The following is a 115,343-nucleotide window of genomic DNA, read 5'->3' as shown; positions in this document are numbered from 1 at the left end:
GCGGGATAAAGAAGGCCAGCGCAATCGCCGCTTCCAGCTGATCCTCAAAGGATTTAATCACCGAGCTGGTATAAGCCTCGGCAACGAACAGCAGCAGAAGCCACACCGACCGTTTGCGCCACAGCGTGAAGACGCTGCTTTGCAGATAGGGGGTTTCCAGCGGGGATGAAGCCCCCTGTAACTGGCTGTCGAGAGTATTTTCATCTTCCAGCAGCTGCGCGATTTCCTGCGGGCCAAGCACCCCTTTCAGTTTTCCATAGCTGAGTACCGGAATGTAGTTTGAGGCGGATTTTTTAATCTCCATGCAGGCTTCATGCCGCGTTTTCTCAGGCGGCAGCGAGAAATGAACCGTTCTCATCAATTCGCTCAGCAACAGCTCTTTATCTGCCTGAAGCAGGGTTTTTACCGGCACCAGGCCGTACAGATGGTCGTCATCATCCACAACAAAGATTTGAGAAGGAATTTGCTCGTTTTTAATTTCCGAACAGAAGTATTCCCGCGCCTGGCCGACCGTTGTTCCCGGCCGCAGAGCGATAAAATCCTGGCTCAGATAACCCAGGACGGTGCTATGCGCTTCTGAGCCGGGCTGTTTAGCAGGCAGGAGTATAGATGCGCGAGAGTGCGCAGAAGTATTGGTTGAAAAGGTCATGATTTTTCCCCGGTTACTGTTTTAAAAAATAAACAGTCCTCATCCTGGGGCGAAGCAAGATATGAGAGTGCTGACGCTATCTCCATGTCTCGGTTTTAGCACTGTACAACGTATCCCCAAATGCGGGGGAAGTTACCTGGGGTTATACCTTGACTCGATATAACCTGTCCTAATCTTGGGCGTCTCTCGACGTCGTCAGATCAGTAACCTGTGTTTGTACAGGAGCCTCGCCTAACGAGATACTGCAAGTCTTCCGCGGCCTATAGTAGGGATCTCAGCCCGGGGCGCAAGTCAAAGAGCCTGCTTTGTTTAGGGTTTATTTATGCTTTCCTGTGCTGCTTCAGTCATACAGCCCGTCGCTATTTACCGCCGAGTGCCCCTTTCCGTAGCGTATACGCCGCACCGACTCACGGGCCTTAAGCGAGCCTGCCAGCAGGATATTCACCACCGGAGCGTCAGGCCGCATCAGGCGCTGCTGTAAAAGCTGCACCGCCTCTTCCCCCAGCTCGTCCCGTGGAACATGGACCGACGTCAGGGGCACATCGTGAATTTCCGCCAGATTGAAACCGTCGATACTCATCACCGACATATCCTGCGGCACGCGCAGCCCGGCCTTTTGCAGGGCGCTAACCGCCCCCGCCGCCATAAAATCGCCGCCCACCAGCAGCGCGCTGGGCCAGGCGGGGCGTGGTGTATTTGCCAGATAGTCGCTTACCAACGCCTCGCTTTCTTTAGCGCTAAAGCTTTGGGCGGTAATCAGATGACGGGTTTCATCGAAGGAGAGGTTTCTGCTGTCCCAGGCATCGCGAATGCCCTCCAGGCGCAGCTCCATGGTATAGCGGCGCAGGCACAGCAGCGTCAGTACGCCTTTATGCCCCATATCGAACAGGTAGCTGGCGGCATACTGGCCGATAAGTTGATGATCCGGCGCGATGCCGGGCAGCCGCATTTTGCGGTCTCGGCAGTTGATCAGCACGCACGGTTTACCGAGATCTGCCGCCAGATCGTGAATGTGGGGGTCATCTATTCCCAACAAGATAGCCGCTTCGCTGTCCGGCTGGTTCATCTTGCTTAAAAAGAGGTTGGCATCGCTGTCGTTTTCCTCCAGCGCGCAGAACCGCAGCCGCACGTCATGGGGTTCCAGCGCCCTGCCAACGCCCTGAATAACCCGGTAGTAAAATACGTCCAGCCGTTCATCAAACGCCCGCTGCGGAGCAAAAATCACCAGGCTATTCAGCAGCAGCCGTCCCGCCGCTATTCCCTGCAACACCCCCTTCTGCCGGGCGCACTCCAGCACCCGCTGGCGCGCCGTTTCGCTGGTATTGGCTTTACCGGCTAAGACTCGCGAAACCGTGCTTATCGATAGCCCCGTTTGGGCAGCAATTTCGGTGATTTTTAGCGTTTTACTCATTTTGTGATCGATGCCCATTTGTGAAATGAAAAAATTTTCATACCTGACAATTGCAGATTCTGCGTGAAAAAAGAGCATTAAACGCTCACCAGATGCTGGATATGAAAACTTTTGCAAAAAATACGCTATTGGTTGGCTTATAACTCATCTACGCTGCCATTGTCGACTAAACAAAGCGCTTAGCTTTGATGAAAATAAATTTAAACAAATAAAAATCAATTAGTTAAAAAAACAAAGTATGCCGTGTGTTGGCATACCAATTCCACTAATTACCCCTACAAGGTGGAGCACAACTATGAGTCATGGCATCAATCAACCGGTGACCGCAGTCAAAACCAGGCGTATTTTCCGCAATTTGCGCTGGTGGGTGCTGGTGCTGTTTTTACTGGGCGTAACCGTCAACTACATCACCCGCAACGCGCTGGGCATCCTCGCGCCTGAACTGAAAACCTCCCTCGGAATAACGACCGAGCAATATTCCTGGATAGTGGGCGCCTTTCAGCTGGCTTACACCCTGTTCCAGCCCCTGTGTGGCTGGCTGATAGACGTAATCGGCCTGAAGATTGGCTTTCTGATTTGCGCCACTATTTGGGCGGTGATGTGCATGCTGCACGCCGGAGCCGGTAGCTGGCTCCAGCTGGCAATCCTGCGCTTTATGATGGGTGGTGCGGAGGCGGCGGCTACTCCGGCTAACGCCAAAACCCTGGGCGAATGGTTCCCGAAAAAGGAACGCCCGATCGCAGCAGGATGGGCGGGCGTCGGCTTCTCAATCGGCGCGATGTTGGCTCCGCCGATTATTTACTTCGCCCACGCCTCTTTTGGCTGGCAGGGTGCCTTTATGTTTAGCGGCGCGCTGGGCCTGGTTTGGGTCGTGCTGTGGTGGCTGTTCTATCACAACCCGGAACAGCACCCCAATCTCGGTAAAAGCGAGCTGGCGTTTATTAAACAGGACAACGAACCGCCAGCGGTGAAGCTGCCGTTTTTCACCGCCCTGAAAACCGTGTCTAAAAACAAGCGCTTTTACGGCATCGCCATTCCGGCATTTATGGCCGAACCGGCCTGGGCGGTGCTGAGTTTCTGGGTGCCTCTGTATCTCGCGAATGAGCGGGGAATGGATCTGAAACAGATTGCCATGTTCGCCTGGCTCCCGTTCCTGGCCGCCGATCTCGGCAGCATCGCCAGCGGCTACTTAACCAAAATTTACGCCCGATTCTTTGGCTGTAGCCGAACCAACTCGGTAGTTGCCAGTTCGGTCACCGGCGCTTTTCTGATGCTCTCCCTCGCGCTGGTTGCGCTCACAAAAGATCCCTGGGTCGCCATCGCCCTTATCTCCGTCGGCGGGTTCGGACACCAGATTATCTCCTGCATGCTGAGCGCCCTGGTGGTGGACTCGTTTGACAAGGGCCAGATGGCCACCGTCAACGGAATGCGCGGCTCTTGCGCCTGGATAGCCAGCTTTATTTTCTCGCTGATTATCGGCGTCACCGCCGACAAAATTGGCTTCAACCCGCTGTTTGTCGCCATGGGCTTCTTTGACCTGATAGGCGCGGTATTCCTGGTCGCCTTTATCGCCGAACGCCGCGCAAAACGTACCTGAATGGACAGAACACGATGAAAACGCTGAAAAACTGGACGCTGAAAAATCACGATGCCAACCGGGCGGTGTTAACCCTGGACGGCAAGCATGAACTGCACCTTTATGTGCTGGAAGAAGGCATGTTCCGCGTGCTTATCAAACGCCAGACCGGACTGGCGCTCAACAGAACCTGGAGCATTGCGCCGCAGCAGGATGTGCCCTGGGAGGGGCGCGAGCGTGAAAGTCTGGAAGGTTTCACCCTCCCCGGCTTCCGCCTTGAACAGCTCGACGATGTTCTGTTAATCAGTACCTCAAAAATGCGCGTCACCGTTCACCAGCCTCTGTGGCTGGAGTGGGAATATAAAAACGCGAAGGATGAATGGCACCCTTTAGCCAGCGACCGTCCCACCAGCGCCTACCAGCTCAATGCCCACGGCGACGGCGTGGCACACTACCAGCGCCGCTTCAAAGACGAGCGCTTTTACGGACTGGGGGAAAAAGCTGGCCCGCTGAACCGCAGCGGCAAGCGTTATGAAATGCGTAATCTGGACGCAATGGGTTACAACGCGGCCTCCACCGACCCGCTTTATAAGCACATCCCTTTTACCATCACACGCCGCGACGACGTCAGCTTTGGCCTGTTTTACGACAACCTCAGCAGCTGCTGGCTGGATCTCGGGAATGAGATAGACAACTACCACGTTGCCTACCGCCGCTGGCAGGCAGAGGCGGGCGATGTGGATTACTACATGTTCCTCGGCCCGCGCGTGCTGGACGTCACCAAAGCCTTTGTGCGCCTGACCGGTAAAACATTCTTCGGCCCGAAATGGAGCCTGGGCTACAGCGGCTCGACAATGCATTACACCGACGCGCCGGATGCCCAGAATCAGCTGATGAACTTTATCCGGCTTTGCGAGGAACACGCTATACCGTGCGACTCATTCCAGCTGTCGTCCGGGTATACTTCGATAGACAACAAGCGCTATGTCTTCAACTGGAATTACGACAAGGTGCCGCAGCCGAAGCTGATGAGCCAGGCCTTTGCCGAAGCGGGCATCAGGCTGGCGGCGAATATCAAGCCCTGCCTGCTACAGGATCATCCCCGCTACCAGGAAGCGGCGGCGAGCGGCCTGTTTATTCGGGACTCGGAAAGCGACTCGCCGGAGCGCTCAAGCTTCTGGGACGACGAAGGCTCGCATCTCGACTTTACCAATCCGGCCACGGTGAAATGGTGGCAAACCGGCGTCACCACCCAATTGCTGGAAATGGGGATCGGCTCGACCTGGAACGACAACAACGAATATGAAGTCTGGGACGGCGAGGCGCGCTGCCACGGCTTCGGGCAGCCTGTTGCCATCAAACATATTCGCCCTGTTATGCCGCTGCTGATGATGCGCGCCTCAATGGAAGCCCAGCAGGCCTTTGCCCCGGAAAAACGCCCGTATCTTATTTCCCGTTCGGGCTGCGCCGGGATGCAGCGCTATGTTCAGACCTGGAGCGGCGATAACCGCACCAGTTGGGAAACGCTGCGCTACAACATCCGCATGGGCGTGGGTATGAGTTTGTCCGGGCTGTTTAACGTCGGCCATGACGTCGGCGGCTTCTCGGGCGACAAACCGGACGCAGAGCTGTTTGTTCGCTGGGTGCAAAACGGCGTGATGCATCCCCGCTTCACCATTCATTCATGGAATGACGATGCCACGGTAAACGAACCCTGGATGTACCCGGCCGTCACTCCCGCCATTCGCGCCGCCATCGAACTGCGATACCGCCTGCTGCCCTGGTTCTACACGCTACTGTGGCAGGCTCACGCCGACGATGAGCCGATGCTGAGGCCGACGTTCCTCGACCATGAACACGATGAAAAAACTTTCGAAGAGTGCGATGAATTTATGCTGGGCCGCGATGTGTTGGTTGCAAGCGTTGTGGAGCCAGGCCAGCGGCAACGTACTTTGTGGCTGCCGCAAAACGAACACGGCTGGTATGACTATTACACCGGGCAGTGGTACAGCGGCGGGCAGCACGTCACCGTTCAGTCTCCGCTGGAGTATCTGCCGCTGCTGGTGCGTGCCGGGGCAGCATTGCCGCACAGCGGCCGCATTAGCTATGTCGATATCAAGGCCGATGATCTTCGCGAACTGAAGATTTATCCGCTGCCCGGTACAGGTGTTTCTCATGGCTCGTTGTTTGAAGACGACGGTGAATCCTGGGGATATAAAACTGGCAATGCGCTGTGGCTAAGCTGGGAAATTAGATGCTCTGCTCAAGAGATTAATGTGGTCTTTAGTCGAAAAGGCGATTACCAGCCGGCCTGGCGCGAGATTAACTTATCTCTGCCTGCGGGGGAAAAACGGCGTCTGCTGGTGAACGGGGTGGAACGCGAGGTGTGGGCACTGTAGCTGCTTCTCCCCAAAGTGGGGAAGCAGAAAATGTCCCCTCTCCCTTCCAGGGAGAGGGTTAGGGTGAGGGTAAAATTACCCGTCGATCCCTTTACTGCGCAGGTAATCTTCGTAGCCGCCGGTGAAGTCAATCACGCGTTCTGGCGTAATTTCCAGCACGCGAGTCGCCAGGGAGCTAACGAATTCACGGTCGTGGGATACGAAGATAAGCGTCCCCTGGTACATCTCCAGCGCCATGTTCAGCGACTCGATGGATTCCATATCCAGGTGGTTCGTCGGTTCGTCCATGATCAGGATGTTTGGTTTTTCCATCATCAACTTGCCGAACAGCATACGGCCCTTCTCACCACCGGACAGCACTTTGGCCGGCTTTTTGATGTCGTCCTGGCTGAACAGCAGACGACCAAGGATGCTGCGCACCGCCTGCTCGTCATCTCCTTCCTGCTTCCACTGGCTCATCCAGTCGAACACGGTGAGATCGTTTTCGAACTCGTATTCGTGATCCTGAGCGTAGTAGCCGATTTGAGCGTTTTCAGACCATTTAACGCCGCCGGATTCCGGGGTAAGTTCACCCACGAGAGTTTTCAGCAGCGTGGTTTTACCGATGCCGTTAGCACCCAGGATTGCCAGCTTCTCGCCGACTTCCAGCAGCAGGTTAACGCCTTTAAACAGCGGACCGCTTTCAAACCCTTTGGTCAGGGCTTCCACTTCCAGCGCGTTACGGAACAGTTTCTTGTCCTGCTCGAAGCGAATGAACGGGTTCTGGCGGCTGGAGGCTTTCACTTCGTCCAGCTTGATTTTATCAATCTGGCGGGCGCGAGAGGTTGCCTGGCGAGATTTAGAGGCGTTGGCGCTGAAGCGGCTGACGAAAGATTGCAGGTCGGCAATCTGCGCTTTTTTCTTGGCGTTGTCAGACAGAAGACGCTCGCGAGCCTGGGTGGCCGCGGTCATGTATTCGTCGTAGTTGCCCGGGTAAACGCGCAGCTCGCCGTAGTCCAGGTCGGCCATGTGGGTGCAGACCATATTCAGGAAGTGACGGTCGTGCGAAATAATAATCATCGTGCTGTTACGTTCGTTAAGCACGGTTTCCAGCCAGCGAATGGTATCGATGTCCAGGTTGTTCGTTGGTTCGTCGAGCAGCAGGATGTCCGGGTTAGAGAACAGCGCCTGCGCCAGCAGTACGCGCAGCTTCCAGCCCGGGGCCACTTCGCTCATCGGGCCGTAATGCTGTTCCAGCGGAATGCCCACGCCGAGCAGCAGTTCACCGGCACGCGCTTCTGCGGTGTAGCCGTCCATCTCGCCGTAGGTCACTTCGAGGTCGGCAACTTTGTAACCGTCTTCTTCGCTCATTTCCGGCAGAGCATAAATGCGGTCACGCTCCTGCTTCACTTCCCACAGCTCGCCGTGGCCCATGATAACGGTATCGAGCACGGTGAATTTTTCGAAGGCGAACTGATCCTGACGCAGCTTACCGATGCGCTCGTTCGGGTCGAGAGAAACGTTGCCCAGAGTCGGCTCAAGGTCTCCGCCGAGGATTTTCATGAACGTAGATTTGCCGCTACCGTTAGAGCCGATCAGGCCATAACGGTTGCCGCCGCCAAATTTAACGGAGATATTTTCGAACAGCGGTTTGCTGCCAAACTGCATGGTAACGTTGCTGGATACAAGCACTGGTATGTCCTGGAGAAATAAGTTGTCGAGATTTTGGAATGTGATTTCGGCCACATTATGCCATAACTATGATAAAGGGTCGCCCCGCATCTTAACCGTACAATAGTTAAGCAATGTGAAAAAAATGTGATTTCATCCACATCTGATTTCCCAGATGAAGGTAATGCACATATAATGCGCGGCTAAATCGTCCATGAACACTCACTAGCTGGCCCGTCTGGCATAACACTCGCACAACATGAATATGAAATTACGCTCGCTTTTACTGGCTTTTGTGGCTGTCGCGTCTTTCTGTAAAACAGCCTCCGCAGTGACCTATCCATTGCCGACTAACGGCAGCCGTTTGGTTGGTCAAAATCAGGTTATCACTATTCCGGAAGGCAGCACCGCGCCGCTGGAAGAGTATGCCGCGCAGTACCAGATGGGGCTTTCCAACATGCTGGAAGCTAACCCGGGTATTGACCCGTATCTGCCGAAAGCGGGTACGATTTTGAATATTCCTCAGCAGCTGATCCTGCCGGACACCGTGCACGAAGGGATTGTTATTAACAGCGCCGAAATGCGCCTCTACTATTACCCGAAAGGCACCAATACCGTTATCGTGTTGCCAATCGGTATCGGCCAGTTGGGTAAAGATACCCCGATTAACTGGACGACTAAGGTAGAGCGCAAGAAAAACGGCCCAACCTGGACGCCAACCGCCAAAATGCACGCTGAATACGCGGCAGCAGGCACTCCGCTTCCGGCAGTGGTACCGGCCGGCCCGGACAACCCAATGGGCCTGTACGCGCTGTACATCGGTAACCTGTACGCGATTCACGGCACCAATGCCAACTTCGGTATCGGCCTGCGCGTAAGTCACGGCTGCGTGCGTCTGCGTAACGAAGACATCAAGTTCCTGTTCGACAACGTGCCGGTCGGCACCCGCGTTCAGTTTATCGACGAACCGGTTAAAGCCACCACCGAGCCTGACGGTAGCCGCTACATCGAAGTTCACAACCCGCTGTCTACAACAGAAGCGCAGTTTAACTCCGGTGAAATCGTACCAATCACTCTGACCAGCAGCGTACAGAAAGTCACCGCTCAGTCTGACGTGGATACCAGCGTGGTAGATCAGGCGATTCAGAACCGTTCCGGTATGCCGGTTCGTCTGAACTAATTTGCCTCACGATTGTTCGATAAGGCGGCCTCCGGGTCGCCTTTTTTATTGCCGTAATAAAGAACAGCAAACCTTCACGTAGGGAATATTTGTTATGCTGATAATTCATGATGTGATGGATAGCACATATTTGGGTTTAATTGTATGATGAATGCGTTTCTTAAAGGGTAACCTCTATGCGTAACTCGTTCACGGTAATCTGGCAGTATCTTCGTTCTTTTGTCTTAATTTACTTATGCTTATATGCAGGCATTTTTGTCGCCTCGCTGCTGCCCATCGTCATTCCCGGCAGCATTATCGGCATGCTAATTCTGTTTGTGCTGCTGTCGCTGCAAATCCTACCGGCGAAATGGGTAAAACCCAGCTGCCACCTGATGATTCGCTATATGGCGCTGCTGTTTGTGCCCATCGGCGTGGGCGTTATGCAGTATTACGACGTGCTGAAGGCGCAGTTCGGCCCGGTGGTCATTTCCTGTTTAATCAGCACTCTGGTGGTGCTGGTGATTGTGAGCTGGAGTTCGCACCTGGTTCACGGCGAAAGAAAAGTGGTTGGCGAAAGCGAGGCAGATAACAAATGATGCATTATATATGGTGGTCCTTGCCGCTGACGCTTATAGTCTTCTTTGCCGCCCGCAAGCTTGCCGCCCGCGTGCAGTCTCCCCTGCTGAACCCGCTGCTGGTTTGTATGGTGGTGATTATTCCGCTGCTGCTGGTAACCGGCATTCCCTACGACCATTATTTTAAAGGCAGCGAGGTGCTTAACGACCTGCTACAGCCCGCCGTTGTGGCGCTCGCCTTTCCGCTTTATGAGCAAATCCACCAGATTCGCGCCCGCTGGAAATCAATTATTACTATCTGCTTTATCGGCAGCATGGTGGCGATGACCACCGGGACTTCAATCGCGCTGCTGATGGGCGCTTCGCCGGAAATCGCCGCTTCGGTGCTGCCGAAGTCAGTGACCACCCCAATTGCCATGGCCGTTGGCGGCGGCATCGGCGGTATTCCTGCGATTAGCGCAGTTTGCGTTATCTTCGTCGGCATTCTGGGTGCGGTGTTCGGCCACACGCTGCTGAACCTGATGCGCATCAAGACAAAAGCTTCTCGCGGGCTGTCTATGGGGGCCGCTTCACATGCGCTGGGTACGGCTCGCTGCGCCGAACTCGACTTCCAGGAAGGCGCTTTTAGCTCGCTGGCGCTGGTGATTTGCGGGGTAATGACCTCCCTTATCGCGCCGTTTTTATTCCCGGTATTGTTGAAGCTCTTTGGCTAAAACCTGCAACAGATCGCGAAATTGTATTTTTCATTGCATATGTTGCATTGTTAATGAGACTCAAATCACATATTAAGCCCTATCAGTTCCGTAAACTAGGTTCCCGTTACCTGTTATGAGGCTTAAACATGCGTTCACGTTTTGATGCTGCTTTTGCGCAGCTCCCTGCTGCGCTGCAATCCGCTTTGCAACCGCTGCTTGCCGATGAACACTTCCCGGCGATGTTTACGACAGCAGAAGTGGAAGCACTGAAACATCAATCCGGGCTTGGCGATGACGATTTGGCGTTTGCTTTACTCCCGCTGGCCGCAGCCTGTGCCCGCGCTGACCTCTCGCATTTTAACGTTGGTGCCGTTGCGCGCGGCGTTAGCGGTAATCTCTATTTCGGTGGCAACATGGAATTCCTTGGTGCCACCATGCAGCAAACCGTGCACGCAGAGCAAAGCGCCATCACCCACGCCTGGATGCGCGGTGAAAAAGGCCTGGTTGATATCACCGTCAACTACACGCCGTGCGGCCACTGCCGCCAGTTTATGAACGAGCTGAACAGCGGCGTTGCGCTACGCATTCATCTCCCGGGCCGCCAGGCTTCAACCCTTGGCGACTATCTGCCGGACGCCTTCGGCCCGCGTGACCTTGAGATTAAAACCCTGCTGCTGGACGAAGAAAACCACGGCTTTGCGCTTAAGGGTGACGCGCTTGAGCAGGCCGCAATTACCGCAGCAAACCGCAGCCACGCGCCTTATAGCAAGGCCCCGGCTGGCGTAGCGCTGCAAATGCGCGATGGTAAAATCTTTACCGGCAGCTATGCCGAAAACGCCGCATTCAACCCGTCTTTACCGCCGCTACAGGCCGCTTTGAACCTGCTTTCGCTTAACGGTTACGACTACCCGGACATTCAGCGCGCCGTTCTGGCTGAGAAAGCCGATGCCCCTCTGCTGCAATGGGACGCCACTTCCGCAACCCTGAAAGCGCTGGGCTGCAACAACATTGAACGCTTCCTGCTCGGCCAATAATCCGCCTCTGCGGGTGTACCCACACCCGCATTGTTGAAATTTGCCCCAACCGAACCCGCGTTTCTTGCTCTTGGGGGCCTGGTAAAGTAGCCTTGGATGAAATTTCACCCCGCGAAAGAGTCTGCAAGTTAATGTTGAAGCGAGTGTTTTACGGCCTGCTGGTGCTTATTGGCTTAACGCTGGTGGCTGCGCTCGGGCTGGATCGCTGGATTAGCTGGAAAACCGCCCCCTACGTTTATGATGAACTCCAGGACCTGCCCTACCGCCAGGTCGGCGTTGTGCTGGGCACAGCCAAGTATTACCGCACCGGCGTGATTAATCAGTATTACCTGTTCCGCATTCAGGGCGCGCTGAACGCGTACAACAGCGGGAAAGTTAACTATCTGCTGCTGAGCGGGGATAACGCCCAGCAAAGTTACAACGAGCCGATGACGATGCGTAAAGACCTGATTGCCGGCGGCGTTGATCCGGCGGATATCGTGCTTGATTATGCCGGCTTCCGCACGCTGGACTCTATCGTTCGCACCCGCAAAGTGTTTGATACCAACGACTTCATCATCATTACCCAGCGCTTTCACTGCGAGCGTGCGTTATTTATCGCCCAGCATATGGGGATTCAGGCGCAGTGTTATGCCGTGCCTTCGCCGAAAAACATGCTGACGGTGCGCGTTCGCGAGTTTGGCGCACGCCTCGGCGCGCTGGCGGATTTGTATCTGTTCAAACGTGAGCCTCGTTTCCTCGGCCCGCTGGTGCCGATTCCGTCGCAGCAGGAAGTGCCGGAAGATGCGCAGGGCTACCCGGCGGTGACGCCGGAGCAGTTGCTGGAATTACAGAAGAAGAAATAAAAAAATCCTCTCCCTTTCCGGGAGAGGATTAGCCTGCGGGGAACTATTACTTCTTGCGCGCGTACTTCAGGGAGTCCAGCGCAACGGCGAAGATAATGATCCCGCCCTTGATGATGTACTGCCAGTACGGGTTCACGCCGATATAGGTCAGGCCGTAGTTGATAACCGTAAAGATGATTACGCCTGTTACCCCCCCCACTACCGTACCCACGCCGCCGCTAAACGACACGCCGCCCACCACGCACGCCGCAATCGCATCCAGCTCATACATAAAGCCCAGGTTGTTGGTAGCCGAGCCGATACGCCCCGCTTCCAGCATCCCGCCGAAGGCGTAGAACACGCCGGACAGGGCATAAATCATTATCAGGTTCAGCGCGACATTTACGCCGGACACTTTCGCCGCTTCCGGGTTACCGCCGATGGCAAAAATGTTTTTACCAAAGCGGGTTTTGTTCCACAGCACCCAAACGAAGAACACCGCAAACAGGGCGTAGAACGTTATGTAGGAGAGGCGGAAACTGCCCAGCGCTATAAACCCCTGGGTAAAGGTAGAGAAGTGAGAGTCAAAGCCGGAAATCGGTGAAGCGCCGACGAAATCGTAATACAGGGAGTTGATACCGTAGACGATAATCATCGTGCCCAAAGTGGTGATAAACGGCGTCACGTTCAGGTAAGCGATGATAATCCCGTTCACCAGGCCGATGACCGCGCCAACCGCACAGACGATAAGCAGCACCAGCGGGATAGGCATAGTGTGCATATCCGGGAACACTTTGTTGACGTTATCCATAGACTGCAACAGCGTCGCCGCAACAACCGCCGCAAGGCCAACCTGGCGCCCGGCGGAAAGGTCTGTACCCTGGGTCACAATCAGCCCCGCTACGCCCAGCGCGATAATAATACGCACCGAGGACTGGGTAAGGATGTTACTCAGGTTCAGCAGGCTTAAGAATGTCGGGTCCTGGAAAATAATAATTGCCAGCAGCACCAACAGCACCACATAGATGCCGCCCTCTTTTAGATAAGTTAGAAAACTCTTTTTATTTAACACACTCATTTTTAATAGCCCCTAAATCATCACAGGTGCACAGACGCAAGACGTAAAATTTCGTTCTGCGTTGTTGTTTTGGTGTCTACAATTCCGGCCACGAGCCCGTTGCTCATCACCAGGATACGGTCTGTAATCCCTAACAATTCCGGCATCTCGGACGAAATGATAATGATCCCTTTCCCTTTTTTGGCAAGCTCGGCAATCAGCTGATAAATTTCGAATTTAGCGCCAACGTCAATGCCGCGCGTCGGCTCATCGAGCATCAGTATCTCCGGCTGGGTCAGCAGCCAGCGGCCAATAATGACCTTCTGCTGGTTTCCGCCCGAGAGCGAGCCAATAGAAGTACGGTGCCCCGGCGTTTTCACACGCATCGAGTCGATAACCCACTGGGTATCGCTCTTCATGCGGGTGTTATCCAGCAGCCCGACCTTGTTTTTGTAATTCCGAATATTGGAAATGAGTGAGTTAAAGCCGATATCCAGATAGGCGTAGATCCCGGTCGAGCGACGCTCTTCCGTCACCAGCGCAAAACCATGGTTTATCGCTTCGTTCGCGTTGTGATTATTGATTTTTTTGCCGTGCAGCTTAATGGTGCCGCCTGACTTTTCACGGATACCAAACAGCGTTTCCACGATATCGGTACGCTTCGCGCCGACCAGACCGGCAATACCGAGGATTTCGCCCTGGTGCAGGTCAAAGGAGATATCGCGAATAGAAGGCTGGCGCAGCGAGGTCAGGTTGCGAACCTCAAGAATAACCTCACCCGGCACGTTGGACTTGTCCGGGAAACGCTGGTTCAGCGAACGGCCAACCATCATGGAGATGATTTTGTCCATATCCAGCCCTTCCAGCGGCTGGGTGGCAATCCACTGCCCGTCACGCAATATCGTAATTTCGTCGCACAGCTGGAATATTTCTTCCATTTTATGGGAGATATAAACAATCCCGCAGCCGCGATCTTTTAATTTGCGAATAATTTTAAAGAGATGATTAACTTCTTTTTCCGTCAGGGACGATGTTGGCTCATCCATAATAACGATTTTGGCGTTATAGGAGAAAGCTTTGGCAATTTCAATCATCTGCATTTGAGAAACGGATAAAGTCCCGACGCGGGCTCGCGGATCGATATCAATATCCAGTTCATCAAAAATCTCTTTGGTATCGCGGTACATCTTATCCTGATCGACAAACACGCCTTTGGTCGGGTAACGCCCGAGCCACATGTTGTCCATTACGGTACGCTGTAATACCAGGTTAAGTTCCTGATGCACCATAGAAATACCGTTTTCCAGCGCTTCTTTAGTGCTGCTGAAATTAACTTCTTTTCCCTGAAAAAGGATACTGCCGGAATCTTTGCTATAGATCCCAAAAAGGCATTTTAATAATGTCGATTTCCCCGCACCGTTCTCACCCATCAGGGCATGAATAGAGTGTGGACGAACTTTTAAATTAACATTATCCAGTGCCTTAACGCCGGGGAAGGATTTATTAATGTTGGTCATTTCCAACAAAAATTCCAACGACGTAGCTGAATTATTATCGACCATAGTTATACCTGTGTCGCTGAGTAGCCGGTCTGAAACCGGGCGCAGGGACCCGCGCCCGGATAAAACGGTATGACTTACTTGCCGACGAACTGGGCCAAGTTATCTTTATCCACGCCTACATAAGGTACGCGGACAATCTTGTTCTCAATTTTCCAGTTGGTGCCTTCTGCCGCTGGCTTACCTTCGGCAAGGTTTTTCGCCAGATCGAAGGTGGCTTTAGCCTGGTTGTTAGCATCGTTCAGCACGGTCCCGGCCATTGCGCCAGACTTAACCAGGGCCAGAGCTTCCGGCAGCGCATCTACGCCGAACACAGGAATTGAGGTTTTGTTGTGGGCTTTCAGCGCTTCTACAGCACCCATTGCCATCGCATCGTTGTTGGCGATAACCACTTCGATTTTGTTAGCGTTAGGGCCGGAAAGCCAGGCATCCATTTTGTCTTTAGCCTGAGCGGTATCCCACATTGCGGTATCCAGCTGCAACTGCTGAGTTTTCAGCCCCTTGTCGTTCAGCTCTTTGATAACGTAAGTGGTACGCGCTTCCGCATCCGGGTGGCCCGGCTCGCCTTTCAGCAGAACGAATTGCACCTGGCCGTCTTTGTTCAGATCCCACGCCGGGTTAGCCGCCCAGTGTTTAGCAATCAGGTCGCCCTGAATGATGCCGGACTCTTTAGAGTCGGTGCCGACGTAGTAAGCTTTGTCGTAGCTATCCAGCGCTTTGCGGGATGGTTCTTTGTTGAAGAACACAACAGGTACGTTTTGCCCGCGTGCTTTTTCAATCACGGTGCCGGCAGCAGCCGGGTCAACCAGGTTGATAGCCAGCGCTTTAACGCCTTTAGCCAGCAGAACGTCAATCTGGTCGTTCTGTTTTGACTGGTCGTTCTGGGAGTCGTTCATCAGCAGCTGAACGTCTGGTGCGGCTTTACCGTCTTTCTCAATCGCCTTACGCACCACTGACATGAAGTTGTCGTCGTATTTGTAAATAGTCACGCCAATACGGCTATCAGCGGCGTGGGCTGCGGCACCAAACAGCATGCAGGACATCACGGCGGACAGGGTCAAAACCTTCTTATTCATGGTATCTCCGGTTTTTTATTTTGCAGGGTAGTTCGGGTTCGAAACCAGGCAGGACAGTAATGTTAATAAAAAGTTACTGAATGCCGAAGTTATCCTAAAAAAATGCGCTTCCGTGTTCGGTAACAATCCAATACTGCGTTTTTTATGGTCGTTTTTGGCTAATCGCGCTGCTAAAAGTGAGTAGTCACGGTTACATTGCGTTTCAGCTGATAAAACGCTGACATAATAGTCAGCGCAATGTTAATTAACTGTGAATTTACTCACAGATTGAAACCGGTTACATCTAACTCTTTGGCAGCAGAGTGATCGACGCCACATTTTGCTTCACGGCCACCGAGTGGCGGCGAACTAAAGTCGGCATAAAACAGTGCGTTACATCACGATTCAACGTACCTGCCGCGCCTTGTAACGCCAGCTCCGTTGCCAGCCGCGCCATAGAAACGACCGGATAACGCACGGTCGTTAACTGCGGATCGGTGTAACGGGCGATGGGAATATCATCGAAGCCGATGATCGACACATGCTGAGGGACGATAATGCCGTTATCTTTCAGAGCGGTAAGCGCCCCGGCCGCCATGCTGTCGTTATAGGAGAAGATAGCGCTCAATTGCAGGTTACGGCCCAGCAGCTCAACCATTGCCGCTTCTCCGCCCTGCATATCCGGCGTGCCGGTGCCGACCCAGCTGTCCGGAGGCGTTATGCTCTGCTCCGCCAGCGCCTGAAGCCAGCCCTGATGCCGCTGGCCGTTGTCTTCAATTTGATGGCTGGAGGCGAGGTAGCCGACGCGCGAATGCCCCTGATTGAGCAGCATGCGGGTAGCCATTACCGCCCCGCTGACGTTATCGAGGCAGACACAGCGGTGGGCGTAACCGGGGACGAGGCGATTAATCAGCACCATGCCCGGAACTTGCTCCAGGAAGGAGGCAAGTTCTTCGTCGCTCAGCGCCTTGGCGTGAACGATCAGGGCGCTGCACCGCTGGCGAATCAGCACCTCAATGGCGTGGCGCTCTTTCTCTTCCTGGTGGTAGCTGTTGCCGATGAGCAAATATTTATTATGCTGCTGGGCAACCATATCCACCGCTTTGACCAGTGCGCCAAAGAAAGGATCGGAAACGTCCATCACCACCACGCCGATGGTGTCGCTTACCTGAGTAGCCAGCGCCTGTGCGTTGGCGTTAGGACGGTAGCCCAGCTCGGTTACCGCCTGCATGACATTTTCGCGCGTTTCCGGGCTGACCAGCGCGCTGTTATTTAATACTCGGGATACTGTCGCTACTGAAACCCCGGCGATACGGGCAACGTCACGAATGGTTATCGGCGTTGGGGGAGTCGGTCTCATAGGTACACCCTGTTTTAGGCAAGGTGGCTATTCTGCGGCGAGCGGGGGTCAGTGCGGCGTGAAGTTGATCACAGGGATGAAAGCGCTTACATACAATTCGTTAACCTTTGTGACGAATATCATTATCTCTGAGTACCGCTTTGCGTCTGCCCTGATGCGCGAGCGGTTAGCTGCCGCCACAGCCATTCAACCGGCCCCTGGCGGAAATAACGCAGCCAGAATACCGACAGCAGCAGGTTCACCGCCCAGACTGCGGGGACAAAAGCCAGCAGCGACAGGCGGTCGAACTTCATAAACAGGCCAAAGCGGTAAAACAGCGTGGTGCAGATGACGGTTTGCAGCAAATAATTGCTCAGCGCCATGCGCCCGACGCAGGCAATCCAGCCTACCAGCCTCAAACGTGACAGCTGCGGCCAGAACCCCCACGCCAGCGCGGCATAGCCAATCGCCTGAAACGGCGCACTTAGCTCGCGCGGTGCCTGTAACAGCAACGCACACCAGCGGTAATCCCAGGCAAGCCACCACTGAGCGGCCACCGCCGGGAGATTAATCCCCAAGCCGACGGCAATAAGAGTAATACCGCAGCGCCGGTAGTGACGCAGGCTGAATTGACCTTTGAGCCAGCCGCTGCGCATCAAGGCGGCGCCAATCAGCATCATGCCCGCCAGCTGCCAGCCGTACTGCGCGCCAAGCGCAACCAGGTTGGAAGAGAGTAAATCAACGCGGTTACTGATAGCTTCTTTGCCACCGCCAAGCTTCCACCACTGCTCGTATTGCAGGTTGGCCGCATCCGGCACCCAGGTACGGTTGGCCGCGTCGCCGGAGATAAACCCTAACAGCAGCAGCACGCCAATCCCGGTGAGGTAAAGCATGACGCCGGTATTAAACAGCTGTTTTTGCCCGGGCGCGTCGCGGATCATACGCCAGCACACCAGCCCCACCAGGCCGTAAGCCAGAAGAATATCGCCGTCCCACAGCAGCAGAGCGTGGATAAATCCAAGCAGCACCAGCAGCGTCAGGCGCGACTGGATCCACCGCGAACCGCGAGCCAGCAGCATTTGCAGCCCGGCCCCAAACAGCAGCGCAAATAAGGTCAGGAATTTTACTTCGGCAAAGAGATCCATCGCCGCCCAGGTCCAGGCGTCGCGTGAGGTGATTGAACCATACCAGGCAGGATTGAGATAGGCCGCCTTCGGCAGGCCAAAGGCGACAATATTAAGCAGCAGGATACCAAGAATGGCGGTTCCGCGGACGAAGTCCAGGGTGACATTTCTCTCCACGGATACCTGCCTGAGATGTTAGCTGTGGCGCACTGCGCGCAGGAATTCCTGACGCGTATTCTGGCTCGACTTAAACAGGCCGCCGAGCGAAGTCGTGGTGGTGGCGCTGGTTGCGTCTTTAACGCCGCGCGCTTTCACGCAGTAATGCACTGCATCAATTGAAACCGCTACGTTATTGGTGCCAAGCAGGGTTTGCAGGGCAATCAGGATTTGCTGAGTCAGACGCTCCTGAACCTGCGGACGCTGGGCAAAGAACTGCACAATGCGGTTAATTTTAGAGAGGCCGATAACGGTCTCTTTTGGGATATACGCCACGGTCGCTTTACCGTCGATGGTCACAAAGTGATGCTCGCAGGTGCTGGTCAGGGTGATATCACGCACGGTCACCATTTCATCAACCTTCATTTTGTTTTCAATGACGGTGATTTTCGGGAAGTTAGCGTAATCCAGGCCGGAGAAGATCTCATCGACATACATTTTAGCGATGCGATGCGGAGTTTCCATCAGGCTGTCATCGCTCAAATCGAGATTAAGCAGCTGCATGATTTCCGTCATATGTGAGGCAATCTGGCTTTTGCGGGTTTCATTATCCAGTTCACGCAACGGTGGACGCAGCGGCGTTTCCAGACCGCGCGCAACCAGCGCCTCATGAACCAGGGCGGCTTCTTTTGAGAGTGATGACATGCTGTTTTCTCCTGCAGGTGTGGCTGACCTCTGCCCTTCATGGGGCAAAGTGTCCGCACATTGTGCGGCAGCACGTACTCAGAATCCAGTAGTGCCGGGCATAATTATTGAAATCGTTAATACCGTTGTTCGACCGTTCGGATGGGAACAATACCGTTGCGGCCATAATGCGGGATGGCTAGACTCAGGTGAAGTGAAAGTTGTTCATAACAGACTGTTGAAAAACATCAGGCGAAAGAATAAATGTCCGGAAACATAAAAAATAAACGAGGGAAATCAGTTTATTGAATTTCGGCCGATCGCTACAGAGAGGGAAAAACACACTTTTCACTTTTGCCCGCAATCATACCTATTGAATACTTTTAAGGAGCCTCTGGATGGAATTACTGGAAGAACACCGATGTTTTGAGGGCTGGCAGCAGCGCTGGCGCCACCCGTCCAACGTGCTTAACTGCCCGATGACATTCAGTATTTTTCTTCCGCCGCCTGCAAGCAACACGCCCCCACCGGTGCTTTACTGGCTCTCCGGCCTGACCTGTAACGACGAAAACTTCACCACCAAAGCGGGCGCGCAGCGGATCGCGGCAGAGCTGGGTATAGTGCTGGTGATGCCGGATACCAGCCCACGTGGCGAAGACGTGCCCAATGATGCCGGGTACGATTTAGGCCAGGGCGCAGGTTTTTACCTCAACGCCACCGAGCAGCCATGGGCGGCAAACTTCCGCATGTACGACTACCTGCGCGACGAGCTGCCGCAGCTGATTGCGGATAACTTCAGCGTCAGTGAAAAGTCTTCAATTTTCGGCCATTCGATGGGCGGCCACGGCGCGCTGATAATGGCGCTGAAAAATCCTGGACGTTTCAGCTCGGTTTCAGCGTTTGCGCCTATTGTTAACCCAACTCGCGTACCCTGGGGGCAGAAGGCTTTCAGGGCCTATCTCGGTAACGATGAATCGCGCTGGCAGGCATGGGATAGCTGCTGCCTGTTGAGTAAAGCGGAGGCGTCGGCAAAACTGCCGATACTTATCGATCAAGGGGATGACGACCAGTTCCTGGCCGACCAGTTACACCCGGAAGAGTTTGAAAAGGTCGCGCAGGAGAAAGGCTGGCCGCTAACGCTGCGCATTCAGCCAGGCTGCGACCACAGCTACTATTTTATTGCCACTTTTGTTGAGGACCATCTGCGGTTCCACGCGGAGCATTTGCTGGGCTAGTTCTTTATTTCCTCTTCCTGCCGGGATGGTTAAGGTGTTTAGACCCCAGATATGCAACACCCAAATCATCCCGACGGGCGCAGGCGATAATGACGGGCATCTTTTCCAGCTTCATTCAGGCCACAGCAAAAACATTTAGATGAAAGCTTTATCCCACAATGAAAGCTTTTCAGAAAGTAAATTCAGCTTGCGTGATTGCTGAAACATCAAATCAACATTAGCCTTATTTTTAATTCGCAAATCAGTGATTTTACTTTCCGCAGCTGTTTGTATTTCTGGACTTACAGTTGAAGAGTTATCTCTATTCATTCGATAATTATCCAGAATGGCCTCTGCCAACTGTTTCCTAACATCTATGTTTCTTTGCAGCTCCTTTTGATAAGCATCAAGCATTTCCTCTTTGACCGAACAAGCCTATTTCGCATTACATCAATCGGCAATTTAATTTCTTCTGGCCTGGATATATATGCCAAAACGGCATATTGACATTTAGCTTTCGCCAGCAGATCGCCTGGTTTTCCGGACTATTCTTCTTCTAACTCACGCACCTGTTGCAAGGTAACCTCATGTTTTTTGTCATAGCCTCAAATGCTGAAAGATAAGGCAAAAAATTAACATCGGGTGGTGTTTCCATATCCTGTTTTAGAAAAAAATCTAATGCAAGATTGAAGATAGTCTGATTGAATTCAATATGATGCCTGGGGATGCTAACGCTCAATAAAGCCACCATAACTATATGGTCGAGCAAACTATCACTTTCATCAACCGAGCGTTTACTTCTCAACAACTCATCTTCAAGCTTAATATTCAAGCCTTCCACTCTGGCCCCACTTAAAACATGAATCATATATGCATTGTATTCCGCAGCATTCAGAAGGGTATCGGCTTTAATAAGCTTGCTGTTGTGTAAAACTGCGCGTGCGATCTGTTGTTGTCTTTCGGTTGGCATAATACTTCGGGGTAAATCTAAAGCATATCTTATATTATCAATTTTTGACTGGTTATTTTCAATAAAATGTTCTGTTTTACGGGCTGAAAACTCAAATGAGGAAGGAAATGAACCTCTTTTGGCACGCAGATCTCCAATATAAGTATGTTCCAATGCAGTAGCAGCATTATGTAAAACCTCATGGACTACTGTGTCAACTAATCCGCCTCGACGCTTATCCTGCGGCAACATAGCTACCATGATTCTTTTCTTGCTGTCATAGGGCAACGCAATGGCCTGAACATTAGATAAATCGGGTTGCCGATATCTATATAAAACAAAAACATTATAATTAGATGTCTTTTGTTCTGAAAGAAAGCAATGTATTTTGTCGATGTTATTTTTAAATCTGTCATAAACTATGTCAGAAATGGCAGAAATATCTTTTTTATCAATATTAACCAGTACATCATCATTCAGTCCAGTGGCTTCATCAAGCAATCCCTTTAGATCAGCCTTAATTTCAGGACTGATTTCAGCTTCATCAAAAAGTGCTTTTACTTTAGATACTTTTTCATAGGCGTGATTAACAGAAGTAATAACTTCCCCAGAAAACGCTTTTACCTCTTCATCCGGGTGTTCCAGGCCATCAGTAATTTTCTCAGATAATATCTCTGCATCGTAGTCCCGCATAATTTTCTGTATAGTAGCCTCCGCGACTTCGGGAGATATTGTTTCCACAGGTTTGACAGATGCGAATGAATCTTTTACATGAGATTTTAGTATTTCCAGGCTCTGATAATAATCGTGAATAACTGATGAGGTAGTCGCCGGGCTTTCCAACTCGTCGCTGTAATCAGGTTCATCAAGAATATTATGAGCACTTTTCTTAGAGAATAATTTAGAAAAACTGTCAAGTTGATAGCCTATACTTTGAGTTATTGGATTAACACCATTAAATGAAAATGTCTTAACGTGCTCTCCGGGCATCGCATCATAACTCTCAAGCTCACTGCATATCGCTTTAGTGCCAAGAAACCGAGCTACATTTTTTATGTTATATTTATGCAGTTGCTCTTTAGAAACGAATCCATCATTAGTGAGAAAATCCGCGACCGCAGGATATTTATTAATAACAACATAGGGATGTGCCATTAAGAAATCCAGATGCAGATCGGAATTATTAATATAATATCGAAAAACTGCCAATCCGCAATGATTTGCTACCAATTCATTTGATTCTCCTGTTTTAGTTAAAACATACACGGAATTATGATCAGTATCAGGGGGGTTATGTTCCAACACATCAGCACCAATACCCGCAGCTGTTTGAGCCAAACCAATGGCAAGCCCAAGGGGTGTAAATGCAGCGACTACATCGGAAGTGACGTCAACCCATGTGCCTATATACTCGGCCCGAATTATGTTTTGTTCTTTCTGCTGTAAAGTCTCCCCTTCGATATTGCTGAGTATTAGCTGCATCTGCCCGCCGAGTGTCGCAAAAGGGCGTGAAAATGATCTTAAATATTCCTCTGATTTTAAATTACCCCAGTCAAATTCAAGGCGGTATTTCACCTCAGTCACACTTACTTCTTGATCAGGAATTTGGGCCCCAAGGATCGCCCTATTAACCAGCTTTTTGTTATCAATCACCGCTGATTTATTTTTATAGCCCTCAGTTATGGTCTTTTCAAGTAATGTAGCGAGAACATTAATATTTATCGCCTCTGATTTATTATAATTAAAAAACCTATCAAAACTAATTACCCCATCCCTTATATCATTAACAAAAATAAAACCATTGAAAAAATGACTATAAGCATGTCCACCAATAGATGGAATCTCTTTGTTTCTCCACTCATTTGCACCGAATGGCATTGCCCATTTGATATCCGGTAAAAGACCCTCTCCTTTCCTGACATAATAGTAAAGCACTTCGGAATCCAGACGAATAAGCATTCCGGATTTAAAGCCAGGTGAATCGGGCAGTAAAAATGTGTTATTAAGTTTGTATTTATATATATCAACAGGGACTAAAAGTGTAGCACCTATACGGGCAAGATAGGCATTACGCCTGATTTCCCTCGGTAACCTCTCATCATTTTATATTTTAAATAACGCATATTTAATACCATACAAATAAGTCGTTTTTTTCTTATCATCAGAGAAGTTGCTAAACTTCAGGGTCTTCTCAAAATCAGCATACTCCTCATGTTGATCCCCGGCGGCAAGGGCTCTCTTATTTCTGGCCCTGCCTAAAGCAGTATTATGGTTACGGTTTTCAGAGCACGAATAAGTATCTTTTTGTGGCGGTAAAGCCGCTCGCCGCCTCACAGGTTCCGCGCCATTCACAGCGGCGTCCACCAGTGCTGTGGCATAAGCTACTACAGCCGTTCTGCTTCCCGCATCCAGGGCACGCCACGGCGCATCTCCTACAATATTTTTCGCAATTTTTTTCCCTGCCCCTTCCAGTCCCCCCTCGTAAATATCGAAACACACCAGGCTCACGCCCAGCAGAGTGGTCAGTCCGGGAGGCAGTGAAAGCATGACTTTGAGGGCCGCCGTTTTGTAACTCTGCCTGGCGTATTCCCTTACCCCATCGCTGATATCTCCCTCACCACCGCGTATACCCTGCCGCCCTTTGCGGGCAGCCCACGCTACTTTTGCCCCCGTAAAAGCAAATTTAATCCCCATGCGCAGCGGTAGTGCGGCCAGATTCGGTATTAGATTAATCCCCTCCAGACAGGCAGCCAGAAAGACCATTCTGACCAGTTTTCTTCCCGCCCAGCCTCTTATTACCTGATTGCGACTCTTCATTCCGGCGATGATTTCGTCCATCGTTGCAGGGTAAAAGGTGATACCTTTGGCTGCATTACCCATTTCGAGCCGCAGCCTCTGAAGAAGCCGATTCCCTTCAGGATCGGACTCTCCGGATAATAAGGGAAGGTAGTGCTGAACGAGCTCAAGAAATAAACTGTCATAGGCTTTTTCAGAAGCCGTACGGTCTTCTTCAGAAAAACGACTCAGATAACGTTGCTTTTCCGCTTCGCTCCATTCGCCCATCCTCCTGGCCAGCATTCCCTGACGAGAAAAGTTGTTAATCGACCGACCAGTGGCTTTTATGAGGCTGGTTTTCAGATTGTTTTTTATAAGTTTAAGGCGTTGTAACCCGTTTACGGTGTACTCGTGCAGCTCTTTATATCCGGCCTCTCCACGCTCCAGGAGAGGTAACAGCGCCTGGTTCATCTCCTGATCAATGCTGGCCAGTATCTCAACGACCTCTTTTATCTGCTTATCAAAATCACTGATGACGCTGTCTGATGCCATCACCCTGGGAGCCTGGTTCAATTCATCTCTTAAAGCTGACAGAAATTTTTGTTTTATATTCTCTTCGGCCAGCGTTGTTATTTCCTGGCACCTACGCCGCAGCGATTTTTTAAACTCTTCTATTTTGTTCTGCCATCTTTCAGACTCCGCACACAGCCTGGCATCCAGAATGGCGTTGGGCGGCATATCAGATAACATTCGCCTGAGCCCATCGTAATGCGTTATGGCCTGCTGTAATGGGTGACAGGTTTGTCTGATTTTATGTATATCGGCCGTGGTTTGCTAAATTTTATCCAGCAGTATTATTCCAACCCGAAAGATAGCTTCGTTTATGTTACGTCCGGCAGTAGGTGTATAAAGAGAGTTTGAGTCGTTAATATGTTTATGCAGTATACGCTGTGCATTCTTATCTATCTTACCGGTCACCATTCCAAGAGTTGGTGAATATTCCTGGACGTGTATACGCACGGTTTTCCAGGACGTAACCAACTCTTTTTTTATCGTTTCAGTGAGGGTGAGAGTTTCCCTCTGTCGGGATGATTTATGCCCGACGAGCGCCCCGCCAGGCGGGGGCCGTATATACTTCCCTTCGTACTGAATGCTTTCGATAATACCCTGAAGGATTCGACAGAGCGTCAGGATGTCACGAGCGATCCTTTGAGTCTCAGTTTTCCCCTCTGCCTTTTCCGCATAACATCTGGTGAGAATAATATCACTCAGTAATATTCCCGATAGCCCCTCCAGTTCCCTACTCAATACCTCACGGGCCATTCTTTCATCCAGCGTGACTGAGTTCACGATGGCATTAAATTTTATGTTGTCCGGATGATTTTTAGTCAAGTTGCCACGGGTTTGGGCGGAATACTGATTGTGATGATCTTCGGTGTCTATCGGGAGGAGCGCTTGAGGAGTTCATCGTAACTTGTTTGCCGCGCGCACTCCCACGATATCTGCTGTTCCGTGCTGCTGAGCAGGCTAATAAGATGCATAGCACCCGAAAGATGACCGCTCATGCGGTTAGCATATTTTAGTGCTTCATTATCATCCCGAGCTTGCGGTGAATCCCAGCCAGCGTCTTTTATCGCCAGGCGAAACTTGATGAAATCAAGCGCGTTATTGTGCCACGTCTTCTCTTTTCGAAATAATCTAAACCGGTCCAGAAAAGCGCCAGCGGCCTGCTCGAGATGTTTCTGCTGCGGTTGCATAAATGCCGGTACCTGCATTGCGTTGACTCGCGCCTGTAATGCCTCGATATCGACTGGTTTGGGATACAGAATATTACAGCCCGTTCGCCGGAATTCATAAAACTCAGGCAGATAGCCGCCGATCATAGCCTGTAAATGAGCCCTCAATTCGGCCAGCTCGTCCTCAGCCTTATCCTCATGCCCGGTAGTTGAATCCCAGGCTGTATCTCCGTATCCGGTGTGATATCTTCGGAAACAACAGATAAGCTTTCATTTTCCATTGGTTTTCTTTGGTTATTTATAGTCAAGTTAACGCAAGGCATGAAATGTCCTTAATACACGTATAAAAATATATTCACAGAAACATCAGCATCTATGAAACATCATCGAATCAGGCACTCGATTAAAACTAATTAAAATAATTTGTTATGAACCCCGGATAAAAAGACACTTCCTGTGCCATATCTCACATCATCTAATAATTAAACGAACCACATTAATCAATTATTTACCCCTGAAGATAAAGCTCTGAAATATCCTTTATTTTTTCAAGGTAACATCTCTTTAAACACAAAACAAACCACACCGGTCACAATTATATAAATTCAGAATAAGAAACGGAGCTGGCAGGAAAATAAAAAAGGATAAAATAATACCCGCCAGATGGCGGGTAGTTGAAATGACTTATAAATAATTATCAATAGATTAGAAGCTGTAATCCAGCGCCATAAAGTAGCGACGCCCGTCCTCGTTATAGCTATAAACATCGCGATTCAGGTCTTTATCACCCAGGTTTTGCACCCCGGCTCGTACCTTCACGTTTTTGGTCGCTTTCCAGGCTGCGCCCGTGTTCCAGACTACATAGCCACCCGGCGTTTTATCCGATGCCGATACGGCGCGCTGCTTGCCGGTGTAGTTTGCCGACACATAGAACGACCAGTCATCCAACGGTGCCCAGTCGAGCGTGCCGTTAGCGGTGTGGAACGACTGCTGTTGCAGTGGTTTATTGCCGCCGTTGCTCAGGTCACGCCCGTCGTTATAGGTATAGTTAAGCGAAAGCTTCCACTGGTCGTTAAACGGTATTTTCAGCTCGGTTTCTACGCCGCGAATACGCGCTTTATTGACATTGTAGTAGCGGAAGATTGGGTTACCGCTCTTATCAAAACCAACGAAGTTTGAGTAGGAAGGCGCGACGCTTTTGTTGGCGGTACGCTGGATATCAATCATATCTTCAACGTTATTCTGGAAGGCGGTCACGCTGCCGCTCACGCCGTCGAGAATGCCTTCATCCCCGGCGTAGTAGATGCCCAGCTCAAAGCTCTCGCTGGTTTCCGGCTTCAGGTCAGGGCTACCGACAATCTGGCAGGCGCCGCGGCAGGATTTACTGGTCCAGTCAGGGCTAAGCTGCAGCAGAGATGGCGCTTTAAAGGCCGTTGCCCAGCCGCCTTTTACCGTTACGGTATCGGTGGCGCTATACACCAGGTAAGCACGCGGGCTCCAGTGGTCACCGTAGGTTTCGTGGTCGTCCATACGAATACCGGTGGTCAGCGCCAGCGGCTCGAAGATGCGCCATTCGTCTTCAATAAACAGCGCGTACTGGCTGGCGGACGTTTCAGAGCCGTTGCCACCGGTAATATTGACCGGATCGGTCAGCTTGTCGTGACGCCATTCACCGCCGAAGGTCAGGAATTGGTTAATCTCTGCCAGAGGCAGCACCAGCTTGCCGTCGATGCTGTTATTGCGGGAGGTAATTGGCGAGCTGTTACCCGGGTTCAGGTTATCGATTTTGTCGCCATAGAAACGCAGCTCGGTATTACCAAAATCCCAGCGCCCGTTGTGGCCGATGGAGTAATCCTGGCGTTCGATACGGTTCTTATCCAGCGAGTCAGATTCCCTGTCCTGGCGGTCGAAACCATAGCCGAATGTAACATCCTGGTTCGCGGCCGGGGTCCATGAAAATTCGGTGCTGGCATTGCGCGCGGTAAACCCTTCAATTTGCGGAGTCAGGCCCGTGTTGTTAACCGTGGACGGCTTCTGGCCATCTTTCTGGCGCTTGCCGAGGCTGCCGTAAACCTTAACGCCCAGCACGTCGTCGATAATTGGGCCGCTGGTGAAGAAGTTGCCGTTATAGGTGTCTCCGCGATCGCGATGCTCCTGCACGGTTGAGTCCACGGTGAAGGTGCCGTGCCAGGCTTTGCCTACCTTTCGGGTAATAATGTTAACCACGCCGCCGAGGGCGTCTGACCCGTAAAGGGAAGACATTGGCCCGCGAACCACTTCGATGCGCTCGATAGCGTCAGCCGGGATCCAGTTAAGATCAAAATCGTTGTGGCGGAAGACCGCATTGCGGGAGTTTACTCGCTTGCCGTCAACCAGAATCAGGGTATAGCTGCTGTCCAGGCCGCGCAGGCTGACGCCGCGGCGATTGTCACCTTCATTGGTTAACTGAACGCCGGGCACTTCCTGAAGCACATCTTTCAGATTAGTAACTGGTTTCTTTTGCAGGTCGGCCTGAGTAATAACGCTGATACTGGCGGGAGCATCTTTGAGGTTTTGCTCGATAGCGGATGCGGTAACAACCATCGTTTCTTCACGATCGTCGGCGGCAGCGGGAAAAGCCAGACCGAGTACCGATGCGCAGAGTCCTCCCCGGACAATGGGATTCAACCTTAACATTCCTTTTCTCTCCATGAGGTGAATTACAAACGAAACAACCGTTTAGCGCTCACATTGCACTATGCGCCAGCGGCTACATTGGCCGCCGGCTGCATATTGTGTTCCTTAGTATTCCTGAAAAGCTTTGTTATACGGTGGGCGTCTCGACTAAGCCGTCGATAAGCACCTGAGCGACGCCCTGGGAACAGCGCTCTATCCGCCCCCTGACGCCGTAAACCTGAGCCAGGCTGCGCGGAGTAATAACCGCTTCCGGCTCGCCGCTTGCCACCAGCTTGCCGTCGCGCAGCATTAGCACATGCTCGCTATGGCGCAGGGCAATATTGATATCGTGAACCACCACAACGGTGACGATATTACGCTCGCGGGTTTCACGGGCAACCAGGTCCATTACGTGGAACTGGTAATTTAAATCCAGGGCGCTCAGCGGCTCATCCAGCAGCAACAGAGAGGGCCGACGGATAAGCGATTGCGCCAGGCCAACCAGCTGTTTTTGCCCGCCGGAAAGCTGGTCGAGATAGCTGAGGGCGAGATGGGAAATCCCCAGCTGTTTAAGCAGCTGCATCACCTGCTCTTCGCTTTCGGCACTGTGGCGGCCGCCAGAAGCGCGCTGGGCAACGATAATCGACTCCAGCACATGCAGATGCACGCCCTGAGGCAGCGACTGCGGCAGGTAAACAACTTTCTCCGCGCGTTTGGCAAATGGCAGCGCCATCAGGTCTTCACCGTCCAGATACAGCTGCCCTTCTGCGCGGTTCAGGCCCGCGAGCGAACGCAGCAGCGTAGACTTACCGCAGCCGTTCGGCCCCAGCAGCACGGTGATTTTGCCGCGCGGCAACGCAGGCACGTTGAGGTTTTCGATAATTTTACGCTTCGGGTAACCGGCGTTGAATGCATCAATCTTTAGACCCTGCATCACACGTTCCCCTTATGGCGCAGAATAATACTCAGGAAGAACGGCACGCCCACCAGCGAGGTAACGATCCCCACCGGAATAATAACGCCGGGGATGATGTTTTTAGAGGCAACCGACGCCAGCGACAGTACCAGGGCGCCAACCAGCACGCTGCCCGGCAGATAGAAACGGTGATCTTCGCCAAACAGCATACGGGCGATGTGCGGCGCAACCAGGCCGATAAAGCCAATTGGGCCAACAAACGCGACCGAGAGCGCAGAGAGTATGCTGATGCGCAGCAGCGTGCCTAAACGCAGGCGCTTCACGTCGATACCGAAGCTCACGGCACGGTCTTCGCCGAGGCGTAGCGCGGTCAACTTCCACGAGCTAAGCATTGAGATAGGCATAATGATGGCAAAGGCCAGCAGCAGCACGCCCAGTTTGTCCCACGACGCGCGGGCCAGGCTACCCATCGTCCAGAACACCAGCCCCTGCAACGTGTCTTCGCTGGCAATAAATTGCAGCATCGACACCAGAGCATTGAAGGTGAACACCAGCGCAATACCAAACAGCACCACGCCAGAACTGGCAACGCGCGTCCAGCGGGTGATGGCGTCAAGCATTAACGCCGCAAACAGGGCAAAGACAAAGGCGTTAGCCGAGATAAACCACTGATCGGGCACCCCCGGAATACCAATTCCGAGGATAATGGCAAGCGCAGCACCAAAGGCTGCGGCGGAAGAAACGCCGAGGGTAAAAGGGCTGGCCAGCGGGTTATTGAGGATGGTTTGCATCTCCGCCCCCGCCAGGCCAAGCGCCATGCCGACCAGCAGCGCCATCAGCGCATAAGGCAGACGAATGTCCCACACGATGACCCTGGTGCCGGGGTTAGCATTGGCCGGATCGATCAAGGTCTGCCACAGCGTATCCAGCGGCAGCCCGGACGGGCCAAGGGTAAAGTCCAGCAGCAGCGAGGCGAGGATCGCAACGACCAGCGCCCCCATCAGCAAATAACGGTGACGCAGTACCTGCTGGTAGCGCCCCATGATGGTTTCGGGTTGCGCCTCGTTTGGCATCGGATCGGTGGTGGCACTCATCAAGTCTTACCTTCGTTACTTCTTAAGATCGGTCCAGTAGGTTCCCGTTGGCTCTACCGCAAGGAACTGTTTATAAAGTTGTTGCATAGTTTGCTCCGGATTAACCCCGGCAAACTCCTGCGGGTGGAACCAGGTCGCCATCGCCTGAATAGCGAGGATGTTGTACGGCGAATTATAGAAATTATGCCATACGCCATAGGCGCGCCCTTCTTTGACCGCCGTTAACTGGTCAATACCTTTACGCTCCAGCACTTTTTGCAGGCTGGACTGCGCTTCAGCTTTTGTTGCCTGAGCGCCCAGGACAACGCCCGGAGCGGTGGAGCCGGGTGCTTTACCGCCGCTGGCAATATAAACCTTAGGGTCGGCCGCGATCACTTTTTCCAGGTTTACCGTGCCCAACGCGCCAGGCAGCAGATTTTTAGCAATATTGATGCCGCCAGCCTGGTCGATAAAGTCGCCCATGTTGCCGTTACCGGCGGAGCCGCAGCACTCTTCCATCGCGGCAGCGCGCAGTTCGATAAACACCGACGGCTTATCTTTTTCCGCCATCTTGCCGGTGACATCGGTAATTTTTTTCAGGTTCGCTTCATAAAAGGCGATGTAGTCATCGGCCTGCTTTTCGCGATGCAACACTTTGCCCAGCACACGCATGCTCGGCAAGGTATTTTTGAGCGGCGAAGTACGAAAATCAACGAACACTACCGGCACGCCCGCTTTTTCAAGCTGGGAAACCAGCTCGCTGTGGCGGCCAGGACCATGTCCGGACAGGCCAAAAATTGCCACATCCGGGTGCAGAGTCAGCACTTTCTCCGGGCTAACGCTGTCGGCCGTGGTGCTGCCAATCAGCGGAATATCGTCAATCTTCGGGAATTTTGCTTTGTACTCCGCGTAAGTCTGGGTATCCAGCTTACGGAAGTCGCCCTGCCAGCCAACGATGCGGTCGATAGGCTTTTGCCCTTCCAGCAGCGCCAGAGCATAGAAAAGACGCCCTTCACCCAGCAGAATACGGTCAACCTTCTGAGGAATAGTGACCTCACGCCCGACGATATCGGTCACGGTAGCCGCAACCGCCGTTTGCAGGCAGCCGGCGGTTAACGCCAGTGCCAGACAGATATTTTTGAATTTAATCATATGCTTCACGCCAACTCTCCTTCGTTCCTTAAAGAATGGCGTTAACGATAAAGCAAATGATAATGGTTATCAATTTAATTGTTCTCTACTATAACCTGGAGGAATTATTGCTGGCGAGAGAAATGAAAAAAGGGCGTGGTAAACACGCCCTTTAAAGAGTAACGCCTTGTTACTGACGGAATTTCGGGAACGTCATTTCGCTGTAGCGTACGAAACGGCTGCCTTTCGTTATCTTGTAACCGAACCAGATAGCCAGGAACAGCGGGATACCGATATAGGTTGCCGCCACGCCGCCCCAGTCGATGGTGTCGGAGAGGAACGCTTCGTAGTTCTGGCCAAGGGTGATTATCAGACACAGCACGAAGGCAAAAATCGGCCCAATCGGGAAGAAGCCCGAACGATACGGCAGGTCTTTAATATCATTGCCCTGGAGCACATAGCCGCGACGGAAGCGGTAATGGCTGATGGCGATGCCCAGCCAGGCGATGAAACCGGTCATCCCGGAGGTATTGAGCAGCCACAGGTAAACGGTCTGGTTGCCAAACATCGAGGTCAGGAAGCACAGCCCGGCAATCACGGTGGTGGCATACAGCGCGTTACGCGGCACGCCGCCTTTAGATAGCTTCGCGAATATACGCGGCGCTTTACCGTCGCAGGCCAGGGTGTAAAGCATACGCGTTGAAGCATACATACCGGAGTTGCCCGCCGACAGAACCGCCGTCAGGATAACCGCATTCATTACGGCCGCAGCGGAGAGCAGCCCTGCGTGCTGGAAGACCAGGGTGAACGGGCTAACGCTGATGTCTTTAACGTCGTTGCGCAGTAGGCTCGGGTCGGTATAAGGGATAATCAGGCTAACAATCAGGATGGCGAACACATAGAACAGCAGGATCCGCCAGAATACCTGACGCACCGCACGCGGAATGTTTTTCTCCGGGTCAGCGGACTCACCGGCGGCAATACCGATAAGCTCGGTGCCCTGGAAGGAGAAGCCGACTATCATCGCCACGCCAATCATCGCCGCAAAACCGCCGGCAAACGGCGCGTCGCCGGTCGTCCAGTTGCTCCAGCCTACAGGCTGAGCGCCTTTGAAGATGCCGACAATCATCATCACGCCGACGATAATAAAGATAATGACGGTGGTGACTTTAATCAGCGAGAACCAGTATTCCGCTTCACCAAAGCCTTTCACCGAGATCCAGTTCAGCAGGAACATAATGCCGAGGAACAGAGCGCTCCAGATCCAGCCCGGCGTGTCCGGGAACCAGTAGTTCATCACCAGCTGCGCGGCCACGAGGTCAACGGCGATGGTTACCGCCCAGTTGTACCAGTAGTTCCAGCCCAGCGCGAAGCCGAAGCCTTCTTCAACGTATTTTTGCCCGTAGGTGGCAAAGGAGCCGGAAACCGGCATAAATGCCGCCAGCTCGCCCAGGCTTGTCATCAGGAAGTAAACCATCAGGCCAATCAGCATATAAGAGAGCAGTGCCCCGCCTGGGCCAGCCTGAGAAATGGTCGCCCCGGAGGCGACAAAAAGCCCGGTCCCGATCGATCCGCCAATGGCGATCATCGTCAGGTGGCGCGCCTTTAATTCGCGGCGTAGGCCAGGCGCTTGTGTGGTTTTATCTTGTGAAACCATAGGAAATTGTTGCCTATCCAAAAAATGAGGCGAGATTGTAACAAAACGTCTTTATTCATATAGCAGAAATCCCGGGTTATAAGAGAGCTTCATGATTGCCCGGCGATTATTAGCAAGGCGCTAATCAGGCAGGTGAACCGGAGGGAATTAAAAAAACCGCCGATCCGAAACCAGGAACCGGCGGTGAGGGGTTTAACCGAGTCCGCGCACGGACGAGATAAACTGTTGCAATTCCGGTGTACGAGGGTTGGCGAAGAACGACTTACTTTCGCCTTGCTCCCACACTTTGCCCTGATGCATAAACACCACGCGGTCGCCAACTTCTCTGGCAAAGTTCATTTCATGGGTGACCAGGATCAGGGTCATTCCCTCCCCCGCCAGCTGCTCCAGCACTTTTAGCACTTCGCCCACCAGCTCCGGGTCCAGCGCCGAGGTAATCTCATCGCAGAGCAGCACTTTAGGCTTCATCGCCAGGGCGCGGGCGATGGCAACGCGCTGCTGCTGCCCGCCGGACAAGCTGGACGGATGATAGTCCACGCGCTCGCCCAGCCCGACCTTGTTCAGCATTTCCAGCGCCAGCTCGCGGCACTCGGCGGCGCTTTTATTCAGCACCCGGCGCGGTGCCAGCATCACATTTTCCAGCGCCGTCATATGCGGGAACAGGTTAAAGTTCTGGAACACCATGCCAACCGAACGGCTGATTTCACGCGCCTGGGATTCACGGTCGGTTATCGTCATGCCGCCAAGCTTGATGCTGCCGTCCTGGTAACCTTCCAGCCCGTTCATGCAGCGCAGCAACGTGCTTTTGCCGGAGCCGCTGCGCCCGATAATCGACACCACTTCACCCATATCGATATCAAGGCTGACGCCCTTCAGCACGTGGTTGTCGCCGTAATATTTCTGTACGTCATTAATGGTGATGAGCGGCATGGAATTTTTTCTCCAGATAACGGCTGTAGCGCGACAGCGGATAGCAAAGCAGGAAGTAGCCGAGCGCCACCAGGGCAAAAACTTTGAACGGCTCAAAAGTGACGTTATTCAGCATCGTGCCCGCCTTGGTCAGCTCGACAAAGCCGATAATTGAGGCCAGCGCGGTGCCTTTAATCACCTGCACGGAAAAACCAACGGTGGGCGCAACGGCAATACGCAGCGCCTGCGGGGCAATCACCCGGAACAGCGTCTGCCCGAAGCTCAGACCCAGGCAGCGGCAGGCTTCCCACTGGCCTTTCGGCAGAGCGCGAATGCTGCCGTACCAGATATCCAGCAGAAAAGCGCTGGTAAACAGGGTCAGGGCAAGCGTGGCGGCGGTCCAGGCGCTGATGTCGATGCCAAACAGCGCGAGGCCGAAGAAAGCCAGGAACAGCTGCATCAGCAGAGGCGTGCCCTGAAACAGCGCAACATAGCCGCTTATCAGGCGCTTCGGCCACGTCCACCGGCCCATGCGCAGCAGCAATAGCGGCAGCGTCACCAGCGTGCCGCAGACAAAGGCAATCAGCGACAAAAGCACGGTCCAGCGCGCGGCCAGCAGTAAATTGCGCAAGATATCCCAGTCGGTAAAAGTCATCATCCGGCATCACTCCCTAACCATTTACGCCCGGCGGCCAGCAGGAGCTGGCGCATGATAAGCGACAGCACCAGATACATCAGCGTGGTGACCAGGTAGACCTCAAAGCTGAGGAAAGTCCGTGACTGAATAAGGCTCGCTGCAAACGTCAGATCCTCGCAGGAAACCTGAGAAACCACCGACGAGCCAAGCATTACGATAATGCACTGGCTAACCAGAGACGGATAAATACGCTTCAGGGACGGCGGCAGGACAACCCGCAGAAAAGTCTGGCTGCGGGTCAGGCCGAGGACACGAGCCGCTTCCCACTGCCCTTTTGGCGTAACCTGAATCCCGGCGCGGATAATTTCCGTGCTGTAGGCTCCCAGGTTTACCAGCATGGCTATTAGCGCCGCTTCTCCGGCGGTCAGCTTCAGGCCCAGCCCCGGCAGCCCGAAGACAATAAAGAACAGCTGAACCACAAACGGCGTGTTGCGGATAAGCTCAACGTAGCCGCCCCAAATCAGGCTAAGCAGCCCTGGCCTGCCGCTGCGGATAGCCGCCCCGACGATGCCGATGGCAACGCCGCCGACCGTCGCCATGGTGGTGAGCGCCAGCGTCACCCACAGGCCGGAGACCAGCTCCGACCAATAGGGAAGCAGACCGGCAAAATCAAGTTGCGTGGTCATTCCCGGCTCCTCAGGCGCCGAGATTCGCAGGCAGCGGCGCCTGCATCCATTTCTGCGACAGGGTGTTGAGGGTGTTATCCTTCAGCGCTTCGCCAATCAACTCGTCCACCTTCGCTTTCAGCGCTGGCTCGTTTTTCTTCAGGCCAATGTAACAAGGCGAATCTTTGAGCATAAATTTGCTGACCGGCGCTTTAGTCGGGTTCTGGCGAGCAATGGCCGCAACCACCAGGTTACCGGTTGCGATGTACTGCACCTGGCCTGAGAGGTAAGCAGATATAGTCGTGTTGTTGTCTTCGTAACGCTTCACCTCAGCATCTTTTGGCGCAAGGTCGCTAAGCACCATGTCTTCCACCGCACCGCGGGTTACGCCGACGGTTTTACCGCTCAGCGCTTTCGCATCAGCTGCGGTGCCATCTTTAGGACCGAAAACGCCGAGGAAGAACGGCGCGTAGGCGCGGCTAAAGTCGATAACCTTTTCGCGCTCGGCGTTCTTGCCGAGGCTTGAAATAACCAGGTCAACTTTGTCGGTTTGCAGATACGGCACGCGGTTGGCGCTGGTGACCGGCACCAGTTGGAGCTTCACCTTCAGCCCTTTCGCCAGGTAAGCCGCCATATCAATATCGTAACCCTGAGGTTTCAGGTCAGCATTCACCGAGCCGAACGGCGGGAAGTCCTGCGGAACCGCCACGCGCAGCACGCCGCGCTTTTCGATATCTTGTAATTGATCGGCCATTACCGCTCCGGCCTGAGCCAGAAGAACCGTCGCGCCAACTAAAGAGAACAACCATTTTTTCATCGTCATGTGCAGCCTCGTCGCCTGATTGAAACAAAAGATTCTTTGAATTCAAATTTGCAACTAATGTGCCAACGAGGCAGGGAAGCGAGTTTTACTGCTTCATCGCGGTGAAATGAGGGTTAACGGGGAGAGCGATGCCTCACGGTTACACCCCAGACGGGTGCAACTGCGAGGTTTGGGTGCATCACGCTTCGCAATAGCGCAGGAAACGCAGCAGCGCGTTGGAAATATGCTTCTGGCGATGGTGAATGCGGTACAGGGTGCGCACCAGGCGGGGGAGCGGAACATGGACTTCAACCAGCGAGCCGCTTTCCAGCTGCTCGGCAATCACCCGGCGCGACAGGCAGCTAATGCCCAGCCCGTGGCGCACCGCATGTTTGATAGCCTCGGAGTTGCCCAGCTCCATGCCCAACTGGAACATCGGCAGGTGCGAAAGCAGCAGGTAGTCAACAATTTCACGGGTGCCGGAGCCGCGCTCACGCAGGATCCACGGCTGCTTAGCGAGGCTTTCCAGGGTCACCGGCTGGTGCACCAGCGAGTTACCCGGCGAGGCAAACACCACCAGCTCATCCTCCAGCCACGGTTCCGCCACCAGCTCGGACATATGGCACGGCCCTTCAATCAGGCCGATATCAACGCGAAAGTCCGCCACCGCGTTAATCACGTCCTGGCTGTTGCCGACGCTAAGCTCCAGCGGCAGCTTCGGGAAGTCCCGGCGGTAGCGGGCTATCATCTCCGGCAGGATATAGTTGCCGATGGTGCTGCTGGCGTAAACGCGGATTGCGCCGTTGTCTTCACGAAACAGCTGTTCTATTTCACCAGCCTGCTCCAGCAGCCCCACAACGCGGGGGTAAAGCAGCCTGCCGTGCTCGTTGACCACCAGCCTTTTTCCAACCCGGTCGAACATCTGAACGCCAAGCTGCCCTTCAAGGTCGGCAAGCGCCGCGCTAACCGCCGACTGCGAGAGCGACAGCATCTGGGAAGCCTGGGTAGTGGAGCCGCTTTTAAGGACTTCGGCAAACACTTCAAGTTGCCGCAGGGTGATATGCATAGTGGCTTTCCTGGTGGTGGCAGCAGGTTGCTTACCACTTATAAAGATTAATTATAAATATATAATCAATTTTATTTTTATGCCAGCAAGGCGTAGCCTTTTCGTCATCACAAAGGAGAAGGTTATGACTGCACTACCCGTACAAGCTCATCGTCATACATTGCGCCACTTCCTGCCGGGACTTGCGCTTTCTGCCGCCATTACCGGGCTGGCTTTGTGGCTGGGCAATATTCCTTCGGTTGCAGGACTGGGCCTTGGTGCGCTGACGCTGGCCATTCTGTGCGGCATGATTATCGGCAATACGCTGTATCCGAAAATCTGGCAGCACTGCGACGGCGGCGTCCTGTTCGCGAAACAACATCTTCTGCGCCTCGGCATTATTCTTTATGGCTTCCGGCTGACGTTTTCGCAAATTGCCGACGTCGGAGTTAGCGGCCTGGCTATCGACGTGCTGACGCTGTGCAGCACCTTCGCCCTCGCCTGCTGGTTAGGCCAGAAAGTCTTCGGGCTGGACAAACACACAAGCTGGCTGATTGGCGCAGGCAGCAGCATCTGCGGAGCGGCGGCGATTCTGGCTACCGAACCGGTGGTTAAAGCTGAAGCCAGCAAAGTAACGGTAGCCGTCGCCACTGTGGTTATCTTCGGTACGCTGGCTATCTTTATTTATCCGATGCTTTATCCGCTGGTTAGCCACTGGTTCACGCCGGAAGCTTTCGGGATTTATACCGGCTCCACCATGCATGAAGTGGCGCAAGTCGTCGCAGCCGGCCACGCAATCAGCCCGGAAACGGAAAATGCTGCGGTGATTGCCAAAATGCTGCGCGTGATGATGCTGGCTCCGTTCCTTATTTTCCTTGCTGCACGCGTTAAAGCGCTGGCTCCGGCGGGTGCTGCACAAGAGAGCAAAATTACCATTCCGTGGTTTGCGGTGCTGTTCATCGTGGTAGCGATTTTCAACTCCTTCCACCTTCTGCCGCAGGCGGTGGTTAATGCATTAATTACGCTGGACACCTTCCTGCTGGCAATGGCGATGGCCGCGCTGGGGTTAACAACCCACATGAGCGCGCTGAAAAAAGCCGGGGCACGCCCGCTGCTGATGGCGCTGGTGCTGTTTATCTGGCTGATTATCGGCGGCGGCGCGATTAACCTCACGGTGCACCACCTGATGGCATAATTCGAAGCAGAAAAAATGCCCCTGACCCGCTATCATTGTTTTTTCCCCGATAGCGGGTTTTGACAGGAGAAGAAAGATGAAGTTTATTGGAGCGCACGTTAGCGCCTCAGGCGGTCTGGAAAATGCCGCCATCCGCGCCCACGAACTGGAAGCGACCGCTTTTGCCCTGTTCACCAAGAATCAACGCCAGTGGCGTGCCGCGCCGCTGACCAGCGAAGTTATCGATAGCTTTAAGGCCGCCTGCGAAAAATACCATTATGGCCCGGGCCAAATCCTTCCCCACGACAGCTATCTGATTAACCTGGGCCACCCGGTTGAAGACGCGCTGGAAAAATCCCGCGAAGCTTTTATCGACGAGCTGGCCCGCTGCCAGCAGTTGGGGCTGACGCTGCTCAACTTCCACCCCGGCAGCCACCTGAAGCAAATTCCTGAAGACGAGTGCCTGAAGCGCATCGCCGAGTCGATTAACATCGCGCTCGCGCAGACCGAGGGCGTTACCGCCGTGATTGAAAACACCGCGGGCCAGGGCAGCAACCTTGGCTTCCGCTTCGAACACCTGGCGGCCATTATTGACGGCGTGGAAGATAAGTCCCGCGTCGGCGTCTGCATTGATACCTGTCACGCCTTCGCCGCCGGTTACGACCTGCGTACCGAGGCAGACTGCGAGCAGACCTTCAGCGAATTTGAGCGCATCGTCGGTTTTAAATACCTGCGCGGTATGCACCTCAACGATGCAAAGAGCGAGTTCGGCAGCAGGGTTGACCGCCACAATAGCCTGGGCGCGGGGAACATCGGCCATACGCCGTTTAGCTGGATAATGCGAGATGCCCGCTTCGACGGCATTCCGCTGATTCTGGAAACGACCAACCCGGATATCTGGGCGGAAGAGATTGCATGGCTGAAGGCTCAGCAGCATGAAGAGGCAACGGCGTAACGAAGAACATTCCTCAGGAGGTGCCAACGTGCCTCCTGACGCTATTTATCAGGCCGCAAAAGAGCGTTTTTAATAAGTTAGTGGGCGGCCAGTTCGTAGAAAAAGGCTGGATTGGCCTGTATGGTTGCCAGCACTTTTGCCGCCAGCCCGGTCGGGTTTCGCCTTTTTGACTCCCAACTTTTTATTGTATCAACGCTGGTCCCCAACGCCTTCGCCATTTCACTTTGAGAAACGTTCAGCTGCTCCCTTATGGCGCGCACATCAGCTACCGTATAGCGGGTTGTCCTCGCCGGAGACTTCACCCCGTTTTTAATCTCTACAGCCTCTTCAAGAGCGCTTTTCAGGTCATTAAAAAAAGTCATTTCACACCTCATCCTTCAGTAACTTAGTCAGCTTTTTTAGCTCGGATCTCTCGGCATCGCTCAAATTATCTTTAGCGATTAGCTTGATCTGCCGGGTAAACATCGTAGTTTCAATAAACTCTATTCCATGTGTCACCGGTGTACGCTCCCTTGAGGGTACTAAGTACACCGACATGGTGACATAGTACACCAACATTTGTTTTCCGATCGAAATTTTCGCTTTTACCTTCGAACAAACAAGTTTGAAACGTTCAAAGCATTGGAAGGAATAAACAAATGAATGCAAATGCGGGGAGTATTTTCACTCTGGAGGGAGGAGTCTCGAGAAAATGCGAAAACAACAGAAGGTGGAGGGCATTCCCCGCTCTCTCCGCGTCCTTAACAAACGCATAGAGAGAGCGGGGAAACAGAGCGGTTATGCGGCTTTAGCAGCCAGCTCGGTTTCAGGGCGTTTCAGGAAGGCGTAAGACAGGCCCGCCACCAGCGTACCGGCGATAATCGCCAGCAGATAACCCAGCACCGGCGTGATTGCGCCAGGAATAAGCAGCACGAACAGACCGCCGTGCGGCGCCATCAGCTTCGCGCCTACCGCCATGGAGAGTGCGCCGGTCAGCGCGCCGCCGATGATACAGCAAGGCAGAACGCGCATCGGGTCACGGGCGGCAAACGGGATCGCCCCTTCGGTAATAAAGCACAGGCCGAGAACCAGAGCCGCTTTGCCCCCTTCCTGCTGCGCTTTATCAAACTTACGGCGCGCAACCAGAGTCGCCAGGCCCAGCGCCAGAGGTGGCACCATGCCCGCAGCCATAATCGCCGCCATCGGCGCGTAGGTTTGCGTACTTAACAACCCAACGCCGAAGGCATAAGCCGCTTTGTTCACCGGGCCACCCATGTCGGTACACATCATCCCGCCAAGAATAGCGCCCAGCAGTACCGCGTTAGCGGTGCCCATGGTTTGCAGCCAGTGCGTCAGGCCAGCAAGGATTTTGGCAACCGGGGTGCCGATCAGGTAGATCATCGCCAGGCCAACAACCAGGCTTGAGAACAGCGGAATGATCAGAATTGGCTTCAACGCTTCCATGCTTGGCGGCAGCTTCAGCTTTGAGCTAATCAACTTCGCAATATAGCCCGCCAGGAAACCGGCGATGATCCCGCCGATAAAGCCGGAACCGGTGCTCACCGCCAGCATGCCGCCGATAAGACCCGGCGTCAGGCCAGGGCGATCTGCGATGGAAAACGCGATGTAGCCTGCAAGCACCGGCACCATCAGAGCGAAGGCAGAGCCGCCGCCGATTTGCATCAGCGCCGCGGCAAGGGTGCCTGGCTCTTTAAACGCCTGGATACCAAAGGCAAAGGAGAGCGCGATACACAGGCCGCCCGCCACCACCATCGGCAGCATGTAAGAAACCCCGGTCAACAGGTGACGGTAAGCCCCGGCGCTCTCTTTCTTGCCGGACTCCTGGCCCGCGCTCGCCTTGCCCACAGCTTCATAAGGTTTGGCTTCAGCCAGCGCCTTATCCAGTTCCTGAGACGTTTTCTTCAGCGCAAGGCCGGTAGAGGTGCGGTACATCGGCTTACCGGCAAACTTCGCCAGATCCACTTCGATATCCGCCGCAACGATAACCAGATCTGCCGCAGCCACTTCTTCTGGCGTGATAGCGTTACCCGCGCCAACCGAGCCGCGAGTTTCAACCTTCACCCACCAGCCGCGTTTTTTGGCTTCGGTTTCAATCGCTTCTGCAGCCATAAAAGTATGCGCTACGCCTGTCGGGCAGGCCGTAACGGCTACAATACGTTTCGGGCCGCTGGCGGAAACCGCCTGGGCAGGAGCCGCAACAGCCGGAGCGGTATACGGCGTAGCTTTACCTTTGGCTTCGCTCAGGAACAGCTCAGGATGCTGAACCGCACGATCGATGTCGCCGAGGAAAACTTTTTTACCGTTCAGCGCGTTGTCAGCAGGAACAGCCTTCCCCACCACGATAGCCAGTTCGGCATCGTTCGGGTTGTCGATAATGTCGAGATGCGCTTTTTGCGCAGCGGCACCGAGCAGCGTCTTCGCGAGATATGCGCGCGCCTGGCCCAGCCCCGGCTCAATAATTAACAGCGTTTTCATTGCCTGTCTCCTGCTGTCAGTGGAAAGGTTTCAGGTCGACACGAGCCATCATGGCGGCCAGTTGTGTGCGATCGGTAATGCCGACATTGCTCTGGCTAACGGCCAGGGCAGCAACGGCGGTGGCAAGACGTAGAGTGTGTTCGCTGGACTCGCGCATCAGCAGGCCGTAAATCAGGCCACCAACCATTGAGTCGCCCGCGCCCACGGTGCTAACCACTTCGCAAGACGGCGGCCGGGCAATCCATTCCCCGGAGGCGTTAACCCACAGCGCGCCTTCCGCACCCAGCGAAATAACAACGTGGGCAATGCCCTGCTCGCGCAGCGCGTGAGCGGCTTCAATAACATCTTTAAGTTCTGGCAGCTTGCGGCCAGCCCAGATTTCCAGCTCGCGACGGTTTGGTTTTACCAGCCACGGCGCAGCTTTCAGCCCGGCCACTAAGGCCTCGCGGCTGCTGTCGAAGATGATGCACGGGCACTGGCTGCGCAGGCGGGTCATCCAGTCGGTGAACGCCTCAGGGGAAACGCCTGCCGGCAGGCTGCCGCTAACACAAACCATATCGAACTGGCCCAGCCAGCTCAGGGAGTCCGCCACAAAGCGTTCCCAGTCCGCGCCGGTCACTTCAAACCCGGAGAAGTTGAGGTCGGTCACTTCGCCATCTTTTTCGGTCAGCTTGACGTTAATACGGGTGCGGCCCTGTACCACCTGGAAGCGGTTAGCTATGCCCAGCTCGCTGAACAGCTGCTGAAAACCGTCCTGGTTATCTTTACCGAGGAAACCGCCAACGGTGACGTCGATACCGAGATCTTTCAGGACTTTGGCAACGTTAATCCCTTTACCTGCGGCATGCAGGCCGGTGGTGCGAACGAGGTTAACTTCGCCGCGCTCAATCTCCGGGCAAAAGCCCACCAGATCGTAGGCCGGGTTCAGGGTAATAGTGGCTACACGTCTGGTCATTACGCGCCCTCCCCGAGACCGGCAGCGATGGCATCGCCAATCGCCTTCAGCGCCTGTTCAGCATCTTCACCCTGGGCGGTGAAGCGCAGGCGGTGGCCCTTCTTAACGCCGAGTGCAACAACTTTCATCAGGCTGCGTCCATTTGCCGGTTTGCCGGTTCCATCAAGGTTTGTCACGGTTATTTCGCTATTAAATTGTTTAATGGTGTTGACCAGCGCCGTACCCGGGCGGGCGTGCAGGCCATGTTCATTACGCACGGTGAATTCAGCGCTCAGCGCCTCTTCGGCCGGAGCCACATCGCTGGTCAGCAGCGTCAGCAAGGTTGGCGCATCGGCGCTTAACAGTTTGTCGGCGCGGTTGCCAATCAGCATATCGCTCAGGCGGTTCAGCACCTGAAGCGGCTGCTCGTCGGCAACGGCAACGGTCATCAGCAGCGAGACCGGCTGGCCTTGAGCTTCGAAAGTCGCCGCCGGGCGGCTAACGGCGACCGCGCTGGCAAGGTTGCCTTCTGCGCTGTCGTTCAGCCAGATGCCCTGCCCGAGGTAGAGCGGCTTTCCGGAAATGACATTGCTGACAAAGGCTGCATCTGCCGCGCCAGCCTGCTTGAGGCGACCAGCGTTTAGCGCCTGCAGCGTTATCAGGTCGCTGGCGTCAACGTTCAGCGCCAGCAGGCTGTTGTCCAGCAGCAGGGCCGTGGACTGTTTTTCGCCCATTAGCAGCGCGCGTAACTCTTCCGCGCCGGTGGCCGACTTCAGCTGTTCAGCAACTTCATCGTCGCTCAGCACATGGGTCAGCTGGCGCAGCAGGCCGAGGTGCTCGTCGGAGCTGGCGGCAATACCGATGGCGACGTACGCCGTCTGGCCTTCGCCCCACTCTACGCCGTCAGGAAACTGGAACACCTGAACGCCGGTCTTCAGCACCAGGTCGCGGGTGTCGGTGGTGCCGTGCGGGATAGCAATCCCGTTGCCAAGGTAGGTAGAGGTTTGCTGCTCGCGGGCCAGCATACCGTTCACATAGCCTTCACCGACATTACCGGCCTGCACCAGGGCAGCGGCAACCAGGCGGATGGCCTCTTCTTTACTCCCGGCGGATTTACCGGGATGAATATCCTGCACAGATAACTGGAACATAAATCTCCTCTCTCGCTGAATTGAAACGATTCAGCTTTTCTGAGAAAAAATACGTCATCTCCGGGTGGCGGGATGCCTAAGACGACGCTGAAACGTTTCAAGGAGTGTTGCGCTAAATCGGCTTTCTGTGCAACGTTTCTCGCATTTCAGCTTTCTAAATTTAGAGCTTCAGCACATTTTCATTTTAGCAGACGACAAAGTTCAGCGCCTGAACCGACGGTAATGGTTCGGCATCAGCAAACTTCAGCTTTTACAAACGAGCGATCACCCGGACGGGTGTTAATGAGGTTTGATGAATTATTTGTGCTGGCCGTCCGACATCCTGCGAGGGTAAATCTGTTTATTTAAGGGTAACGGGCGTACACTCCGCGCATTCTTTTTCCTGCCGCCCGATAGCATGCAAAACGCTCCCGTTACCGCCGCCCGTAAGCCTCTTGATTTCACTTCATCCGCGTTTCTGATAGTCGCATTTTTGACCGGCATCGCCGGTGCGCTGCAAACGCCGACCTTAAGCCTGTTTTTGACCGATGAAGTTCATGTCCGCCCCGCGCTGGTAGGTTTTTTCTTCACCGGCAGCGCGGTGATAGGCATTCTGGTCAGCCAATTTCTCGCCGGGCGTTCTGACCGCAAAGGCGACCGCAAAAAGCTCATTTTTGCCTGTTGCCTGCTGGGCGCCCTGGGCTGCGTGCTGTTTGCCTGGAACCGTAACTACTTTGTTCTGCTGTTCGTTGGCGTATTTTTGAGCAGCTTTGGCTCCACGGCCAACCCGCAGATGTTTGCTCTCGCCCGCGAGCACGCCGACCACACCGGGCGCGAGGCGGTCATGTTCAGCTCTATCCTGCGCGCTCAGGTCTCTCTCGCCTGGGTTATCGGGCCGCCAATTGCCTATGCGCTGGCGATGGGGTTCGGGTTTGAAGTGATGTACCTGAGCGCCGCTTTTGCCTTTGTGATTTGCAGCGCGATGGTCTGGCTGTTTCTTCCGTCAATGCGTAAAGAGCCGGTGGTAAAAACAACCGCCACCCTGGAAGCGCCCCGCAGCAACCGCCGCGATGCGCTGCTGCTGTTCGCCGCATGCACCATGATGTGGGGCTGTAACAGCCTGTATATCATCAATATGCCGCTCTATATTATTAACGAACTGCATCTGCCGGAGAAGCTGGCTGGCGTGATGATGGGAACAGCCGCCGGGCTGGAAATCCCGACTATGCTGATTGCCGGGTACTACGCAAAACGGCTGGGAAAACGCTTCCTGATGCGGGTAGCTATCGGCGCGGGACTGCTGTTTTACATCGGCATGCTGACGCTGCATAACCAATATATGCTGCTTGGGCTACAGCTGCTGAACGCTATCTTTATCGGTATTCTCGCCGGGATCGGCATGATCTATTTCCAGGATTTGATGCCGGGCCAGGCCGGTGCGGCAACCACGTTGTACACCAATACTACGCGCGTTGGCTGGATAATTGCCGGTTCTATGGCAGGCGTAGTGGCAGAAATCTGGAACTATCACAGCGTCTTTTTCATCGCGCTGGGGATGATTGCGATTAGCGTTTATTGCATGGCGCGCATCAAGGATATTTAAGGCGCGGTGGCGGCCTCGAGGTCAATCAGCCAGGTAATAGCCTGCTCGCGCGTGCTGCCGCACATGTCGGCCGCGGGCTGAAGGCCGCCGCAAACTTTAGGCCGCAGAGGCGAGCCAAACAGCTTGCAGCGCAGCCGCTCGTCGAGCTGAACGCAGGGCGTGTTGGCGGGCTTACCCTCCGGCATGCCGGGGATCGGAGAGGATATTGAAGGTGCGGTACAGCAGGCTCCGCAATCAGGACGACAGTCCATTTATATTTCCACCAGCGTCAGAGGGTGCGTGACAATAGCAGACCCGGGGCCTGCGTCAACGAACAATTTATTTAACATCATTCCCCCTTCCAGGATACACTCGCGCCACAACGACTACGGATCGGTAACGTTTTGTCTGGGCGCAAACTCTTTCACCGAACGGCCTCATGGCTGGCGCTGCTTGCCGTTGCGATGCTGTTTATTGCACCGGTTATCTCGAAATCGCTGATGCACCATACGGCGTGTGAACACGGCAGCACGATGATGACAATGGACATGTCTGACATGAGCCATCATATGGACATGCCTGAACCCTGCCCTCACGCAAGCCTGCCCCATAACATGCTGATGTCCGGCCCGGGCATGTCACCGGGCGAAGAGATTGCCTGCGGTTACTGCCAGTTGCTTATCCATCTGCCTTTTATCCAGTTCAGCCTTATCGTACTGCTGCTGTTATTGCTGATAGCAGTGCGCAAAGCGCCGGTTACCGCCCTGTGCTGCGCGGTGATAATTCGCCCGAGGTCTGCCCATCCGGCCCGCGCGCCACCTGCTTTCGTTCTTCATCGCTTTTAAAACTCTAAAAATTAACTGCGTAATGTTAGACGGCAGCGCTAAGGCGCGATGCCGCCCGGCCTCTTATTAATCAAGAGCCGCCGCGTTACGCCTGAAGAACAGTAAGGCATTTATGAAAACTCACCTGAAGCCGCTGGTACCTCTGGTACTGCTGGCCATCGCCTCCCCTGCTGCGCTTGCGCAGGAGCAGCACGAACATACAACAATGCAGGACGATCAGGTCATGATCGTCGCCTCTCCCGCTTCATCGCCGCTGGAGGTCATCACTTCGCCAAAAACGCCACGCCAGCCGGTTCCGGCAAGCGACGGCTCCGACTACCTGAAAACCATTCCCGGTTTCTCACAGATCCGCAACGGCGGCACCAACGGCGACCCGGTGTTCCGCGGGATGTTCGGCTCACGCCTGCGCATCCTCACCAATAACACGGAGATGCCGGGCGCATGTCCGGCGAGGATGGACTCGCCAGGTTCCTATATTTCTCCGGAAAGCTTTGACCTGCTGACGCTGATTAAAGGCCCGGAAACCGTACTCTGGGGGCCGGGGAACTCGGCGGGAACGGTACGCTTCGAGCGCGAACCGCCGCGCTTTGAGAAAGCTGGCATTCAGGGCACGGCGAGCCTGCTTACCGCGTCTAATCAACGCTGGGACAGCAATGCGGACTTAAGCCTCGGCAGCGAAGACGGTTACCTGAGGCTTATCGGCAACAAATCTCATTCCGGCGACTATCAGGACGGCAACGGTGACCGGGTCGCCTCTAAATGGGATAAATGGAACGCCGACGTCGCGCTGGGCTGGACGCCGGATAAAGACACGCTCCTCGAGCTGACGGCGGGCAGAGGCAACGGTGAAGCCCGCTATGCGGGGCGCAGCATGGACGGCTCGCAGTTCAAACGCGAAAGCCTGGGGATACGTTTTGAAGAATCCAATATCGGCGAAGTGTTTAATAAATTCGAAGCCAGCGTCTATTACAACTACGCCAACCATATTATGGATAACTATTCGCTGCGTTCTCCGGGCAGCATGCCGGGGTCTGGCGGCAGCATGCACTCGTCGATGGAAATGCATCAGCCCATGGATATGGGTGGGTCGATAAGTATGAATATGCCGATGGCGATGCAGCTCGATCGCCGTACCGTCGGCGGCCGTATGATGGGCACCTGGCTGTGGTCCGATTACGAGCTGCGCAGCGGCATGGATGCCCAGCAAAGTACCCATCGCAACAAGCAGGATGAAGGCTGGCGGCAGGATGCCCGCTTCCACGACTTCGGGGCATTCAGCGAACTGACCTGGCATGCCAGCGAGCAGAGCAAAGTTATCGGTGGCGCAAGGCTTGACCGAACGCGGGTGGATAACGCTACCGGAAATGGCTCAGCAGAACGCAGCGCCACGCTGCCCGCCGGGTTCATGCGTTTTGAGCAAACGCTGACCGACGTGCCGGTCATGCTGTACGCCGGAGTAGGTTATACCGAGCGCTTCCCGGATTACTGGGAGCTATTTTCGCCAACTTATGGCTCGGACGGCTCTAAAAATATATTCGATAACCTGAAAACGGAAAAAAACACCCAGCTCGACATCGGCATGCAGTACGGCGGTGAGCGCTTTAACGGCTGGGTCTCGGCTTACCTTGGGCGAGTGAATGACTTTATCCTGTTCCGCTACTCTCCCAATAACGCCCGCATAAGCCAGGCCGATAACGTCAACGCCACGATTATGGGCGGCGAGATGGGCTTTAGCTACCGACTGACGGAAAGCTGGAAAACCGATGCCAGCCTGGCCTATGCCAGAGGTGAAAACACCAGCGACCATCAGCCTCTGCCGCAAATCGCCCCGCTGGAGACCCGCTTTGGCCTCACCTGGGAACAGGGAGACTGGAGCAGCACTGGCCTGCTGCGGCTGGTCAGTAGCCAGCAAAGAGTCGCGCTTGATGAAGGTAACGTGGTGGGCAAAGACTTTGATAAAAGCGCCGGGTTCGCTATCTTCTCCGCCAATGCCGCTTACCGCCTCAACAAGGCTATTAAGCTTAGCGCGGGAGTCGATAACCTGTTTAACAAAACCTACAGCGAGCACCTGAATCTGGCAGGCAATAGCAGCTTTGGCTATTCGTCCAATACGCCCGTGAACGAGCCTGGAAGAACCTTCTGGGGCAAGGTGAACGTCACGTTCTGATTAATCTCGCTCCTGAGCAAGGGGCGTTTACGCTTTACTACTAACCGGCCTGGAGGCTGATATGTTTGCAAAACTTCGTACCCGCGACGGTAAAAAATTCCTTATCGCGGTAGCCATTGTCTTCACTATTGTCGTTTCACTTATTTCAAAAGTGACGTTTGAAGGCGTTGAAGAACAGTACAACTGGCCGATGGAACAGTGGACGCTGGACATGTTTATTATGCAGGGTGCCTGGGTGGCTATTTACACCATCATGTTCACTATTCTTTGCTCAACCCCTTTTGCCTTCTATTTCTTAGCGCCTAAGGATGGCAGGGGATAATGCCTCTCCCGCCGCGCCGGCATATGCTGGCGCAGCGCCATAAACTGCTTTCTTGCGGTTTTGTTGATTAAATCCACTTGCCTGAATCGTGCCTCGCGGTTACTTTGACGCAATATTTTTGCATCTCAATTTTCGACAGGACACATCGATGGCAAGAGCTAACGAAATCAAAAAAGGCATGGTTCTCAATTACAACGGCAAACTGCTGATTGTTAAAGATATTGACATCCAGGCTCCGAGCGCGCGCGGCGCGGCTACGCTGTACAAAATGCGTTTCTCCGATGTTCGCACCGGGCAGAAAGTGGAAGAGCGCTTCAAGGGTGACGATATCGTCGATACCATCACTCTGACCCGCCGTTTCGTTGATTTCTCTTATATCGACGGCAACGAATATGTGTTTATGGATAAAGAAGATTACACCCCGTACATCTTCACCAAAGACCAGATTGAAGAAGAGCTGCAATTTATCCCTGAAGGCGGCATGCCTGATATGCAGGTGCTGACCTGGGATGGCCAGCTGTTAGCCCTGGAGCTGCCGCAGACGGTAGATCTGGAAATTATCGAAACCGCTCCTGGTATCAAAGGCGCGTCTGCCAGCTCCCGTACCAAACCGGCTACCCTCTCCACCGGCCTGGTCATTCAGGTGCCTGAATACATGGTTGCAGGCGAAAAAATCCGTATTCATATCGCTGAAAAACGCTCTATGGGCCGCGCGGACTGATTTGCAGAACCGTGCCTGCGCGAGTATGCATATCTGCTAAGGATCGAGTACCCGCTTCAGTAATTTTGCAAGAAACCGGAAATGTTAAACATTTCCGGTTTCTTATGTACACCGCTAGGGGTTCTTGAGCACTAACAGCCAGTCTGTTGCCTAACAAGCTGGAATTCCCCCCGAGGGGCATTTCATTTTTTCGCATTACGTTTTAGTCATTTCAACCTTGTTCCGTCATCTCGTCATCCTCAAATTTATAAGGCTGCATTTCGACAACGCTTTCATTGACAATAAATCCGTCTCCATCTTTAGTAATATTTACCAGGGTGAAGAGGAAATACCCATCATAGATTGTTTCCAAGAATACAGGGAATTCTTCGTTGAGTTGCGCTGGAGCTAAAGGATCAGATGAGATTATATTTAGCTTTATGTCATGAGAATGAAGTCCAGAACTGACGCTTTGAAGTGTGAATGGCACCTTTTCTTCTCTACAGGCGTAATAATATAAATTCTGATATTGAGCAAGTCGACCTCCGGGTTTCATTTCATTAATAACATCCTTCAATGTTATCCCCCCCGCAAGAGATGAGGGAATAAGCATATCCATCTTTATTATATTTTTAGCTTGCTGAGTGACAACTGCGACTCTGTTGGCTACTACCGCTGCCTTAACTTCTTCTAATGGTGTTTTTTCATAATTTTTTAAATTATAATTGCACACAAAACCTAGCTTATCTGTTCCGCTAGCTTCCAGGCGGTTTTTTGCTGAACCTAAAGCCTCAGTAAGCTCGCCTCTAATAAGGCTCTCTTTATTTGCTAATCTTGAATAAATAGAGAACTCTTGTGTAAATAAGGTTTCTGTCGGCGTCAATAAGTCAAGACTCTCGATTTCTCTTAACGTTTGGCCATGAGGCCCCAGGAAAGTGATATATTTACCTCGGGGGATAAGTGCATTAGGGGAATTTTTGGTAAACCACCCATGAGAACTGAGAACCAGTGTCGTTGCAGGATCGTTTTTAATAGTTGTCACACTAAACGCGCCTAAATCTTCAGTATGGAGTTCCTTTAAAATATCGGGGTGGTTTTGTCTTAAAATAGATAGTTTAGTGTTAGCTTGTATTTTTCTTCTTTCGAATTCGTCTGAAGACAGACTTGATGTTTGTTGCGAAAGATATCTTTTCTTAAGATCAACTTTGTATTCATCAAAGGCCTTATTATATGCTTCCTCATCAAAAACCCCCTCTACTGTGAAGTGTTCTTTATGTGGTTTTTTCATTCTTTTAATCATTTCTCTGGACTCTGGTGACAGAACATGCGCAGTTTCAGCCTCAACCCTTGAGGCCGTAGTAGCATCATGTGCTATACCTTTTGTTAAAACGGCAGTACTTTCAGCTACTTTTTCATTTTTGCTCAATGCAAGAATACGCCTAACCTGAGGTTTAAATTTTTGGCTAATAGAATTTGCCAGAGGCAACGCATTCGCTTTGGACTCAAATAATACCTCAGAAAATAATTTTGATGATTGCCCCGCTGTCATCTCACCAAATACCATAAATAAACCTGTAATGATGGCATCTTCTATATAGGCTTTATCCATTTGATCATCAGGATATTCCTTCGCCAATAATATATCTGCTGTAATATAGGCTGAAGCCATCCCAACCTCAACGGCACCTATAGCCACGGTAGCGATAACTGCACCCGCGCCCGGTACAGCATATAAGAGAGGAACAACACAACTTCCAATCTGAGTTATTTAGCGAATAAGCTCAAGCCTTTCAATATCTTTAAGTTTATCCTCGGTAAGATATAGGTCCTCAATGTCCATTTCCCAACGTCTTTTCAAATCAGTCGCCAGGACATCTGGTGAGGCAGTAAGAGTGAATTCATTATTATAAAAGAATGGAAGGGAGTAATGAGGAAGCCCGATAGGATCAGAATCAGAAATGGATGGGTTCCGCTTATAATAGTCGTAATTAAATGCATCTTTATCTTTAAGATAATGCTGATGATATCTTGAAGGTATTTTATGTAAGACCCATTGTTTAAAATCTTTATTTTCAGGCCAGTTACGTGAGCTAAATTTTCGCTCTGGCCAAACGCTATATTTATCTCTTGGGGAAAATTGTTCATTAAGAGTAACTAAAACAAAAAAATTCGGGCTATCAAGATCAATCAATAAACTAAAACTTATAGGAATACGACCTGCATCCTCTTGATGAATAACAATAGCACCGTTAAGGGGGTGCCCATGGAATGATAGAGTAGTTGCCGTTTGCTTTCCTAAAAGAAAATTTTTTATTGCTTGTTTCAGATTATCAGGCATCGAAGGTATACTTAACAAGGCCGTACAGCGATAAGTTACTGAAGCATTTAAGTATTTCTTTAACTCTTCAATTTTCAGTTCATTATTCATCTGAGAAGCAAATTCATCCAACATAATATCATGCAATCTGTCCCCTTTCCTCAAATACTCAATGATATCTGAATGTTCGATTTTGACTATATCTCCTTTGTTCAATTCCAGTTCATGATAACCACAAACAACTTCTTGCAAAGAATACGATTTAGATTTGACAACAATTTCCGCTGGCGAAAACATTACACCAAAAGGAGAAAAACAAGCTTTTTTATAATATACATTAATTTTCGTTTCTGGCGTCAACCCTGTATTTAGCTGGCGTTCGATTTCGAATGATTTTATTTTTTTAACAACCTCCTGATTTAAAAAAAATGCCGGGTTAATTATCGGGTTGTATAAATCCACAATCCTTTTTGTTGCTTTATGCGCCATGGCATCGATAATCGCAGGAAGAGATTTATCAAGAAGAATTGACATATCTGAAACATTGATATTACCAGAGGCAAGATGTAAAGACTTTTCGACAATATCTCTCAATATCTCTCTTATTTCTTTATAGTAATGATGTTCTACAAAATCCTTTTGACAATTATATAATTGATTAATAAATTTAGAGAGTAAAACCCCAGGCGTTACTTTTGCTGATTCAGCACTTTTGAGTGGGTGTATACACTGGTCATATATTTCATAAATATTAAAATTATCATTCGTTAACCCCTTTATATAAAACTCTATTTTTTTAAAAAACATTTCATATATAAAATCTATTTTTAATACTTGAGATCCAAGGTTGTCATAGCGCAATACATTACTTGGTATTTGTTTATAAATCTGAAACATAGACTGTATTTTATTTATTTTTTTATAGTAAGGTTCATGTTCATCCAGGCTACTGATAAATTTCAAAAAAGAATAATATATATATTCTGCCTCATATTTTTCTTGTATATTAAGAATGCTGGCCTTTGCTAGCATAAATTTAACAAAACGCCTAAGAAACTCAACGGCCAACGCCTTGTCAGTATCCATAGAGAACACTGTCTTATCTCTTTTTTTAAAAATGGCATCCATCAACGCCATGACTTTATCTCTTATAGTTGTTGTCTCTGTAATTTCCAGCATACCGTTCAAAAATATGAAACAGTGATTGTAGGATGTTGAAATTATTTCATCCGCCCTCTCATCAGCTAAGTTATTGACGAAAATAGACTTCATTCTTCTGGATATCTCTTTGCTGGTTTCTTCACTTAGTGACGATGCTACCTTATTAAGGAAAAAAGAAAGAATATACAATCCTGAACCAGTCTCATCTTTCGTTAGTTTACTATTCTCCATGAAATTTATTAATGGCAATATTATGGCCACCATCATATCCTTGTTATTATAAGACAGATGCTTACTTTCATATTGATAAATTAATTCTCGCACCTTATTTTTGATGTTTTCATTAGAAATGAGACTATAAAGATGATGAGTAAATTCATTATCATTTATATCAATATCGTAAGTAGCTTCAACCCTGGAATGAGAATTTACAGAAGCTTTTTTTGATTGATTGGACGGCCATTTAAAAAGAGAAAGTCTATGATTTATGCTTTCTATTTCAAATTCATAATCATTAGCAAATGTGGAAGATTCAATCATCTTTTTCAACCCAGTAGCAATAGCCTTCAGGTATTTAACTTCCGAAGAATTTAATTCTAACTCACCGGCTGACGAGATGTAATCCATTATGTCTTCAATAGTACTGATAATTATTAACACATCAATGCTATGAGCTCCATTTGCGAAGCTTGCCTGATATTTTTTCTCATTTTTTTTAATAAAATCTGTTAATAACGATTCAAGTCGGGGAGGAACATCACCCGTCCCCGGGCTTTTGGGAGCAATCGCTGGCATCTTTCTTTGAATCATCTTATCTTCTACAGCCTTATCGGGTGAGTAAGGCTGAATGCTGTCCCACAATAGTTTTCCGCCGAGAGCTAGCCCCCCCGTTGCCACAAGAGATCCTGCGGCAATCATTGTTTTACTCCTTAGGGACTGCATGTATGAAGTTGCCAGAGGGACAGCCGCCGCGGTAATCACCAAGGGAAGTAAGGTATCCCCGGCATGATTATCTGCTGCTGATACCTGAGATTCCGGGATCTCCGTTTTGTCCTGCTGGAAAAGATTATCTTTCGAAAATTGTTGCGGATTACAGACGGCATCACACCGCGTATTGATCCAGGTGTGAGTAATCTCTGTGTCGTTTGTTGTTCTCTGCGTCTCTGTTTTATGGGTTTTACAGTACAATAATTCCGAGAGCCCACTTTCTTGTTTTAGCCTTTGTAGCACCAGCGCATGCGCTTTATCTGCGAGCGCGTTATTTTCCTGCTCGACGATTCGCGGCCTGTTGTTTACCGTTGCGCGAATATAAGCTTCCGGACGTGCCGTCGAGTTAGACGAGAATACCGTAATAGCATTCCTGGATAGAGCAAGATCTCGGGATATTTCAAGGTAGGTTTCCACCTCAAAAGCAGGCAGGTCAGCATGATCGCTTTCGGTCACCGGTTGGGGATGATGTACCATATTTCCAAGAGCATGCCAGTAATGGCTGACGCGAATAAAAAGATTGGCAATAAATGCAGGGACTTTAAGCATTCTACGCTGCGGTACACTGCTATCCGTCACCCAATATCTCGCGGCAATTACGGCTATCGCCAGAGCACTATAGAAATGATCTGAAGTCGATTGCTCACCCTCACCCAGAAACTGGTGCAGAAAAGTATCGTCCGTCAAGTTGGAAACGGTTGTACGGATAAAGTCTGCTATTTGAGAAATGACATTAAGATCATCAGGTAAATAGCGTGATGCCAAACCAAGCGAGTGCAACACGGCAATATCAATATACTTTTTCTCCATAATCGCAGTATATAAACTGTTAGCAGCCATGCCGATGCTTACAGGCAATCCAGGCAGTAGTTTTGAAAGACAAGCTGAGAGTATTTCGCCCTGTTTATAATCACTTAGAATGACGACAAGCTGTCGAATACAACGCCGGCAGTCCTCCGTGAAGGGCGCAAGAGTGTCACAGTTTTGGTCACCAATTAGGGGCTGGCTACACAACTCGTTGCTGGCATCAAACCATGTTTCATTCATTTCTACCCAGTCAATAGCGTCGAACCAAATATCCTGCCCTTCAGGGTCTAACATTTTGGGGCTTTTTATGCTTTTAAATACATATGGGAGATTTTCAGCAGCGTTCACATTTGGCATTTTTGTGTCCTTTGTGTATTACGTTTAAAACTCCTTATTGATCAACCATGAAAAATATTCTTTAAAAAAACGCACCTTACTTAACCAAGGCTTAATTATTTCATCTTGAAATTAAATTTGACATACCAATTCATCAATGTGCTTTCTAATATGCTATGAGCATCACACTTCACTCATTGACATCTCATACCAATTCCATTTGTTGTCATACAGCTTTAGACTAATCGGGTTCATTTACCGCTAAGCAGGACGTTAACCCATGAGCACTATTGCCTCCGAAACGCTTCCGTCGGCTGTCCAGTTCCCTCGTTACGACCGCAGCGCGCTGCAAACGCGCATCGTTCATTTTGGTTTTGGCGCATTTCATCGCGCGCACCAGGCTCTGCTAACCGATCGGGTGCTAAACGCTCAGGGCGGTGATTGGGGGATCTGCGAGATAAGCCTGTTTAATGGCGATAAATTAATGAGCGATCTTCGTCGCCAGGATCATCTGTATACCGTACTGGAGAAAGGCGCTGACGCAAACCAGGCCATCGTCGTCGGCGCGGTAAAGGAATGCCTGAATGCAAAGCTCGACGGAATGGAAGCCATTATTGAGAAATTCTGCGAGCCGCAGGTGGCAATCGTTTCGCTCACCGTGACGGAAAAAGGCTATTGCATCGATCCGGCCAGCGGCAAGCTGGACGCCGCTAACGAAAGAATTATTCACGATCTGGAGCATCCGGCTGAACCGCATTCGGTGCCGGGCATTCTGGTTGAGGCACTAAGCCGCCGCCGCGAGCGCGGACTGCGACCGTTTACCGTACTTTCCTGCGACAACATCCCTGATAACGGACATCTGGTACGCAACGCGGTTCTGGGTATGGCGGCGCGCCGCAGCGACGAGCTGGCGGAGTGGATCGCGGAGCAGGTGACTTTCCCTGGCACCATGGTAGACCGTATCGTTCCGGCGGCAACGCCTGAATCACTGGCGGAAATAACCGAAATTCTCGGGGTGGAAGACCCCTGTGCCATAGCCAGCGAGCCATTTATTCAGTGGGTAATAGAGGATAACTTTGTTGCCGGGCGGCCGGAGTGGGAAATTGCGGGCGTTGAAATGGTAAACGACGTGATGCCGTGGGAACAAATGAAGCTGCGCATGCTGAACGGCAGCCACTCGCTGCTGGCTTATCTGGGCTATCTTGCCGGATATCAGCATATTTCTGACTGCATGGCGGATGAGCACTTCCGCCTCGCCGCCCGCCGCCTGATGATGCAGGAGCAGGCACCGACGCTGCGCATCAGCGGCGTAGACCTTCAGCAATATGCCGCAAATCTGCTTGCCCGCTTTGCCAACCCGGCGCTGAAGCATCGGACCTGGCAAATCGCGATGGACGGCAGCCAGAAATTACCGCAGCGCTGGCTGGAAAGCGTGCGCTGGCATCTGCAAAACGGAGATGACTGGCCGTGCCTTGCGCTGGGTATCGCCGGCTGGATGCGCTATGTCAGCGGCGTGAATGATGAGGGCAACGCAATTGATATTCGAGATCCGCTGGCAGAAAAGATCCATACTCTGGTTGCCGGAAGCAATGAAACCAGCCGTGTTGATGCCCTGCTGAGCCTGCATGAAATTTTCGGTGACGACCTCCCTGCCAACCCGAATTTTGTCACCGAGATCCAACGGGCATGGCGGCAGCTTGCTCAGTTTGGCGCACGTAAAGCGGTCGAAAACCTGGCAGCAGGTTAGCAATCAATGCGTTTAACGCGGTTTCCTCAGGGCCAAACCGCGTTGAGCCTTCTCTTTTGTCCGGGTTTTAGTCAGGATAGTCAGCGTGAATAATTAACATAACTGGCTAATAAGCGTGGCTTACAGGCTGTAACCACCCGGAGCACCCGTGACAAAAACGAATTTAATTACCGGCTTCCTCGGGAGCGGCAAAACCACCACCATTCTTCATTTACTGGCCAATAAGCCAGCCGATGAAAAGTGGGCGGTGCTGGTGAATGAATTTGGCGAAGTCGGCATAGACGGCGCGCTGCTCGCCGACAGCGGCGCATTGCTAAAAGAGATCCCCGGCGGCTGTATGTGCTGCGTCAACGGTCTGCCGATGCAGGTTGGCCTCAATACCCTGCTCCGCCAGGGCAGGCCGGATCGCCTGCTTATCGAGCCAACCGGCCTCGGTCATCCAAAACAGATCCTCGATATGCTCACCGCCGAAGTCTATCAGCCGTGGATTGACCTACGGGCAACCCTGTGCCTGCTGGACTCGCGGCAGCTGCTGGATGAAAAAGCCCTGAATAATGATAACTTCCGCGACCAGCTGGCCGCGGCGGACATTATCGTCGCAAATAAACAGGATCGGGCAACATCGGAGAGCCTTGCCGCGCTGCAACTGTGGCAGCAGGCCCGAGGCGATGGGCGGAAGTTGGTCAGCACTGAAAAAGGGGAAATTAGCCCCGAACTGCTCGACAGGCCGCGCCTTAATCAACGCGAGCTACCGTCCAGCGCGGAGCATAACCACGGCCATGCGGCAACCCGCGGGCTCGCGGCGTTTAGCCTTCCGGCTCACCAGCGCTGGCGGCGCAGCGTAAACAGCGGCCAGGGCTATTTTGCCTGCGGCTGGATCTTTGATGAAGAAACCGTATTCGACACCGTAGGCATCCTGGAATGGGCCAGACTTGCGCCGGTTGATCGGGTTAAAGGCGTGCTTCGCATTGCCGAAGGTCTGGTACGAATCAACCGTCAGGGCAATGACCTGCATATCGAAACGCAATCCACTCCGCCGCCGGACAGCCGCATCGAATTAATTCACTCCGACGAGCCGGACTGGAACGCTCTGCAATCCAGTCTGTTGAGCTTACGTTTAAGTTAGCAAGCCTACCTTTGCGCCCCCGTAATGAGATTTAGAAACCGCATGATGACTAATCGCCTCCCTCTGATACTGCTGCTAAACGCGCTGGGCCTCGCCCTGTTCTTTAGCTGGTATCAGCCTGAGAACCATGGATTCTGGTTCAATATTGATTCTACGCTGTTCCACTTCTTTAATAATGAACTGGTCAAAAGCCATACTTTTTTAACCCTGATAGCGATTACCAACAACCGCGCATTCGACGGGATCTCACTGCTGGCGATGGGCGTGCTGTTCTCCTGGTTCTGGTGGCATGAAGATGCTCCAGGCCGCCGTCGGCTGGTGCTGATGGGCGTGGTAATGCTGCTTGCCGCGGTAGTAATAAACCAGCTGGGCCACCTGATCCCGGTCGTCCACTCCAGCCCGACGCTGTTCTTTACCGACATCCACCGCGTTAGCGAACTGCTGCACTTCCCGACCAAGGATGCCTCGAGCGACAGCTTCCCCGGCGACCACGGATTGATGCTGCTTATCTTTACCGGCTTTATGCTGCGCTATTTCGGCCTGCGCGCATTCCTGATAGCGGCCTCTATCTTCATTATCTTCTCTGCGCCGAGAATAATGATAGGCGCGCACTGGTTTACCGATGTCTACGTCGGTTCTCTTTCTATTGCCCTGATTGGCCTGCCGTGGGTGCTTTTAACCCCGCTAAGCGACCGGTTAATTTCCGTACTGAACCGTACAATACCGGGCAAAAATAAAGCCCGGGGCTGATGGCTAATAAGCTATTACGATTGCAAATAAGCAGAGTTCCCCCACGGTCTCTGCTTATTTTTTCGCCTTTATGACAGCGAGATGAATATTTACCCACTTCGAATCCCCTGAGATTTGAATGACCTGGCGATAAAATCAGCGCTCCTGCCGAGAGTTTGCTCAAAATAACCTTTTACTACCGAACATCACAATTTCTTATAAAAATAAGAATAAAAAGGCTCGCATCACCTGGTTTGATCGGGTACTCTCGGAAAAGTTTGCGCTACGGCTCAACGCATTCAGGCAGTGAATAAAATTGTGCGTTGTTCCACATTTTTGTGCATGAATAATTGTTTCGACGCTCAGACGTATTTAGTCTCGTCACGTTGGTATTTTTGTATAACGAATTATTCGTTAAGGACTTCAAGGGAAAACAAACAAAATGGTCAAATCTCAGCCTATTTTGAGATATATCTTGCGGGCTATCCCCGCGATTGCGGTAGCAGTTATGCTTTCCGCCTGTAGTTCGACTAACACAGCTAATATGCATTCTGAGACGCATGCAGTCGGTGAAAAAGATGGTTTTTTACTGCAAGCCTCTCAGGATGAATTCGAAGAGATGGTTCGTAATGTTGACGTTAAGTCGCGCATTATGGAGCAATATGCAAGCTGGAAAGGCGTTCGCTACCGTCTCGGTGGCAGCAGCAGAAGCGGTATCGACTGCTCTGCATTTGTACAGCGTACATTCCAGGAGCAGTTTGGTTTAACGCTGCCGCGCTCAACCTCCGAGCAGCAGGACTCTGGTAAGTCCGTGTCGCGCAATAAATTGCGTACCGGCGATTTAGTTCTGTTCCGCGCAGGTTCTACCGGGCGCCACGTAGGCATCTATATTGGTAATAACCAATTCGTACATGCCTCCACCAGCAGCGGCGTAGTGATCTCCAGTATGGACGAGCCCTACTGGAAGAAGCGGTATAACGAAGCACGTCGCGTGCTGAGCCGTAGCTAAAAGTTTTGTGGGCTGTTATTCCCTTGGCCGCCCGCTGAAACAATCAACTTGACGATAAAGACGCTGCCCGTGCAGCGTTTTTTTATGCCTGAAATTCAGAGCATTATTTTCTTAAACGTTGGCAAAACGCAGAATAGTTGCCAGATGAAACAAATTAAACAATTTTGTGGTTATGGGTTATAGTCAGAAAAAATCATAAAACAAACGATGATTCGCTTGCCCCTGCGGGACTCATACATCAATGTCTTATAAGAACATCTTTTCGCGCTACTTTAGCACCCCAAAACAGATTGCTGTCTTCAGCCTTCTGGCGGGATTGTTTGGCGCCTTGTTAGTCGGCGGCCTGTCCAGCCTGGCGCTGCATTCAAAACGCGAGTCCGCCTATAATCTTTTAGCCCGCGATATTAGTGGCTACCTCGATACCTTCTTTAAAGACCTGCACAATACCGCCGACGGCATTCAACCTCTTAGCATGGATGATTGCGAACGGGTAAGCGGAGAGCTAACCTCCCGGGCGGCCTTTAATTCCAGCGTGCGTGCTTTCCTGCTTATCCACAGCGGTGTGGCCTACTGCTCTTCCGCTACCGGCGATATGAAGCTCTCAATGAGCGAGCTGGAACCCGAGCTTGATATTAGCAAACCCGTTGATGTCGCCATTATGAATGGCACGCCGATGATGCCCGGCAAACCGGTTATCGCCGTATGGTTTCAAAACCCACTCTCCGCCGACCACGGCGTGTTTACTACCCTAAATGTGAACCTCACGCCTTACCTGGTGTTCACTTCACGCCAGCAGGACATCAGCTCGATGGCGTTGGTCGTGGGCAACAAGGCGCTGGCCTCCTACTCCCCGGACGTAGTCAATACCGACGAGCTCCCGCCCTCGCCCACGCGCATAGCAAATCTCGAAGGCTACCCGATTAAGCTCTACATCTACGGCACGCCGTGGCCGGTAGAAGATATCCAGTTAGCGATTCTTGCCGGTTTGCTCTCCGGCCTGCTGTGCGCCGCGCTTTGCGGCTATTTCCTTTCGGTGAAAGTGCGCGCCGGGAAAGAGATCCTCACCGGCATTAAGCGCGGGCAGTTCTTTGTGGTTTACCAGCCGGTCGTCGACTCGCAGGAACTGAAAATGCGCGGGATAGAAGTCCTGATGCGCTGGGAGCACCCGACGGCGGGCATGATACCGCCGGATGCGTTTATCGGCTTTGCCGAAGCGCAGCAGCTGATTGTCCCGCTGACGCGCCACCTGTTTGAGCTGATAGCAAGGGATGCGGCTGAGCTGCAAAAAGTTCTGCCCGCCGGGGCGAAGCTGGGCGTCAACCTGGCACCAAGCCACCTGCACTCCCCGACCTTCAAGCAGGATATTCAGACTTTCTCCGCTTCTTTGCCTCCCAACTATTTCCAGCTGGTGTTTGAAATTACCGAGCGCGATATGCTCCAGGAAAAAGAGGCGATGAGCATCTTCGCCTGGCTGCATCAGCAGGGCTACGAGATTGCGGTCGATGACTTCGGCACCGGCCACAGCGCCCTGATTTACCTTGAGCGTTTCACTCTGGATTACCTGAAAATAGACCGCGGCTTCGTAAACTCTATCGGCATGGAAACGGTCACCGCGCCGGTGCTTGACGCGGTTCTCACGCTCGCCCAGCGGCTAAATATGAACACCGTTGCGGAAGGCGTGGAAACGCCGGAACAGGCAAAATGGCTGATTGAGCGAGGCTGTAATTTCCTGCAAGGTTACTACTTCAGCCGCCCGTTAACCCTCAGCCAGCTGCTAAGCTGGAACCCGTCACACAGCCTTTATGATGAGCTAAAAGACTGACAATCATTGCGCAATCTTCGTCGGCTAACTTATGATTAAGCATCATGGGCTTAGCGGCTGCTCGCTAACCTGTCAGAGCAGCAACCACCCGGCAAGGAATGAAGATGACGAAAGCTGTACGCGCGCTGATGCTGCTTTGCCTTTGCGCTGCCTCTCCGGCAGCACGAGCCGCACAAATCAATGAAAGCTACTCCTTCTCGGTGCTCGGCGAGCCCAAATATGCCGTTAACTTTACTCAATTTGACTACGTGAATCCCGCCGCCCCGAAAGGCGGAAATATTACCCTCTCTTCTATTGGCACCTTCGACAACTTCAACCGCTTTGCCCTGCGCGGTAATCCCGGCGTCCGCACCGATGCGCTTTACGACACGCTATTCACCACCTCCGACGACGAGCCGGGCAGCTATTATCCGCTGATTGCGGAGATGGCTCGCTATCCGGTCAATTTTGCCTGGGCCGAAGTATCCATTAATCCGCGCGCGCGCTTCCACGACGGCAGCCCGATTACCGCCGAAGACGTCGCCTTTACCTTCAATAAGTTTATGACCGAAGGCGTACCGCAGTTTCGCCTGGTCTACAAAGGCGCGACCGTTAAGGCCATCGCGCCGCTGACGGTGCGCATTGAGCTGGCTAAACCGAGCAAAGAGAGAATGCTGGGCCTGTTCTCGCTGCCGGTCTTCCCCGAAAAATTCTGGAAGGACCATAAACTCAGCGACCCGCTCTCCTCGCCGCCGCTGGCCAGCGGGCCGTATAAAATTACCGCCTGGAAAATGGGCCAGTACATTACCTACTCCAGGGTTCGCGATTACTGGGCGGCTAATCTGCCGGTGAACCGCGGCCGCTGGAACTTTGACTCTATCCGCTATGACTATTATCTCGACGACAACGTCGCCTTCGAGGCATTCAAAGCGGGCGCATTTGATTTCCGCGCCGAACCCTCGGCTAAAAACTGGGCCACGCGCTATATCGGGAAAAACTTTAATAATCACTACATCGTCAAAGATGAGCTGAAAAATGAATCCGCGCAGGACGCACGCTGGCTGGCGTTTAACATTCAGCGCCCCATCTTCGCAGACCGCCGGGTCAGGGAAGCCATCAGCCTGGCGTTTGATTTCGAGTGGATGAATAAAGCGCTGTTTTACGGGGCCTACAGCCGGGCTAATAGCTACTTTCAGAATACCGAATATGCCGCCCGCGGATACCCGGATGCCGACGAGCTGATGCTGCTGGCACCGATGAAAAAGGACTTACCGCCGGAGGTGTTTACCTCTATCTACAACCCGCCAAAGTCAGACGGCAGCGGCTATGACAGGGAAAACCTGCTCAAGGAGCTGGCTTTGTTAAAAGAGGCCGGATGGGAGCTAAAAGAGCAAAAACTGGTTAACGTCCAGACCGGCCAGCCCTTTAGCTTTGAGCTGCTGATTGGCACCACCGGCAATACGCAGTGGGTGCTACCCTTCCAGCATAATCTACAGCGGCTGGGCATCACCCTGAACATCCGCCAGGCAGATAACTCGCAGCTCACCAACCGCCTGCGCAGCCGTGATTACGACATGATGCCGACGTTATACAGCGCCATGCCCTACCCCAGCACCGAACTGCAAATTTCCTGGGCTTCCGAATACGTTAACTCGACCTATAACGCGCCTGGGGTAAAAAGCCCCGAGGTGGACAACCTGGTGAGCCAGATAGTTGCCAGCCAGGGCAATCAGAAGAAGCTGCTGCCGCTGGGGCGGGCGCTCGATCGGGTGTTAACCTGGAACTACTACATGCTGCCGATGTGGTATATGTCAGCCGATCGCCTGGCCTGGTGGAATAAGTTCTCCCGGCCGTCGATTCGCCCGCTGTACAACAACGGTTTTGATAACTGGTGGTACGACGTCAACAAGGCGGCGAAGTTGCCTGCCGACAGGCGATAAGGGGAGGAGACGTGGGCGCTTATATTCTGCGGCGTTTGCTGCTAATCATTCCCACGCTGTGGGCAATTATCACAATAAACTTTTTTATCGTGCAAATTGCTCCCGGCGGCCCGGTAGATCAGGCGATTGCCGCCATTCAGTTTGGCCACGGCAGCGGCGTGCCCGGCGTCAGCAACGAGATGATGGGCAGCGGCCATGCAAAAACCGGCGTGGGCGACGCCACCAGCAGCCAGTACCGGGGGGCACAGGGCCTGGATCCTGAAGTTATTGCGGAAATAACCCACCGTTACGGCTTCGATAAGCCGCTGCACGAGCGCTACTTCAAAATGCTCGGCGACTATTTACGCTTCGATTTTGGCGACAGCCTGTTCCGCAGCTCTTCGGTACTTAAGCTGATAAAAGAAAGCCTGCCGGTGTCCATCAGCCTCGGGCTATGGAGCACGTTGATTATTTACCTGGTGTCGATTCCGCTCGGTATCCGTAAAGCGGTCAGCAGCGGCAGCCGCTTTGACGTCTGGAGCAGCCTGTTTATTATCATCGGCTACGCCATCCCTGCATTTCTGTTCGCCATCATGCTGATTGTGCTGTTCGCCGGCGGCAGCTATCTGGACTGGTTCCCGCTGCGTGGTTTGACTTCGGCCAATTTCGACGCGCTGCCGTGGTACGGCAAGGTGACCGACTACCTGTGGCATATTACCCTGCCGGTTCTGGCTACGGTTATCGGCGGTTTCGCGACCCTGACGATGTTGACCAAAAACTCATTTCTCGACGAGATCCGCAAACAATATGTCGTCACCGCCCGGGCCAAAGGGCTGGACGAGAAGAAAATCCTCTACCGCCACGTCTTCCGCAATGCGATGCTGCTGGTTATTGCCGGATTCCCGGCCACCTTCATCAGCATGTTCTTCACCGGCTCGCTGCTTATTGAAGTGATGTTCTCGCTCAACGGGCTCGGGCTGCTGGGCTACGAAGCGACTATTTCGCGCGACTATCCAGTAATGTTCGGCACGCTGTACATCTTTACCCTGATTGGCCTGCTGCTGAATATCCTGAGCGATGTTACCTACACGCTGGTCGATCCGCGTATTGATTTTGAGGGACGAGGATGAGCCGCTTAAGCCCGGTAAACCAGGCGCGCTGGACGCGCTTTCGCCAGAACCGTCGCGGCTACTGGTCGCTGTGGATCTTTGCCGTTTTCTTCGCTCTCTGCCTCTGCTCTGAGCTGGTAGCTAACGACAAACCGCTGGTCGTAAGCTACGAAGGCAAACTCTGGTTTCCCTTTGTGAAAAACTACAGCGAGAGCGATTTTGGCGGCCCGCTGGCAACGCCGGCGGATTATCAGGACCCGTGGCTGGCAAAACGCCTGGATGAAAAAGGCTGGGTGCTGTGGGCGCCGGTGCGGTTTGGCAGCCAGACGATTAACTATGCCAGCAGCCAGCCGTTCCCCTCACCGCCAAACGAGCAAAACTGGCTCGGCACCGACGCAAACGGCAGCGACGTGCTGGCACGTATTCTCTACGGGTCGCGTATTTCATTGCTTTTTGGCCTGATGCTAACGCTGTTTTCCAGCCTGATTGGCGTGCTGGCCGGTGCGGTTCAGGGCTATTATGGTGGCCGGGTCGACCTTTGGGGGCAGCGCTTTATTGAAGTCTGGTCGGGTATGCCGACGCTGTTTTTAATTATCTTGCTTTCAAGCGTGGTGCAGCCGGGCTTCTGGTCGCTGCTGGGCATAACGGTGCTGTTCGGCTGGATGGGGCTGGTCGGCGTGGTGCGCGCCGAGTTTCTGCGTACCCGCAATTTCGATTATATCCGTGCGGCGCAGGCGATGGGCGTCAGCGACTGGTCGATAATGACCCGCCATATGCTGCCCAACGCCATGGTGGCCACCCTCACCTTCCTGCCGTTTATCCTTTGCGCCTCTATCACTACGTTAACCTCGCTCGATTTCCTCGGCTTTGGGCTGCCCCTGGGCTCTCCTTCGCTTGGCGACCTGCTGCTGCAGGGCAAAAATAATATGCAGGCTCCGTGGCTAGGCATTATCTCGTTTCTGTCGCTGGCAACGCTGCTTTCACTGTTAATTTTCATTGGCGAAGCGGTGCGCGACGCCTTTGACCCAGGCAAGGTGCGCTAACCATGACCACCCCGCTGCTCGCAATCAACAATCTCTCCGTCGCTTTTCAGCAGGGCGAAACCCTGCGCCAGGTGGTGGACTCGGTTTCGCTTCAGGTTAATGCCGGTGAAACGCTGGCGCTGGTCGGTGAGTCCGGCTCGGGCAAGAGCGTGACCGCGCTGTCGGTGCTGCGCCTGCTTCCTGCTCCAGCTGCGGTTTATCCCTCCGGTGAGATCCGGTTTAACGGCATCGAGCTACTAAATGCCCCGGAAAAAACCCTGCGTGGCGTTCGTGGTAACAAAATAGCGATGATTTTCCAGGAACCGATGGTGTCGCTGAACCCGCTGCATACCATCGAGAAACAGCTCTATGAGGTGCTTTCCCTGCACCGGGGAATGCGGCGTGAAGCGGCGCGAGGGGAAATTCTTAGCTGCCTTGATCGGGTCGGTATCCGCCAGCCTCTAACCCGGCTGAACGACTTCCCTCACCTGCTCTCCGGCGGCGAACGCCAGAGGGTAATGATTGCGATGGCGCTGCTGACACGCCCGGAATTACTGATTGCCGACGAGCCAACAACCGCCCTGGATGTCTCGGTTCAGGCGCAAATTCTACAACTGCTGAAAGAGCTGAAGCAGGAGCTGAACATGGGGCTGCTGTTCATCACCCATAATCTCAGCATCGTTAAGAAACTGGCGGATAATGTTGCGGTAATGCGCCACGGAAAATGTGTCGAGCAGCAACCCGTGGCTGAGCTTTTCAGCAACCCTCAGCATCCTTATACCCGCCAGTTGTTAAACGCGGAGCCTTCCGGCCAGCCGGTCGCTTTAGACACCGGCCAGGAACCGCTGCTGAAGGTCGAAAACCTGCAAGTTGCCTTCCCCATTCGCCGCGGCCTGCTTAAACGCACCGTTGGCCATCATTATGGTCTGAAAGAGCTGAGCTTTGAGCTGCGCCCCGGTGAAAGCCTCGGCCTGGTGGGTGAGTCCGGCTCCGGAAAAAGTACTACCGGGCTTGCGCTGCTGCGGCTGATTCACTCCAGCGGCAATATCTGGTTTGACGGCCAGCCGCTGCACCAGCTCAACCGCAAAAAGCTGCTGCCGCTGCGCCACCGCATTCAGGTGGTGTTTCAGGATCCTAACTCCTCGCTCAATCCGCGCCTGGATGTGCTGCAAATTGTTGAGGAAGGCTTGCGCGTTCATCAGCGTGCATTAACCGCCGCCGAACGCAGAGCGCGTGTGATTCAGGTGCTGGAAGAAGTGGGTCTGGAAGCCGATATGCTGCACCGTTACCCGGTTGAGTTTTCCGGCGGCCAGCGTCAGCGCATCGCCATCGCCAGGGCGCTCATCCTTCAGCCACAGCTGATTGTGCTGGACGAGCCAACCTCTTCACTTGACCGCTCTGTACAGGCGCAAATCCTGGCGCTGCTAAAGTCGCTGCAGGAAAAACACCGGCTGGCGTACATTTTTATTAGCCACGATCTACAGGTAGTGAAGGCGCTTTGCCATCAAATGGTGGTGCTGCGGCAGGGAGAAGTAGTGGAACAGGGAGAGTGCGGCCAGATATTCCGGGCGCCACAGAGCGACTACACGCGCCAGCTGCTGGCGTTAGCCTGAATTCAGAAAGGATTATTGCTGGAGAAGGACTCGGCAATGGCTACGCCAAAGTTTTTCAGGCGGCAGGTCGCGGCCAGCTCATCCTGTAAGTTAACAAACAGGCAAGGCTCGCCTTCGCACTCGACTACCGAGCTATCCACTTCGATATCGCTTAATGCCTGGCTGAGCGTATCCATAATAGGCCACGCTTTTTCCCCATCCGGGCTTAACAGCTTCAGGCCGATCAGGCAGTCTTCATCGCGCTGGCCGTTTTGCGGAATCGGTTCAACTCTGGAGCCTGCAAAACCCGCCAACCAGCGATAGCTCTGCGGCAGACGGTGCACTATGGACAGTTGTATGCTATTCAATTTCATTTCCCCGGAGGTTCCACTCGGCAATTTATCTCAAACAGTTTACATAAAGGTTAACACAATGTTGATAAATTGCGTCTAAACGAGTATGGAAACGGCCGACATCCGCCGTAGTAATTTCATAACTAACGCTTTATTTTTGTGCTCTGGCACGCGTTTCGGCGCTATATGTATCGCTTTCTGAGATCTAACTCAACCTTTTTAACTACAAAGTTGTGACTTTTTACAGTTGAGGTTTTTACATACGCGAAACATATATCCTATTTTTTCTGGCGGCTGGCGGGAGATTTTGCGGGGTTAGCGAGCATTTCGCATCCGAAATGCTCGCCTGTTTTATGCCTGAGAGTGGCGCGCCCTGCTGGCGTAGAAATAGAACAGCACCGAACAGGTAGCGCAGACGGCAATAGACCAGATCATCGGCCATGCGGTATTAAAGGTCGCCACCGACAGCAGTGCGCCGGTCAGGGCACCGATACCGAAACGGAAGGTTCCCGCCAGCGAAGAAGCCGTGCCCGCCATATGCGGAAACTCGTCAAGAATGACCGCCATCGCGTTTGAGGAAACCAGCGAAACGCAGCTGATAAATATCGCCACGCCCAGCACCATCGCCCAAAAACCAAAGTTTAGCTGGCTGCTTACCACCAGCCAGACCGCCATCGTAAACTGGATATACAGCCCGATTCGGAACATGTTTATCGCCCCGATGCGGCGCACAAAGCGGCTGTTAATCATGGTCATAACGAACAGGAACACCACGTTCAGCGCAAAGTAGTAGCCGAAGTGCTGGGGTGAAACGTGGTTAAGCTCGATATAAACAAACGGCCCGGCGCTGAGGAACGAAAACATTCCGGCAAAGCTAAAGCCGCTGGCCAGCATATAGCTGAGCACCCGCTTGTGGCGAAACAGCGTAGCAAAGTTGCCGATAGTGGTGCGCAGATGGAATTTCTGCCGCATCTCGGGTGCCAGCGTTTCATGAATAAAGAAGAAGATCATGGCCGATGCCAGCAGCGCTGCCGCCGCCAGTATCCAGAAGATAGCATGCCAGCTGAACCACACCAGCACCGCGCCGCCGACCATCGGCGCCACCAGTGGCGCAATGGTGGTTATCAGCATCACGAATGACATCATCCGCGAGAACTCTTCCTTCGGGTAGATATCGCGCATCAGGGCATTAATCACCACGCTGGCCGCCGCGGCAGCCAGCCCGTGAAGGAAGCGCATGGCGATAAGCTGGTCGATGGTTTGCGATAGCGCGCAGGCGATTGCCGCCACGGCAAACACCAGCGTCCCGCCGAGCACCACCGGCTTACGCCCGAGGCTGTCGGCCATTGGCCCATAGAAAATCTGCCCGATAGCAAAGCCCAGAATATACGTGCTGAGGGTCATTTGCGCGCTGCCCGCCTGAACACCAAAGCCCTGGGCAATCATCGGCAACGCCGGTAAATACATGTCGATGGACAGCGGCATTAACATCGCCAGCAGGCCAAGGATAACCACGATTCCGACAGAAGAGTTCTGTTTACGACTCAAGAGTGACTCCGGGATTTTTAGGGCATGCCAACGCTGGCAATTTCCTGCTCGGTCAATGGGCGGTATTCGCCTGGTTCCAGTTCTGGATCCAGCACTATCTCGCCGATGCGCTCGCGATGCAGGCCAACAACGCGGTTACCGACCGCGGCGAACATACGTTTCACCTGGTGGTAGCGGCCTTCGCTGATGGTCAAGCGCACTTCCAGCGGGGAGATAACTTCCAGCACCGCAGGTTTGGTCAGGTGTTCTTCATTATGCAATTGAACGCCCTTCGCAAAGTGCTCCGCAGTGCCCTCTTCCACCGGCGACTCCAGCATCACCAGATAGGTTTTTTCGCAATGGTGGCGCGGGGAGGTAATACGGTGTGACCACTGACCATCGTCGGTCATCAACACCAGGCCCGTGGTATCAATATCGAGACGCCCTGCGGCATGCAGCTTGTGGGCAACCGGCACGTCGAGGAAGTAAAGCACCGTCGGATGATCCGGGTCATCGGTGGAGCAGACGTAACCCTGCGGCTTATTCAGCATGAAATAGCGCGGGCCATTTTGCTGGATAAGCGGGTTGCCGTCGAATTCAACCTGATGCTCCGGCTTCAGTTTAAAGGAGGCATCGCGTACTACTTCACCGTCAATGGTGATGCGGCTTGCGCGAATTTCACGGCCGGCGATAGCGCGGCTGACGCCGAGCTGCTGAGAGATAAATTTATCGAGTCGCATTAATGTATTGCCTGTTCAAGAAGGTGCCGCCAGCAAGTTGGCGACAGGGCCTGACGCCCAAATTCAGGTGAAAATTGGTTTGCCTGATAATTAGTTTGCCAGTATAGCGACATCAAAAACTCTCTCAAGGTAAAAGCGTGCGTTATGGCATAATCGTTGCAGTCATTTAATAACGATATTGATAAACCTGAACCCGCATGTCTTTTACTTTACGCCCTTACCAGCAAGAAGCGGTGGACGCCACCCTTAGCTACTTCCGCAAACATCCTGAACCAGCCGTTATCGTGCTGCCGACCGGCGCGGGCAAAAGCCTGGTGATTGCAGAACTGGCCCGGCTGGCTCGCGGGCGCGTGTTGGTACTTGCTCACGTTAAGGAACTGGTGGCTCAGAACCACGCAAAATATTGTGCTCTGGGGCTGGAAGCCGATATTTTTGCCGCTGGCCTGCAACGTAAAGAGAGCCAGGGAAAAGTGGTGTTCGGCAGCGTTCAGTCCGTTGCCCGCAATCTCGAACAGTTTCACGGTGAATTTTCGCTGCTGATTGTTGACGAGTGCCACAGAATTGGCGACAGCGATGAAAGTCAGTATCAGCAAATCCTCATTCATCTGCGCGCCAACAACCCGAAACTGAGGCTGCTCGGGCTTACCGCCACGCCCTACCGGCTCGGTAAGGGCTGGATTTACCAGTTTCATTATCACGGCATGGTGCGCGGCGACGAGAAAGCGCTGTTTCGGGACTGTATCTACGAGCTGCCGCTGCGCTATATGATCAAACACGGCTACCTTACGCCGCCGGAAAGGCTGGACATGCCGGTGGTGCAGTATGATTTCAGCCGCTTACAGGCGCAGCCGAACGGGCTGTTTAGCGAGGCGGACCTGAACCGCGAGCTGAAACAGCAAAAGCGCATTACGCCGTATATCATCAGCCAGATTGTCGAGTTTGCCGCAGAGCGTAAAGGAGCGATGATCTTCGCCGCGACGGTTGAGCACGCTAAAGAGATTACCGCCCTGCTGCCCTCCAGCGATGCGGCGCTGATTACCGCAGATACCCCCGGCCCGGCGCGTGACACGCTGATTGAAGCGTTTAAAAATCAGCAATTCCGCTTTCTGGTCAACGTCGCGGTGCTGACCACCGGCTTTGACGCCCCGCATGTCGACCTGATAGCTATTCTTCGCCCTACCGAGTCAGTTAGCCTTTACCAACAGATAGTCGGGCGCGGGCTACGTCTTGCGCCGGGCAAGACTGATTGCCTGATTCTGGACTATGCCGGAAACCCTCACGACCTGTTTACCCCGGAAGTGGGCAACGCTAAAGGTAAAAGTGACAACGTGCCGGTGCAGGTATTTTGCCCCTCCTGCGGCTTCGCCAACACTTTCTGGGGGAAAACCACCGCCGACGGCACCCTCATCGAACATTTTGGCCGCCGCTGTCAGGGCTGGTTTGAGGACGACGATGGCCTGAGGGAACAGTGCGATTATCGGTTCCGCTTCAAAAACTGCCCGAACTGCAACGCGGAAAACGATATAGCCGCCCGCCGCTGCCACCAGTGCGAGCAGGTGTTGGTCGACCCGGATGATATGCTGAAGGCGGCGTTGAAGCTAAAAGACGCGCTGGTGCTACGCTGCGGCGGGATGACGCTTGAGCACGGCGGAGATGCCAAAGGCGACTGGCTAAAAATCACCTATTACGACGAAGAGGGAGCGGACGTTAGCGAGCGCTTCCGTCTGCAAACGCCCGCCCAGCGTATGGCCTTTGAGCAGCTGTTTATTCGCCCGCACTCCCGCGCGCCGGGCGTGCCGCTACGCTGGATAAACGCGGCGGACGTTGTGGCCCAGCAGGCATTGCTGCGCCACCCGGACTTCGTGGTCGCCAGGAAGAAGGGGCAGTTCTGGAACGTGCGTGAAAAGGTCTTTGATTACCAGGGGCGCTTCCGCCGGGCCAATGAATTACGAGGTTAGCGGTACTTTTCATTGCCGACATAGCGAGATATAGCTATAATGCCGCCCGCTTTTGCATCCGCAAACGCAGATAACTTTCCTGTTGCTGGGTCGCCTGTAGCAGGAGTATTTAAGAGAGAAACAGTTAATGTTTACTATTCCAGCAGTAGAACGTAAAGAGCAGGGCAAGGGTGCGAGCCGCCGCCTGCGTGCAGCAAACAAGTTCCCGGCTATCGTTTATGGTGGCGCGGAAGCTCCTGTTTCCATCGAACTGGATCACGACTCCGTAATGAACCAACAGGCTAAGCCTGGTTTCTACGAAGAAGTTCTGACCCTGTCTATCGACGGTAAAGAAGTTAAAGTTAAAGTTCAGGCTGTTCAGCGTCACCCGTTCAAGCCAAAGCTGACTCACATCGACTTCGTTCGCGCTTAATCGCGAGTTGAGATCGAAAAAAAACCCGCTTCGGCGGGTTTTTTTGTATCTTGAGTGACGGATTATTTGATTAAGGTCTGGCACCCAGAGATGAGCGACATGTTGAAACCAACTCCCCCCACTTCAGTCGAAAAAACGGCGATCCAAACGCTCCAGACGATACAAAGCTATCACGCTCATATCTATTTTGATGGCCCTCAGCAACGGCTTGCGGCAGAAACGCTGCGCGAAGAAATTGCTCTGCGCTTTTCCGTTCTGCTTGGCCGCTGGCACGACGTTCTGGTCGGCCCTCATGCCATGCCGATGTACCAGGTGGCGTTTACGCCCGATGAGTTTGAACGCTTTGTGCCGTGGCTGATGCTTAACCGCCGCGGGCTGACGGTGCTGCTTCATCCCAATAGCGGCCAGCCGAGGGCTGACCATACTGAGCATGCAGTGTGGATGGGGCAAAAACTCGATATCATCAACTTGCAGCGCCTGCCCGAACGTGAAGAACCGGAGCCACCGCTGACGCCCAATACGTCTCCTTCAGTGGCTCCATAACGACAGGCTCTGGCGTTTATTTACTTGAAGTGCGGCGCTGGAGCTGATCGCGCAGGTTCGGCGGCGTGCCTTTAATCGTCAGGGTATCGGTCGCCGGATCCCAGAAAATACGCTCACCCAGCAGCATGGCGTCGAAGTTAATCGTCAGCCCACCGCCGCTACCGGCATATTTTGTCAGCTGGCGCAGGGTGCTGCGGTCGGCCGGGAAACTCTCTTCCAGCTCATAGCCTTTGTCGGCCGTAAACTGCTGGAAGTTTTTATCGTCCACCGCCCACGGCAGCTCGTCGGCCAGGGAAGACAGTTCTATCTCCTCTCCCGCCTGTAGCTGCTCGTTGCAGTAGGCGTAAACCTGCTGGCGCGCGGCCTGGCGCTCACTTTTATCCAGCTGCGCTTCGTTGGTGAAATCGTCCAGCGCCTGCAGCAGGCCTTTGTTCTGCGCTTTGGCATTAAGCCCTTCGCTTGCGCCGAGGAAGTCCATAAAGAAATCGGCCACTTTGCGCCCTACTCTTCCCTTAAGGAAGGTCAGGTAACGGGTCGATTCCGGATTGGTTTCCCATTCGGTTAAGTCGATACGCGCCACGATATCCGCGTGGTTGATATCGAGATAATGAGTAGCGCTGATATCCAGCTCTTCGTTAACGCGCATGCTGCTTAAGTTGTTCAGCACCGCAACCAGCAGGTATTCAACCGCCAGGTAGCGGTAATGGCAAAACAGCACGATGCCGCCGTCGGCAAACGGGTACTTCGCCAGCTCGTCGCGCAGGCGGCCGGTTGCAGCCCGGGTAAATGCCAGGAAATCTTCATCGCCTTTACGTTGCAGACGCAGGGCATCAGCCAGCTCGCTTTCTTCGCTAAACAGGCCGTAAGCTTTGTTTTTTGCGCTGTATACGCGGTGCAGCTCCGCCATCATATCTTCGACGGCGCCGTCGGTTGCCAGCAGTGAATCGCGCAGCACAACGTCCAGCGTCTGCTCGTCGCGCTTAATCAGTTGATGCAGGGCAATCTGGTTGATATCCAGACTCATGTTAAACTCTCCTTTAAGACCGGGCGGTATTCAACCACTGCCGATGGCGGGACGCAAGCGTGATAAAAATGCGGAAAAAAAGTCCTTGCTACGGTAAGATAACGCCCTTTCCCGAAGACGAATGATTTTTAATTTATGCCACAAACATCCCGCTATAGTGACGAACAAGTTGAAGCGATGCTGACCGAACTGGCCGGCGTGCTGGAAAAACACCACGCGCCTACCGATCTTTCCCTGATGGTGCTGGGAAATATGGTCACCAACCTGATTAATACCAGCGTGGCGTCCGCTCAGCGTCGTCCTCTGGCTCGCTCCTTTGCTGAGGCGCTTCAAGCCTCGGTGAGCGAAGATAAAGCCCACTAAGGAACTATCGTAACAAGTTATGGTGACTAACCGTCAGCGCTACCGCGAAAAAGTTTCCCAGATGGTCAGCTGGGGGCACTGGTTCGCCCTGTTTAATATCCTGCTGGCCATGCTGCTGGGTAGCCGCTATCTGTTTATTGCCGACTGGCCAACAACGCTCACCGGGCGCGTTTACTCGTACCTGAGCGTTGTTGGGCACTTTAGCTTTCTGGTTTTTGCCACCTATTTACTGGTGGTATTCCCGCTAACGTTTATCGTGATGTCGCAGCGCCTGCTGCGGTTTATCAGCGCGGCCCTTGCCACGGCGGGCATGACGCTATTACTGATAGACAGCGAAGTTTTCACTCGCTTCCATCTCCACCTTAACCCCACCGTCTGGGAGTTGGTGATAAACCCCGACCAGGGCGAGATGGCGCGTGACTGGCAGCTGATGTTTATCAGCGTGCCGGTGATTTTACTGATTGAGATGCTGTTCGCGACCTGGAGCTGGCAGAAGCTGCGCAGCCTTGGCCGCCGACGTAAATACGTGCGCCCGGTCGTGACGCTGTTCTTTATCTCCTTCTTTAGCAGCCACCTGATGTATATCTGGGCTGACGCTAACTTCTACCGCCCGATTACCATGCAGCGGGCGAACCTGCCGCTCTCCTATCCGATGACGGCGCGGCGTTTTCTTGAAAAACACGGCCTGCTCGATGCAAAAGAATACGAACGTCGCCTGGTTGAGCAAGGTAGCCCGGAAGCCCTTTCGGTGCAGTATCCGCTCAGTAATTTGCAGTTCCGCGATATGGGCACCGGCAATAATGTTCTGCTGATTACCGTCGACGGGCTGAATGCCGAAAGCGTAGCGAAAGATATGCCCGCGCTTAGCGAGTTTGCCGGGAGCAATATCAGCTTCACTCAACATATGAGTTCAGGGAACAGTACCGACAGCGGTATCTTTGGCCTGTTCTACGGCATCTCCCCGGCTTATATGGACGGCGTGCTCTCCTCCCGCACGCCTGCCGCACTGATAACCGGCCTGAATCAGCAGGGCTACCAGCTCGGCCTGTTTGCCTCGGATGGTTTCGATTCATCCATGTATCGCCAGGCCCTGCTCTCTGATTTTTCTCTGCGACCGGCGAAAAGCCAGGCCGACAGCCAGACCGCCTCCCAGTGGATTAACTGGCTGAATCAGTACGCTTCTGACGATAACCGCTGGTTCTCATGGGTGGCCTTCAACGGCACCAACGTTGATAACAGCGGCAACCAGCAGGCCTTCGAGCGCCGCTACTCGCGTGCGGCTGGCAGCGTTGACGACCAAGTCAAACGCGTTCTGAATGCGCTACAGGAAGCCGGAAAACTGCAAAATACCGTGGTCATTATTACCGCTGGCCACGGCATTCCGCTTGGCGATGAGCGCGACTCTTTCGCCTGGTCACGTTCGCGTATTCAGGTTCCGCTGGTTATTCACTGGCCGGGAACGCCTGCTCAGAGCATCAGCAAGCTTACCGACCACCAGGATGTGATGACCACCCTGATGCAGCGCCTGCTGCACGTTAAAACGCCAGCCTATGAGTATTCTCAGGGTGAAGATTTGTTTGCCGCCACCCGCCGCAATAACTGGGTGATTGGTGCGGACAACAATACTCTGGCCGTGACGACCCCGGAAATGACGCTGGTGCTGAGCAACAGCGGCAACTACCGGATGTACGATCTCAAAGGCCAGAGAATAGAAGAGACCAAACCGCAGCTTGATTTACTGCTGCAGGTGCTAACCGATGAGAAGCGCTTCATCGCTAACTAATTGTTTACTTATAAGACAGTTAGCGTATGGTTCCCTTGCAATCAAATCGGAAAAATGTAGTATTGGTCTTCTGCGTCGGCACGTAGCGCAGCCTGGTAGCGCACCGTCATGGGGTGTCGGGGGTCGGAGGTTCAAATCCTCTCGTGCCGACCAAATAAACATTTAAAACCAGCCTCTTACGGCTGGTTTTTTTGTGTCTGAAAACCGAAAACCGGGATTACAGCAGGAACAGCGTCGCCAGGCCGAGGAAGATAAAGAACCCGCCGGTGTCGGTAATTGCCGTAATCATGACGCTTGCACCCACCGCCGGATCTTTGCCGAGTTTGGCCATCGTCATCGGGATAACCACGCCCATTAGCGCGGCGACCAGCAGGTTGAGGATCATCGCCAGCGTCATTACGCCGCCCATCGCCGCATCGTTATACAGCAGCCAGGTTACGCAACCCATTACCCCGCCCCAAACCAGGCCGTTTATCAGCGCTACGCCCAGCTCACGCAGCATCAGGAAGGAGATGTTCCCGGCCTGAATATGCTGCAAAGCAAGCGCCCGCACGATCATCGTAATAGTTTGGTTCCCGGTGTTTCCGCCGATACCGGCAACAATTGGCATCAGGGAGGCCAGCGCCACCAGTTGGGAAATCGTATGCTCAAACAGGCCAATCACGCGGGAAGCGACAAAAGCGGTACACAGGTTTATTGCCAGCCACGCCCAGCGGGTTTTGACGGCCTTGCTCACCGGGGCAAAAACATCCTCTTCGGCGCTCAGGCCGCCCATGCGGCGCAGGTCGCTGTCGGTCTCTTCGTAAACCACGTCAACGATCTCGTCGACCGTTAAGCGCCCCATCAGCTTGCCGGTGCTGTCGATTACCGCGGCGCTGATCAAGTCATCTCGTTCAAAGGTACGAGCGGCCTTTTCATCATGGTCTTCCGGTGCAAAACAGGTCGGATTGTCATCCATCACCTTCAGCACCGGCGTCTGCGGAGGATGCAGCAGGATAGCCGTCAATTCCAGCTCGCCTAATAGCGTTTTATCCCGGCTGGTGACAAAGAGTTTATCGGTGTTTTGAGGGACTTTACCGCGGATACGCAGGTAGCGCTGCACTACTTCCAGCGTCACGTCGGGACGCACGGTGATCACTTCAAAGTCCATGATCGCCCCGACGCTATGTTTATCATAGTGCAGGATGCGGCGAACCTGGGTGCGTTCATTTTGCGGCAACGTTGCCAGCAGGCGGCCCACCAGGTCACGCGGGAGGTATTGAGCAAGGTAAATCTGATCGTCGATATCCAGCGGGCGCAGCGCATTAAGCAGGGCTTTATCGCTCATATCTTCAATCAGGTCATCCCAGAGCGTTTCCGAGGCCTCCACCAGTACGCTACCGCGCCTCTCTTCGGTTATCAGGCTCCACAGCGCCTGACGCTCTTCCGTCGGCAGCGCTTCCAGGACATCGGCGAGATCCGGCGCGGGCAGCCGCCCTACCAGCGTCACTATCTCGGCGATATCCTGTTCGGCGGTTTGCGTTTCGGCAAAGGGTTCTTTAGCCAGAATGCCGCTGGCGACGGCTTTATTAGTTAGCAGGAGTTGAAGAATGCGCGCGCGGTCCAGGTCACGCTCTTTGGTGCTGTATTTCTGAGTAGATGTCATAAATAAACTATTCCCTTGAAACGACGAGTTAGTTTATAGCCTGAGAAGATGAAGAAAACAAAAACCAGCCGTGAATGACTGGTTTTTTTATTTTGTTTAACCGCGCTGAATCAATTGCCGGTTCTTGCGACCGCGTCCCGCGAGGCTTGCTCACGCTCATGGCCGGTAAGCTCGCTAAGCTGCCCCTGACGCATCTCCAGCAAGCGGTCGGCGTGAATAAAGTAATGGTCATCGTGGCTGATGGCGAACACGGTTTTGCCCATTTGCTGCATCAGCGGCAGCAGCACCTGATAGAATTCGCGACGGAAATGCGGGTCCTGATCGGCAGCCCACTCATCCAGCAGGATGATGTCTCGTTCTTCGGCCAGGGCAAGCAGCAGCGCCACGCGCTTGCGCTGCCCTTTCGACAGCTTCAGATTAAGGATGGTGCCGTTTCCCAGCTCCAGCTTATTATTCATCTTCAGGCGTTCAAGCCAGGTGGCAATCAGCCCCGGATTTGCCTCGCTGCCCTGCGGCCCCAGTAGGCGGTCAAACAGCCATACGTCGGTAAACACCGCCGAGAACAGCTTGCGGTAGTCGTTCTGGTTCGCCGCATCAATTTTTTTACCGTCGAGATAAATCGCCCCGCTCACCGGCTGATAGAGGCCGGTTAGCAGCATTGCCAGGGTAGATTTCCCGCTGCCGTTACCGCCAATAAGGAACAGCAGTTCGCCGCGTTTTATCGTGAGGTTAATCGGGCCAACGCTGAAATTATTATCGCCGTACTGGAAAACCACCTCACGCATTTCCAGCTGTTGCCAGCTTTCTGCTTCTTTCGAGCGCGGGAAGGCTTCATCGTATGGGGCCAGATGGAATTTATTCAGCTTGTTGAAAGCAACCTGCGCGCTGAGTAGCGTAGGCAAAGCGCCGACGGCAGAAAGCAGCGGCGTGCGCAGGAACAACAGCGTTAAAGAGAAAGTCGCCGCCACGTTGGTGTCTGACCAGCCAAGACTGTTTGCCATGTAAAACACCAGGCCAATAGCGCCCAGCATCATGATATTTGACCAGTTGACCGCGCTGAGGTGGAAGGTATCGGCGCGGATAATATGGCTGCGGTATTCTGCCGCATGAGGCGTGTAGGTATCTTCATAGACCCGCTCGGCGCGTTCGCGGTTCAGCGCCAGCTCCTTGCGCCCTTCTATCACGGTTTGATAGTCGTTATATAGCTTGTCTTCTATCTCACGCAGCTGCGCCATGTGCTTATAAACGCGGGATACCAGCAGGTAGCCACCAACAATGGTGACCACCAGCCAGACGGTCGTCACCCCCAGCATTTTAGGCGACAGCCAGGCAAGATAGGCCGCCGAGCCAATAGCCAGGATAATGCCTTGAACCAGTTCCGGCAGGCGCACAAAGGCAATAGTAATATTGCGCACGTCGCTGGTTAAGCCCGCCAGCAGCGCCGAGCTACCGAGTTGCTCAACGCGTTCAACGTCGGTGTCCATCAGGCGTTTTATAAATTCGCTACGCAGGCGGAAAACAAAATGGTGGCCGAGCGTGGTTAAAGCCAGCTGCGAGCCGAGCGTTACCACCATTAACAGCAGCAGTAAGCCAAGAAATTCAGGCAGTACCGACAAAGAAATATCGGGCGTTTCAATCAGACGCTGATTAATGAAGGCGATAAGACCGATGCCAAGCGCCGCGCTTACCAGGCTGAGCGCCATAACCATCATAAAAGGCCAGCGATACTGGCGGTAGACCACACGTAGCAGTTCCATCGTTCCACACCTACAAAACAAAACAGCGAGCAGTTTAAACAGCTCGCCGGTCACATCAAGAATAATTCTTATTTTTATTTGTCTTATGAGGCTTTACGGAAGGTCAGGTTGTAGCGGAAGGCATCCGTCAAGGGATGGAAACCGGGTTTGAGCGGCAAAATACCGTGGTAAAAAAGCCGGGAAGCACCGCCCCATACCACGACATCACCGTGCTCCAGCAAGACGCGTTTGAGCGGGTCGCTCCGCTGCAGGCCGCCAAACTGAAATACCGCAGGCAGTCCGAGCGAGACAGAGACAATCGGCTGGCCGAGATTGGGTTCATCCTTGTCCTGATGCAGCGACAGTTTAGTGCCGGGCGCGTAACGGTTAATAAGACACGCATCCGGATCAAAGTTGGGATAACCCGCGGCAAGAGAAGCCCGGTCTGAAAGCGCCCGGAAGGCTGCGGGGATCTGCGGCCAGGGCTGGCCGGTCTGCGAGTCCTTAGAAGAATACAGGTAGCCGTGCTGATTGGTGCTCCAGCCAACGCTGCCGCAGTTGGTCATCGCAACCGACATAATATGCCCTCCGGGGGTGACCATATGGCGGAACGGTGCCTGTTGCGCCAGGCTGTGGATTTCCATCATCAGGGCAGCGGCTTCATCCCGCGCAAAACGGCGTAAAATTGTCGCCCCCTCGGCCAGCGGCTCTTCCCACGGTTCATCCCCGGCAAACAAGTCCAGCATTACTCCTCCTGTCGTTGCGCTTCGTTTTCCAGCAGTTGACGTTTACGCTCCACGCCCCAGCGGTAGCCGGAGAGGCTGCCGTCGTTACGAATAACGCGATGGCAAGGAATGACAATGGCCAGGGTGTTGGCCGCACAGGCTCCGGCCACCGCTCGTACTGCACCAGGCCTGCCGATGCGGGCGGCTAATTCACGATAGCTAACCGTCTCTCCTGGCGGGATAGCCCGCAGAGCCTGCCAGACTTGCTGTTGAAACGCCGTCCCGCGGATATCCAGCGGCAGGTTAAATTCGGTTTCTGGTGCTTCAATAAAGCTCACTACCTGAGCCACGCGGGCGGCAAATTTGTCGTCGCCAGCGGTAAGCAGCGAGCGAGGAAACTCGGCTTCAAGTTCATGGATCAGCGCTTCGGGGCTTTCGCCCAGCAAGATAGCGCAAATTCCACGTTCGCTTTCTGCAACCAGAAACTCGCCCAGCCGACAGCTGCCCACCACAAACTGGATGCTGGCGCTCTCCCCACCACGGCGATACTGGCTGGCGGTCATGCCGAGCGCGGAATCGGCCTGGTGATAAAAGGCGCTGCCGGACTGAAAACCTGCATCATAGATGGCGCGCGTCACCTCTTTGCCCTGGGCAAGCTCCTCGCGCAGGCGGCGTGCCCGGTGGGCTTTTTGCCAGGCGTTTGGCGTTAAGCCGGTGACGCTTTTAAACAGCCGGTGAAAATGGAAGCTGCTCATCGCGACCCGCCCCGCCAGCTCATCCAGCGTTAGCGGAGAGACGCTGGCCTCAATAATACGGCAGGCTTCCTCGATACGCACAACGCGCTGAAGCTCAGGAGCCAGTTTACCCGGCTGGCAGCGTTTACAGGCACGGAAGCCCGCGTTTTGTGCGGCCTCCGGGGTACTAAAAAATTCCGTATTTTCACGCAGCGGGCGGCGGGCGCTACAGGAAGGTCGGCAAAATATACCGGTGGTTTTGACGGCGAAAACAAATTCGCCGTCTGCCCCGGCGTCGCGTGCCTCTACAGCCTGCCAGCGCTGCTGTTGAGTGATGTAATCGTTATGCTGTTTCATGGCTGTAACCTCATGCTTATCGTAACGATACCATCATGGACTGGCTTGCCGGGTGAAAAACCCGCGTTCTTGCTTTTTAATTTTTCTCGCTAAGCAGGAAGGTTTTAAACTGAGGCGACATCCAGCTGCGGAACCCGTCGCCTTCTTTACTGATAAGGTAGACCGCAAGCCCTTCTTTCTCAGCAACCTGTTTCGCCTTTTCCTCACCCAGCACCATCAGCCCGGTATCCCAGCCGTCTGCTTCCATTGCTGTCGGCGCGATAACCGTTGCCGACACCAGTTTATGTTCGATTGGCCGCCCGGTTTGCGGATTGATGATGTGTGAAATACGTTTCCCGTCCAGCTCATAATAGTTGCGATAGCTGCCGGATGTGCTGATGCCGTGACCGTTGACATCCACCATCGCCTGTACCGCATTCTCGCGATCCGTCGGCTTCTGGATAGCCACTCGCCATGCTTTCCCCTGCGGGTTGGTGCCGCGCGTGGTGACAGCGCCCCCAACTGAAACAAGGTAGCGACTAATGCCGCTTTGCTCCATCAGGCGCGCAAGATGATCCGCCGCGTAGCCTTCGCCGATGGTCGAGAGATCGACATACAGGCCGGGCAGATCTTTTTGTAACCATTGCTTCCCGGAAGCGTTAATCACCTTCAGATGCTGTAGCCCGGTCAGCGCTTTCGCGGCGTCTATTTGCGCCTGGTTTGGCGTATGCGGAGGCTGTTTGTCCGGCCCGAATCCCCAAAGGTTGACCAGCGGCCCAACGGTGATATCCATCGCGCCATCGGTCTTTGCTCCAATACGCAGCGCCATAGTAATGATATCGCTCATCGCCTCGCTCACCGGGTAAGGCTCTGTGCTGGCCGACTGGTTAAAAAGCGACAACGCCGACTCTTTTTTCCAGGTCGACATCAGCCAGTCATCACCGTCAAGCTGAGCCTGAATTTTGTCTTTAAGCTGCGCTTGCTGAGCTTTATCCACCCCGGCCAGGCTGACCCGCCAGTAAGTCCCCATGGTTTTACCTTCCAGCACCAGCCCGTTCGCAGCGTCGTTTTGCTGGTTATCACAGCCGACGAGGGCTAAAAGAGCCACGGCAAACCAGCCGCGACGAATAATGCGTAAATCCATGGTGTTTTCTCTCCTGTTTCGGGAGTGCAAGAGTACAACAAAAGGAAAAATCAGGTGAACCGGGCGGCTATTCATTGAGGTTTCAGACATAAAAAAGGCGCCTTTCGGCGCCTTAGATTCACAATCGCGTGGATTAGAACTGGTAAACCAGGCCTACACCCACAACGTCATCAGTAGTGATGCCGGTTGCTTTAGTGAAGTCATTTTTGTCCAGCAGGTTGATTTTGTAGTCAACGTAGGTGGACATGTTTTTGTTGAAGTAGTAAGTCGCGCCAACATCAACATATTTCAGGATATCCTGGCTGCCGTAACCTTCGATGTTCTTACCTTTAGACTGCAGGTAAGCGATGGATGGACGCAGGCCGAAGTCGAACTGGTACTGAGCAACAACTTCGAAGTTCTGAGCTTTGTTAGCGAAGCCAGATTTGTTGATTGCGGTTGCGTTGTAGCTCTGAGTGTACTGAGTAGCCAGGTAGATGTTGTTGGCATCATATTTCAGGCCACCGGTGTAGGTAGTTGCGTCATCACCGTGACCCAGTACGCCAACGCCGTTCTGATCGCTGGTACGTTTAGAGCTGGAAACAGCAGAACCTACGCTGAAGCCTTCGCCCAGAGCATAAGTCAGGGAGCCGCCGAAGCCGTCACCGTTCTGATTTACAATGCTACGGCCGCCATCTTGTTTAGCTTCGCCAGACTGGCTACCGTTTTTACCCTGATACTGCAGAGCAAAGTTCAGGCCATCAACCAGACCGAAGAAGTCGGTGTTACGGTAGGTTGCAACGCCGTTAGCACGAGACTGCAGGAAGTTGTCCGCACCGTAGGTATCGCCACCGAATTCTGGCAGCACGTCGGTCCAGGAAGTTACGTCGTAAACAACGCCGTAGTTACGACCGTAGTCGAAGGAACCTGCATCGCCAAATTTCAGACCAGCAAATGCCAAACGAGTCCACGCCTGATCGCTTGCGCCTTCTTCTTTGTTTGCCTGAACGTTGTATTCCCACTGGCCGTAACCGGTCAGTTGGTCATTGATTTGGGTTTCGCCCTTGAAGCCGAAACGAACGTAAGTTTTGTCGCCGTCAGAGCCTTTGTCATTGGAGAAATAATGCAGACCGTCTACTTTACCGTAGAGGTCTAATTTATTGCCGTCTTTGTTATAAATTTCGGCTGCATTTGCAGCGCCTGCTACCAGCAGAGCCGGTACCAGAAGGGATAGTGCTTTAACTTTCATCTTATTAACCCTCTGTTATATGCCTTATTTTATTTACCACTGCTTACTGATTAACCCTCTAATCAGTCGGCAAATTCATTGTCCAAAACAAACACCGATTAATCCAACAAGAATATGATACGAAAACTATATAGATGTTTCATTTAGCCATATAGATGTATCAAAATGTAAATGCAAGGGAACTTTTTTCAGCACGAATAGCTAATAATATAAGCACGAATAATCAAAAAATAACGACAGTCGATTAAAAACAATGCGTTACGAGCAAATTAAAAAAGTAGCACTGAATGATAATTTTTTTCCCACATTCGGATATAAAATCACTCTCGCTATCATCATTAACTTTATTTATTACCGTCATTCGAATCTGAATGTCCGTTTACCCCTATTAGTACCGGATGCCCGCATCCGGTTTTTTTTTACCTTCCTTTACACAACTTTAATATCCGTGTGCTATCCACGCAATTTATAACGTCTGTTAATCAATCAATCTGCTCTTTTTCTCCCTATTTCATTGTGGATACGGATTTTTCTTAAAGTAGAAATTTTAGGGTGATGCCGATGTACGGAAAAATTATCTGTACACTTCCCGAGCAGCTGTACAAATATCCTGCGTCATTTTTGCGAGAAAGCTTATTTAAGGATTTTTCCTAATAATCAGTCACCTGAAAAACTCGCCGGAACCCCCTATACTGCGTCAGGCTGCCAACAGTAACGATGACGTCACCGCCAGATAAAGGTATTCTTAATGTCGGCATGCGTGAAGGCGCAAAGGCTACACCGCCTCCCCTTTCGGTTGGCGTTCTATAATCCTGGATTGGCGAGGTTTCGCCGGGTTGCATACATATAATGAGCCAGTCTGAGACTACTTCGCTAAATAAGTTTTCGCTGTTTCCCGGCAACATCACACGCTTCTTTTTACTGCTGATAGTCGTTCTGCTGGTGGCGATGGGCGTGCTGGTGCAAAGCGCCGTTAACGCCTGGCTAAAAGATAAAAGCTACCAGATTGTCGATATCACTCATGCGTTACATAAGCGAGTAGAGACCTACCGCTACGCTACCTGGCAAATCTACGACAATATCGCCACCGCACCCGCCGCTTCCGGTGAAGGGCTACAGGAAACGCGCCTGCGCCAGGACGTTTATTATCTCGACAAGCCCCGCAGCAAGACCGAGGCGCTGATTTTTGGCTCCCACGACAGTTCCACCCTGGAAATGACCCAGCGTATCTCCGGCTATCTGGATACGCTTTGGGGTGCGGAAAATAGCCCGTGGTCGATGTATTACCTCAACGGCCAGGACAACAGCATGATCCTGGTCTCCACGCTGCCGCTAAAAGACCTCTCTTCAGGCTTTAAAGATTCCGGCGTGGGCACCATCGTTGACTCGCGCCGCGCGGAGATGCTGCAACAGGCCAATGCCCTGGATGAGCGGGAAAGCTTCTCGCCGCTGCGCAAGCTTAACTGGCAGAACGGCCACTATTTCACCCTGCGCACCACCTTCAACCAGCCGGGCCACCTGGCAACGGTCGTCGCTTTTGATTTGCCTATTAATGACCTTATCCCACCGGCCATGTCGCTGGACAGCCTCCAACTTGAGCCGGACGACCACCAGCTCGCGGCAACAAATGCAGCGGATAAGGACGATCCGGATAGCGTAAGCATCAACTTTAACAGCGCTCGTATCGAAATTACCGCTCCGGTAGCGACCACCCAGCTTCAGCTGGTGTGGCAGGTACCTTTTGGTACGCTGATGATGGATACGCTGCAAAATATTCTGATGCCGCTGCTGCTGAATCTTGCCCTGCTTGGGCTGGCCGTATTCGGCTTTGCCACCTTCCGCCAACAGCCTCAGCGCCAGCCAGAGAGTAATCAGGGCAACGGTGAGCTACAGATCCTGCGCGCGCTGAATGAGGAGATTGTCGCCATTCTTCCGCTGGGTTTGCTGGTTCATGACCTGGATGCCAACCGCACCGTTATTAGCAATAAAATTGCCGACCACCTGCTGCCGCATCTGAATTTGCAGAACATTATTTCGATGGCGGATCAACATCAGGGCGTGATCCAGGCGACGGTGAACAATGAATTGTATGAGATTCGCCAGTTCCGCAGCCAAATAGCTCCTCGCACCCAGATTTTTGTTATCCGCGATCAGGATCGTGAAATTCTGGTGAATAAGAAGCTCAAGCAGGCCCAGCGCCTGTATGAGAAAAACCAGCAGGGACGCGCGGCCTTTATGCAGCACATTGGTGAAGCGCTACAGTTGCCGGCAAAACAGCTCGCCGAGCATGCTGCCAGCATTGCCGACAGCCCCCACCTGCAACTTGCCAACGATGCTCAAACCATCGTGAGGCTGGTGGATGAAATCCAGTTGCTGAATATGCTGGAAGCTGACAGCTGGAAAAGCAGCCCTGGCGAGTTTGCCATTCAGGCGCTTATCGACGAGGTGGCGCTTTCCATGCTGCCTATTATCAAGCGCAAAGGGCTGCAGCTTCTGATAAACAACAACCTGCCTGCCGATGAAAAACGCCACGGTGACAGGGACGTTCTGCGGAAGATCCTTGAACTACTGCTGCACTATTCGGTCACCACCACGCAGATAGGCAAAATCACGCTTGAGATCTGCGAAGAAGAAGCGGGACCGGATCGCCTGCTGTTCCGCGTGCTGGATACCGGCAGCGGAATAGGCGGCGGTGAAGTGGATAACCTGCACTTCCCGTTCCTCAACGAGACCAGCGAAGATCGCTACGGCCAGGCCAACGGGCTGGCGTTCTATCTTTGCGATCGTCTGGCGCGCAAGCTGGGCGGCCACCTGAATATCAAAACGCGCCCGGATATTGGTACGCGCTATAATTTACACATCAGAATGGCCGCTGAACCGCAGCCTGAAGCTCAGGAAGAGAAGCTGCTCGATGACGTGGTAGCGATGCTCGACATCACCTCCAACGAGGTGCGCAGTATCGTAATCCGCATGCTGGAAAACTGGGGGGCCAACTGCATCTCCCCGGATGAAAGATTATCGAGTCAAGAGTTTGATATCTTCCTTACTGATAATCCGTCTAATCTTACTGCTTCGGGCTTGCTTTTAAGCGATGATGAAAACGGGATGCGGAAAATCGCTCCCGGCCAGTTCAGGGTGAACTTTAATATCAGTAACGCCATGCAGGATGCCGTTCTGCAACTGATTGAAAACCAACTGGCGGAGGAAGAAACACCTGACTCGCCTCTGGGCGGCGATGAAAACGCTCAGCTACACGCCAGCGGTTATTACGCGCTGTTTGTCGACACGGTACCGGAAGATGTAAGCAGACTGTATACTGAATCTGCAGCGGGCGACTTTGCCGCGCTGGCCCAGACGGCTCACCGCCTGAAGGGCGTGTTTGCGATGCTTAATTTGGTACCCGGCAAGCAATTATGTGAAACGTTAGAGCATCATATTCGCGAGAGCGATGCTCCCAACATACAAAAATATATCAGCGACATTGATGCTTACGTCAAAAGTCTGCTGTAGCAAGGTAGCCTATTACATGAACAGTATGAACGTAATTATTGCCGACGACCATCCGATTGTTCTGTTCGGCATTCGTAAGTCCCTCGAGCAGATCGAGTGGGTGAATGTTGTTGGTGAATTTGAAGATTCCACAGCACTTATCAATAACTTACCGAAGCTTGAAGCCAACGTCCTTATTACCGATCTCTCGATGCCGGGAGATAAATACGGCGACGGCATCACGCTGATTAAATACATCAAGCGCCACTTCCCGAGCCTGTCGATTATCGTTCTGACCATGAACAACAACCCGGCTATCCTTAGCGCGGTGCTGGACCTGGATATCGAAGGTATCGTGCTGAAACAGGGCGCACCAACCGACCTGCCAAAAGCGCTGGCCGCGTTGCAGAAAGGCAAGAAATTCACCCCTGAGAGCGTTTCACGCCTGCTGGAAAAAATCAGCGCTGGCGGCTACGGGGACAAACGCCTGTCTCCGAAGGAGAGCGAGGTTCTGCGCCTGTTCGCCGAAGGCTTCCTCGTCACCGAGATTGCCCGCAAGCTTAACCGCAGCATTAAAACCATCAGCAGCCAGAAGAAGTCGGCGATGATGAAGCTGGGCGTGGAAAACGATATCGCCCTGCTCAACTATCTCTCTTCCGTGAGCCTGACCCCGGCGGACAAGGAGTAAGCACTCCCCTACCCGGCCCGGAAAGAAAAAGCCCCCGTTTAATCACGGGGGTTTTTTTTATCACTAAGGAAAACTTCACGCATCCCGCGAGCTGCGGACCCGCGCGGCATAAACCGCCAGCGTTTGTTTAATCACATCCAGCGTAACCGGCTTCGACAGGCAGCTGTCCATGCCCGACTCGAGGCAGCGCTGCTTCTCCTCCGCCAGGGCGTTTGCCGTGACGCCAATTACCGGCAGCGTCAGCCCCAGCTGGCGTATACGCTGGGTCAAACGGTAGCCGTCCATGTTCGGCATGTTGACGTCGCTAAGTACGATATCGATATGATTTTTGCTCAGGACATTTAGCGCATCAACGCCGTCGTTCGCCGTTTTACACTGATACCCCAGAGAACCCAGCTGATCTGCCAGCAGACGGCGGTTGATCGGGTGATCGTCCACGACCAGAATCATCATGTCGTCGTTTTGCTCGTCGCTTTCATTTACCGCCGCGAGCGCCGGCAAACTGCCCGGCACCTCAACATCAATACTGTAAATCCGGCCTAACAGCGGCAGCAGCTCGTGCGGAGCGGCAACGCTATGCACCCAGCGACCCGGCTCAAACTCGGCGGGAATACCAATGTGACGACGGCAGAAAACAATCGCCGCCCGCCCGGCCCACGGCGCATCAAGGGTATCATCGGTTATCAGGATATCGTCGCTGCCCGGCGTCTCACCCGCCCAACGCTGGGCCATGAGACCATTGCCGGTCAACAGCGCTTCAAGATAGCTATTCAGATAATCGTTGCGTACCGCCAGCCAGCAGCGCTTGCCCGCCAGCCCTTCAACATTATTTTTCGGCGCAAACTGCGCCTGATAAAGCGGTATACGCACCGTAAACTGGCTGCCCATGCCCGATTCGGTATCCACCGAAATATCGCCGTCCATCATGCTGATAAGCTTTTCACAAATCGCCAGACCCAGTCCGGTGCCCTGGAAGTTACGCTGCACGCCGGTTCCCACCTGGAAGAAGGGATCGAACAGCCGGGTCACCTCTTTGGTCGGAATACCGACGCCGGTATCACGCACGCGGAAGCTCAGATAGTCGCCGTTTACCGAGACGTGCAGAATAATGCAGCCGATGTCGGTGAACTTAATCGCGTTGCTCAGCAGGTTGGAAATAACCTGCTGAAGGCGCATCGGGTCGCCCTGCAATGTCAGCGGCACATCTGAGTCGATAAAGCAGTAAAGTCCGAGCTGTTTACGCACCACTAGCGGTAAATAGTTAGCGGTGATATGGCTCATCACCTCGCGCGGTGAAAACTCGCGCGGCTCGATTTTCAGCTGCTCGGACTCAATTTTAGAGAAGTCGAGAATATCGCTGATAATTTTCAGCAGCAGGCTCGATGAATTGTTCATCGCCGTGACCAGCCTGTCCACGCCCTTCGGTAGCTCTTTGGTTTGCAGCAAATCAAGGTTGCCGATGATGCCGTACAGCGGCGTACGTAACTCGTGGCTGACGGTGGCAAGGAACATCGATTTCGACTGGCTCGCCTGCTCGGAAGCCTGCGCCATCTCCTGCAACGACTCTTCCATCTTCACGCGCGCGCTTACGTCCACCAGCACGCAGATAGCCACGTTTTCATTGCGGTAGCGGGAGTGAACAAAGCTAATTTGCAGATTGGTATGGTTGCTGGTCAGCACGTCCACGAAGTTCACCTGCTGCCCGCAGATAATTTGCGTCAGCCGCTGCCTGTCTTCGTGGGTGAGCATATTGAGGTAGTTATGCGCCAGCTCGTTACTCAGAATATTGGTGCCGTCCTGGGTGCGCAGAATACAAATGCCCACCGGCGCGGAGGCAACAATTTTGCGGTTAAACTGCTCGTGCTCTTCCAGCCGCTGTGCGTCGCTCTCGGCGGGAATAAATATCCGTCGCTCGTACATCCTCGCCAGGGTGAACAGCACAATGCCGACCAATACGTTAAGCAGCAGCGCATTCAGAATAAGCATACGGATACGTTCCAGCACCAGGTCAACCGGCACCGAATAGATAACGCTCAGGGATGAAGGCGGCAGGTTCTTCTTCAATACCAGCGCTTTAAAGCCTGAGGTGTAGCCAAACCATGAACGATCCTGGATCCAGCGATTTTCCGGTTCCACGCGAGATTCCGGGCCGGTCAGAGAAATCAGCGGATGGCCGTTTTCATCAAGAATAGTCACGCCGATAGGCAGCGTTCCGGGAGTAATAAAGTTCTCGATGCGCACCGTCTGCTCAATACCCAGCAGCGCCTGAAGACGCGTGCCCAGGTAAACCGGCGTCAGGGTATAGAAATAGCCAATTCCGGGGCGCGGCCCCTGGCCAATCCAGTAGATGCTGTTGGCGCGCTCATCCTGCGGTGCGGTGCGGTACTTCATGATGCGCTCATGCAGCGTTTTCAGCGCGTTCTCGCGCTCCAGCGGCATATCGCGCAGGCCAAAATCAGCCATGCAAAGATTGTCACCCCCGATCAGAAATACGCGGTTCAGGTCATAAGCGGCGGAGAAGTTGTCGCGCCAGTAGCGCAGGAACCAGGACAGGGATTGTAGCGAGCTACGCCATGTCGCGCTGACCGCCGAGCAGTCCGAGTCAGGAAACAGCGGCATAAACGTTGGCGCATCCGGCTTCGTTTCGCTTTGCTCGAGCGGCGGCAGTACGCCATTCGGGGCGGTGAGACGGTTTTCAGCAATATACTTCAGCTCTTTCACCACATCCGAGGTGCGCTGAATATAGCGCTGGGCCTGGTCAAAGCTGATATTAAATTCCTGACGAATTTCCGACTCTTTATCGTGCAGCGCGTTGACGATGTAAAACACGGAAAACAGCGCAATCAGCAGCCAGAGCAAAAGCGCCAGCGCCCTGAAAAGGTAGCGCGAGATTTTAAGGGTGCTGCGAAAAGAGACGAGATATTTCAAATTTGGCCTGGGCGGTGCGAGAGCGAATAAATTGAGATGCGCTTAAGGTAGCCGCAAAACCTTTGTCCCGCAACGGCAAACAAAAAGGGCCGCCGAAGCGACCCTTTATTGACAGACAATTTCGGATTATTCTTCCGCGTCGTCAGCTACATCATCATCGGCTTCCGCTTCCGGGGCGATTTCATCGTCACCTTCCGCTACGCTACCGTCGATGCTGTCCAGCTCTTCGTCGTCCACCGGCTCGGCCACGCGCTGCAGGCCGACCACGTTCTCATCTTCCGCAGTACGGATGAGGATAACGCCCTGGGTGTTACGCCCAACTACGCTGACTTCCGAAACGCGAGTACGCACCAGCGTACCGGCATCGGTAATCATCATAATCTGGTCGGTATCTTCCACCTGCACCGCGCCGACAACGCTGCCGTTACGCTCGGTGACCTTAATGGAGATAACGCCCTGAGTTGCGCGAGACTTGGTTGGGTATTCCGCAGCCGCGGTACGCTTACCGTAACCATTCTGCGTGACGGTCAGGATTGCCCCTTCGCCGCGTGGAATAATCAGGGAAACAACTTTGTCTTCGCCCGCCAACTTGATGCCGCGAACGCCTGTTGCGGTTCGGCCCATGGTACGAACGGCGTCTTCTTTGAAGCGCACCACTTTACCTGCGGCTGAGAACAGCATGGCTTCGTCGCTACCGTTGGTCAGGTCAACGCCAATCAGTTCATCGCCATCGTTAAGGTTAACGGCGATGATACCGGCAGAACGCGGACGGCTGAAATCGGTCAGCGCGGTTTTCTTCACGGTGCCGCTTGCGGTAGCCATAAAGACGTTAACCCCTTCGGCGTACTCGCGCACCGGCAGAATAGCCGTAATACGTTCATTCGCTTCCAGCGGCAGCAGGTTGACGATTGGACGGCCACGCGCGCCACGGCTCGCTTCCGGCAGCTGATAGACCTTCATCCAGTACAGACGACCACGGCTGGAGAACAGCAGAATGGTGTCGTGGGTGTTGGCCACCAGCAGGCGGTCGATAAAGTCTTCTTCTTTAATACGGGCGGCGGACTTACCTTTGCCCCCGCGGCGCTGAGCTTCATAGTCGGTCAGCGGCTGATACTTCACATAGCCCTGGTGAGACAGGGTGACCACCACGTCTTCCTGGTTGATCAGATCTTCAATGTTAATATCGGCGGTGTTGGCGGTGATTTCGGTGCGACGATTATCGCCGAACTGATCGCGCATCGCTTCCAGCTCTTCGCGAATCACTTCCATCAGGCGCTCGGCGCTGCCAAGAATATGCAGCAGCTCGGCAATTTGCTCCAGCAGCTCTTTATACTCATCGAGCAGTTTTTCGTGCTCAAGGCCGGTCAGTTTCTGCAAACGCAGATCCAGAATCGCCTGAGCCTGCTGCTCGGTGAGGAAGTATTTGCCGTCGCGGATGCCAAATTCAGGCTCCAGCCACTCAGGGCGCGCCGCGTCGTCACCGGCGCGTTCCAGCATCGCGGCAACGTTACCCAGATCCCACGAACGAGCAATCAGGCCAGCTTTCGCCTCTGCGGCGTTTGGCGAGTTGCGAATCAGCTCGATGATCGGGTCGATGTTCGCCAACGCGATAGCCAGACCTTCGAGGATGTGGGCGCGATCGCGGGCTTTACGCAGCTCGAAAATGGTACGACGGGTCACCACTTCGCGGCGGTGACGCACGAAGGCAGAAAGGATATCTTTCAGGTTCATTATCTTCGGCTGGCCATGGTGCAGTGCCACCATGTTGATACCGAAGGAAACCTGCAGCTGAGTCTGCGAATAAAGGTTATTGAGCACCACTTCGCCAACGGCGTCGCGTTTAATCTCAATGACGATGCGCATACCGTCTTTATCAGACTCGTCGCGCAGCGCGCTGATGCCTTCAACGCGTTTGTCTTTCACCAGCTCGGCGATTTTCTCGATCAGGCGTGCTTTGTTAACCTGGTACGGAATTTCGTGAACGATGATGGTTTCGCGGCCGGTTTTGGCGTCGGCTTCGACTTCCGCGCGGGCGCGAATATAAATTTTGCCACGGCCGGTGCGGTAGGCTTCTTCAATCCCACGGCGGCCGTTAATGATGGCGGCGGTCGGGAAGTCTGGCCCAGGGATGTGTTCCATCAGCCCTTCAACGCTGATGTTCTCGTCTTCGATATAAGCGAGGCAGCCGTTGATGACTTCGGTAATGTTGTGCGGCGGAATGTTGGTCGCCATCCCAACTGCGATACCGGATGAACCGTTTACCAGCAGGTTAGGAATTTTGGTCGGCATAACGTCTGGAATTTTTTCGGTGCCGTCGTAGTTATCGACGAAATCAACCGTATCTTTTTCCAGGTCGGCCATCAGTTCGTGGGCGATTTTCGACATACGGATTTCCGTATAACGCATCGCTGCGGCGGAGTCGCCGTCTACCGAACCGAAGTTACCCTGGCCGTCAACCAGCATGTAACGCAGGGAAAATGGCTGTGCCATACGGACGATGGTGTCATAAACCGCGGTGTCACCATGAGGGTGATATTTACCGATTACGTCACCAACAACACGGGCGGATTTTTTATATGCTTTGTTCCAGTCATTGCCCAATACGTTCATCGCGTAAAGTACGCGACGGTGTACCGGCTTAAGTCCATCTCGGACATCTGGCAGTGCGCGGCCGACAATAACCGACATCGCATAATCCAGATAGGAGCTCTTCAGCTCTTCCTCAATGTTGACCGGCGTAATTTCTCTGGCAAGGTCGCTCATGTAACCGCTATCCCTCTAGTGTTTTCCCGGATTCAAAGGTCGCAAATTATAACACATGCGGCACTCTGTGGGGAAACCGGAACGCATTTGTCGACGCTTTATTCGCACCGCCAGCCTGATATACTGCCCGCCTCAACATCTGCAAGGAGTCACCGCTGTAATGAATGCTGAAAACCAACCGGTTATGCAGAACGTCGACCACGATGAAATCGCCAAATTTGAAGCTGTTGCTTCGCGCTGGTGGGATCTTGAAGGCGAATTTAAGCCGCTGCATCGCATCAACCCGCTGCGTTTGGGCTATATCAATCAGCGCTCCGGCGGTCTATTCGGCAAAACCGTGCTGGATGTCGGCTGCGGCGGCGGTATTCTGGCAGAAAGCATGGCGCGTGAAGGGGCCAATGTTACGGGCCTGGATATGGGCTTTGAACCGCTTCAGGTCGCTCGCCTTCATGCGCTGGAAAGCGGAATCAAAGTCGATTATGTCCAGGAGACGGTTGAGCAGCATGCAGACAAACACGCGGGAAAGTACGACGTCGTGACCTGTATGGAAATGCTGGAACATGTGCCAGACCCGCAGTCGGTGGTTCGCGCCTGCGCTCGCCTGGTAAAGCCCGGCGGCCACGTCTTCTTCTCAACCATTAACCGCAACGGCAAAGCCTGGCTGATGGCGGTTGTCGGGGCGGAATACGTGATGCGCATGGTGCCAAAAGGCACCCACGACGTGAAGAAGTTCATCAAACCGGCCGAGCTATTAGGCTGGGTCGATCAGACTCCGCTGCGCGAGCGCCATATTACCGGGCTACATTTCAATCCGCTGACCAACAAATTCAAGCTGGGTCCAGGGGTAGATGTTAATTATATGCTGCATACTGAAGCATAAATCGGCATATCGTATAAGCATTGATTATCGATAATTGCGCGCGACCGGTTGCGCAATTATCGATAGAGTTTAAGAAATCAGCACCCGATCAAAATTTTCATTTTTTTTGCATCCCATTGACAATTCCCTCAGGCCTTACGTGACGTGGACTTAGGAAAAAAGCCCCCCGCTGAACATCATTTTATTGCCGAAATCAATACTTGTACTGAACGGATTCCTTACTAGAATACTCACCATCTAGTGACCATTTTGTCACCCACCCCCTATATGTAGTATTTATCCACAGAGTTAGTCACAGGCTGACGGGTGTGCATAAATCAGGGGAAAACTCATCTCACGGACAGGTAAAACTCACATGAATCAGAGTCTGCTGGTTACCAAGCGCGATGGCAGCAAAGAGCGCATCAATCTGGACAAAATCCATCGAGTGCTCGACTGGGCCGCTGAGGGGCTGAACAACGTTTCCGTTTCTCAGGTAGAGCTGCGTTCCCACATCCAGTTTTATGACGGCATCAAAACCTCTGACATTCATGAAACCATTATTAAGGCCGCTGCCGACCTGATTTCCCGCGACGCGCCGGACTATCAGTATCTCGCCGCACGTCTGGCGATTTTCCACCTGCGTAAAAAAGCCTACGGCCAGTTCGAGCCGCCGAAGCTTTACGATCAGGTGGTTAAAATGGTTGAGCTGGGCAAATACGATCAACATCTGCTGGAAGACTACACGGAAGAAGAGTTCAAGCAGATGGACGATTTCATCGATCACTGGCGTGATATGAACTTCTCCTACGCGGCCGTTAAGCAGCTGGAAGGCAAATATCTGGTGCAGAACCGCGTCTCCGGCGAAATCTACGAGAGCGCGCAGTTCCTTTACATCCTGGTAGCCGCCTGCCTGTTCTCCGGCTACCCGCGTGAAACCCGCCTCAGCTACGTCAAGCGTTTCTATGATGCGGTTTCCACTTTCAAAATTTCCCTGCCTACGCCGATCATGTCCGGCGTGCGCACCCCGACTCGCCAGTTCAGCTCCTGCGTACTGATCGAGTGCGGCGACAGCCTGGACTCCATTAACGCGACGTCCAGCGCTATTGTGAAATACGTTTCCCAGCGTGCAGGCATCGGTATTAACGCCGGCCGCATCCGTGCTCTGGGTAGCCCTATCCGCGGCGGTGAAGCGTTCCACACCGGCTGTATCCCGTTCTACAAGCACTTCCAGACCGCGGTTAAGTCCTGCTCTCAGGGCGGCGTGCGCGGCGGGGCTGCGACTCTGTTCTACCCAATGTGGCACCTGGAAGTCGAAAGCCTGCTGGTACTGAAAAACAACCGCGGCGTTGAAGGCAACCGCGTGCGTCATATGGACTATGGCGTGCAGATTAACAAACTGATGTATACCCGCCTGCTTAAGGGCGAGGACATCACTCTGTTCAGCCCGTCCGACGTCCCGGGGCTGTACGACGCGTTCTTCGCCGACCAGGAGAAGTTCGAGAGCCTGTACACTAAATATGAGAAAGACGACAGCATCCGCAAACAGCGCGTGAAGGCGGTCGAGCTGTTCTCCCTGATGATGCAGGAACGCGCCTCTACCGGCCGTATCTACATCCAGAACGTTGACCACTGTAACACCCACAGCCCGTTCGACCCGGCAATTGCTCCGGTTCGCCAGTCCAACCTGTGCCTGGAAATCGCCCTGCCGACCAAGCCGCTGGACGATGTGAACGACGAAAACGGCGAAATTGCGCTCTGCACCCTCTCCGCATTCAACCTGGGCGTTATCAACAGCCTGGACGATCTGGAAGAGATGGCCGTGCTGGCGGTTCGCGCTCTGGACGCCCTGCTCGACTACCAGGATTACCCAATTCTGGCGGCTAAACGCGGCGCAATGGGCCGCCGTACGCTGGGTATTGGCGTGATCAACTTCGCCTATTACCTGGCAAAACATGGCGTACGTTATTCCGACGGCAGCGCCAATAACCTGACGCACAAGACCTTCGAAGCCATTCAGTATTATCTGCTGAAAGCCTCTAACGAGCTGGCAAAAGAGCAAGGTGCCTGCCCGTGGTTCAACGAAACCACCTACGCCAAAGGCATCCTGCCGATCGACACCTACAAGAAAGATTTGGATGCGATCAGCAACGAGCCGCTGCACCTGGACTGGGAAGCGCTGCGTGAGTCCATCAAAACTCACGGCCTGCGTAACTCCACGCTCTCTGCACTGATGCCGTCTGAGACCTCTTCGCAGATCTCTAACGCCACCAACGGCATCGAGCCACCGCGCGGCCATATCAGCATTAAAGCCTCGAAAGACGGTATCCTGCGCCAGGTGGTGCCTGATTACGAGCGTCTGAAAGATAATTACGAGCTGCTGTGGGAGATGCCGAATAACGACGGTTACCTTCAGCTGGTTGGCCTGATGCAGAAGTTTATCGACCAGTCGATCTCCGCCAACACCAACTATGACCCGACGCGCTTCCCGTCTGGTAAAGTACCGATGCAGCAGCTGCTGAAGGACTTGCTCACCGCCTATAAATTTGGCGTGAAGACCCTTTACTATCAAAACACCCGCGACGGGGCCGAAGATACCCAGGATGACCTGGCACCTTCTATCCAGGACGATGGCTGCGAAAGCGGCGCTTGCAAAATCTAACGCTTAATCCCCTCGCAAGAGGGGATTTTTTCGACGCATCATAGGATTTGACCTCATGGCCTATACCACTTTTTCACAGACAAAAAACGATCAGCTCGCCGAACCGATGTTCTTTGGCCAGTCGGTTAACGTCGCGCGCTACGATCAGCAAAAATATGACATCTTTGAAAAACTGATTGAGAAGCAGCTCTCCTTCTTCTGGCGCCCGGAAGAAGTGGACGTCTCCCGCGACCGCATCGACTTCCAGGCGCTGCCGGAGCACGAGAAGCACATCTTTATCAGCAACCTGAAGTATCAGACGCTGCTGGACTCCATCCAGGGCCGCAGCCCGAACGTGGCGCTGCTGCCGCTGATCTCTATTCCTGAACTGGAAACCTGGGTGGAAACCTGGGCGTTTAGCGAGACCATTCACTCCCGCTCTTACACCCACATCATCCGTAACATCGTTAACGATCCGGCGATTGTGTTTGACGATATCGTCACCAATCAGGAGATCCTCAAGCGTGCCAAAGATATCTCCGGCTACTATGACGATCTGATCGAGATGACCAGCTACTGGCATCTGCTGGGCGAAGGCACCCATACCGTGAACGGTAAAACCGTCACCGTTAACCTGCGCGCCCTGAAAAAACAGCTCTATATCTGCCTGATGAGCGTTAACGCCCTGGAAGCCATTCGCTTCTATGTCAGCTTTGCCTGCTCCTTCGCTTTTGCAGAGCGCGAGCTGATGGAAGGCAATGCCAAAATCATCAAGCTTATCGCCCGCGACGAAGCCCTGCACCTGACCGGCACTCAGCACATGCTGAACTTGATGCGCAGCGGCGAAGACGACCCGGAAATGGCCGAGATCGCCATCGAATGCCGCCAGCAGTGTTATGACCTGTTCGTGCTGGCCGCCCAGCAGGAAAAAGAGTGGGCGGACTACCTGTTCCGCGACGGCTCGATGATTGGCCTGAACAAAGACATTCTCTGCCAGTATGTTGAGTACATTACCAACATCCGCATGCAGGCCGTTGGCCTTGATTTGCCGTTCCAGACCCGCTCAAACCCAATTCCATGGATCAACGCCTGGCTGGTTTCCGACAACGTGCAGGTTGCGCCGCAGGAAGTTGAGGTCAGTTCCTATCTGGTTGGTCAGATAGATTCCGAGGTCAATACCGACGATCTGAGCGACTTCCAGCTGTAAGTTATGGGCCGTATTACGCTAAGCATTACCGGCGCACATCTCATTAGCGAAGAGGAACACCCTTCGCTACTGGCCGCGCTGGAGTCACACAAAGTCTGCGTTGAGTATCAGTGCCGGGAAGGTTATTGCGGCTCATGCCGGACTAAGCTGCTGGCAGGTGAAGTGCAATGGCTGACCGAGCCGCTGGCCTTTATTCAGCCCGGCGAGATCCTCCCCTGCTGCTGCAAAGCGCGGGGAGATATCGAACTCGAGATGTGAAGATATGAAAAAGGCCGCTAAGCGGCCTTTTTATTTACTACTGCTGTTTTTTAAGGAACTGCACGCCCTTGTCGGGGAAGTCGGTAAATAAGCCGTCCACGCCCGCTTTGTTATAAAGCACGTCATACAGCTGATTTACGTCGCTCACGTAATCCGGCAGCGCATCCGCCCTTACCGTATAAGGATGTACCGTCAGCTTGCTGGCGTGCGCCTCGGTAACCATATCGGTCAGCCTGACGTGGCCTTTCTTCGAGTCCTTTTCCACCAGCATGTGATAGTCGGGGCCGATGCCGTCGGCATACTGCGCAATCTGCTTCATGGCGCCCGGCTTGAACATCCAGTCATAGCTGTAGTTGGCCCACTTCCCGTCCGCCTGCTTCTCCTGGGTTTCATTCCAGTCGGTATAGGCAATCAGCTGTACCAGCTTCAGGTCCATGCCCATCTTCGGCTCAAGCTGGTTCTTAATGCGCTTCAGCTCGGCGGCGTCAAAGCATTGCAGGTAAACCTTGTCCTGCTTGCCGGTGTAGCCGTACTGCTTGAGCACCTCCAGCGTTTTAGCCGCGATGTCCTTGCCTTCCTGATGATGGAACCACGGAGCCTTAATCTCGGGGTAAATGCCAATATTGTGCCCGGTGGAGTGGTTCAGCCCCTGGATAAACTCAATCTCTTCCTCAAAGGTATGCACGCGGAAGTCGGACTTGCCCATCGGGAAGCGGCCAGGGTAAGTCTGCACCTGCTTGCCGTTAACGATATCGAAGCCTTCGGTAAATTTCAGCGACTTGATTTCGGCAAGCGTAAAGTCGATGGCGTAGTAACGCCCGTCTTTACGCGCTCTGTCAGGGAAGCGCTGGGCCACGTCGGTGACCCTGTCCAGATAGTGGTCATGCAGCACCACCAGCCGGTCATCTTTGGTCATTACCAGATCTTGCTCAAGGTAGTCCGCCCCCTGAGCGTAGGCCATGGCCTTAGCCGGTAAAGTATGCTCCGGCAGGTAGCCGCTGGCTCCCCGGTGGGCAATAACGATTTTGTCCGCCGTCTGGGCAAATGCGGCGCTGGTTGCCACCAGCACTACGCCCGCCAGCAGGGATTTTGCAATCAGTTTCATTTCGCTCTCCTTAGCCGTTCTTCAGCAGTTTTTCATCATGCTGTTTACGTTCGCCAATCATCACCACAATCAGCAACAACACCGCCAGCACGCTACCGCCAATCATGACGATGAACCCGCCGTCCCAGCCGAAGAAGTCAACGGTATAACCCACAATGGCGCTGGCCGCTACCGACCCGCCAAGATAGCCGAACAGGCCGGTAAAGCCCGCCGCCGTACCGGCGGCCTTTTTAGGTGCCAGCTCAAGCGCATGCAGGCCGATAAGCATCACCGGGCCATAAATCAGGAAGCCGATGATTATCATACAGGCCATATCCACGCCCGGATTACCCGCAGGATTGAGCCAGTAAACCACGGTGGCGATGGTCACCAGAATCATGAAGAACACGCCGGTTGCGCCGCGGTTGCCCTTAAAGACTTTGTCCGACATCCAGCCGCACAGCAGCGTGCCCGGAATGCCCGCATATTCGTACAGGAAATAGGCCCAGGAGGATTTATCCAGCGCAAAATGCTTCACTTCTTTCAGGTAGGTCGGTGACCAGTCCAGAATGCCGTAACGCAGCAGATAGACAAACACGTTGGCAATAGCGATGTACCACAGCAGGCGGTTCGGGAACACGTACTGCATGAAGATCTGCTTCGCGGTTAACTCTTCTTCCGCTTTATCGTTGTAATCCGTTGGGTAGTCGTTTTTGTACTCTTCAATCGGCGGCAGGCCGCAGGATTGCGGAGTATCACGCATCAAGCCAAACGCAACAATGGCCACAAAAATGGCGGCAAAAGCAGGCATATAAAGCGCCGCATGCCAGTCGTTAAACCACGCCATGCCCAGCATAAACAGCAGCGGAGGAATACCGCCGCCGACGTTATGGGCGCAGTTCCAGACCGAAACAATCCCGCCGCGCTCCTTCTGCGACCACCAGTGAACCATGGTACGCCCGCACGGCGGCCAGCCCATTCCCTGGAACCATCCGCACAGGAACAGCAGCACGAACATGCCCGCGATGCTTGACGTTGCCCACGGCACAAAGCCCATAAACAGCATCACCGCCGCAGCGAGTATTAAACCGGCAGGCAGGAAAACGCGCGGGTTCGAGCGGTCAGAGACCGACCCCATGATGAATTTCGAAAACCCGTAGGCGATGGAAATCCCGGATAGAGCAAAACCGAGGTCGCCGCGCGAGAAGCCCTGATCAATTAAATAAGGCATCGCCAGCGTGAAGTTTTTTCTTACCAGATAGTAAGCGGCGTAACCGAAGAAGATGCCCATGAAGATCTGCCAGCGCAGGCGGCGATAGTGCGGGTCTATCTGCTCCTCTGGCATACGCGCTTTATGCGCTGCGGGTTTGAAGATACTTAACATACGTGCCTCCGTGGCCTGGATTTGCAGCGGGAGCAAACGGCTCCTGCCAAATGTTCTTTTGCGAGCGCATCTTAGTTATCAATGCGCGTATTTACTGTGAAACATCGCACACAATGTTACATTTTTATTACAAAGAGGCGAAAGCGTGCATTGAACGACGCTTTATTTTCGTTTTTTGCTCGAATTTGCTCGCAATCAAACATTTCGTTCTTTATTTATGGCTGAATACCTGTAAATAAAGCAGGGATAAAGGGAGCGCCAGGTGAGCAGAGAAACGGACGTAATTATCATTGGCGGAGGGGCTACCGGAGCCGGAATAGCGCGCGACTGCGCCCGCCGCGGGCTTAGCGTGCTGCTGCTGGAACGCCACGACATTGCCACCGGCGCTACCGGGCGCAACCACGGCCTGCTGCACAGCGGCGCGCGCTATGCGGTGACCGACGGCGAGTCCGCTAAAGAGTGCATTGAGGAAAACCGCATCCTGCGCCGTATCGCCCGCCACTGCATTGAGCCCACCGACGGCCTGTTTATCACCCTTCCGGAAGATGATTTAGCTTTTCAGGGCGGGTTTATCGCCGCCTGCCGCCGGGCGGGAATCAATGCCGAAGCGCTGGAGGTAAAAGAGGCTCTGCGCCTCGAGCCGTCGGCTAATCCAGCGCTTATCGGCGCGGTACGCGTCCCGGACGGAACGGTCGATCCCTTCAGGCTCACCGCTGCCAACATGCTGGATGCCAGAGAGCATGGCGCAGAAGTGCTCACCGGCTGCGAAGTTACCGGCCTGATTCGCGAAGGGGCCAGAGTTTGCGGCGTCAAAGTCTTCAACCATTTGACCCGCCAGCCCGATGAATTGCGCGCCGCCATGGTGGTCAACGCCGCCGGGATTTGGGGGCAGCATATCGCCGAATATGCCGATCTGAAGGTGAAAATGTTCCCGGCCAGGGGCGCGCTGCTGATCCTCGGGCATCGCATTAACAATATGGTCATCAACCGCTGCCGCAAGCCTGCGGATGCCGACATTCTGGTGCCGGGCGACACCATCTCGCTTATCGGCACCACCTCCACCCATATTGATTACGACCAAATCGACAATATGCGCGTGACCGCCGACGAAGTGGATATTCTGCTGCGCGAAGGAGAAAAACTGGCGCCGATCCTTGGGCAAACCCGCATTTTACGCGCCTATGCCGGCGTGCGTCCTCTCGTTGCCAGCGATGACGACCCAACGGGGCGCAGCGTCAGCCGCGGAATAGTGCTGCTCGACCACGCCGCACGCGACGGCATGGACGGGTTTATAACCATTACCGGCGGCAAACTGATGACCTATCGCCTGATGGCAGAGTGGGCTACCGACCTGGTTTGCCGTCGTCTTGGCAATACCGCACCCTGCACTACCGCCACGACTCCTCTTCCCGGCTCCGAGCAGACCTCGGAGCAAACGCTGGGCAAAGTCATTTCTCTTCCCCCAACTATTCGCGGCTCGGCGGTCTGGCGCCACGGCGACCGCGCAACCCGCATGCTGAATAACAGCCGGTTGAGCAACAGCCTGGTGTGCGAATGCGAGGCCGTCACCACTGGCGAGGTGCGCTACGCAATCGACGCTCTGGGGGTAAAAAGCCTGGGCGACCTGCGGCGCAGAACCCGCGTGGGCATGGGCACCTGTCAGGGTGAGCTGTGCGCCTGCCGTGCGGCCGGGCTTTTGCAGCGCTTTCAGCAGACCACGCCAGCCCAGTCGCTGGAACAGCTTTCCCATTTTCTTAACGAGCGCTGGAAAGGCGTGCGCCCCATAGCCTGGGGCAACGCCCTGCGAGAAAGCGAATTTACCGCCTGGGTTTACCAGGGGCTTTGCGGCCTGGATAGCGGAGAACAAGGATGAAATTCGACACCATTATTATCGGCAGCGGGCTGGCGGGGCTGACCGCCGGAATACGGCTGGCAGAGAGCGGCCAGCGCTGCGCCATGATCAGCCGCGGGCAAAGCGCCCTGCATTTCTCCTCCGGCTCGCTGGACCTGCTCTCCACCCTGCCTGAAGGCGGCCAGGTTGCTGGCCTGGAGACGGCGTTAGATAGCCTTGCGCAGCAGGCTCCGCATCATCCTTATAGCCTGATGGGCAAAAAAACCGTGCTGGAACTTGCCGCAGAAAGCGAGCGACTGCTGGCCAGAGCCGGGGTCGAGCTTGAAGGTAGCTACCGGCAAAACCACCGGCGAATAACGCCGCTCGGCAAGCAGAGAGCCAGCTGGTTAAGCCCTCCTGAAGTCCCGCAGGCTCCGCTGCCGTGGCAAAAAGTGACGGTGATTAATATCGCGGGCTTTCTGGATTTTCAGGCCGAGCTGGTTGCCGGTTCGCTGTCGGACTCGGGCTGCGCGGCGCACGTTGCCGAACTCACCCTGCCCGCGCTGGACGTCCTGCGTAATAACCCCAGCGAGTTCCGGGCGGTCAACATCGCTCGCCTGCTCGACCAGCCTCAGAACCGCCAGGCGCTGACGGAAGAGCTTAAAATGCTGCTGGGCAGCGGGGAAGTGATGATCCTGCCCGCCTGCATCGGGCTGGAAGGCGATACCGTCTCTTCCCTGCAAAAAGCCCTCGGCATCCCGATTAAACTGCTGCCAACGCTGCCGCCTTCGGTTCTCGGCATGCGTCTTCATGAGGCCCTGCGCCGCCGCTTTCAGTCGCTTGGCGGGCTGCTGATGCCGGGCGATGCCGTCACCGGCGCACGGCTCGAGCAGGGCTATATTCGCGCCCTGTTCACCAAAAACCATAGCGAAGTGCCGCTGCGTACCGGCAACGTTATTCTCGCCAGCGGCAGCTTCTTTAGCGGCGGGCTACAGGCGGACAGAGAGCGTATCTTTGAGTCAATTTTCGGCCTGGATATCGACTCCCCGATGGCTCGAGCCGAATGGAGCAACGAAGACTTCTTTTCGCCGCAGCCCTGGCTGCAATTTGGGCTAAAAGTCGATGAGCACTTTCACCCCTTCCACCAGGCCACACGGATGGAAAATTTGTACGCAATTGGTGCCGTACTCGGCGGCTTTGACCCCATCGCACAGGGATGTGGCGCAGGCGTTTCGCTGCTAACCGCCCTGAGTGCCGCCCGGCAAATTCTCGCTACCGCGGAGGAAAGCCATGAACCTGCTTGATGAAACCAGCTTTGAAAGCTGTATTAAGTGTACGGTCTGCACTACCGCCTGCCCGGTTAGCCGGGTTCGCCCGGAATATCCAGGGCCAAAACAGGCCGGGCCGGATGGCGAGCGGCTGCGTCTCAAAGATCCTTCTCTGTACGACGACGCGCTGAAATACTGCACCAACTGCAAACGCTGCGAAGTCGCCTGCCCTTCTGAAGTTAAAATCGGCGATATTATTCAGCGCGCGCGCGCCAAATATGGCGAACACAAACCTTCCCTGCGTGACGCCATTCTCAGCCATACCGATTTAATGGGCACGCTCTCCACGCCTTTCGCCCCGCTGGTTAACGCCACAACCGGCCTGAAGCCGGTGCGCAAGCTGCTGGATAAGGCTCTAAAAATTGATTCGCATCGGGAACTGCCTAAATACTCTTTCGGCACATTCCGCCAGTGGTATCGCGGCCAGGCGGCCCATCAGGCCAGCTTCGGGCAGCAGGTTGCCTTCTTCCACGGCTGCTTTGTTAACTACAACCACCCGCAGCTTGGCAAGGATTTAGTGTGCGTCTTCAACGCGATGGGCATCGGCGTACAGTTATTGAAAAAGGAAAAATGCTGCGGCGTACCGCTTATTGCCAATGGTTTTATTGATAAAGCGAAGAAACAGGCGACGGTAAATGCGGCTTCGCTCCGCGAGGCGGTGGAACAGCGTGGTTTACCGGTCGTTGCCACGTCATCAACCTGTACTTTCACGCTGCGCGATGAGTATCCGCACTTACTGGGCGTGGATACCGGCCCAATCCGCAATCAAATCGAACTGGCAACGCGTTATATCTGGAAATTACTGGAGGAGAATAGCAGCAGGCTAATGCTAAAAAGCACGCCGCTGCGTATCGCTTATCACACGCCCTGCCATATGGAAAAAATGGGCTGGACCCTTTATTCACTAGAGCTGCTGCGCCGTATTCCCGGCGTGGAACTGGTGATTCTTGACTCGCAATGCTGCGGTATTGCCGGGACTTATGGTTTTAAAAAAGAGAACTACCCGGCGTCCCAGCTCATCGGCGCGCCGCTGTTTCAGCAAATAGAAGAGAGCGGCGTGGACCTGGTGGTAACCGACTGTGAAACCTGTAAATGGCAAATAGAGATGTCCACCAGTAAACGCTGCGAGCACCCGATAACCCTGCTGGCCCGGGCGCTCGCCTGACGCTTAGCGGCTAACGGACTCCACTACGTTAATCCAGCCATGATCGCTCTCAAGCGGCTGGCCGTTAAGCCAGCGGCGCAGTATGTTGAGGGCCATCATGGCGCAAACTTCCTGCCGGGTGGATAAAGCATGGCGGCTGACGCCAAACTTCACCCCAAGCCCGTATGCGCCGTGCGGCGTTGCGAGGGCAAAATTAATCTGCTGTGCCTCGGCTCCGGCGACGACCAGAGCGATATCAGCCTGTTTATGCAGGCGTTGCGCAATGCTGTACTCCAGCGCCGCATTAAGCGTATCTGCCTGAGCAGGCAGCACTTCGCTGGCCTGCAAAGCGGCCTGCTCGCGGGAAAGCTGCAGCGCCAGTAAGCCACCGGTAAACTGCTCGCTCAGGGTAATCGTCAGATTTTTTTCAGCAAGCCGACGGGAAATTTGCGCCGCCAGCCCTTCGGTGCCTTCAAAAATCAGGCTTTCACCGGCAACGCGCCTCACCTCCGGCCACACCGCTTCCATTGCCGCACGCTGGCCGGCGGGGCCGGTGAGCTTGAGTTCAATAATCGGCATTGACGAGCGGTAGCCCATCACCACGCCTTCGGGCAGAACCAGCGGATCAAGGCTCTGCGCCAGTTCGCTTTCAGAACGCCCGAAAGTAGTCAGGCGCAGGCAAACCGGCGGCTCCGGCAGCGTAAAGCGCTCACGCAGGCTCGGCATTATCTGCTGTTCAACCATAGCTTTAAATTCGGACGGCACGCCGGGGGTGAAATACATCACGCAGCGGTTCAGTTTTAGGGCAAAACCGCAGGCGGTGCCGACAGGATTATCGATCATCTCGCTTCCGGCCGGGATCTGCGCCTGTTTGCGGTTGCTCGGGGCCATCACCCGCCCGCGCTCGGCGAAGAATTGTTCCATATGGGCCAGCCATTCCTCATGTTCAACCAGCGCCACGCCCGCGGCAGTTGCCGCCGCCAGCGCGCTTAAATCATCGCTGGTGGGCCCGAGGCCGCCGTTAACAATCAGAATATCGGCTTCAAAACTGCGCTCTTTCAGCACCGAAACCAGGTCAGCAAGACTGTCACCCACCGTGTTGCGGCGCGACATCGGTAAGCCCTGATTAAAGAAATAATCGGCAAGCCAGGCTGCGTTGGTGTCAATAATTTGCCCGTACAGCACTTCGTCGCCGGTTGACAGCATTTCTACTTTTAACATCTTCTACTCCGCGGCAGGGAAACGCCCCACTATAGCGCAGACTGCGGGGGCCGACAGGCACAAAAAACGCGGCTAAAAGCCGCGTTGGGGGAATTAGAAGCTGGCGCTCACGCCGACATACGGGCCGTCGGCAACCGTATCGGTACGATCGCCGTCTTTGCCGCCAAGGCTGATGTAGCGGTAACCCGCCTGCACAGAAAACGGACGCATAAAGTTCCAGCTTGCGCCCGCGCTGGCTTCTTTATAATCCTTCACGCCGCTGGAGAGCGAGTCCGGGGAGTAGTAGTAATCGCCAAATACCGCGATATCGGGAGTAATTGGCCATCTCAGGCCACCGCCGGCCGCAAGGGCATAGCCTTCTTCACGTTTTTTCGGGTTCAGGTAAACGCCTCTGCCGCCCACGGTCGCCATCATCGGCCCCAGCGGGATGTTGAAACCAAGGCCAAGCCCGACGGCGTCGCCGTTATCGTCGTTGTGCGCATAGTTGCCGGTTACCGCAATGCCACTGCTTTCGGTGCCGAAACCCACGCCAATATTAGTGTATTCCTTGCCGACTTCGGCGCTGACGCCAATCGCGCTTGCACCAGCAGAGACCAGCAACAGACCCGCGCCGCCGGCTAAAAGTAATTTGTTCATTCCTTGGTTCCTGAAAATAGAGAAAGGGTAGCCCCTGAAAAACGCCAAATTGTAGCGCGACGCATTATCTATTCAACACGCCGGAAAATGCCAATAATTCCTTGATTGTAAGGAAATGAAAAGAACGGCTATCCCGTTACAAGATCAATGAACACCTGGCCCCGGTAGTGACAAAGTGTTTTAGCAATTTTAAAAGACGTATTTTAAAAGTGGTCTATATTTAAAGCTTTTTGTAACGACCGTATCCGGTCCCAAGGAGGCATTGATGAGCAAGAAAGGATTAACTACCGCCGCTGGCGCACCCGTTGCTGATAACAACAACGTTGCTACCGCAGGCCCGCGTGGCCCGATGCTGCTTCAGGATGTTTGGTTCCTTGAAAAACTGGCCCACTTTGATCGCGAAGTGATCCCAGAGCGCCGCATGCACGCCAAAGGATCCGGCGCCTTCGGCCATTTCACCGTGACCCACGACATCACCCGCTACACCCGGGCAAAGCTGTTCTCGGAAATTGGTAAAAAGACCGAGCTGTTCCTGCGTTTCTCGACCGTGGCCGGTGAGCGCGGTGCGGCAGACGCCGAGCGTGATATTCGTGGTTTTTCCATGAAGTTTTATACCGAAGAAGGCAACTGGGATCTGGTCGGCAACAATACGCCGGTGTTCTACCTGCGCGATCCTCTGAAATTCCCTGACCTGAACCATATTGTGAAGCGCGACCCGCGCACTAACCTGCGTAACCCGACTTATAAATGGGACTTCTTCTCGCATCTGCCGGAAGCGCTGCATCAGTTGACCATAGACTTCAGCGACCGCGGCCTGCCGCGCTCCTACCGCCATATCCACGGCTTTGGCAGCCATACCTTCAGCTTTATCAACAAAGACAACCAGCGCTTCTGGGTGAAATTCCATCTCAAATCCCAGCAGGGTATTGAAAACCTGATGGACGATGAAGCGGGAAAAATCATCGCGGAAGACAGGGAAAGCTCGCAGCGCGATCTCTATGAATCCATTGAGGCCGGTGACTTCCCACGCTGGACTCTATTCATTCAGATTATGCCGGAAGCCGAAGCGTCAAAAACGCCTTACAACCCGTTTGACCTGACCAAAGTCTGGCCGCACGGCGATTACCCTTTAATCGAGGTTGGCGTGCTGGAACTTAACCGCAACCCGGAAAACTACTTCTCCGACGTCGAGCAGGCAGCCATGTCGCCGGCCAACATCGTACCGGGCATTGGTTTCTCTCCTGACCGCATGTTGCAGGGCCGCCTGTTTTCCTACGGCGATGCTCACCGCTACCGCCTGGGCGTTAACCATCACCAGATCCCGGTTAACGCGCCGAAATGCCCGTTCCATAACTATCATCGCGACGGCGCGATGCGGGTGGACGGCAACAGCGGCAACGGCGCGACCTACGAGCCAAACAGCTTCAACGTTTTCCAGGAACAGCCGGATTTCAGCGAGCCGCCGCTCAGCCTTGAAGGCGCGGCAGACCACTGGAATCACCGCGAAGACACCGACTACTTCAGCCAACCGCGCGCGCTGTACAACCTGCTGAGCGAGGAAGAGCATCAGCGTATGTTCGCGCGTATTGCCGGTGAGATGAAGGACGTGCCGGAGAGTATTCAGACACGCCAGATTGCGCTGTTCAACCAGGTTCACCCTGAGTACGGTGCTGGCGTAGCGAATGCGCTGAAGGCATTGAAAACGGGTAAATAACCGGCCGCAGGGGTTACTCCCCTGCAACCCATTCTATCAATTTGCGGCGGGAGATTTTTATCCCGCCCTGTTTCAGCTCCTGCGGCAGCGCAAGCCAGCGCACCGGCAGTTGAAAACGCGGCAGCTTACCGTCAAGCCATGCGGCAATATCATCGAAGGTTCCTTCTCCGGCCAGCTCAACCACCGCTACCGGCCTTTGGCCAAATTCGACATCATCAACCGGCACCACAAATACCTGCTGAACGGCGGCGTGACCGGCAATAACCCGCTCAACTTCTTCCGGCTGAATGCCTTCCCCGCCGCTGAAAAACAGGTTGTCGAGACGCCCCACAATGGCGAGCCGCCCATCAAGCAAGACGCCCCGATCGCGGGTGGCGAACCAGCCCTTATCGTTGACCAGCGGAACAAGCTCGCCGCTGCGCCAGTAGCCGCTCGCCAGACTTTCTGCCCGCAGCCACACTTCCTCATCAACAATCTTTACTTCCCGCCCCGGCAAGGGTTCGCCGACATCCGGCTGGCCGTCGGCACGTTTAGCGCAAACCGTGGAGGCCAGCTCGGTTAAACCGTAGCCGCACCAGCAGCGAATACCGCGAGACTCCGCCTGCTGTGTTAACTCAACAGGAATAGCGGCTCCGCCCAACAACACCTCCCGCAAGTCCAGCGTGCCGGGCTGCTCCAGTAGACGCCATAGCTGGGTCGGCACCAGTGAGGCATGGGTACAGCTTCGCAAGGCTTCCGCCAGAGGATGCGAAGGCCGCACCACCAGCTCTCCTCCGGCATACAGCCAGCGCCAGAATATGCCCTGCCCGGAGACGTGAAACATTGGCAGAGAAAGCAGCCAGCTGTCCCCGGCGCGATAATCCATCACCGCCAGCACGCCTGCGGCGCTGGCAAGATGAGCAGAGGCAGTATGAACAGCCGCTTTGGGTAAGCCGGTCGAGCCTGAGGTGAGCGTCATCGAAGCAAGCCGGGAAGGCTGCCACTCGTCGCCCCATGGCTGCCACTCGTCGCCCCATGGCTGGGACTCGGCCAGCTTTAGCTCGGGCAGGCCCGGAACCGGCGGCTGGCCACTGTTTAAAGCTAAGCCGTAACTCAGCGTCAAACTCGGCAGTAATTGCCCGAGCAGCGCGTCGGGAAGCTGGGGATTAAGCGGCAGAATTCTGGCTCCGCATTGCAGCAAAGCCAGCCAGGCTAGCAGCGCCTGAGAACTATTTTTAGCCCTCAGCGCCACGCCATCTCCGGCCTTTAAGCCCTGCTGATGGAATCCACCGGCCAGGGCATCAACGCGGCTGCACAACGCCTGCCAGTTCAACGCCTGGTCTTCAAGGCGCAGTGCGATTTGCTCTCCCTTCTCCTGCGCCCAGTGCTGCCAGGGCCAGATGCCAAACTTCATCGTATGCGCTCGAGTTGTTCTGCGTTCAGGCAAGGAAGCGGGCTGCCCGGCCAGCGGCGCTCAAGTTGGGCCTGCATCAGCGACAGAGTATCAAGCCCTGGAATAGCGTCCGGCGTGAGCCAGGCGGCAATACGTGCAAGCTGGGTCAGACCCAGGCTCGACTCAATGGAAGAACTGATCACCACCTTCTGCCCAAGCCGATGCGCTTCGGCCACCTGCCGGCGAACCCTCTCCAGGCTGCCGGTCAGCGTCGGCTTGATGACTACGGCCACCACGCCAGGCTCAGCGGCGAAAATAAAATCGTCCTCGCGCAGGCTCTCGTCCCAGGCGATAGCAATCCCCGTTTCCCGGCTAAATTCCCGTGACTGATCGCGCGTTTTGCACGGCTCTTCGATAAATTCGATGCGCGAGCGATGAGCCGGGTTAACGTATTTGGCAAACTGCTGCGCTTTCAGCGGCGTCCAGCTGCGGTTGGCGTCAAGGCGCAGCTGAAGGTCTGGAACGGCCTCCAGCAGCAGGTTAACCACCATGCCGTCTCGTACCGCTTCGTACAGCCCAACCTTCACCTTCGCTACTTTTTCACCGGGCATGTCCGCCAGGGCAACAATCAATTCGTCCGGGTCGCCAGTACATAGCGGAGCCGCGCGATAATTGGCGGCCTGCGGCAGCTCGCCTTTCAGCTCCGCAAGGGCGCAGCTCAGGCCAAACGCAACGGACGCCAGCCCGGGCAATGCAACATCGCCCCCGGCAAGCCAGTGGTCAAGCCAGCCCTGCGCCTGCTCCTGCGCTTCAGGCAGGACTTCGCGACTGAAGCCCGGCAGCGGAGAAATTTCTCCCCAGCCGATAGCATCGCCTTGCGTCAGCCGCACCACCAGACCCTCACGCTGCTTCAGGCGCTGGTCGCGCAGCACTACGCCAGCCTCCATCGGAATTTGAAAGCGCCACAGCGCCGCGCTGCGCATTACGGATTCCGTTTGAATTTACTGAAGTCCGGCTGGCGCTTCTGGTTAAACGCGTTGCGGCCTTCCTGCCCTTCCTCGGTCATATAGAACAGCATGGTGGCGTTGCCCGCCAGCTCCTGCAGCCCCGCCTGGCCGTCGCAGTCGGCGTTGAGCGCCGCTTTAAGGCAGCGCAGCGCCATCGGGCTGTTTTGCAGCATTTCACGGCACCAGCGCACGGTCTCTTTTTCCAACTCGGCAACCGGCACCACGGTGTTTACCAGGCCCATATCCAGCGCTTCTTTCGCGTCGTACTGGCGGCACAGGAACCAGATCTCACGAGCCTTTTTCTGGCCTACGATGCGCGCCATATAGGATGCGCCCCAGCCGCCGTCAAAGGAGCCGACTTTTGGGCCAGTCTGCCCGAACACGGCGTTCTCAGCGGCGATAGTCAGGTCGCACATCATATGCAGCACGTGGCCGCCGCCGATGGAGAACCCGGCAACCATCGCCACGACAGGTTTAGGGCAGGTACGGATCTGGCGCTGGAAGTCCAGAACGTTGAGGTGATGAACGCCGCTTGCATCCTGATAGCCGCCGTAGTCGCCGCGTACTTTCTGGTCGCCGCCCGCGCAGAAGGCTTTTTCCCCTTCGCCGGTCAGGATGATGGTGCCGATATTGTCGTCATAGCGGGCATCTGCCAGAGCATCAATCATCTCTTTAACCGTAAGCGGGCGAAACGCATTGCGGACTTCCGGGCGATTAATGGTGATTTTGGCGATGCCGTCGGCGGATTTGTGATAGCGAATATCGGTGTAGCCTTCGGAGCAGTCCTGCCATTCAATCGGGGCGTAAAGCATTTGTTCATCAGGATAAATCATGAGAGATCCTTACAGGTCATAGTGACGAAAGAGGGTTAACAGGGCGGAGCTAAACGCGGCAGGCGCGTCGCGGTGAGCGTTGTGCCCGACGCCAGGAATAAGCGTGACCGGGCATGCCAGCTCTTTGGAAACGGCGCGAAATTTTTCGTCCCGTTCTCCGCACAGATAATGGAAAGGCGCAGCGAGATGGCTAAGCGGCTCGCGTAAATCAGGCTGGCGGGCAAGCGATGTGGCTTCAAGCATCTGCGCCAGAGAGCGTGAATCGTTCTGGCTACGCAGCGCCACCAGATGTTTGCGCTGTTGAGCATTAAGGGAGCGAAACACCAGCTGCCGATACCAGTCGTTGAGCACGGCGGGCAAATCCTCGTCACGCAGCCGAGCCGCCCAGCGGGCGTCGCCGAGCGCTCTGGCTTCCCGCTCATTTTCGCTTTGCAGGCCCGGATGGCTGCCTTCAACCACCAGCCCGCGCAGTCCGTGAGACTCAGGCTGGCAGGCGTGATACATCGCCAAGCGGCCGCCGAGGGAGTAACCCATCAGCCAGTAATTAAGTATGTTGTAACTATTTAGCGTGGCCCGCAGCCGGTTATCCACGTCCGCAAAGTCCTTCGCCTTTATGCCCGCCGAGCCGCCGTGGCCGGGTAAATCCACCAGCAATTGAGGCCAGTCGCTAAAATGCGGGCTAATCTCCAGCCATTCCTGATGGCTGCCGAGAAAGCCGTGCAGCCAGACAATCCACGGTTTATTCGGCTTATCTGCTGAACACGTTACGGCATGAAGGGTCATGCCTGACTGACCTGGGCCAGAAGGTGCTGTAGCGTTTGCGCCCCTTCGGTTTCCGGCACGGTGATTTCAACTATCGTGGCGCCGGGGCGCAGCCAGGCTCGCTTAATCGCCTCTTCCAGCGCCTGCCAGCTCGCAGGGTTTTGATACCCGAGTTCGAACATGGCGGCGGCGTGGGAGAAATTGACGTTCTGCGGCATGCAGTAAAAGCGCTCGCGCTCTTCGGCAGGCGTGGGCAGCAGTGAGAAAATCTGGCCGCCGTTGTTATTCACCACCAGCAGCACAAACGGGGCGGACGCGTGGCGAAGCAGCGCCAGGGCGTTGAGGTCGTAGAGCGCGGAAATATCCCCAACGATAGCAAGCGTGGAACGCGCCGTTGCCCGCTGCACGCCTGCCGCAGTAGAAAGCAGGCCGTCAATACCGCTCGCGCCACGGTTGCTGTAAACCGGGTAGCCTTCAGGCAATTGTGCGAAGGCGTCAATCAGCCGGACAATTAAGCTATTGCCCACAAACAGTTGGCCGCCTTCCGGCAGCAGCTTAGGTAAACGCTGGGCGACCTGGGCCTCGCCAAAGTTCGCCGTACCGGCCTCCACTTTCTCCAGCGTCTGCCAGGCAAGCGAGGTAAGCTCGTCGGCCCACGGGACGCGTTTTTCCGCCGGGTGTTTGTCCAGCCAGGATGTTATGTCGGCAGTCAGCCGGCGGCCACGGTGGTTTGCCGGGTCGAGGCGGCCGGGTAATTTATCTACCAGCCAGTACTCTTCCGGCCGGCAGGAAGACTGCCATTGCAGCACCCGTTTTCCGGTCAGGCTGCTGCCAAACTGAATAACGATTTGCGCCTGTTGCAGGCAGGTCACGGCCTGGCTATTGCTGAGCCAGAGGTCGGCGCACGGCAGCGGCTGGCCGGTTTGCGACAACACATCGCCAATCAGCGGCCAGCCAAGCATTTGCGACCAGGCCGCCACCTGCTCACCTTCGCTGGCGGAAAGCCGCCCGGCAACCACTACGCCACGCTTTTGTCGCCAGAAGAACCAGTCGCGCTGCTTAAGCACGTCATGACTGCCGGTCACTTCCCGCAGCCAGGGCTTGTCGCCTTCCCACCAGCCCTCAAGCTCGCCCTGCCAGTCCAGGCCGGTATCGTCGGGCGCGCCGTAAAGCGGCTCGGCAAACGGGCAGTTAATATGCAGCGCGCCGCCTCTCAACTGACCGACAGCGCTATCAACGGCGGAGACAACCCAACTGGCGGGGATGTCGTGCGTTGGGCGCGGAAGGTTCAGGGAGCTGGAGGGATGAGAGCTAAACAGGCCCGGCTGGCGGATAGCCTGATTTGCGCCGCAGTCGATAAGCTCCGGCGGACGGTCGGCCGTCAGCAAAATAAGTTTTTCGCCGGTTAGCCCGGCCTCAATGACGGCGGGATAAAGATTGGCGACGGCGGTGCCGGACGTCACGATAATAGCAACCGGTTCGCCGCTCGCTTTGGCAAGCCCGAGCGCCAGATGCCCAAGGCCGCGCTCGTCGAAATGGGTGTGGCAAATAAAACTGCGGTTTTCCGCCGCGCTCAGGGTCAGGGGCGTGGAGCGAGAGCCTGGGGCAATGCAGACGTGGCGCACGCCGTGCCGGGTCAATGCTTCGAGGATAACGCCCGCCCAGCGGCGGTTAAATGAGCTTATCGACATAATATTGTCCGCAGTCAATTTCGACCATTGATTATAAATACCGTGGAAAAAGTTAAATTGATTTGCGTCGTGAATAGCTTATTCAGTTGCCGCCGTCGATAAGCAATGTTTTCAGCCCGGCCGCTTTATTTTCAATCTCTTGCCACTCTTCTGAAGCGACTGAGCCGGCAACAATTCCCGCTCCGGCATAAAGCCTTACCGCACTCCCGCTGACGCGTGCGGAGCGTAAAGCAACGCAAAACTCCGTCTGGTGGCGAGACAAATAACCCGCCGACCCGGCATACCATTCACGTTCAAAAGGTTCTTGGGCGGCGATAAACGCCCGAGCCAGTTCGCGCGGCAGTCCCGCCACTGCGGCGGTTGGCTGTAGCTGTTTCAGGCAAAGTGCGTCATCCTGGCGCTTAAGCAGCGTCCAGATGCAACGCCGCAGATGCTGCACTTTTCGCAGCCTCATCACCTGAGGCGGCAGCACGTCGAGCGCGCCGACGGCCCCCTGAAGCCGCTGGCAGATATCTTCCACAACCAGCATGTTTTCACGCTGATTTTTGTCGTCTTTCAATAGCCACTGCCCGAGCTTTTCGGCCTGCCTGTCGTCCGGGTGGTTGGCAACGGTGCCCGCCAGCGCTTCGGTACGCAGCGCATCATCGATACGCCGCCACAGCCGCTCCGGGCTTGAACCCAGGAAAGCATTTTGCGGGTCGAACGCCATTAAGAAATGATAGCAGTTAAGGTTAACCCGGCGGCTGGCGGCCATAAATCCGGCGGCTGAAACAGGGGACGAAAAGGCCAGGTCCGTTGCCCGCGCCAGCACCACTTTATCCAGCTTGCCCTGGCTAATAGCGCCGGTGGCAAGGTCGATAAGCCGGTGCCACTCCGGCTGCTCTGGCAGATGGGTTGCGCCGAGGCACTTCAGGTTTAACTGAGGCAGCGGTTTGGCGGGGAGCAGTTGCTCAATAAAAGCCGCAGCGGCCTGAGCATCCTGCTTTAGCGAGGTTTCGCTGTACAGATGGAGCCAGAGATGCGCCTCGCCGCCCACGCGCCGCCATTCCAGACGAGAGAGGAACAGGAACCCCTGAGCCGGGTCGAAAGCGTTAAGCCCCCAGACGCGCAGGAAAGGCTGGCCGGGGTAAGATTGCAGGAAACTCTGCGCCTGCTCCAGGGCGGAAAACTGGAGCAAGGCTCCCAGGGCCGCA

General features: G+C 54.0%; 91 protein-coding genes, 1 tRNA gene and 1 riboswitch (2 of these 93 running past the window's edge). Of the genes, 40 read left to right on the top strand and 52 right to left on the bottom strand.

The features are described from left to right. On the bottom strand, positions 1-649 hold the 5' portion of the coding sequence (locus FOC35_RS15980; protein WP_172569448.1) for a magnesium transporter. It extends 398 nt beyond the left edge of the window; only the first 649 of its 1,047 coding nucleotides appear in the window; it begins with the start codon at positions 647-649; its stop codon lies beyond the left edge, outside the window. Positions 650-722: 73 nt separating this feature from the next. Further along, positions 723-895: riboswitch (M-box (ykoK) riboswitch) on the bottom strand. A 94-nt stretch (positions 896-989) separates the two neighbouring features. Then, positions 990-2,060, bottom strand: a complete 1,071-nt coding sequence (locus FOC35_RS15975) for a LacI family DNA-binding transcriptional regulator (protein ID WP_039899365.1) — start codon at positions 2,058-2,060, stop codon at positions 990-992. Positions 2,061-2,355: 295 nt separating this feature from the next. Between FOC35_RS15975 and FOC35_RS15970 the strand changes: the two genes are divergently transcribed. Continuing rightward, positions 2,356-3,657: an MFS transporter gene (locus tag FOC35_RS15970; protein WP_016537318.1), complete on the top strand. Its 1,302-nt coding sequence runs from the start codon at positions 2,356-2,358 to the stop codon at positions 3,655-3,657. A gap of 14 nt (positions 3,658-3,671) precedes the next feature. Beyond that, positions 3,672-6,035 (top strand): glycoside hydrolase family 31 protein, encoded by a 2,364-nt coding sequence (locus tag FOC35_RS15965; protein ID WP_172569447.1) that lies wholly within the window; start codon positions 3,672-3,674, stop codon positions 6,033-6,035. A gap of 75 nt (positions 6,036-6,110) precedes the next feature. Here FOC35_RS15965 and FOC35_RS15960 read toward each other — a convergent pair whose 3' ends face one another. Further along, positions 6,111-7,706, bottom strand: a complete 1,596-nt coding sequence (locus tag FOC35_RS15960; RefSeq protein ID WP_172569446.1) for an ABC-F family ATPase — start codon at positions 7,704-7,706, stop codon at positions 6,111-6,113. A gap of 238 nt (positions 7,707-7,944) precedes the next feature. On the opposite strand from FOC35_RS15960, the gene ldtB reads away from it, so the two are divergent. The 5 genes from ldtB (at position 7,945) to sanA (ending at position 11,996) form a co-directional block, all read left to right on the top strand. Beyond that, positions 7,945-8,865 carry a L,D-transpeptidase gene (gene ldtB, locus FOC35_RS15955; RefSeq protein ID WP_172569445.1) on the top strand — a complete coding sequence of 307 codons (921 nt, stop codon included), beginning with the start codon at positions 7,945-7,947 and terminating at the stop codon, positions 8,863-8,865. A 176-nt stretch (positions 8,866-9,041) separates the two neighbouring features. Next, positions 9,042-9,443, top strand: coding sequence for a CidA/LrgA family protein (locus tag FOC35_RS15950; protein ID WP_016537322.1), 402 nt, complete (start codon positions 9,042-9,044; stop codon positions 9,441-9,443). Continuing rightward, on the top strand, positions 9,440-10,135 hold the full coding sequence (locus FOC35_RS15945; RefSeq protein WP_016537323.1) for a CidB/LrgB family autolysis modulator: 696 nt from the start codon (positions 9,440-9,442) through the stop codon (positions 10,133-10,135). The genes FOC35_RS15950 and FOC35_RS15945 overlap by 4 nt, the downstream gene beginning before the upstream one ends. 128 nt (positions 10,136-10,263) lie before the next feature. Beyond that, the gene (cdd, locus tag FOC35_RS15940; protein WP_172569444.1) at positions 10,264-11,151 is read left to right on the top strand and encodes a cytidine deaminase; all 888 of its coding nucleotides are present in this window, start codon (positions 10,264-10,266) and stop codon (positions 11,149-11,151) included. A 131-nt stretch (positions 11,152-11,282) separates the two neighbouring features. Beyond that, the gene (gene sanA / locus FOC35_RS15935; RefSeq protein ID WP_016537325.1) at positions 11,283-11,996 is read left to right on the top strand and encodes an outer membrane permeability protein SanA; all 714 of its coding nucleotides are present in this window, start codon (positions 11,283-11,285) and stop codon (positions 11,994-11,996) included. 46 nt (positions 11,997-12,042) lie between these two features. On the opposite strand, the gene mglC is transcribed toward sanA, so the two are convergent. The 6 genes from mglC to folE all read right to left on the bottom strand — a co-directional run bounded on the left by mglC (position 12,043) and on the right by folE (position 18,970). Beyond that, positions 12,043-13,053, bottom strand: a complete 1,011-nt coding sequence (gene mglC, locus FOC35_RS15930) for a galactose/methyl galactoside ABC transporter permease MglC (RefSeq protein WP_172569443.1) — start codon at positions 13,051-13,053, stop codon at positions 12,043-12,045. 20 nt (positions 13,054-13,073) lie between these two features. Beyond that, the gene (gene mglA / locus FOC35_RS15925; protein WP_172569442.1) at positions 13,074-14,594 is read right to left on the bottom strand and encodes a galactose/methyl galactoside ABC transporter ATP-binding protein MglA; all 1,521 of its coding nucleotides are present in this window, start codon (positions 14,592-14,594) and stop codon (positions 13,074-13,076) included. Positions 14,595-14,668: 74 nt separating this feature from the next. After that, on the bottom strand, positions 14,669-15,667 hold the full coding sequence (gene mglB, locus FOC35_RS15920; protein ID WP_016537328.1) for a galactose/glucose ABC transporter substrate-binding protein MglB: 999 nt from the start codon (positions 15,665-15,667) through the stop codon (positions 14,669-14,671). A 283-nt stretch (positions 15,668-15,950) separates the two neighbouring features. Further along, entirely contained in the window at positions 15,951-17,006 is a 1,056-nt protein-coding gene (gene galS / locus FOC35_RS15915) for an HTH-type transcriptional regulator GalS (RefSeq protein WP_172569441.1), read from the bottom strand. A 122-nt stretch (positions 17,007-17,128) separates the two neighbouring features. Further along, positions 17,129-18,286: a DUF418 domain-containing protein YeiB gene (gene yeiB, locus FOC35_RS15910; RefSeq protein ID WP_172569440.1), complete on the bottom strand. Its 1,158-nt coding sequence runs from the start codon at positions 18,284-18,286 to the stop codon at positions 17,129-17,131. A gap of 18 nt (positions 18,287-18,304) precedes the next feature. Next, positions 18,305-18,970 (bottom strand): GTP cyclohydrolase I FolE, encoded by a 666-nt coding sequence (gene folE / locus FOC35_RS15905; RefSeq protein WP_172569439.1) that lies wholly within the window; start codon positions 18,968-18,970, stop codon positions 18,305-18,307. A 377-nt stretch (positions 18,971-19,347) separates the two neighbouring features. Between folE and fghA the strand changes: the two genes are divergently transcribed. Beyond that, the gene (gene fghA / locus FOC35_RS15900) at positions 19,348-20,184 is read left to right on the top strand and encodes an S-formylglutathione hydrolase (protein ID WP_172569438.1); all 837 of its coding nucleotides are present in this window, start codon (positions 19,348-19,350) and stop codon (positions 20,182-20,184) included. Between the two features lie 135 nt (positions 20,185-20,319). Here the strand turns inward: fghA and FOC35_RS15895 are convergent, their stop codons facing one another. From FOC35_RS15895 to yieE, 14 genes are all read right to left on the bottom strand, one after another. Beyond that, complete coding sequence (locus FOC35_RS15895) at positions 20,320-20,577, bottom strand: hypothetical protein (RefSeq protein WP_172569437.1); 258 nt, start codon at positions 20,575-20,577, stop codon at positions 20,320-20,322. A 142-nt stretch (positions 20,578-20,719) separates the two neighbouring features. Then, positions 20,720-23,071 carry a hypothetical protein gene (locus tag FOC35_RS15890; protein ID WP_172569436.1) on the bottom strand — a complete coding sequence of 784 codons (2,352 nt, stop codon included), beginning with the start codon at positions 23,069-23,071 and terminating at the stop codon, positions 20,720-20,722. 144 nt (positions 23,072-23,215) lie between these two features. Further along, a complete protein-coding gene (locus FOC35_RS15885; protein ID WP_172569435.1) occupies positions 23,216-24,637 on the bottom strand; it encodes a hypothetical protein in 1,422 nt (473 codons plus the stop codon). Positions 24,638-25,326: 689 nt separating this feature from the next. Next, positions 25,327-25,770 (bottom strand): hypothetical protein, encoded by a 444-nt coding sequence (locus FOC35_RS15880; RefSeq protein WP_172569434.1) that lies wholly within the window; start codon positions 25,768-25,770, stop codon positions 25,327-25,329. Between the two features lie 558 nt (positions 25,771-26,328). Continuing rightward, on the bottom strand, positions 26,329-28,299 hold the full coding sequence (cirA, locus tag FOC35_RS15875; protein WP_172569433.1) for a catecholate siderophore receptor CirA: 1,971 nt from the start codon (positions 28,297-28,299) through the stop codon (positions 26,329-26,331). Between the two features lie 127 nt (positions 28,300-28,426). After that, positions 28,427-29,215: an ABC transporter ATP-binding protein gene (locus FOC35_RS15870; protein WP_115586346.1), complete on the bottom strand. Its 789-nt coding sequence runs from the start codon at positions 29,213-29,215 to the stop codon at positions 28,427-28,429. Continuing rightward, positions 29,212-30,288 (bottom strand): iron ABC transporter permease, encoded by a 1,077-nt coding sequence (locus FOC35_RS15865; RefSeq protein WP_172569432.1) that lies wholly within the window; start codon positions 30,286-30,288, stop codon positions 29,212-29,214. Before FOC35_RS15865 ends, FOC35_RS15870 begins: the two co-directional genes overlap by 4 nt. Before the next feature lie 15 nt (positions 30,289-30,303). Next, on the bottom strand, positions 30,304-31,419 hold the full coding sequence (locus FOC35_RS15860) for an ABC transporter substrate-binding protein (protein ID WP_016537340.1): 1,116 nt from the start codon (positions 31,417-31,419) through the stop codon (positions 30,304-30,306). A 169-nt stretch (positions 31,420-31,588) separates the two neighbouring features. Beyond that, positions 31,589-33,055, bottom strand: a complete 1,467-nt coding sequence (locus FOC35_RS15855) for an amino acid permease (RefSeq protein ID WP_016537342.1) — start codon at positions 33,053-33,055, stop codon at positions 31,589-31,591. A 192-nt stretch (positions 33,056-33,247) separates the two neighbouring features. After that, entirely contained in the window at positions 33,248-33,985 is a 738-nt protein-coding gene (locus FOC35_RS15850; RefSeq protein ID WP_016537343.1) for an amino acid ABC transporter ATP-binding protein, read from the bottom strand. Next, positions 33,966-34,622 (bottom strand): amino acid ABC transporter permease, encoded by a 657-nt coding sequence (locus FOC35_RS15845; protein WP_172569431.1) that lies wholly within the window; start codon positions 34,620-34,622, stop codon positions 33,966-33,968. The genes FOC35_RS15850 and FOC35_RS15845 overlap by 20 nt, the downstream gene beginning before the upstream one ends. Beyond that, on the bottom strand, positions 34,619-35,287 hold the full coding sequence (locus FOC35_RS15840; protein WP_016537345.1) for an amino acid ABC transporter permease: 669 nt from the start codon (positions 35,285-35,287) through the stop codon (positions 34,619-34,621). The genes FOC35_RS15845 and FOC35_RS15840 overlap by 4 nt, the downstream gene beginning before the upstream one ends. 10 nt (positions 35,288-35,297) lie before the next feature. After that, the gene (locus FOC35_RS15835) at positions 35,298-36,083 is read right to left on the bottom strand and encodes a transporter substrate-binding domain-containing protein (RefSeq protein WP_172570381.1); all 786 of its coding nucleotides are present in this window, start codon (positions 36,081-36,083) and stop codon (positions 35,298-35,300) included. Between the two features lie 184 nt (positions 36,084-36,267). After that, on the bottom strand, positions 36,268-37,134 hold the full coding sequence (yieE, locus tag FOC35_RS15830; protein WP_016537347.1) for a DNA-binding transcriptional regulator YeiE: 867 nt from the start codon (positions 37,132-37,134) through the stop codon (positions 36,268-36,270). A gap of 124 nt (positions 37,135-37,258) precedes the next feature. Between yieE and FOC35_RS15825 the strand changes: the two genes are divergently transcribed. Together FOC35_RS15825 and nfo are read left to right on the top strand one after the other, a co-directional pair. After that, positions 37,259-38,308, top strand: coding sequence for a YeiH family protein (locus tag FOC35_RS15825; RefSeq protein ID WP_172569430.1), 1,050 nt, complete (start codon positions 37,259-37,261; stop codon positions 38,306-38,308). Positions 38,309-38,384: 76 nt separating this feature from the next. Continuing rightward, on the top strand, positions 38,385-39,242 hold the full coding sequence (gene nfo, locus FOC35_RS15820) for a deoxyribonuclease IV (protein ID WP_172569429.1): 858 nt from the start codon (positions 38,385-38,387) through the stop codon (positions 39,240-39,242). A gap of 77 nt (positions 39,243-39,319) precedes the next feature. On the opposite strand, the gene nadS is transcribed toward nfo, so the two are convergent. The 4 genes from nadS to fruB form a co-directional block, all read right to left on the bottom strand. After that, a complete protein-coding gene (gene nadS, locus FOC35_RS15815) occupies positions 39,320-39,604 on the bottom strand; it encodes a NadS family protein (protein WP_039898470.1) in 285 nt (94 codons plus the stop codon). A 415-nt stretch (positions 39,605-40,019) separates the two neighbouring features. Then, positions 40,020-41,717, bottom strand: coding sequence for a PTS fructose transporter subunit IIBC (gene fruA / locus FOC35_RS15810; protein WP_172569428.1), 1,698 nt, complete (start codon positions 41,715-41,717; stop codon positions 40,020-40,022). 16 nt (positions 41,718-41,733) lie between these two features. Further along, positions 41,734-42,672: a 1-phosphofructokinase gene (gene fruK / locus FOC35_RS15805; RefSeq protein WP_016537353.1), complete on the bottom strand. Its 939-nt coding sequence runs from the start codon at positions 42,670-42,672 to the stop codon at positions 41,734-41,736. Beyond that, positions 42,672-43,802 (bottom strand): fused PTS fructose transporter subunit IIA/HPr protein, encoded by a 1,131-nt coding sequence (gene fruB / locus FOC35_RS15800; protein ID WP_172569427.1) that lies wholly within the window; start codon positions 43,800-43,802, stop codon positions 42,672-42,674. The genes fruK and fruB overlap by 1 nt, the downstream gene beginning before the upstream one ends. Before the next feature lie 397 nt (positions 43,803-44,199). On the opposite strand from fruB, the gene setB reads away from it, so the two are divergent. Next, the gene (gene setB, locus FOC35_RS15795; protein ID WP_172569426.1) at positions 44,200-45,384 is read left to right on the top strand and encodes a sugar efflux transporter SetB; all 1,185 of its coding nucleotides are present in this window, start codon (positions 44,200-44,202) and stop codon (positions 45,382-45,384) included. Here the strand turns inward: setB and FOC35_RS15790 are convergent. Beyond that, positions 45,381-45,635 carry a YkgJ family cysteine cluster protein gene (locus tag FOC35_RS15790; protein WP_172569425.1) on the bottom strand — a complete coding sequence of 85 codons (255 nt, stop codon included), beginning with the start codon at positions 45,633-45,635 and terminating at the stop codon, positions 45,381-45,383. The genes setB and FOC35_RS15790 overlap by 4 nt on opposite strands. Positions 45,636-45,767: 132 nt before the next feature. Here FOC35_RS15790 and FOC35_RS15785 point away from each other — a divergent pair, with 132 nt between their 5' ends. The 4 genes from FOC35_RS15785 (at position 45,768) to yeiP (ending at position 49,418) form a co-directional block, all read left to right on the top strand. Beyond that, positions 45,768-46,208 carry a DUF2946 domain-containing protein gene (locus tag FOC35_RS15785; protein ID WP_039898482.1) on the top strand — a complete coding sequence of 147 codons (441 nt, stop codon included), beginning with the start codon at positions 45,768-45,770 and terminating at the stop codon, positions 46,206-46,208. A 112-nt stretch (positions 46,209-46,320) separates the two neighbouring features. After that, on the top strand, positions 46,321-48,375 hold the full coding sequence (locus tag FOC35_RS15780; RefSeq protein WP_172569424.1) for a TonB-dependent copper receptor: 2,055 nt from the start codon (positions 46,321-46,323) through the stop codon (positions 48,373-48,375). Between the two features lie 61 nt (positions 48,376-48,436). Next, complete coding sequence (locus FOC35_RS15775) at positions 48,437-48,697, top strand: DUF2534 family protein (RefSeq protein ID WP_016537371.1); 261 nt, start codon at positions 48,437-48,439, stop codon at positions 48,695-48,697. A 148-nt stretch (positions 48,698-48,845) separates the two neighbouring features. Beyond that, positions 48,846-49,418, top strand: a complete 573-nt coding sequence (yeiP, locus tag FOC35_RS15770) for an elongation factor P-like protein YeiP (RefSeq protein WP_008459912.1) — start codon at positions 48,846-48,848, stop codon at positions 49,416-49,418. 211 nt (positions 49,419-49,629) lie between these two features. Here the strand turns inward: yeiP and FOC35_RS15765 are convergent, their stop codons facing one another. Together FOC35_RS15765 and FOC35_RS15760 are read right to left on the bottom strand one after the other, a co-directional pair. Continuing rightward, positions 49,630-51,066: a putative adhesin gene (locus tag FOC35_RS15765; protein ID WP_172569423.1), complete on the bottom strand. Its 1,437-nt coding sequence runs from the start codon at positions 51,064-51,066 to the stop codon at positions 49,630-49,632. Between the two features lie 99 nt (positions 51,067-51,165). Then, positions 51,166-55,026 (bottom strand): hypothetical protein, encoded by a 3,861-nt coding sequence (locus FOC35_RS15760; RefSeq protein WP_172569422.1) that lies wholly within the window; start codon positions 55,024-55,026, stop codon positions 51,166-51,168. Positions 55,027-55,285: 259 nt separating this feature from the next. Here FOC35_RS15760 and FOC35_RS15755 point away from each other — a divergent pair, with 259 nt between their 5' ends. The 9 genes from FOC35_RS15755 (at position 55,286) to yejF (ending at position 67,080) form a co-directional block, all read left to right on the top strand. Beyond that, positions 55,286-56,752 (top strand): mannitol dehydrogenase family protein, encoded by a 1,467-nt coding sequence (locus FOC35_RS15755; RefSeq protein ID WP_172569421.1) that lies wholly within the window; start codon positions 55,286-55,288, stop codon positions 56,750-56,752. Between the two features lie 148 nt (positions 56,753-56,900). Further along, positions 56,901-57,878: a GTP-binding protein gene (locus FOC35_RS15750; protein WP_172569420.1), complete on the top strand. Its 978-nt coding sequence runs from the start codon at positions 56,901-56,903 to the stop codon at positions 57,876-57,878. A 45-nt stretch (positions 57,879-57,923) separates the two neighbouring features. Continuing rightward, positions 57,924-58,628 carry a phosphatase PAP2 family protein gene (locus FOC35_RS15745; protein ID WP_172570380.1) on the top strand — a complete coding sequence of 235 codons (705 nt, stop codon included), beginning with the start codon at positions 57,924-57,926 and terminating at the stop codon, positions 58,626-58,628. A gap of 421 nt (positions 58,629-59,049) precedes the next feature. Further along, on the top strand, positions 59,050-59,616 hold the full coding sequence (gene mepS / locus FOC35_RS15740; RefSeq protein WP_016537375.1) for a bifunctional murein DD-endopeptidase/murein LD-carboxypeptidase: 567 nt from the start codon (positions 59,050-59,052) through the stop codon (positions 59,614-59,616). Positions 59,617-59,857: 241 nt separating this feature from the next. Continuing rightward, a complete protein-coding gene (locus FOC35_RS15735; protein WP_172569419.1) occupies positions 59,858-61,438 on the top strand; it encodes a cyclic di-GMP phosphodiesterase in 1,581 nt (526 codons plus the stop codon). Positions 61,439-61,542: 104 nt separating this feature from the next. Further along, a complete protein-coding gene (locus FOC35_RS15730; RefSeq protein WP_172569418.1) occupies positions 61,543-63,357 on the top strand; it encodes an extracellular solute-binding protein in 1,815 nt (604 codons plus the stop codon). A gap of 11 nt (positions 63,358-63,368) precedes the next feature. Further along, positions 63,369-64,466, top strand: a complete 1,098-nt coding sequence (locus FOC35_RS15725; protein WP_172569417.1) for a microcin C ABC transporter permease YejB — start codon at positions 63,369-63,371, stop codon at positions 64,464-64,466. Next, positions 64,463-65,488: a microcin C ABC transporter permease gene (locus tag FOC35_RS15720; protein WP_172569416.1), complete on the top strand. Its 1,026-nt coding sequence runs from the start codon at positions 64,463-64,465 to the stop codon at positions 65,486-65,488. The genes FOC35_RS15725 and FOC35_RS15720 overlap by 4 nt, the downstream gene beginning before the upstream one ends. Positions 65,489-65,490: 2 nt before the next feature. Next, positions 65,491-67,080 (top strand): microcin C ABC transporter ATP-binding protein YejF, encoded by a 1,590-nt coding sequence (yejF, locus tag FOC35_RS15715; protein WP_172569415.1) that lies wholly within the window; start codon positions 65,491-65,493, stop codon positions 67,078-67,080. Positions 67,081-67,082: 2 nt separating this feature from the next. On the opposite strand, the gene FOC35_RS15710 is transcribed toward yejF, so the two are convergent. The 3 genes from FOC35_RS15710 to rsuA all read right to left on the bottom strand — a co-directional run bounded on the left by FOC35_RS15710 (position 67,083) and on the right by rsuA (position 69,679). Beyond that, on the bottom strand, positions 67,083-67,427 hold the full coding sequence (locus FOC35_RS15710; protein ID WP_039899368.1) for a YejG family protein: 345 nt from the start codon (positions 67,425-67,427) through the stop codon (positions 67,083-67,085). Positions 67,428-67,763: 336 nt separating this feature from the next. Next, complete coding sequence (locus FOC35_RS15705; RefSeq protein ID WP_039898491.1) at positions 67,764-68,960, bottom strand: Bcr/CflA family multidrug efflux MFS transporter; 1,197 nt, start codon at positions 68,958-68,960, stop codon at positions 67,764-67,766. Between the two features lie 17 nt (positions 68,961-68,977). Beyond that, positions 68,978-69,679 carry a 16S rRNA pseudouridine(516) synthase RsuA gene (rsuA, locus tag FOC35_RS15700; RefSeq protein ID WP_016537384.1) on the bottom strand — a complete coding sequence of 234 codons (702 nt, stop codon included), beginning with the start codon at positions 69,677-69,679 and terminating at the stop codon, positions 68,978-68,980. Between the two features lie 197 nt (positions 69,680-69,876). Between rsuA and FOC35_RS15695 the strand changes: the two genes are divergently transcribed. The 3 genes from FOC35_RS15695 to FOC35_RS15685 all read left to right on the top strand — a co-directional run bounded on the left by FOC35_RS15695 (position 69,877) and on the right by FOC35_RS15685 (position 72,592). Further along, positions 69,877-71,637, top strand: a complete 1,761-nt coding sequence (locus tag FOC35_RS15695) for a DEAD/DEAH box helicase (protein WP_172569414.1) — start codon at positions 69,877-69,879, stop codon at positions 71,635-71,637. Between the two features lie 127 nt (positions 71,638-71,764). Beyond that, complete coding sequence (gene rplY, locus FOC35_RS15690) at positions 71,765-72,049, top strand: 50S ribosomal protein L25 (protein ID WP_016537386.1); 285 nt, start codon at positions 71,765-71,767, stop codon at positions 72,047-72,049. A 99-nt stretch (positions 72,050-72,148) separates the two neighbouring features. After that, positions 72,149-72,592 carry a DOPA 4,5-dioxygenase family protein gene (locus FOC35_RS15685; RefSeq protein ID WP_254065295.1) on the top strand — a complete coding sequence of 148 codons (444 nt, stop codon included), beginning with the start codon at positions 72,149-72,151 and terminating at the stop codon, positions 72,590-72,592. A 16-nt stretch (positions 72,593-72,608) separates the two neighbouring features. On the opposite strand, the gene yejK is transcribed toward FOC35_RS15685, so the two are convergent. Next, complete coding sequence (gene yejK / locus FOC35_RS15680) at positions 72,609-73,616, bottom strand: nucleoid-associated protein YejK (protein ID WP_016537388.1); 1,008 nt, start codon at positions 73,614-73,616, stop codon at positions 72,609-72,611. Between the two features lie 135 nt (positions 73,617-73,751). Here yejK and FOC35_RS15675 point away from each other — a divergent pair, with 135 nt between their 5' ends. The 3 genes from FOC35_RS15675 to FOC35_RS15665 all read left to right on the top strand — a co-directional run bounded on the left by FOC35_RS15675 (position 73,752) and on the right by FOC35_RS15665 (position 75,915). Beyond that, positions 73,752-73,979: a YejL family protein gene (locus FOC35_RS15675; RefSeq protein WP_016537389.1), complete on the top strand. Its 228-nt coding sequence runs from the start codon at positions 73,752-73,754 to the stop codon at positions 73,977-73,979. Between the two features lie 19 nt (positions 73,980-73,998). Beyond that, the gene (gene yejM / locus FOC35_RS15670; protein ID WP_172569412.1) at positions 73,999-75,762 is read left to right on the top strand and encodes an LPS biosynthesis-modulating metalloenzyme YejM; all 1,764 of its coding nucleotides are present in this window, start codon (positions 73,999-74,001) and stop codon (positions 75,760-75,762) included. A gap of 76 nt (positions 75,763-75,838) precedes the next feature. Next, a tRNA-Pro gene (locus tag FOC35_RS15665) sits at positions 75,839-75,915 on the top strand. A gap of 64 nt (positions 75,916-75,979) precedes the next feature. Here the strand turns inward: FOC35_RS15665 and mgtE are convergent. From mgtE to FOC35_RS15635, 6 genes are all read right to left on the bottom strand, one after another. Further along, positions 75,980-77,407: a magnesium transporter gene (mgtE, locus tag FOC35_RS15660; RefSeq protein ID WP_016537391.1), complete on the bottom strand. Its 1,428-nt coding sequence runs from the start codon at positions 77,405-77,407 to the stop codon at positions 75,980-75,982. 110 nt (positions 77,408-77,517) lie between these two features. After that, positions 77,518-79,164, bottom strand: coding sequence for a multidrug ABC transporter permease/ATP-binding protein (locus FOC35_RS15655; protein ID WP_172569411.1), 1,647 nt, complete (start codon positions 79,162-79,164; stop codon positions 77,518-77,520). Between the two features lie 83 nt (positions 79,165-79,247). Beyond that, entirely contained in the window at positions 79,248-79,889 is a 642-nt protein-coding gene (gene alkB / locus FOC35_RS15650) for a DNA oxidative demethylase AlkB (RefSeq protein WP_172569410.1), read from the bottom strand. Next, positions 79,889-80,959, bottom strand: a complete 1,071-nt coding sequence (gene ada, locus FOC35_RS15645; protein ID WP_172569409.1) for a bifunctional DNA-binding transcriptional regulator/O6-methylguanine-DNA methyltransferase Ada — start codon at positions 80,957-80,959, stop codon at positions 79,889-79,891. Before ada ends, alkB begins: the two co-directional genes overlap by 1 nt. Positions 80,960-81,035: 76 nt before the next feature. Further along, positions 81,036-82,082 (bottom strand): FAD:protein FMN transferase ApbE, encoded by a 1,047-nt coding sequence (gene apbE, locus FOC35_RS15640; RefSeq protein WP_172569408.1) that lies wholly within the window; start codon positions 82,080-82,082, stop codon positions 81,036-81,038. A 133-nt stretch (positions 82,083-82,215) separates the two neighbouring features. Continuing rightward, the gene (locus FOC35_RS15635; protein ID WP_016537396.1) at positions 82,216-83,310 is read right to left on the bottom strand and encodes a porin OmpC; all 1,095 of its coding nucleotides are present in this window, start codon (positions 83,308-83,310) and stop codon (positions 82,216-82,218) included. Positions 83,311-84,159: 849 nt separating this feature from the next. Here FOC35_RS15635 and rcsD point away from each other — a divergent pair. Together rcsD and rcsB are read left to right on the top strand one after the other, a co-directional pair. Next, positions 84,160-86,820 (top strand): phosphotransferase RcsD, encoded by a 2,661-nt coding sequence (gene rcsD, locus FOC35_RS15630; RefSeq protein WP_172569407.1) that lies wholly within the window; start codon positions 84,160-84,162, stop codon positions 86,818-86,820. Positions 86,821-86,836: 16 nt separating this feature from the next. Further along, a complete protein-coding gene (gene rcsB, locus FOC35_RS15625; RefSeq protein ID WP_016537399.1) occupies positions 86,837-87,487 on the top strand; it encodes a response regulator transcription factor RcsB in 651 nt (216 codons plus the stop codon). 75 nt (positions 87,488-87,562) lie between these two features. Here rcsB and rcsC read toward each other — a convergent pair whose 3' ends face one another. Both rcsC and gyrA read right to left on the bottom strand, forming a co-directional pair. Next, positions 87,563-90,415, bottom strand: a complete 2,853-nt coding sequence (gene rcsC, locus FOC35_RS15620; protein ID WP_172569406.1) for a two-component system sensor histidine kinase RcsC — start codon at positions 90,413-90,415, stop codon at positions 87,563-87,565. A gap of 126 nt (positions 90,416-90,541) precedes the next feature. After that, complete coding sequence (gene gyrA / locus FOC35_RS15615) at positions 90,542-93,178, bottom strand: DNA topoisomerase (ATP-hydrolyzing) subunit A (protein WP_172569405.1); 2,637 nt, start codon at positions 93,176-93,178, stop codon at positions 90,542-90,544. A gap of 160 nt (positions 93,179-93,338) precedes the next feature. On the opposite strand from gyrA, the gene ubiG reads away from it, so the two are divergent. The 4 genes from ubiG to yfaE all read left to right on the top strand — a co-directional run bounded on the left by ubiG (position 93,339) and on the right by yfaE (position 98,143). After that, complete coding sequence (ubiG, locus tag FOC35_RS15610; protein ID WP_016537403.1) at positions 93,339-94,058, top strand: bifunctional 2-polyprenyl-6-hydroxyphenol methylase/3-demethylubiquinol 3-O-methyltransferase UbiG; 720 nt, start codon at positions 93,339-93,341, stop codon at positions 94,056-94,058. Positions 94,059-94,413: 355 nt separating this feature from the next. After that, positions 94,414-96,699, top strand: coding sequence for a class 1a ribonucleoside-diphosphate reductase subunit alpha (nrdA, locus tag FOC35_RS15605; RefSeq protein ID WP_016537404.1), 2,286 nt, complete (start codon positions 94,414-94,416; stop codon positions 96,697-96,699). Positions 96,700-96,754: 55 nt separating this feature from the next. Then, complete coding sequence (gene nrdB / locus FOC35_RS15600; RefSeq protein WP_172569404.1) at positions 96,755-97,885, top strand: class Ia ribonucleoside-diphosphate reductase subunit beta; 1,131 nt, start codon at positions 96,755-96,757, stop codon at positions 97,883-97,885. A gap of 3 nt (positions 97,886-97,888) precedes the next feature. Beyond that, the gene (gene yfaE, locus FOC35_RS15595; RefSeq protein ID WP_016537406.1) at positions 97,889-98,143 is read left to right on the top strand and encodes a class I ribonucleotide reductase maintenance protein YfaE; all 255 of its coding nucleotides are present in this window, start codon (positions 97,889-97,891) and stop codon (positions 98,141-98,143) included. Between the two features lie 37 nt (positions 98,144-98,180). On the opposite strand, the gene glpQ is transcribed toward yfaE, so the two are convergent. Together glpQ and glpT are read right to left on the bottom strand one after the other, a co-directional pair. Beyond that, entirely contained in the window at positions 98,181-99,248 is a 1,068-nt protein-coding gene (glpQ, locus tag FOC35_RS15590) for a glycerophosphodiester phosphodiesterase (RefSeq protein WP_172569403.1), read from the bottom strand. Positions 99,249-99,258: 10 nt separating this feature from the next. Continuing rightward, a complete protein-coding gene (glpT, locus tag FOC35_RS15585; RefSeq protein WP_039899370.1) occupies positions 99,259-100,611 on the bottom strand; it encodes a glycerol-3-phosphate transporter in 1,353 nt (450 codons plus the stop codon). A gap of 262 nt (positions 100,612-100,873) precedes the next feature. Here glpT and glpA point away from each other — a divergent pair, with 262 nt between their 5' ends. The 3 genes from glpA to glpC are packed head-to-tail and all read left to right on the top strand — an operon-like array spanning position 100,874 to position 104,935. After that, the gene (gene glpA, locus FOC35_RS15580; protein ID WP_172569402.1) at positions 100,874-102,484 is read left to right on the top strand and encodes an anaerobic glycerol-3-phosphate dehydrogenase subunit A; all 1,611 of its coding nucleotides are present in this window, start codon (positions 100,874-100,876) and stop codon (positions 102,482-102,484) included. Next, a complete protein-coding gene (glpB, locus tag FOC35_RS15575; RefSeq protein WP_172569401.1) occupies positions 102,481-103,746 on the top strand; it encodes a glycerol-3-phosphate dehydrogenase subunit GlpB in 1,266 nt (421 codons plus the stop codon). Before glpA ends, glpB begins: the two co-directional genes overlap by 4 nt. Then, positions 103,733-104,935, top strand: coding sequence for an anaerobic glycerol-3-phosphate dehydrogenase subunit GlpC (gene glpC, locus FOC35_RS15570; protein WP_172569400.1), 1,203 nt, complete (start codon positions 103,733-103,735; stop codon positions 104,933-104,935). The genes glpB and glpC overlap by 14 nt, the downstream gene beginning before the upstream one ends. 3 nt (positions 104,936-104,938) lie before the next feature. Here the strand turns inward: glpC and FOC35_RS15565 are convergent, their stop codons facing one another. Both FOC35_RS15565 and FOC35_RS15560 read right to left on the bottom strand, forming a co-directional pair. After that, entirely contained in the window at positions 104,939-106,135 is a 1,197-nt protein-coding gene (locus tag FOC35_RS15565; RefSeq protein WP_172569399.1) for a nicotinamide mononucleotide deamidase-related protein YfaY, read from the bottom strand. A 93-nt stretch (positions 106,136-106,228) separates the two neighbouring features. Beyond that, positions 106,229-106,771 (bottom strand): YfaZ family outer membrane protein, encoded by a 543-nt coding sequence (locus FOC35_RS15560; RefSeq protein WP_016537415.1) that lies wholly within the window; start codon positions 106,769-106,771, stop codon positions 106,229-106,231. A gap of 265 nt (positions 106,772-107,036) precedes the next feature. On the opposite strand from FOC35_RS15560, the gene katA reads away from it, so the two are divergent. Beyond that, positions 107,037-108,485 (top strand): catalase KatA, encoded by a 1,449-nt coding sequence (gene katA / locus FOC35_RS15555; protein WP_172569398.1) that lies wholly within the window; start codon positions 107,037-107,039, stop codon positions 108,483-108,485. 13 nt (positions 108,486-108,498) lie between these two features. On the opposite strand, the gene menE is transcribed toward katA, so the two are convergent. The 6 genes from menE to menF form a co-directional block, all read right to left on the bottom strand. After that, positions 108,499-109,878, bottom strand: a complete 1,380-nt coding sequence (gene menE / locus FOC35_RS15550; RefSeq protein ID WP_172569397.1) for an o-succinylbenzoate--CoA ligase — start codon at positions 109,876-109,878, stop codon at positions 108,499-108,501. Further along, positions 109,875-110,840, bottom strand: coding sequence for an o-succinylbenzoate synthase (gene menC, locus FOC35_RS15545; protein WP_172569396.1), 966 nt, complete (start codon positions 110,838-110,840; stop codon positions 109,875-109,877). Before menC ends, menE begins: the two co-directional genes overlap by 4 nt. After that, entirely contained in the window at positions 110,840-111,697 is an 858-nt protein-coding gene (gene menB / locus FOC35_RS15540; protein WP_016537419.1) for a 1,4-dihydroxy-2-naphthoyl-CoA synthase, read from the bottom strand. The genes menC and menB overlap by 1 nt, the downstream gene beginning before the upstream one ends. A 9-nt stretch (positions 111,698-111,706) precedes the next feature. Further along, on the bottom strand, positions 111,707-112,480 hold the full coding sequence (gene menH / locus FOC35_RS15535; RefSeq protein WP_172569395.1) for a 2-succinyl-6-hydroxy-2,4-cyclohexadiene-1-carboxylate synthase: 774 nt from the start codon (positions 112,478-112,480) through the stop codon (positions 111,707-111,709). After that, on the bottom strand, positions 112,477-114,150 hold the full coding sequence (gene menD / locus FOC35_RS15530) for a 2-succinyl-5-enolpyruvyl-6-hydroxy-3-cyclohexene-1-carboxylic-acid synthase (protein ID WP_172569394.1): 1,674 nt from the start codon (positions 114,148-114,150) through the stop codon (positions 112,477-112,479). The genes menH and menD overlap by 4 nt, the downstream gene beginning before the upstream one ends. Before the next feature lie 82 nt (positions 114,151-114,232). After that, a protein-coding gene (menF, locus tag FOC35_RS15525; protein ID WP_172569393.1) for an isochorismate synthase MenF crosses the window boundary here: on the bottom strand, positions 114,233-115,343 show its 3' portion. It continues 191 nt past the right edge of the window; the window shows 1,111 of its 1,302 coding nt (coding positions 192-1,302); its start codon lies beyond the right edge, outside the window; the stop codon is at positions 114,233-114,235.

Source organism: Cedecea sp. FDAARGOS_727 (genome assembly GCF_012273235.1).
GTDB lineage: Bacteria > Pseudomonadota > Gammaproteobacteria > Enterobacterales > Enterobacteriaceae > Cedecea > Cedecea davisae.
The sequence above is the reverse complement of the archived record's forward strand: the minus strand, read 5'-3'. Positions and strand labels throughout refer to the sequence as shown.

Excerpts from the sequence above, each read along its gene's own strand:
- FOC35_RS15975 (WP_039899365.1), bottom strand. The coding sequence starts at position 2,060 with ATGAGTAAAACGCTAAAAATCACCGAAATTGCTGCCCAAACGGGGCTA.
- FOC35_RS15970 (WP_016537318.1), top strand. The coding sequence starts at position 2,356 with ATGAGTCATGGCATCAATCAACCGGTGACCGCAGTCAAAACCAGGCGT.
- FOC35_RS15965 (WP_172569447.1), top strand. The coding sequence starts at position 3,672 with ATGAAAACGCTGAAAAACTGGACGCTGAAAAATCACGATGCCAACCGG.
- ldtB (WP_172569445.1), top strand. The coding sequence starts at position 7,945 with ATGAATATGAAATTACGCTCGCTTTTACTGGCTTTTGTGGCTGTCGCG.
- FOC35_RS15950 (WP_016537322.1), top strand. The coding sequence starts at position 9,042 with ATGCGTAACTCGTTCACGGTAATCTGGCAGTATCTTCGTTCTTTTGTC.
- FOC35_RS15945 (WP_016537323.1), top strand. The coding sequence starts at position 9,440 with ATGATGCATTATATATGGTGGTCCTTGCCGCTGACGCTTATAGTCTTC.
- cdd (WP_172569444.1), top strand. The coding sequence starts at position 10,264 with ATGCGTTCACGTTTTGATGCTGCTTTTGCGCAGCTCCCTGCTGCGCTG.
- sanA (WP_016537325.1), top strand. The coding sequence starts at position 11,283 with ATGTTGAAGCGAGTGTTTTACGGCCTGCTGGTGCTTATTGGCTTAACG.
- mglC (WP_172569443.1), bottom strand. The coding sequence starts at position 13,053 with ATGAGTGTGTTAAATAAAAAGAGTTTTCTAACTTATCTAAAAGAGGGC.
- mglA (WP_172569442.1), bottom strand. The coding sequence starts at position 14,594 with ATGGTCGATAATAATTCAGCTACGTCGTTGGAATTTTTGTTGGAAATG.
- mglB (WP_016537328.1), bottom strand. The coding sequence starts at position 15,667 with ATGAATAAGAAGGTTTTGACCCTGTCCGCCGTGATGTCCTGCATGCTG.
- galS (WP_172569441.1), bottom strand. The coding sequence starts at position 17,006 with ATGAGACCGACTCCCCCAACGCCGATAACCATTCGTGACGTTGCCCGT.
- folE (WP_172569439.1), bottom strand. The coding sequence starts at position 18,970 with ATGTCATCACTCTCAAAAGAAGCCGCCCTGGTTCATGAGGCGCTGGTT.
- fghA (WP_172569438.1), top strand. The coding sequence starts at position 19,348 with ATGGAATTACTGGAAGAACACCGATGTTTTGAGGGCTGGCAGCAGCGC.
- FOC35_RS15895 (WP_172569437.1), bottom strand. The coding sequence starts at position 20,577 with ATGCTTGATGCTTATCAAAAGGAGCTGCAAAGAAACATAGATGTTAGG.
- FOC35_RS15890 (WP_172569436.1), bottom strand. The coding sequence starts at position 23,071 with ATGCTTATTCGTCTGGATTCCGAAGTGCTTTACTATTATGTCAGGAAA.
- FOC35_RS15885 (WP_172569435.1), bottom strand. The coding sequence starts at position 24,637 with ATGTTATCTGATATGCCGCCCAACGCCATTCTGGATGCCAGGCTGTGT.
- FOC35_RS15880 (WP_172569434.1), bottom strand. The coding sequence starts at position 25,770 with ATGATCGGCGGCTATCTGCCTGAGTTTTATGAATTCCGGCGAACGGGC.
- cirA (WP_172569433.1), bottom strand. The coding sequence starts at position 28,299 with ATGTTAAGGTTGAATCCCATTGTCCGGGGAGGACTCTGCGCATCGGTA.
- FOC35_RS15865 (WP_172569432.1), bottom strand. The coding sequence starts at position 30,288 with ATGAGTGCCACCACCGATCCGATGCCAAACGAGGCGCAACCCGAAACC.
- FOC35_RS15860 (WP_016537340.1), bottom strand. The coding sequence starts at position 31,419 with ATGATTAAATTCAAAAATATCTGTCTGGCACTGGCGTTAACCGCCGGC.
- FOC35_RS15855 (WP_016537342.1), bottom strand. The coding sequence starts at position 33,055 with ATGGTTTCACAAGATAAAACCACACAAGCGCCTGGCCTACGCCGCGAA.
- FOC35_RS15850 (WP_016537343.1), bottom strand. The coding sequence starts at position 33,985 with ATGCCGCTCATCACCATTAATGACGTACAGAAATATTACGGCGACAAC.
- FOC35_RS15845 (WP_172569431.1), bottom strand. The coding sequence starts at position 34,622 with ATGATGACTTTTACCGACTGGGATATCTTGCGCAATTTACTGCTGGCC.
- FOC35_RS15840 (WP_016537345.1), bottom strand. The coding sequence starts at position 35,287 with ATGACCACGCAACTTGATTTTGCCGGTCTGCTTCCCTATTGGTCGGAG.
- FOC35_RS15835 (WP_172570381.1), bottom strand. The coding sequence starts at position 36,083 with ATGAAAAAATGGTTGTTCTCTTTAGTTGGCGCGACGGTTCTTCTGGCT.
- yieE (WP_016537347.1), bottom strand. The coding sequence starts at position 37,134 with ATGCATATCACCCTGCGGCAACTTGAAGTGTTTGCCGAAGTCCTTAAA.
- FOC35_RS15825 (WP_172569430.1), top strand. The coding sequence starts at position 37,259 with ATGACTGCACTACCCGTACAAGCTCATCGTCATACATTGCGCCACTTC.
- nfo (WP_172569429.1), top strand. The coding sequence starts at position 38,385 with ATGAAGTTTATTGGAGCGCACGTTAGCGCCTCAGGCGGTCTGGAAAAT.
- nadS (WP_039898470.1), bottom strand. The coding sequence starts at position 39,604 with ATGACTTTTTTTAATGACCTGAAAAGCGCTCTTGAAGAGGCTGTAGAG.
- fruA (WP_172569428.1), bottom strand. The coding sequence starts at position 41,717 with ATGAAAACGCTGTTAATTATTGAGCCGGGGCTGGGCCAGGCGCGCGCA.
- fruK (WP_016537353.1), bottom strand. The coding sequence starts at position 42,672 with ATGACCAGACGTGTAGCCACTATTACCCTGAACCCGGCCTACGATCTG.
- fruB (WP_172569427.1), bottom strand. The coding sequence starts at position 43,802 with ATGTTCCAGTTATCTGTGCAGGATATTCATCCCGGTAAATCCGCCGGG.
- setB (WP_172569426.1), top strand. The coding sequence starts at position 44,200 with ATGCAAAACGCTCCCGTTACCGCCGCCCGTAAGCCTCTTGATTTCACT.
- FOC35_RS15790 (WP_172569425.1), bottom strand. The coding sequence starts at position 45,635 with ATGGACTGTCGTCCTGATTGCGGAGCCTGCTGTACCGCACCTTCAATA.
- FOC35_RS15780 (WP_172569424.1), top strand. The coding sequence starts at position 46,321 with ATGAAAACTCACCTGAAGCCGCTGGTACCTCTGGTACTGCTGGCCATC.
- FOC35_RS15775 (WP_016537371.1), top strand. The coding sequence starts at position 48,437 with ATGTTTGCAAAACTTCGTACCCGCGACGGTAAAAAATTCCTTATCGCG.
- yeiP (WP_008459912.1), top strand. The coding sequence starts at position 48,846 with ATGGCAAGAGCTAACGAAATCAAAAAAGGCATGGTTCTCAATTACAAC.
- FOC35_RS15765 (WP_172569423.1), bottom strand. The coding sequence starts at position 51,066 with ATGGCTTCAGCCTATATTACAGCAGATATATTATTGGCGAAGGAATAT.
- FOC35_RS15760 (WP_172569422.1), bottom strand. The coding sequence starts at position 55,026 with ATGCCAAATGTGAACGCTGCTGAAAATCTCCCATATGTATTTAAAAGC.
- FOC35_RS15755 (WP_172569421.1), top strand. The coding sequence starts at position 55,286 with ATGAGCACTATTGCCTCCGAAACGCTTCCGTCGGCTGTCCAGTTCCCT.
- FOC35_RS15745 (WP_172570380.1), top strand. The coding sequence starts at position 57,924 with ATGACTAATCGCCTCCCTCTGATACTGCTGCTAAACGCGCTGGGCCTC.
- mepS (WP_016537375.1), top strand. The coding sequence starts at position 59,050 with ATGGTCAAATCTCAGCCTATTTTGAGATATATCTTGCGGGCTATCCCC.
- FOC35_RS15735 (WP_172569419.1), top strand. The coding sequence starts at position 59,858 with ATGTCTTATAAGAACATCTTTTCGCGCTACTTTAGCACCCCAAAACAG.
- FOC35_RS15730 (WP_172569418.1), top strand. The coding sequence starts at position 61,543 with ATGACGAAAGCTGTACGCGCGCTGATGCTGCTTTGCCTTTGCGCTGCC.
- FOC35_RS15720 (WP_172569416.1), top strand. The coding sequence starts at position 64,463 with ATGAGCCGCTTAAGCCCGGTAAACCAGGCGCGCTGGACGCGCTTTCGC.
- yejF (WP_172569415.1), top strand. The coding sequence starts at position 65,491 with ATGACCACCCCGCTGCTCGCAATCAACAATCTCTCCGTCGCTTTTCAG.
- rsuA (WP_016537384.1), bottom strand. The coding sequence starts at position 69,679 with ATGCGACTCGATAAATTTATCTCTCAGCAGCTCGGCGTCAGCCGCGCT.
- FOC35_RS15695 (WP_172569414.1), top strand. The coding sequence starts at position 69,877 with ATGTCTTTTACTTTACGCCCTTACCAGCAAGAAGCGGTGGACGCCACC.
- rplY (WP_016537386.1), top strand. The coding sequence starts at position 71,765 with ATGTTTACTATTCCAGCAGTAGAACGTAAAGAGCAGGGCAAGGGTGCG.
- FOC35_RS15685 (WP_254065295.1), top strand. The coding sequence starts at position 72,149 with ATGTTGAAACCAACTCCCCCCACTTCAGTCGAAAAAACGGCGATCCAA.
- yejK (WP_016537388.1), bottom strand. The coding sequence starts at position 73,616 with ATGAGTCTGGATATCAACCAGATTGCCCTGCATCAACTGATTAAGCGC.
- FOC35_RS15675 (WP_016537389.1), top strand. The coding sequence starts at position 73,752 with ATGCCACAAACATCCCGCTATAGTGACGAACAAGTTGAAGCGATGCTG.
- yejM (WP_172569412.1), top strand. The coding sequence starts at position 73,999 with ATGGTGACTAACCGTCAGCGCTACCGCGAAAAAGTTTCCCAGATGGTC.
- mgtE (WP_016537391.1), bottom strand. The coding sequence starts at position 77,407 with ATGACATCTACTCAGAAATACAGCACCAAAGAGCGTGACCTGGACCGC.
- FOC35_RS15655 (WP_172569411.1), bottom strand. The coding sequence starts at position 79,164 with ATGGAACTGCTACGTGTGGTCTACCGCCAGTATCGCTGGCCTTTTATG.
- alkB (WP_172569410.1), bottom strand. The coding sequence starts at position 79,889 with ATGCTGGACTTGTTTGCCGGGGATGAACCGTGGGAAGAGCCGCTGGCC.
- ada (WP_172569409.1), bottom strand. The coding sequence starts at position 80,959 with ATGAAACAGCATAACGATTACATCACTCAACAGCAGCGCTGGCAGGCT.
- apbE (WP_172569408.1), bottom strand. The coding sequence starts at position 82,082 with ATGGATTTACGCATTATTCGTCGCGGCTGGTTTGCCGTGGCTCTTTTA.
- FOC35_RS15635 (WP_016537396.1), bottom strand. The coding sequence starts at position 83,310 with ATGAAAGTTAAAGCACTATCCCTTCTGGTACCGGCTCTGCTGGTAGCA.
- rcsD (WP_172569407.1), top strand. The coding sequence starts at position 84,160 with ATGAGCCAGTCTGAGACTACTTCGCTAAATAAGTTTTCGCTGTTTCCC.
- rcsB (WP_016537399.1), top strand. The coding sequence starts at position 86,837 with ATGAACAGTATGAACGTAATTATTGCCGACGACCATCCGATTGTTCTG.
- gyrA (WP_172569405.1), bottom strand. The coding sequence starts at position 93,178 with ATGAGCGACCTTGCCAGAGAAATTACGCCGGTCAACATTGAGGAAGAG.
- ubiG (WP_016537403.1), top strand. The coding sequence starts at position 93,339 with ATGAATGCTGAAAACCAACCGGTTATGCAGAACGTCGACCACGATGAA.
- nrdA (WP_016537404.1), top strand. The coding sequence starts at position 94,414 with ATGAATCAGAGTCTGCTGGTTACCAAGCGCGATGGCAGCAAAGAGCGC.
- nrdB (WP_172569404.1), top strand. The coding sequence starts at position 96,755 with ATGGCCTATACCACTTTTTCACAGACAAAAAACGATCAGCTCGCCGAA.
- yfaE (WP_016537406.1), top strand. The coding sequence starts at position 97,889 with ATGGGCCGTATTACGCTAAGCATTACCGGCGCACATCTCATTAGCGAA.
- glpQ (WP_172569403.1), bottom strand. The coding sequence starts at position 99,248 with ATGAAACTGATTGCAAAATCCCTGCTGGCGGGCGTAGTGCTGGTGGCA.
- glpT (WP_039899370.1), bottom strand. The coding sequence starts at position 100,611 with ATGTTAAGTATCTTCAAACCCGCAGCGCATAAAGCGCGTATGCCAGAG.
- glpB (WP_172569401.1), top strand. The coding sequence starts at position 102,481 with ATGAAATTCGACACCATTATTATCGGCAGCGGGCTGGCGGGGCTGACC.
- glpC (WP_172569400.1), top strand. The coding sequence starts at position 103,733 with ATGAACCTGCTTGATGAAACCAGCTTTGAAAGCTGTATTAAGTGTACG.
- FOC35_RS15565 (WP_172569399.1), bottom strand. The coding sequence starts at position 106,135 with ATGTTAAAAGTAGAAATGCTGTCAACCGGCGACGAAGTGCTGTACGGG.
- FOC35_RS15560 (WP_016537415.1), bottom strand. The coding sequence starts at position 106,771 with ATGAACAAATTACTTTTAGCCGGCGGCGCGGGTCTGTTGCTGGTCTCT.
- katA (WP_172569398.1), top strand. The coding sequence starts at position 107,037 with ATGAGCAAGAAAGGATTAACTACCGCCGCTGGCGCACCCGTTGCTGAT.
- menE (WP_172569397.1), bottom strand. The coding sequence starts at position 109,878 with ATGAAGTTTGGCATCTGGCCCTGGCAGCACTGGGCGCAGGAGAAGGGA.
- menC (WP_172569396.1), bottom strand. The coding sequence starts at position 110,840 with ATGCGCAGCGCGGCGCTGTGGCGCTTTCAAATTCCGATGGAGGCTGGC.
- menB (WP_016537419.1), bottom strand. The coding sequence starts at position 111,697 with ATGATTTATCCTGATGAACAAATGCTTTACGCCCCGATTGAATGGCAG.
- menH (WP_172569395.1), bottom strand. The coding sequence starts at position 112,480 with ATGACCCTTCATGCCGTAACGTGTTCAGCAGATAAGCCGAATAAACCG.
- menD (WP_172569394.1), bottom strand. The coding sequence starts at position 114,150 with ATGTCGATAAGCTCATTTAACCGCCGCTGGGCGGGCGTTATCCTCGAA.